Below are 113,760 nucleotides of genomic sequence, written 5' to 3'. Positions count from 1 at the left end.
ATGCGCGCCATGGCGAGGCGTTCCGCGAATGGGAGTCGCGCTGGCGCGCCTTCGACGCGATCGCGCCCGAGACGGTCGCGGGCTGGCGCAGCGGCTTCGAAGGCCGCGCGCCCGCCGCACCCACGCGCCGCGGCTTCCTGAAACCGGCGGTCGTGCTGGGCGTTTCCGGCATGGCGGTCGGCGCCGGCTACCTCGGCTGGCGCCATGTGCAGGCCCAGCCCGTGTTCGAACAGGCTTTCGCCACCCGGCGCGGCCAGCAGCTCGAAGCGCCGCTGCCCGACGGCTCCCGGCTGCGGCTGGACACCGCCACCCGCCTCGAAGTGCGCCTGTTCCGCGACCGCCGCGAGGTGACGCTGCTCGACGGGCAGGCGGTGTTCGCCGTGCAGTCCGATGCGAAACGCCCCTTCGACGTGCTGGCCGGTCCGCTGCGCGTGCGGGTGGTCGGCACGCGCTTTGCCGTGCGCCACACCCCCGGCATGCCGGGCGCCGACGGCACGCGGGTGTCGGTGGAAGAGGGCAAGGTGCGCGTGCTGCGCCGGGCGCCGGATGCGACGAGCGAAGTCTTCCTGACCGCTGGGCGTCAGGTGGAAAGCGATGCGCAGGGCCGGTTCTCCGCCGTCTCGGCCGTGCCGCGCGACGGCATCGCGCCCTGGCGCGAGCACCGCCTGAGCTTCGTCGACACGCCGCTGGCGCGCGCGTTGGCCGAGCTGGAGCGTTACGGCAGCACCGGCCTGGTGGTGAACGACCCGGCCGTGGCGGCCCTGCGACTGAGCGGCACCTTCGACCCGCGGGACGCGCGCACGCTGCGGCGCGCCCTGGCCAGCGCCTTGCCGGTGCGGCTGAAGGAAACCGGCACGGTCGCGGAAATCCTGCCGGCCCCCTGAAACAAAAGAATCAAGAATTTCTCGCCGGCACTACGGGGATTCCGCCAGCTCGTGCGTCAGCCCAGATAGGAACCATTTGCATTCACTACCTGGAAGACGTTCGATGACGAAGCGCTTGAGAACAAAGATGACACCCGCGCCGCTGGCCCTGGCCGTTGCACTGGCCCTGGCGAACGCGCCCCTGATGGCCCGGGCGCAGGGCGCGCCCCAGCCGATCCACATCGCGGCCCAGCCGCTGGCCGAGGCGCTGAACGACTGGGCGCGGCAGACCCGCATCCAGCTGGCCGTGCAGCAGAGCCTGGTTGCGGGCAAGACCGCGCCCGCCATCTCGGGCAGCCTCACGGCCCGGCAGGCGCTCGACCGGCTGCTGGCCGGCAGCGGCCTGGCGGCCACGATGGAAGGCAATGCGGCGGTCATCAAGACGGCGCCCGCCACGGGCGGCACGTCCACGCTGCCGGCGGTGACCGTCGTGGCCGACGGCGAGGAAAGCGCCACGGGCCGGGTGCAGGGCTATGTCGCCAAACGCAGCGCCACCGCCACCAAGACCGACACGCCGATCATCGAGACGCCGCAGTCGATTTCGGTGATCACGGCCGACCGCATCGAGGCCATCGGCGCCACCAACCTGAAGGACGCGCTGGGCTACACGCCGGGCGTGTCGACCACCACCTACGGCGCCGATTCGCGCTACGACTGGATCTCGCTGCGCGGCTTCGACGCCTATTCGCCGGGCTTCTACCTGGACGGCCTGCCGCTGCGCAACAACAGCACCTGGGGCGTGTGGCGCACCGAGAACTATGGCGCCGAACGCATCGAGTTGCTGCGCGGCCCGTCGTCGGTGCTGTACGGCATGAGCGGCCCCGGCGGGGTGGTGAACGTGGTCAGCAAGCGCCCCACGGCAGAGCCCGTGCGCGAGCTGCAGCGGCAGGTGGGCGACCACGCCCGCAAGCAGGTGGCGGGCGATTTCTCGGGCGCGCTCGATGCCGACGGCAAGCTGCTGTACCGCATCACCGGCCTCGTGCGCGACGCGCAACTGCCGGCGGGCAAGGAGGCCGACGACCGCATGTACATCGCGCCTGCACTCACCTGGAAGCCGTCGGGCGACACCACGCTGACCTTGCTGTCGCAGTTCTCGCGCACGCGCGGCGGGGTCTACACGCGCGCACGGCCGCAGGTCGGCTCGCTCGATCCGACCGCCATCGGCACCACCATTCCCTCGAAACTCTTCGTCGGCGAGCCCGGCTTCGACCGCTTCGACCAGGACCAGCAGATGGTCGGCTACCAGTTCGAGCACCGCATCAACGACACCTTCACGGTGCGGCAGAACGCGCGCTACGCGCACCAGAAGCTCGACTACACGGGCACGCAGCTGACCGGCTTCATGGCGCTGAACCCCGACGTGCCGAACGACCCGCTCAACTTCCAGCAGATGTCGCGCAGCGTGTTCGGCAGCCGCGAGAACATCGGCGCCCTGGCGCTCGACAACCAGCTGCAGGCCGACTTCCGCCTGGGCGAGACGCAGCACAAGGTGCTGGTCGGGCTGGACTACCAGCGCACCCGCATCGACCAGGTCACCTTCAGCGGCGGCAGCGCCTCGCCGCTGAACATCTACACGCCGGTGTACGGCGGGCCGATCGAGCGGCCCGCGCCGTATTTCGACGGCGTCACGCGACTTGCGCAGACCGGCGTCTACCTGCAGGACCAGATCAAGTGGGGCGAGCGCTGGACGCTGACGCTGGGCGGGCGCTACGACACCGCCGACAGCACCGTGGACAGCCGCCTCGACAGCTCGCGCCAGCGCATGCGCGACCACAAGTTCACCAGCCGGGCCGGCCTGGTCTACCTGCACCCGAGCGGCTGGGCGCCGTACCTGAGCTACTCGGAGTCGTTCGCGCCCACGGCCACCATCGACCCGGTGTCGGGCGACCCGTTCAAGCCCGAAAGCGGCAAGCAATACGAGGCCGGCGTGCGCTACCAGCCCACGGGCAGCAAGGCGATGTACAGCGCCGCCATCTTCGATCTGCGGCGCAAGAACTACATCAGCTACGACGGCGAGTTCATGCCCAAGCAGACGGGCGAGATCTCGGTGCGCGGCCTGGAGCTCGAGGCCACGGCCGAGATCGCCTCGCGCCTGAACCTCACGGCGTCGTACAGCTACACGCCGCGGGCCATCGTCACGGCCAGCAGCAACACGAGCGAGATCGGCAAGCAGGCCACGGCCGTGCCGCGCCACCGGCTGTCGGTGTGGGCGGACTACCGCTTCGCCGGCGGCGTGAAGGTGGGCCTGGGCGCGCGCTACACGGGCTCGAACTACGGCGACGGCGAAGCTGCATGGCCGAGCAAGGTGCCGGCCTCGACGGTGTTCGACGCCATGCTCGGCTACGACATCGACCGCTGGAGCCTGGCGCTGAACCTGCGCAACCTGACCAACAAGACGTACTTCGCGAACTGCGGTTACCGCAACTGCTACTACGGCTACCCGCGCACGGCGACGGCCACGGCGACCTACCGCTGGTAACTGCTTTCAGCGCGGTGCGCGCAGCAAATGCCGCCCCAGCGCCTCGAAGGCCGGCAGCGTCACCGGGTCGTTCGCGGCGTTGCCCGCGATCGGGTGCGAGGCGTAGCGCACGATCACCATCCCGGCCTTCGGGTCGATGTAGATGCGCTGGCCGTGCACGCCGCGCGCCATGTAGGCACCGTGGTCGTTGTGCGTCACCCACCACATGTCGCGGTAGCTCCAGCCCTGCAGCAGCGGGTAGCCGCCCTTGACGAAGGCGGCCTTGTCGCCGCCGCGGCGGATGTCGTCGACGGCGGCCTTGGGCACGACCTGCCGGCCTTTCACGCGGCCGTCGTTGCGCAGCATCTCGCCGAAGCGCGCGAGGTCGCGCAGGCCGGTATTCAGGCCGCCGCCCGCGAAGGGCGTGCCGATGGAGTCGACGGTGAAGTAGGCGTCCTGCTCGGCGCCCAGGTGGCGCCAGATGCGCTCCGACAGCAGCTGCGCCACGGTGCGGCCAGTGGCGCGCGCGATCACCCAGCCCAGCACGTCGGAGTTGACGGTCTTGTAGCCGAAGCCTTCGCCGTGCCGTCCCTCGGGCTGCACGGTCTGCAGGAACTCGTAGTAGCTGCGCGGGCCGGTGTAGTCCTTGGGCTTGGGCAGCGGGTTGCCGGCCTGCGCATGGGCCCAGACCTCGGCCTTCGGGTCGGCGTAGTCCTCGCTGAACTTCAGGCCCGTGGTCATGTCGAGCACCTGGCGCACGGTGGCGTTGCCGAAGGCCGAGGTCGCGAGTTCGGGCACGTAGGCGGTCACCGGCTTGCCGGCATCGAGAGTGCCTTCGGCCACCAGCATCGCGCCCAGCGTGCCGACCACCGACTTGGTGACCGACATGGCGCCGTGCTGGCCGTCGTTTCTCAGCACGCCGAAGTAGCGCTCGTAGACCACGCGCCCGCGGTGCAGCACGAGGATGCCGTCGGTGTAGGTGGCGGCCAGCGAGGCGTCCCAGGTCATGGGCGTCTTCGCGTCGAGCGGCGTGAAGCTGAGCGTGTCGATGTCCTTGCGCAAGGCCTGGGGCAGGGCGGTGGGCGCACCGAGCCCGCGCGACACGTTCACGGTCGGCATCAGCTGGCGGAAATTCGACACGCTCCAGCGCATCGCCGGAAACCGGAAATAGCTGCCGTCGTCGAAACGCAGCGTGCGGTCGGGTGGCGGCGGCGAGCCGGTCATCCAGCCGAGCCGGGCGGGGTCGCTGGCGGCGGCGTCGGGGTAGGTGGCATCGGCTGCGCCGGTCGACACCGCGAAGGCGGCGAGCGCGGCGCTCAGCAAAGCCTGGGCGCCAAGGCGGGTTCTGGAAGGGGCGAACATGGCAGTTCCGAAGCGAAGGACCGGCCCATTGTGGCCCGCGGCCCCGCCTGCGAACTTCTCACTGACAGCCGCGGCGCAGGTTGACAGGGCGCCGCTTCGGCTTTGATACTGAACCCTTCAGTTCATCATTCAACCCAAGGAGATTCCATGCAGAAGATCATTCCCTGCCTCTGGTTCGACGGCAACGGCGAGGAGGCGGTCAACTTCTACACCGCCATCTTTCCGAAGTCGCGCCTGACCGACACGCTGCTCTGGGGCGATGTGAATCCCGCCAAGAAGGGCAAGCTGCTCACGGCGACCTTCGAGCTCGACGGGCAGTCGTTCATGGTGCTCAACGGCGGGCCGGAGTACAAGATCACGCCGGCCATCTCGCTCATCGTGACCTGCGAGACGCAGGAAGAGGTCGACTACTACTGGGACAAGCTGCTCGAGGGCGGCGGCCAGCCCGTGCAGTGCGGCTGGCTCACCGACCGCTTCGGCGTGTCGTGGCAGGTCACGCCGATGCCGCTCATCCGCATGTTCCAGGACAAGGACGCGGCCAAGGCCGCCCGCGCGATGGCGGCCATGATGACGATGATCAAGCTCGACATCGCCACAGTGAAGAAGGCCTTCGACGGGGAGTGACCCCCGCCGAGGCACCGATCAGACCAACCGGCCGATCGGCTTCTTGCGCCACACCAGGCGGTAGTACGCGGTCTGCAGCAGCAGCATCGCGCCGAAGGTCACCGGGTAGGCGACCCAGATCCCGTCCAGGCCCATGCCGAAGTGGCGGCTCATGAGCCAGGCCACCGGCACTTCGACGCCCAGGATGCAGACGATCGAGATCAGCGTCGGCACCAGCACCGAGCCGCTGGCGCGCATGATCCCCGAGATCGCCGAGGCCATGCCGAACAGCACCAGGCTCCACAGCATGATGTGCAGCAGGTTCTGCGCGATCTCGATCACCGGCGCGCTGGTGATGAAGAAGCCCATCAGCGGACGCGAGAACAGGTAGCCCAGCAGCACCAGCCCGCCCGTCAGCACGAGGTTCATGCCCAGCGCGGTCTGCACGATGGCCCCGAGCCGGTTGGCGCGGCCCGCGCCGATCGCCTGCGCGCCGAGGATCGACGTGGTGATGGCGATCGAGATGGCCGGGAACTGCACGTAGGCCACCACCTGGTTCACCGCGCCGTAGGCGGCCGTGGCGTTGGAGCCGTAGCTGTTGACCATCGACAGCAGCACCACTTCGGCCAGCGCCACCACGATCATCTGCACGCCGGTGGGCACGCCGATCTTCAGCACCGCCTTGAGCAGCTGCGGCTGGATGCGCAGGCAGCGCACGAACTCCGCGTCGGGCGCGAGCGGGCTCTTTTTCTGGCGCAACCGGAAGCCCAGCCACGTGGTCGCGACCGCGAACGAGAGCACGGAGGCCCACGCGCCGGCCGCCACGCCCAGTTGCGGCAGCCCGCCCCAGCCGCGGATCAACGCGGGCGTGACCACCAGGCCGATGGCCGTGGAAATCACCAGCGTCAGCAGCGGCGTGATGGTGTCGCCCACGCCGCGCAGCATGGCGGTGGCCAGCAGGAACAGGAACACGCCGGGCATCGCGATCAGCATGATGCGGGCGTAGCGCGTGGAGTCGGCCAGCACGTCGGGCGGCGTGCCCAGCATGGCCAGCATCGGTGTGGTGAACAGGCCCCCGAACACCGCGATCGCCAGGCCCAGCAGCAGGCCCACCGTGAGCGTGGTGCCCGCCACCGCCTTGGCCTTGGCCGCGTCGCGCGCGCCCCAGGCCTGGCCGATGAGCACCGAGGCGCCCGCGCCCAGACCGATGATGAAGGCGATGAAGAAGAACATCACCGGGAAGAAGCTCGACACCGCCGCCAGCGCGCTCACGCCGAGCATCTGCCCGACGTAGACGTTGTTGATGGTGCCGGAGAGCGACTGCAGGATGTTGCTGAGCAACATCGGCGCCAGGAAGAACAGGAACACCTTCCACAGCGGACGCGGCGCACCCACCGGCGCCACGGGCACGCCGCGCAGTCCGCTCGGGTTGCCGGGGCCGGTGGAGGTGGTGGTGCTGCTGTCGGGCGCCGCGCTCATGCAGCACCCCAGCCACCGGCCGACAGCTTGTGCAGGTGCACACGCAGGTCGGTGGGCCAGGGTTCCACGAGGTCGCTGAAGCGCTGATGCTCGCCCGCGAACAACGCGCGCGTGGCTTCCTCGAAGCCGGGCAGGTTGCCTGCGATGGCGGTCATGAAGCGGTAGGTGGCTTCACGCGCGGCACGCACCGTGTCGCGGTCGGCGTGCACGTGGCGTGCGTCGTCCACCAGCTTGCGCAGCGCCACCGAGGCGCCGCCCGGCTGGCGGCCGAGCCAGTCCCAGTGGCGCGGCAGCAGCGTGACTTCGCGCGCCACCACGCCCAGGCGCGGACGGCCGACGCCGCGCGGCGCGTCTTCGTGTTTCTCGGCTTCGAGCGCGGAGGTCTCGATGGCCTTCGGGTCGCGCAGGTCGACATCGAGCTGCTCGCCGGTCTGGTCGTCGAACACGAGGCAGGTGGCGGCGTCGCCGCGCTCGCGCAGTTGCGTGAGCACCTGGGCCTTGGTGCCGGCGGCGACGCGCTGGAAGCCGGCAAACGCAGTGAATGTGGTCGGTAGTTCGTCGGGTGACATGCAGATTCTTTTTGGGTTGTCGATCCGGGCGGAACGAAACGAGGTTCGTAATCTACCCGCAGGACGGTTCAGGCGTGCGGCGTGTCGTGATCGCACAGCACCCGCAGCGCGGCATGCAGGTCTGGCAGGCGTTGCGGGTCCAGCGATTTCACGGCGTCGACGCAGATCGCTTCGACGGTGGTGATGGCGGCTTGCATCAACTTCCTTCCGCCGCTGCGAATAATCGCATGGCGCCGGGGGTCGTCATCGGGTCCCGTCGTGCGCTCGGCCAGGCCGGTCTTTTCGAGCAGCACCATCTTGCGGATGAGCGCCGACATTGGCAACCCCAGCGTGTGCGCAAGCTCGGCCATCGGCATGGCGCCGTTGCCGGTACGCAGCAACAGGTGCAGCAGGGTGAAGTCGTCGTAGTCCAAGCCGTGGAAGGCGCCCAGGTCTTCGTTGAGTTTCAGGCTCAGGCTGGCGTGGGCGCGGCCGAGGTCGAGGCAAAAGCCCAGTGCGTCGGTGTTCATGGCGTGTTGTAGCCCTTGTCAGTGGTGCACTGGAGTTCCTCGCGCCAGAGCTCCAGCAGCTTTTCCAGTTCCGCCGCGCGGTCGAAGGCGGGGTCGTCGCGCTCCTTCACCCGGTCGATCACCTCGAAACCGAAGTGCGTCGCGCCCTGCGCCATCCAGTCGCGCTGCAATGCCTTGTTGCGGTGCGAGCGCAGGTTCAACTCGAAGCGGGCGCGGTTCATGGCGCCTTCGACGTCGAGGCTGCCGGCCACGTAGACGCGGCCGTCCGTCAGGTTGCGGATGACGAAGACGCCGGCGGGGCGCACGCTGTCCTTGTATTGCTTGACCAGGGTACGCCTGGTGTGAGGAGATGGATTCATCTCCAAATATTACCCGGGCAAAATATAAAACACAATACACCCGGGTAAAAATAGATTCACTCGGCGCGCAGCCGATGCCAGCCGCGCAGCACCCGCCGATGCACCGCCCGCACGATGCGCCAGGGGCGGCTTTCGCGCACCCGTGTCAGCACACTGTCTTTCCATGCTTTCCAGCGCGGGTACCAGCGGGCGAACCAGGCCAGCCGCATCAGCGAGCCCTCGACCAGCTGGAAGATCCGCGCGACCACCGCCGTGCCGGCGAGCTTGGCCAGCAGCAGCACGGTCATGCCGCTGAACGCGTGGCCGCGGCCGAACAGGAACAGCGCCAGCAGCTTCACCGGAAAGAGCAGCAGCATCGGCACGAAGAACGCCAGCAGCGCGCCCCAGGGCGGCAGCGCGCGCAGCAGGTTCTCGAGCCGCGCCCAGAAGGGCAGGCGTGCAAGCCGCGCGACCAATGCCGCGAGCGGGGCCCAGCCCCATTCCTCGAACAGCAGCACCGGCACGAGGATCGTGGTGGCAACGGCGCGAAACAGGGCGCGCAAGGCGCGCACGAGGGGGTTGTGCATGCGCGAAGGGTATACGCACACGGCCGCGCGCCGCCGGGACCTTGCGGACCCGGCGGCGCATCGTTCGAAAAGGCGGCGTCTGCGCGCCTGTCTATTTGCGGCCGACGCTGCTGTCTTCCGCGGGCCGGAAGAACAGGTACTCGCCCCGGCCCAGTTCGGGCGTCACTTCGTAGCCGCTGCACCGCGTGATGTTGCACTGGATGATCACGACGCGCGGCCAGATGGTGGCCGAGGTCGGAAACCCGGGCATGTACTGCGGCACGTGCCAGACGCCGTAGTCGCCCACCGGCTCGGCGTTTTCCGTGCCGCTGGCGTTCTGCAGGCCGCTGCCCATGGGCATCCGCTCGATGCGGATGATCGGCGTGGCGGCGACCGACGCCGTCGCCACGCAGCAGGCGGCCAGCCAGAGAGGAACGGTCCTGGTGTTCATGGTGATGGACTCCAGAGCCGACCTCATTGCGCGTCGGCCGGTGCCGAAGCCACCTCGTCAGCCGGCAGGCGGCGCGTGATGCGCGCTTCCAGGATGTCCGGCTGCGGGGCCACGGCGCTCGCCATGACCGGGGCCGGCTCCGCCGCAGGTGCCGCGGCTTCCTCGGCGGGCGCTGCGGCCACGGGGGCCGGTGCCACTTCCGGCGCAGACACCGGGACGGCGGTCGCAGCCGGTGCCGGCTGTTCCTGCGCCGGAGCTGCCATGGGCATCGCCTCGACCAGCGTGGCCGGTGCGGCAGGCTGCTGCACCGCCACGACCGGCGCGGGTGCCGGGGCCGGCGCCAACGCGACAGGCGCCGCAGGTGCCACGGGCGCCACCGGCTGGGGCACGGCCACCGCCACGGGGGCCGGCGCAGGTGCTGGAGCCGCGGCCACGGGCGCCACCGGCGCCGCCGGACGTGCCGCCACGGGCGCGCCGGCCGAGGAGGCCTGCGGTCCGAACGCGCTCACGCGTTCTTCGGCGGTCATCGACTGCGGGCACTTCGAGCCGGTCATCTCCAGGGCCGCCTGGGCCGCCGGGTCCATGCAGTCCATGGCCAGCGACGCTGCCTTCATGCCCTTGTTCCAGAGCTCGCGGCTCATCTTCAGGCGCTTGCAGTGTTCGTCCGTCCAGGTGGTGCCGAAGCTCAGCCCGACCCCTGCGCCGTTGGCGCTGGCGCTGGTGCTGCCCATGCAGGTGTCGTTGCTGGTCGTCAGGTTCGGGCCGCTCACGGAGGGCACGTTCTTGACGGTGTAGCTGCCACGGTAGTCGACGGTGCTGGTCGTCGCGCCCGTGTTGTTGATGTTCTGTGTGCTGTTGCTGTCCACCGTGGCCCGGGAGGTGACTTCCGAGGGGGCGGAGCTGTTGAAATTCACCGCCTGGGTGTTGCCCTGGGCGTTGGTGGTGGCTGAACTCTGCGACTGGTTGTTGGCGCCACCCGCCGTGGTCTGCGCCAAGGCGCCGGCGGACAGGCCCAGCAAGGTCAGGGCAATCAATGTTTTCATTTTTTCGACTCCTTTGGGAAGCAGGGGAGGGGCGTGCCCCTCCCCGTTTCTGGTCCAACAACCGATGGTCCGGATCGCTCAGGGAGCGTTGGCCGTTGCGCCGGAGATCGCGCCACCGGCGGTGCCGCCACCGTTGCTGAAGCCCGCTGCGTTGCCCACGGCGAAGTTGATGACGCCCGTGGAGCCGCCGGTGGAGCCCGACGTGGCCGAGGTCGTCGTGCCGTTGACGATGCCGTTGACCGCGCCCGAATTGGCGCTGAAGCCGGCCGTCGTGCCCGAGGTGCGCGTCACCACGGCCAGGCCGCCGCCAGGACCTGCCGCGGTGGCTGCGGTGTTGTTGGTGGTGGAGCCGGCTGCGCCGCCTGCAGAGCCGCTCACGGGGTTGGCGCCGCCGCCGGCGTAGTTCGCATTGGCGCTCGAGGTCGCATTGGCCTGTGCATTCGCACCGCCTGCAGCCACGCCGTTGCCGGTCGTTGCTGCCACGCTGGTCACGCGGCCTTGCGTGGTGGCCGAGCCGCTGGCGGTGGCGCCGCCGACGCGCAGGAAGGCGTTGCCTGCTGCGCCGCCCGCCGCGTTGGCCGTGGCCGACGAGGTGGAGCTGGCTGCGTTGTAGCTCAGTGCGCTGCCCGTTCCGGAGCTGGCGGCGACCGAGCCTGCCGAGCTGGAGGAGCCGGTCGTGGTGTTGGTGACGGCGAGCGCCACGCTGCTGCCGGTTGCGGTCCCGATGCCAGCCACGAGAACCACTGCCATGGCGATAAGAGTCTTCTTCATGATGCTTCCTCGATAGTGTTGAAACGAACCCGATCGCCGGGGAATCCGGCCATCAGCGACGGTCAGCGAGCACGGATTGAATGGATTCCGTTGCGACCGGGATGCAGTTTCAGCGTGGGGGAGGGATCGAAAAATGCCTCAGGCTGGGTAGTGCAAGGCTATGGCGAAAGCAATGCCCGGCCGCGTTTTCGGCGTGGGCAGGGGATCGGTTTCCGGCCCTGTTTCCCTCGTGGCCACTATCACTTTCGTTCACAATCTGGCAATATTGCAACCGAAAGAAACCAAGGTAATCAAAAAAGCCGATAGCCGGAAAAAGAGTAGAAATCGATTAACTTTTGTTCACGAAGTCGCGACTTTTATCTGTGACAAGGGGGCTTAAATGGAAAACGATCTCGACATTTCATTGACCGATGTCGGTGGTGGCGCTAGGAAATTCTCCAATCCCGGCCAGTTCGGTGGACTGCTGGCTCCCTCGGCGGATACCCTGCCGTGGCCGGACTACCTCACGGGCCAGGAAACCAAGCCCGTTCGTGTCCTGCTCGTCGACGACGACCCCTTTGTCCGCCGCGTCATCGCCCAGGAGCTGCTGGGCGATCTGCGCATCCAGCTCGAAGGCCAGGCCGGCTCCCTGCGCGAGGGAAGGCGCCTCTTGATGCAGCATGAATTCGATGTGCTCATGGTCGACATCCGCCTCGGAGACGGCAGCGGATTCGAGCTCATCGAAGAGGCCAAGAAGCACCGCAGCGCCGCCGAGATCATCGTCATTTCCGCGCTGGAAGACGAGCCCCAGGTGCTGCATGCCTTCGAGCTCGGCGCCTCGGGTTACCTGGTGAAGAACGCCTGGTTCCAAAGCTATGCCCAGGCCGTGTTGCAGGTGGTGAATGGCGGGGCTGCCATCACCCCCCGGCTGGCGCGCCGGCTGCTCGTTCACCTGGACCACCAGCGCGCCAATCCGAGCCCGGTGCGCCCGCCGGACAGCAAGGCGACCCTGTCGGCACGGGAGCGCGAAGTGTTGCGACTTGTAGCCACGGGATATGTGACGGAAGAGATCGCGCTGCAGCTCACCATCAGTGCCCAGACGGTTAACGCGCACGTCAAGAACATCTACCGCAAGCTGCACGCCCATACCCGCGCGCAGGCCGTGAGTTTCGCCTCGCACCGGGGGCTGCTCTAGGGCGCGCTTCGGGCGCGCCGCGTTCGCAGCGGAGCCACCCATGCGCGCGCCCGCGCCCCCGCTCCCGCCGTATTTCCTGGAGGACCAGTTCGTGTGGCTTTCGATCGCCGCCTGGTGTGTGCTCCTGATCTGGCTGTGGCCGCGTGCCTCGCGCCAGCGGATGCTGCTGTGGGTGGGGCTCGCATTCGCGCTGCACCTGACGCCGGTGGTGGGGCAGGTGATTCGCGCGACCTCGGCGATCACCACACTGGGTACCGAGGTGCCGGCGGCCTTCTGGGCCCTGCAGGGGGTGAACGTCGCTGTGCTCTGCATGATCGTGGCCACCTGGTATTTCACGCGGCGCCGTCTCGTGCGCTACCGCCAGGCGCAGGCCGTGCTCGCCGAGCGCCGCCGCATCGCCAGCGACCTGCATGACGGCGTCGGCTCGCGGCTGGTGGCGCTCATGGCCAGCTACGACCCGCGCTCCGCCGACGCCCGCGAGCTGTCGATGGCCCTGCAGGCCTGCCTGCTGGAGCTGCAGCTGACGGTCGACTCCCTCGACGACCAGGCCGACACCAGCATCGGCGAGCGCCTGGGCCACTTGCGTTACCGGCTGCAACCGGCGTTCGACCGGCTCGGCATCACGCTCGTGTGGAACGTGCAGGACGTGGTGCTGGCGCCGCCGCTGTCGCCCGAGGCCGCGATGCAGCTGTGCCGCATCGCGCAGGAGGCCTTGTCGAACGTGCTGCGCCATTCGCAGGCGACCCGCGTAGAAGTGCGCTTCGGCCCGCGCGAACGCTCGCACGGCCTGGTGCTCGAAGTGCTCGACGACGGCCGCGGCCTGGATGCGGCGGCCGGCGAGGCCGGCGGCAAGGGCCTGCGCAGCATGCGCGAGCGCGCCGACGCGCTGCACGGCGAGCTGGCCGTGATGGACGCAGCGCCGCACGGGCTGCGCATCCGGCTCGTGATGCCCGGCGAAGTGCTGCCGCAGTCGGCGGTCGCGGCACCGGCCGAGAGCACGTTGTAACCATCCCGCACCGGTGCCCGGCGGGGGGCCTCGTCGCCTATGGCAAACTTCCGCGCTTTGCCAGGGACGCGCTCAAGACATGCAGAAAATCATTCGCCAGCTCGCCGTTGAAATCAAGGTCGGCGAGCACCAGGTGAAGGCCGCCGTCGAACTGCTCGACGAAGGCGCCACGGTTCCGTTCATTGCCCGCTATCGCAAGGAAGTCACGGGCGGCCTCGACGACATCCAGCTGCGCGAACTGGAAGCCCGGCTGTCTTACCTGCGCGAACTCGAAGACCGCCGCGTGGCGGTGCTCAAGGCCATCGACGAGCAGGGCAAGCTGACCCCCGAGCTGCGCGCCGCGATCGAATTCGCGCCCACCAAGCAGGAGCTCGAAGACCTGTACCTGCCGTTCAAGCAGAAGCGCCGCACCAAGGGCCAGATCGCCCGCGAATTCGGCATCGAGCCGCTGGCCGACAAGCTGCTGGCCGACCCCACGCTCGACCCGGCCGTGGAAGCCAAGGCCTTCCTGCAGCCCGCCACCACGCTGGACGACGGCAAGCCGGGCCCCGATTTCTCCACCGTTCCCCTCGTGCTCGACGGCGTGCGCGACATCCTGTCCGAGCGCTGGGCCGAAGACGCCGTGCTGGTGCAGCGCCTGCGCGAATGGCTCTGGAACGAAGGCCTGCTCAAGTCCACCCTGATGGCCGGCAAGGACGAGAACAACGCCGACATCGCCAAGTTCCGCGACTACTTCGACTACGACGAACCCATCGGCCGCGTGCCTTCGCACCGCGCCCTGGCCGTGTTCCGCGGCCGCGCGCTCGAGGTGCTCGACGCCAAGCTCGTGCTGCCCGTCGAGCCCGAGCCGGGCAAGCCCAGCATCGCCGAAGGCAAGATCGCGCTGCACCTGGGCTGGAGCCACGCCGCTCGCCCGGCCGACGACCTGCTGCGCAAGTGCGTGGCCTGGACCTGGCGCGTGAAGCTGGCGCTGTCGACCGAGCGCGATCTGTTCACCCGCCTGCGCGAAGACGCCGAGAAGGTCGCCATCAAGGTGTTCGCCGACAACCTGCGCGACCTGCTGCTGGCCGCGCCCGCCGGCCGGCGCGTCGTGATGGGCCTGGACCCCGGCATCCGCACGGGCGTGAAGGTGGCCGTGGTCGATTCGACCGGCAAGCTGGTCGAGACCGCCACCGTGTTCCCGCACGAGCCGCGCAAGGACTGGGAAGGTTCGCTGCACACCCTGGGCAAGCTGTGCGCCAAGCATGGCGTGAACCTCATCGCCATCGGCAACGGCACCGCCAGCCGCGAGACCGACAAGCTGGCCGGCGACCTCATCAAGCTGCTGGCCAAGATGGCCGCGCAGGCCGGTGCGCCCGAAATGACGGTCGACAAGGTCGTCGTCAGCGAAGCCGGCGCCTCCGTGTATTCCGCCAGCGAATTCGCCTCGCAGGAAATGCCCGATGTCGACGTGAGCCTGCGCGGCGCCGCGTCCATCGCGCGCCGCCTGCAGGACCCGCTGGCCGAGCTCGTGAAGATCGACCCCAAGAGCATCGGGGTGGGTCAGTACCAGCACGACGTGAACCAGAGCGAACTCGCGCGCACCCTGCAGGCCGTGGTCGAGGACTGCGTGAACTCGGTGGGCGTCGACCTGAACACCGCCAGCGTGCCGCTGCTCAGCCGCGTGTCCGGCCTGTCGGCCAGCGTGGCCAAGGCCGTGGTGCGCTGGCGCGAGGCCAACGGTGCGTTCTCCACCCGCAAGCAGCTGCTCGACGTGACCGGCTTCGGCCCCAAGGCCTTCGAGCAGAGCGCCGGCTTCCTGCGCATCCGCGACGGCGCCGACCCGCTGGACATCACCGGCGTGCACCCGGAAACGTATCCGCTGGTCGAGCAGATCATCGTCAAGACCGGCAAGCCGATCGCCGAGCTGATGGGCCGCGCCGACATGCTCAAGACGCTCAAGCCCGAGCTGTTCGCCAACGAGAAGTTCGGCGTCATCACGGTCAAGGACATCCTGGGCGAACTCGAGAAGCCCGGCCGCGACCCGCGCCCCGACTTCAAGGTGGCACGCTTCAACGACGGCGTGGACGACATCTCCGACCTCACCGAGGGCATGATCCTCGAGGGCACCGTGAGCAACGTGGCCCAGTTCGGCGCCTTTGTCGACCTGGGCGTGCACCAGGACGGCCTGGTCCACGTGAGCCAGCTGAGCCACAAGTTCGTCAACGACGCCCGCGAAGTCGTCAAGACCGGCGACATCGTCAAGGTCAAGGTGATGGAAGTCGACGTGGCCCGCAAGCGCATCGGCCTGTCAATGAAGCTCGACGCCGCGCCCGCACGCCGCGACGGCCCGCGCGACAACCGCTTCGAAGGGGCAGGGCGCGGCCAGCAGCAACAAGGCCGCCGCGACAACTCGCCGCAGCCGGCGGGGCAGATGGCGAGTGCGTTTGCCAAGCTGCAGGGGTTGCGCAAGTAAGCAGCCCGCGGACCGCACGTTTCTTGCAATCACCGTCGGCATGAAAGCCCTGCGCATCTACGCCGGCCCCGCGGCCCGCCAGCACATCGAGCAGCATGGCCTGCGTCCGCAGGACGTGCGCACCATCCCCGGCGCAGCGGGCGGGCCCAAGGGGCTGATCCTCGGGCCGCTCGATCGCTTCATTTTCGGGCGCTGGCTCACGCAGTCGAGCCAGCCGGTGGACCTGGTGGGTGCGTCGATCGGCGCGTGGCGGCTGGCGACGGCCTGCCTGGCGGATCCGGAGGCGGCCTTCGGGCGCTTCGAGCACGACTACGTGCGCCAGCAGTTCGAGGTGCCACCGGGCCAGAAGCGGCTCAGCCCGCACCAGCTCAGCGAACGCTTCGCGGAAAGCCTCGACACCTTCTATGGCGGACGCATCGGTGAGGTGCTGGGCCATGCGCGCTACCGGCTGCATGTGGTGACCTCGCGCGGGCGCCACATCCTGGGGCGCGAGGGCAGGGCGCGCACGCCGGTCGGCTACCTGGGCGCCTTTGCGAGCAACAGCCTGCATCGCAAGAGCCTGGGCGCCTGGCTGGAGCGCTGCGTGTTTTCCACGCCCGGCGCGGCCTTGCCCTTCGGCACCAAAGACTTCCGCACGCGCCAGCACGCGCTGAGCGAGGCCAACTTCAACCGGGTGCTGCAGGCCTCGTGTTCCATTCCGTTCCTGCTGGCGGCGGTGCACGACATTCCGGGCGCGCCGCGCGGCGCCTACTGGGACGGCGGCATCACCGACTACCACCTGCACCTGGACTACCAGCCCGCCGACGAAGGCATCGTGCTGTACCCGCACTTCCAGCAGGCGGTGGTGCCGGGCTGGCTCGACAAGGGGCTGCGCTGGCGCCACAAGTCGACGCGCTTTCTCGACCGCATGGTGGTGCTGGCGCCGAATCCCGAATGGGTGAAGACGCTGCCGCACGGCAAGCTGCCCGACCGCAAGGACTTCATCCGCTTCGCGAACGACGCGCAGGCCCGCATCGCGGCCTGGGGTCAAGCCACGCGCGAGGCGACGCGCCTGTCGGATGAGTTCGAGGCCTGGCTCGGCGACGACGGGCGCTCGCGCGACATCCTGCCGCTCTGAACCCAGCTTGTCCCGTCGGGGACAAACCCTGAGCGCCGGCGCATGAGGGCGCTTCGAGAATGGTCCGATCCATGCCATTCGAAGGGTTCCCGACCATGCCGCACGCCACGCTCTCCCGCCGCCGTTTTTCCCTCGCCACCGCGGCCGCCGCTGCCAGCCTGGCCGCACCGTCTTTCGCGCAAAGCGCCTGGCCGAGCAAGCCGATCCGCATCGTCGTGCCCTACACGCCGGGCGGCTTCACCGACCAGATGGCGCGTCTGGTGCAGGCGGGCCTGCAGACGCGCCTGGGCCAACCCGTGGTGATCGACAACAAGCCCGGCGCCAACAGCCTGATCGGCGTCGATGCCGTGGCCAAGGCCGCGCCCGACGGCAGCACCTTCGGCGTCGTCATCGCGGCCTACACGGCCAACACCACGCTGTACCCCAAGCTGCCCTACGACCCGCGCAAGGACCTCGTGGGCGTGTCGCTGATGGGGGTGTCGCCATTGCTCGCAGCGGTCAACAACGACGCGCCGTTCAAGACCGCGCGCGAGCTCATCGACTACGCACGCAAGCATCCCGGCAAGGTGAGTTTCGGCTCCTCGGGCAACGGCTCGGCCGCGCACCTCACGAGCGAGCTGTGGAAGTCGCTCACGCAGACCTACATGATCCACATCCCGTACCGCGGCGCGGTGCCTGCGCTGACCGACCTGATGGGCGGGCAGATCCAGCTGTTCTTCGATGCGCCCACGGGTCTCATCAACCAGGGCAAGGCCGGCAAGGTGCGGCTGATCGGCGTGGCCGGCGACAAGCGCCTGCCGGCCGTGCCCGACGTGCCTACCTTCATCGAGCAAGGCTTCGCGGGCTTCACCGGCAGCACCTGGGCCGGCATGCTGGCGCCGGCGGGCACGCCGCGCGAGATCGTCAAGCGCATGTCGGAGGAGGTGGCGCGCATCATCAAGAGCGACGAGACGCGCGCCAAGCTCGACGCCATGGGCACCTTCCCGGCGGGCAGCACGCCCGAAGAGTTCGACGCGTTCATTGCGTCCGAGGCCACCAAGTGGGGCAAGGTGATCCGCACGGCGGGCGTCAAGCTGGACTGAGCGTCCCACGCCGCTTCAGGGTGCCAGCACCAGCACCTTGAACTGGCTGGGCACGATGCGCATGCCCACGATGTTGCATCGGTTCTGCACCGCCAGGCTGGTCATGCGCGTGCAGGGCGTGCCCTTGAGCAGCACCGTGAAGGCGCCGGTGATGTGGCGCGACGGCCCCATGACCGTCTGCGACACCACGCCCATCAGCACGCCGGCGTTGTCGCCGTTGGTGATCGGCGTGGTGGTCGCCATGTTGTGCACGGGCGTGCCGCCGTACAGGATGTTCCAGGCGTTGGGCAGGGCCGTGGGCCCGAGCGCGATGTTGGGGTAGGGCACGGGCAGCGCGGGCGGTGTCTTGCAGACATCGGGAAACGCGAGGTCCATTCCCATCATCTGTGCGTTGGCGAACATGGTTCAGGCTCCTTGTCGGTATCAACCCATGTGGATCTGTTCGGCGTCGACCTTCACCAGCGCCTGGCTGGTGACGAAGGTGTTCCTAGCCTGCAGGCGCAGGCTTTGCGAGGCCTGCATGTCGATCTGGCCCGCGCGCACCTGCTCGACCTCTTCGGTGAGGCGAAAGCTCGAGCGCGTGAGCAGGCTCAGGCGGTCGAGCACGGTCTCGAGCGTGCGGCCCACGAAGCGGGCGACCAGCGTGGTCACGCGCACTTCGGCGCCGCGGTAGGCCATGTCGGTGATGTCCACCGTGGCCTTGTCGGCCCGAAGCGCGAACGTGGACGCCTGCAGCGCGATGCCGCCGCGCCGCGAGCGGATCGTGAGGTCGCCCTCGGCCACGAGCTGCGACTGGCTGGGGTCTGCCTGCGTGACGACGGCGATCAGGAACAGCTGCTCGCGCTGCGGCCCGGCCACGAGCACGACGTCGCCCACGGCGGGTTGCAGCAGGCAGCTCGCGGCGCGCGGGCAGTGCCAGGGCGCACCGCCCGGCTGCGGTTCGACGACGAAGCGGCCGTCGGGCAGCGATTGCACGACAGTGCCGAGCGCGCTGCCGGTCCAGGTCGGTGCGGCTTGCGCAGGCAGCGGCTTGCGCAGCAGTGCGTGCATCTCGGTCTCGGGCGTATTCGACGGCGGCGAAACGGCTTCGCGAAGGGCTCGGTGGTTCATGGCGGGGTGTCCTGTGAGTCGGGCGGCAGCGGCCGGCCGAAGGTGTCGCGGCCGGCGCGTTGCGGGCGGCTCGCACGGGCCGCGGAAAAGCGCTCGGCCTCGAACAGCGCTGGGTCGCTGTCGAGCACGCCGAGGCGATCGCTCCAGCGCACGCCGGTCTCGATCGCCCGGTGCATCTGGGTGCGGTGGAAGGTGGCGCCGCGCAGGTCGGCATCGGCGAGGTCGGCGTAGGAGAAATCCGCGTACACGAGGTGGCTGCGGGCGAACGCTGTGCGGCGGCAGCTCGCGCGGTGGAACACGCACTGTTCGAGCCGCGCGTCCGACAGGTCGGCGTCGTCGAGCCGTGCGCCGACCCACAGGCTCTGGTCGAAATGCCCGCCGCGCGCGTCCACCCGGCGCAGGTCGGCTTCGGGGAACAGGCACTGCGGCGCCTGCACGCCCGACAGCACCGCGCCTTCGAGCTTCGCGCCCTTGAAGTTGCATTGGCTCAAGCGCGCGCCGGCGAAGTTGCAGCCCGTCAGGTCGGCATCGATGAACTGGCACAGATGAAACGACTGCGCCGAGAAGTCCTGCCCCGCGAGGTCGGCCTCGCCGAAGATCACGTTGTGGAAGCTCGCGCCCTTGAAGTGCGTGCCGCGCAGCGCCGCGCGGTAGAAGACGGTGGTGTTCAGCGCCGTGTCGTCGAAGCGCGTGCCGTCGAGGCGGCATTCGCCGAACACCGCCTTCGTGAGGTCCGCGCGCTCGAAGCCCGCGCCGTCGAGCGTGCTCTGGTGGAAGGTGGCCTGGCCCGCCTGCGCCTCGGCCATGTCGGCGCCGCTCAGGTCGGCCTCGGAGAAGACGGCGTGGGCCATCGCTGCAGACCGCAACTGCGCACGGGGCAGGGCGCAGCGGTTGAAGGCGGCGTGCTGCAGGTCGGCGGTGTCGAGCACCGCGTCGTCGAAGCGGCAGCTGTCGAACACCGATTCGCCCAGCCGCGCGCCGCGCAGGTTCGCCCGGCGGAAATCGCAGGCGCCGAAGCTGCCGCCGCGCAGGTCCATGCCGTCGAAGTCCATGCCCTGGAAGTCCTGGTCCTGGAGGTGGTCGCCGCCGCGGATCTTCGCTGCCAGCTCGGCCGGCGTCATCGGGCCGGGTCCGCGGCGCGGCGCGGGAGGGTCTTGGCCTGTTCGAGGTGCGCGCCGTGCGTGTCGGTCACGCCGTCGATCAGGGTCTGCGAGACGTCGGCGCGGAACAGGTTGGCCTCGCGCAGGTCGGTGCGGACCAGGCGGGCCTTCTGGAGGCTGGCATGCATGAGGTTGGCGCCGCGCAGCGAGGCCTGTGTGAAGTCGGCGCGGATGAAGAGGCTTTCGGGCGCATCGCAGCCACTGAGGTCGGCGCCCGTGAGGCTGCAGGCCGACAGGTCGCAGGTGTCGAGCGTGGCACGCACGAAGCGCGCGCCGTCCAGCGGCATCTCGCGCAGGCCGCATTGCACCAGCGTCGCGTCTTCGAAGTCCATGGTGCGCAGGCTGCTGGTGCCGACGAAGCAGGTGGTGTGCAGGGTGGCGCCGCGAAAGACGATGCCGGTATCGCCCGGCGTGTGGGCCCAGGCGCAGGCTTCGAGCTTGGCGGCGCTGAAGTCGAGCCGCTCGGCGATGCACGAGATCAGCCCGACCTTGTGGAGCACGGCGCTGCGAAAGCTGCAGTCCTGCAGGCGGGTCTGTTCGAGGAAGGTCACGTAGGAAAGATGCGCTGCATCGAAGCGGCAGTGGTCGACCTGCAGGCCGAGCACCGTCAGGTGCTCCAGCGAGGCCTGCGAGAAATCGCAATGGTCGAAGTGCGTCTGCTCGAGCGTGGTGTGGTGCAGCTGCGCGCCGGTGAACACGGTGCGGACGCAACGGGCCAGGCTGAGGTTCGCGCGGTGCAGCACGCAGCCCGCGAGCGAGGCCCGCGTGAGGTGCGCACGCACGAGCACGGCCTCGGTGGCATCCGCGCCATCGAGCCGGGCGCCTTCGAGGTTCGCGTGTTCGAGCAGCGTGCGGTGCAGGCGCGCGCCGCGCAGGTCCATGCCCGACAGGTCGGCGCCCGTGAGGTCCATCTCCGAGAGGTCGCGCGTGGTGGCCATCGTCTCCTGCACGCGCCGGCGCGCCTCGGCGGCGCGTTCGCCTTCGAGCACGTCGGCGGGCGACTGGTGCTGCGCGCCCATCCGGTACATGTCGATCAAGCCACGCTGGCCTTTCTCGACCACCTCCGCGAAGGCCTGCTGCTGCGCGGGCGGCAGCGCGGACGTGCCCGTGGCGGCGGCGATGCCGAACATGCCCTGCAGCACGGTCTGCGCATCGAAGGCGGGCGGGCCCTTGGTCGTGGTGCGGTCGATGTTCGAGACCAGCTCTGCAGAGTCGAAACCGACCTGGCGTGACTCGGCCGCATTGCGCTGACCCGCGCGCTCGAGCTCGCGCCGGCCGTCTTCGAGCGCCTGGCGCTGGTCCTGCGTGAAGCGCCGCGTGCGCTCGACGAACTCGGGCAGCTCGGCGAGCGTCGGCGCCTTGCGAAAAGGCTCGGGCAGCGGCCGTTCGCGCAGCAGGCGCGGATCGTGGCCGGCCTCGCGCGCCTTCTCCATCATGTCCCCGCGCAACCGGTCGCCGCGCTCGCGCAGGTTGCGCACCAACGCGGACTCCTCGCCGTCGTCCAGCGTATCGAGCCACGGGCCGATGGCCTGCGCGGGCAGCAGCTCGTCGTCGCGGGCCGCATGCAGCGCGCCCGTCTCGGGATCGCAGCGGCGCTGGAGGAGGGCGAAGTAGTGCGCCAGCGGGCGCGGCGCATCGCCTGCGGCTTCGATGGCGGGCATCACATGCGTCACGTCGTCGGCGTCGTCTTCCACGATGTCGATCTCGCCATGGTGGATCAGCGCCACCTGCCCGCGGTGCGGAAAGAACCACGCCGTGGTGAGGCGCATGGGCACTTCGTCGAACTGCTCGGGTTCGTGGCTGGGGCCGTTGCGCCGCGCGATGAAGGCACGCGCACGCCAGTCGGGCAGGCGCCCGCGCTGCACCGGCTGCGTGGGGTGCATGTGCCAGATTTCGTAGGGCGTGTCGCCGGGAATGTGGTCGCGCGCGGGCCAGCGTTGCTGCGGCGGCGCGGCGTTGAAGAAGCGCCAGTCCATGTCCTCCGAAAAACCGGGGAACAGGTGCTCGCGCCAGTGGCCGTCGTACTGCCGGCCGATCAGGCGCATGCGGCTGGGCCGGGTCAGGTCGATCGCGCCGAAGCCGGCGGGCTCGGTCTCGCGGTCAGGCCGGGCGATGCGCTGCTGCGGGTCTTCGATGTTCGGCAAGCGCTGCACCTGCAGGCCGTTGACCGTCTCGAGTGCGTGGCCGATGCCCTGCGGGTTCTCGGCAAAGCCGGGGCCGCCGTAGGCGCGCGTGGCGTCGAGCCGCATCGATTCGAAGGGCTGCGGCGCGGTGGCGCGGCCGTCGAGCCAGAAGCGGTCGCCGAACACCAGCAGCTGGCGCGAAAGCTCGCCCACGCGCATCGCGACGGCACAGGCGGTCTTGTCGTCCTGATGGTGCGTGTACGCGTGGCCGGTGGCCAGGAACTCGGCGTGGGGTTTGGGAATGCCCAGGTCGATGGCGCCCGTGGGACCGAGCTCTTCGGCGGCGATCTTCCAGAACTCCGGCTCGGGCAGCAGCACGGGTGCGGCGTCCATCGACACCATGCCCATCAGCGTGACGCCCAGGCGTTGCTGACGGCCCTGCAGGAAGGGGCGTGTGATGACGCTCAGCCGCAGCGGCTTGACGGTTTTCAATGGGGGTCAGCTCCGTGCGGGTGTCACTTCGAGCGGCGTGCGCTGTCGGTCGACCGCCACCACATCGGGGTGCGCCGGGTCCTGGACCAGATGCAGGGTCGCGCCCGGCACCGCGAGGCGGGGCAGCAGCAGTTCGTCGACCAGCGTGCGCAGCACCACGCTCGGCACCGGGGACGACGGCGGCATCTGCAGCGTGAATTCGAGCGCGACCATGCACTGGCCATGGCTGCCCGGGCTGGTGAGCTGGTGCTCGGAGCGCCGCACCTGCGCCACCACGCCATGCGTGGCCACGCCGGCAAGGCCCAGGCGCTCGCCGATGCGCCGCTCCTGCGTGTACTTTCGCTGTTCGCGCGTGGCCGTGACGACCACCGCGACGCCGGCCAGCAACGCCCCGCCCATCATCACGGCGAAGACGCTCCAGAGGACCTGTTCCCAGACGGCCATCGGTCGGTCGATCGGCTCAGACCTTGACGGTCATCGCCTTGGCGGCGAAGGCCAGGCCGCCGCTGGCGATCTTCATGCCGATGTTCGCGACCTTGAGCATCTTCCCCTCGATCTCGGTCGCCGAGTTCTGCGAGCGGAACACCGCCACGTCGAGCCGGATGCCCGAGAACTGCGAGTTGAGGATGTAGTTCTGCTGGTGCAGCCCCCACAGGTCGAGCGCCAGACCGACCGCCGAAAAACGCGCCCCCACGCCGCCCGCGCGGTACCAGCGCCAGTCGTTGCTCTTGGCGTAGTTGTTGATGTAGGTCTTCGAGTTGTTCGTGTAGTCGTTCGTGATGTTCTTGTAGGTGTTGGACGTCGTGTTGTAGACGTTCGTGTTGATCACGTGCTGCGTCGTGTTGTGGATGTGGTTCGTGGTGTTGAAGGTCACGTCCGGCGAGGTGTGGACCGTGGGGCCGGTCACCGTGGTGTTGGACGGCCCGTTCACATGCACGGTGTTCGACGTGTTGATGATGTCGTTGCGGCCCGCGCTCACGAAGCGGATTTCCTGCCCGTCGATGGTGCCGTGGAAGCCGCCGCTGATGGCGAGCGTCACGCCGCCGGAGATGGTGTCGTTCAGCCCGCCGCTGAGCGTGCGCGTCTTGCCGCCCGTGATGCGCTGCGTCACGCCGCCGCTCACGGTTTCGCTGAAGCCGCCGGTCACGTCGCGCGTGTCACCGCCGGTGATGGTTTCCGTCGCGCCCGCGGTGATGTCGCGCGTCTCGCCGTCCTGGTAGGTGGCCGACTCGTGGCCCTTGATGAGGGTGGTGCGGGTGCCGTCGGTGGTGTGGGTCTCGTCGGCTTCCACTTCGACGTCGAGGTTGCGCTCGGCGTGCAGCAGGATCTGCTCGGCACCCGTGCGGTCCTCGAAGCGCAACATGTTGGCCTGGTTCGCCGCGCCGCCGGTGCTGGAGCGCGTGAGGATGCCGCTGGCTGTGGCGTTGGCGGGCAGCTCCCACGGCGGCATCTGGTCGCTGTTGTAGACGCGGCCGGTGATGATGGGGCGGTCGGGCTGGCCGCCGATGAAATCGACGATCACTTCCTGGCCCACGCGCGGCATGTGCATGGTGCCGTAGTTGGCGCCGGCCCAGTTGCTCGACACGCGCACCCAGCACGAGCTGTTCTCGTCCGACTGGCCGTAGCGGTCCCAGCGGAACTGCAGCTTCACGCGGCCGAAGCGGTCGGTCCAGATCTCCTCGGGGCCGACCACGGTGGCGGTCTGCGGGCCGTTGGTGCGCGGGCGCGGCGTGGTGCGCGCGGGTCGGAAGGGCACGGCCGAGGGCAGCACGGTGAAGTCGAACTCGCACACCGATTCGCTGCTGCCGCCGGTCGAGTACTCGGGCTCGCGCAGGTCGTAGCGCGTCCCGGTGACAAGGTACTCGCGGTTGTCGGCCTCGCGCGGGCAGTGCGTCATCTCGAACAGATGGCCCGGCGCCATGCCGACCACGTTGGTGTGGCCCGAGGCCAGCTCGTGCGCGCACTGCAGCTCCTGCAGGCGGATCTTCGCGTAGGCGTCGCCTTGCTGGTGCTCGCTGTAGCCGCCGAGCCATTCATAGACTTCGTAGGTCGCGTGGTCGTGGCCCTTGGGGTCCTGTTGCACGCTCTGCAGCGAGGCGCGCGACTTCCTGAAGTCGAAGTCGTCGAGCATCACGCGGCCCGAGGTGATCTGCTCGGCCACGCGCCAGCGGTCGATGCAGGGCTCCAGCGCATTCACCACGCGGTCGCGCGGGCGGTAGGGAATGCGGGCGTGGCCCAGCAGCTTGGCGTAGCCGCCTGCATCGTCGGCCAGCACCAGCAGGTGCGAGCCATTGCTGTGCTCGAAGTGGTACGCAATGCCTTCGTGCTCCATGAGGCGGCTCACGAAGGCGAAGTCGCTCTCCTGGTACTGCACGCAGTATTCCCACGGGCGGTAGCTGCCCGTGAGGCGCTTCTCGAACTGGAAGCCGTACTTGCCCAGCACCGCGTCGAGCACCTCCGGCACGCTCTGGTTCTGGAAGATGCGGCAGTCGGTGGTGCGCGTGAGGTACCACAGCCACGGCTGCACGAGCGCGCGGTAGATGTAGTGGCGGCCGGTCTCGTTGGCGCGCCCGACGAGCTCGAAGCGCACCACGGTGCCGTTGAGGTGGCGCGTTGCGCCGTCGTCGGCAATGGCCAGCGTGAGCGAGGTGCCGAGCAGGCGCTTCAGGTCGAGGTTGAAGCTGGTGCTGACCATGTCGACCTCGAACTCGAAGAGTTGCGAGAGTCCTTCGTGTCCCCGCATCGCGCGGAACTTGAGCTGCTCGGCGCTCAGGACGGTATGGACTTGGACGGTACGCGGCATTCGACACTTCCCTGACCCCTCGGGCTTTCACGGATGCGAAGCCTCTGCAGATGGGGCCAGGCCAGTATGAAAACGCCGCGTGTCACATCCATGACGCGCCACAGGCAAAAGGCCGTCGAAACGGCCTTTTGTGAAAGCGAATGCACGCCTGCGCAGCAGGAGTGACGCAAAGGTTTTACATCGACGCTTCGAGCATCGCCTTGTAGTCGTCGCGCGTGGCCAGCCGCGGGTTGGTCTTGTGGCAATGGTCGGCCATGGCGCCATCGATGATCTGTTCGAACATCGCGGGCGTCACGCCCACTTCGGCCAGGCCCTTGGGCAGGCCCAGGCGCGCGTTCATGTCGCGGATCGCGTGGCCGAGGTCGCCGGCCGAGTCCAGGTGCATGGCCTGCGCCATGCGCTGCAGGCGCTGTTCCTTCTGCACCGACTCGGCGCCCGAATTGAAGTGGATCACCGCCGGCAGGAAGAGGGCGTTGAGCGTGCCGTGGTGCAGGCGCGGATCGACGCCGCCCAGGCTGTGGCTCAGCGAGTGCACGCAGCCCAGGCCCTTCTGGAAGGCCATGGCGCCCTGCATCGACGCGCTCATGAGGTTCAGGCGCGCCTCGCGGTCGCTGCCGTCCTTGGTGGCGCGTTCGATGTGGCCCCAGGCACGCTCCAGGCCGTCGAGGCCGATGCCGTCGGCCGGCGGGTTGAAGGCGGCCGACATGAAGGTTTCCATGCAGTGCGCAATGGCGTCCATGCCGGTGGCGGCCGTGAGCCGGGGCGGCAGGCCGAGCGTGAGTTCGGGGTCGCAGATGGCGGCCTTGGGCATGAGGAACCAGCTGTGAAAGCCCAGCTTGCGGTGGTCGTCGACGATGACGATGGCGCCGCGCGCCACCTCGCTGCCGGTGCCGCTGGTGGTGGGCACGGCAATGAGCGGCACCGCGCGCTCGGTGATCTTGGGCGAGCCGCCTTCGATGGTGGCGTAGGTCTTGAGCGGGCCGTCGTGCGTGGCCGCGATGGCCACGCCCTTGGCGCAGTCGATGGCCGAGCCGCCGCCCACGGCGATGAGGCCGTCGCAGCGGCCGCTGCGGTAGAGCTCGACGGCGGCGCGCACCGCGGCCTCGGTCGGGTTGGAGGGCGTCTGGTCGAACACCGAGACCTCGAGATCGGCGATGGCGTCGAGCGCCTTCTGCAGCACGCCGGCCGCGCGCACGCCGGCGTCGGTGACGATCAGGGGGCGGTTGATGCCGATGCGCGCGCACTCGCTCGACAGGAGCTTGATGGCGCCGAATTCGAACTGGATCTGGGTGAGGTATTGGATGAGGGCCATGAGGGGGAACGCCCGAGGGCAGTACGATTGCTGACCGTTCGAATCTAACAAGAGGGGACATTCTTGCCCACCAACAAAACCCTTGCGTCTGTCGCACTGGGCTCAGCGCTGCTGGCCGCCTCGGCCCAGGCCGCCTGCCTCAGTGACACCCAGGTGGCCGACTTCGCCGCCGCGCAGGCAGCGCGCACGCCCGCCGCCGACATCGAGAACCTCAGCGAGGCCGACGCCGCCTGCACACGCGCCAAGCTCAACGTGCTGCATGCGCGCAACCTCGGTAACGTGGTCGGCTACAAGGCGGGCCTGACCAACCCCGCGGTGCAGAAGCGCTTCAACTACGACCAGCCCGTGTGGGGCGTGCTCTACCAGCGCATGCTGCTGGACAGCGGCGCGGTGGTCGATGCGGCCTTCGGCGCACGGCCGCTGTTCGAGGCCGACATGCTGGTGCGCGTGAAGAGCGCCGACATCCACAAGGCGAAGACGCCGGCCGAGGTGCTGGCCAACATCGACCAGCTCATTCCCTTCATCGAGCTGCCCGACCTCGCGGTGCAAACGCCGTCCAAGCTCAACGGCCCGGGCGTGGCGGCCATCAACGTCGGCGCACGGCTCGGCGTGCGCGGGCTGCCGGTCGATGTGCCGGCCACGGCCGACGGCCAGTCCTGGATGCTCGAGAGCCTGCGCGACATGCGCGTGGTCATGAAGGACGGGCAGGGCAAGGAACTGGCGACCGGCAAGGGATCGGACATCCTCGAACACCCGCTCAATGCGGTGGTGTGGCTGGCCGGCGCGCTGGCCAAGGAAGGCATCACGCTGAAGCCCGGCGACCTGATCAGCCTGGGCTCGTTCTCGCCGCTGCTGCCGCCCAAGGCCGGGCAGACGGTGGTGGTGAGCTACGAAGGGCTGTCGCGCATGCAACCGGTGGTGGTGTCTTTCAAGTGAGCACGACCACGACAGCGAACCGCCTCGCGCAACCCGCACTCACCCCGAAGATGGCCGGCGTGGTCGAGCGCATGGCGCGCGCGGGCCATCCGCCGCTGGACCGCCTCACGCCCGACGAAGCCAAGGCCTCGTATGAAAAAGGCGCGGGCGTGCTCGAGGTGCCCAAGCCCGAGCTGGCGCGCATCGAAGACTTCCACATCGCCGCGCGCGACGGCCACCCGATTCCCGCGCGGCTGTACGCGCCGTCGGCCGAGTTGCTGCCGGTGCTCGTGTACTTTCACGGCGGCGGCTTCACGGTCGGCAACATCCGCACGCACGACACGCTGTGCCGCGTGCTCAGCCTCAAGAGCGGCTGCGCGGTGGTGTCGGTCGACTACCGGCTCGCGCCCGCGCACAAGTTCCCGACCGCGTCGAACGACGCCTGGGACGCCTTCCAGTTCATCGCCACGCAAGGTGCCAGCCTCGGTCTCGACGGCACGCGCCTGGCGGTGGGCGGCGACAGCGCGGGTGGCACGCTGGCGGCCGTGTGCGCGATCCTGGCGCGCGATGCCGGCCTGCCGGTGGCGCTGCAGCTGCTCATCTACCCCGGCATGGCCGCGCACCAGGACACCGAGTCGCACCGACGCCATGTCGACGGCCCGCTGCTGACCAAGGCCATGATCGACTTCTTCTTCGCCCAGTACGTGAACACGCCCGCCGACCGCGACGACTGGCGTTTCGCGCCCTTGCTGGCCGACGACGTCGACGATGTGGCGCCGGCCTGGATCGGGCTGGCCGAGGCCGACCCGGTGGTGGACGAAGGCATTGCCTACGCCGACAAGCTGCGCGCCGCGGGCGTGGCGGTCGACCTGGAAATCTACCGTGGCGTGATCCACGAATTCATCAAGATGGGCCGGGCGATTCCCGAAGCGCTGCAGGCGCAGAACGACGCGGCCCGCGCACTGAAAGAGGCATTGAACCCATGAGCGAGAACAACAACACCCCGGTCCGCCGCGAGGACTTCCACTACTTCCACCGCCTGCGCGTGCGCTGGGCCGAGGTGGACATGCAGAAGATCGTCTTCAACGCGCACTACCTGATGTACTTCGACACCGCCATCGCCGACTACTGGCGCGCGATGGCACTTCCGTACGAAGAGGCGATGCACTCGCTGGGCGGCGACCTGTACGTGCGCAAGGCGACCATCGACTTCCGCGCCTCGGCCCGCATGGACGACGTGATCGACGTGGGCATGAAGTGCGCGCGCATCGGCAACTCGTCGATCATTTTCCAGGGCGGCCTGTTCCGCCAGGACGAGTTCCTGGTGGGCTGCGAGCTGGTCTACGTGTTCGCCGACCCGGCCACGCAGACCTCGAAGCCCGTGCCCGCGGCCCTGCGCGAGACGCTGACGGCCTTCGAGGCCGGCGAGCCGATGCGCACCGTCGAGACCGGCGACTGGGCCACGCTCGGCGAAGGCGCGAGCGCGCTGCGCCGCGCCGTGTTCATCGAGGAACAGAACATTCCCAAGGAACTGGAGTGGGACGCGCACGACGCCGTCGTGCTGCATGCGGTGGCGCGCAACCGGCTCGGCCAGGTCATCGGCACCGGCCGGCTGCTGCCCGCCGAGGACGGCGTCTCGCACATCGGCCGCATGGCGGTGCACCGCACCTTGCGCAGCGGCGGCCACGGCGCGGCCGTGGTGCAGGCGCTGGAAGACGCGGCCCGCGCGCGCGGCGACCGCGAGGTGGCGCTCAATGCACAGCGCAGCGCCGAGCGCTTCTATGCGCGACTCGGCTACGCGGTGCACGGCCAGCCTTTCGAGGAAGCCGGCATTGCGCACATCGAGATGCGGCGCGCGCTGCGCTGAGCTCAGCAGCGCCTGCGGTCAGTAGCGGGCCGGCGGGTCCGGCACGTAGCCGGGGTCCGAACCCGGGAACGGCGAGGGGCCCGACGGGCGCGGCCAGCGCTGCGGCACCGGAATGACGCCCGCGGCGACCAGGTTCTCGCGGCTGTCGTAGCGGATGCGGATCACCTCGTCGGGCTGCGAGCTGGCGCGCTCGAAGGTCGTCTTGCCGACGTAGGAGGTCTCGCGCCGTCCGTGGGCCGTGCCCAGGCTCGGGCTGGGCGCCGACTGGCGGGCCATGGCGCTGGCGGACGACTCGGCGGCCATGTCGGCATTGCCGGCGCTGCCGGCGGGCGGAGCCGCCTTGGTCCGCGCATCGCCCATCGACGACGGTGCCGGCGGCGCCTCGCTGCGCCGTTCGCGGCTGCTGTTGCTGTACTCGTCGCGCGACGGATAGGGCGTCACGACCGGCGGCGGCGGTTCCGGCCGGCGTTCGCGGAACATCGCGACGCCGATCACGCCCACGTCGTCGGGGCGGCCGGTGCGGCTCGCATAGGAGTTGCCGGCGGCGGCGAATTCGAAGGCCGCGATCTGCGAATCGCTCTTGCGCCAGCCCGCGATGTCGCTGCGCTCGCGCGGGCCGAACACGTAGCCGTTCTGGCCGACGCCGGCGGTTTCGCCGGTGACGACGTTGACGCCGTCCACCGACATCACGGCCATGATGCGTTCGCCCATCGCGTTGCGCGCCCGGATCGCATAGCGCGCGCCGGGGCGGCCGGCCACCCAGTACTCGCCGCGGTGGCGGTAGATCGGCAGCTCGGCGCCGCTCGTGCGGTCGACGATGCTGATGTTCATCAGGCCGCCGATGCGGCTGGCACCGGAGGGGTAGGGCCGCATCGGGCTTTCCGCCCCCGCCGACAGCGCGGTCAGGGCCAGGACGGTGGTGAGGAGAAGTCTGCGCTGCATCATGGTGGCTTCCTTGCCAGGAGTGGATCGATGCAGGCTTCTACGGCGGGGCCTCGCGAACGGGGTTAAGCGTCGCGCAAAAAAATGGCGCTGTCGGTGAGACAGCGCCAAGCGCCCCCGGAAAGAAGGCAGGGACGCAGGGGAAATCAGATGTCTTCGAGCAGCGGATAGGGCAGCGGCTCCACCGACAGCGCCGGTCCGCCGGGCGCCCCCGCGTGCAGGCCGCCGGCCTCGAGCGCGGCGATCTGGATGGAGATGAGCGCCGACCAGCCGCCGTCGGGTGCGGGCGCGGCCTGCGCCACGGTGCCCACGGGCTGTTCGGCGTCGTTGGCTGCGAACACTTCCTGGCCCGCGGCCAGCGGGGCGTCGGTCTGCGCGAGGTAGGTGCGGCGCTTGAGCGTGCCGCGGAACTGGCTGCGCGCCACGATTTCCTGGCCGGGGTAGCAGCCCTTCTTGAAGTTCACGCCGCCCACCGACTCGTAATTGATCATCTGCGGCACGAAGGCCTCGATCACCGGCGTGGTCAGCGTGACGATGCCGCTGCGCACCTCGCTCCAGGGCCACAGCGCGGCGTCGAGCGTGGGGCCCACGGGCGCCTTCTGGTCGGCCGGCGCGATCCACAGCGCGCGCGGCACGCCGTCGGCCGGGTACAGCGACACCACGCTGATGTCTTCGCCGATGGCCGTGCGGCGACCGGGCGGCAGGGCCGCATCGAGGCCGTTGGCGGTCAGGGCGGTGCCGGCCACGCCGTGCAGCGCGAACTGCTCGGTGGCGTCGGTCAGCTTGACCTTGGCGCGCAGCACGTACATCGACAGGCGCTTGAGCGTGGCCGCCAGGATGTCGCGGCTGCACACCAGCAGGATGAGTTCGGGCTGCGGGCGGATGCCGATGAAGCTGGCGATCACGCGGCCCTTGGCCGTGCAAAGCGCCGCCAAGCGGGCTTCGGTGGCGCCGAGCAGAGAGAAATCCTGCGTGAGCTGGCCGTGCAGAAAGCTGGCGGCATCGGGGCCTTCGGCGCGGATCACGCCGAGGTGGGGCAGGGTGCTCACCCCGTTGAGAACGACTGTGGTCATCGCTGAATTATCATGGCCGTGCCTGTTCCTTCGGGGCGGCAGGGATTCCCCGTCGCAGTGACGGGGCCGGCCGTTCCCGCGGGCCTGTGTCCATCGTCTGGCAGGCCCTTTTTCTTCCTCCGTCTTTTCCTCGGATTCGTGCGCAGCTTCTTCCTCACGCTCTTCCTGCTCGTGGCCCTGGCCATCCTGGCGCTCGGCGGCGCCGGTCTCTGGTGGGTGCACCAGCCGCTCAAGTTGCCGACGCCCAGCGTCGACCTGTCGGTGGAGCCCGGCACCACGCCGCGCGGCATCGCGCAGGCCGTGGCCGACACCGGTGTCGACGTGCAGCCTCAGCTGCTGTACCTGTGGTTCCGCGTCTCGGGGCAAGACCGCCAGATGCGCGCCGGCAGTTACGAACTGGAACGCGGTGTCACGCCCAAGCTGCTGCTCAACGTCCTGGTGCGCGGCGAGGAAGCCACGCGCAGCGTGGTGCTGGTCGAAGGCTGGAACATCCGCCAGGTGCGCGCCGCGCTCGCCAAGGCCGAACAGCTCAAGCCCGAAAGCGTGGGCATGAGCGAAGACGCGCTGATGGCCGCGCTGGGCAAGCCGGGCCTGCACCCCGAAGGCCGCTTCTTCCCGGACACCTACACCTACTCGAAGGGCTCGACCGACATCGCGCTGCTGCAGCGCGCGATGCGGGCCATGGACAAGAAGCTCGAGGCCGCCTGGGCGGCACGCGCGGCCGATTTGCCGCTCAAATCGGCCGACGAGGCGCTTATTCTGGCCAGCATTGTCGAAAAGGAGACAGGCAAGGCCAACGACCGCGCGGAGATTGCCGCCGTCTTCACCAACCGGCTGCGCATCGGCATGCCGCTGCAGACCGACCCGACCGTGATCTACGGCATGGGCACCGCCTTCGACGGCAACCTGCGCAAGCGCGACCTGCAGACCGACACGCCCTGGAACACCTACACCCGCGGCGGCCTGCCGCCCACGCCGATCGCCATGCCCGGCAAGGCCGCGCTGCTGGCGGCCGTGCAGCCGGCGCAGAGCAAGTCGCTGTACTTCGTCTCGCGCGGCGATGGCACGAGCCAGTTCAGCAGCTCGCTCGACGACCACAACCGCGCGGTCAACCGCTATCAGCGAGGCGGCGGCAGCCCTCAACCCAAGGCGACCCAATGAGCGACACCGGTCTGTTTCTGACGCTGGAAGGCATCGACGGCGCGGGCAAGTCGAGCCACCTCGACGCGCTGGAAGCCCGCTTCAAGGCGCAGGGCCGCACCGTGGTGCGCACGCGCGAACCCGGCGGCACGCCGCTGGCCGAGACGCTGCGCGGGCTGGTGCTCGAGCAGCCGATGAACCCGCTGACCGAATCACTGCTGGTGTTTGCGGCGCGCTGCGACCACATCGCCCAGGTCATCGAACCGGCGCTGGCGCGTGGAGAGGTCGTGCTGTGCGACCGTTTCACCGACGCCACCTTTGCCTACCAGGGCGCGGGGCGCGGCTTCGACACCGCCGTGCTGGCGACCCTCGAACAGTGGGTGCAGGCGGGCCAGGCCGGTCTGCCGGCTTCGCAACTGCTGCAACCCCAAGTGACCGTGTGGTTCGACCTCGCCCCCGAAATCGCCGCCCAGCGCCTGGCCGGCGCGCGCGTGCCCGACAAGTTCGAGGCTCAGCCCGTCGAGTTCTTCCGCCGCGTGGCGCAGGGCTATGCGGCCCGCGCCGCTGCCGATGCGTCGCGCTTCGTGCGCATCGACGCGAGCCAGGCCCGCGACCAGGTCTGGCAACAGATCGACACGGCGCTGGTGGCGCGTGGTGTGCTGTCGCCGGTGCAGGGAGCCGCGCGATGAGCGAGCCGGTGAACACGCTGACCCCGTGGCTGCGCCAGCCCTTGGCCGAACTGCTGCGCCAGCGCGGCCATGCCTGGCTGCTGCAAGGCCCGTCGGGCATCGGCCAGTACGAACTCGCGCTGGCGCTCGCCGCCGCCTGGCTGTGCGAACAGCCGGTGGAGGAGGGCGGTGCCGCCTGCGGCCACTGCGCGAGCTGCCACGCCATCGAGGTCCGCACCCACGCCGACCTGTGCGTGCTGATGCCCGAGGTCGCGATGCAGGAGCTGGGCTGGCCGCTCGACGAAAAGGCTCAGTCCGACATCGACGACAAGAAGCGCAAGGCCAGCCGCGAGATCCGGGTCGAAGCCATGCGCGACGCCGTCGGCTTTGCCCAGCGCACCAGCGCGCGCGGCCGCGGCAAGGTCGTGCTCGTGTATCCGGCCGAGCGCATGAACACCATCACGGCCAACGCGCTGCTCAAGACGCTCGAGGAGCCCGTCGGCGACGTGCGCTTCGTACTCGCCAGCGAGGCTGCGTGGCAGCTGCTGCCGACCATCCGCAGCCGCTGCCTGGGCTTCACGCTGCCGTGGCCCGAAACCGCCGAGGCCGAGGCCTGGCTGGCGGCGCAGGACGTGCCCGCCGCCGACGCCGCGCAACTGCTGCGTGCCGCGGGCGGACGGCCCAGCGATGCGCTGCGGCTGGCGCGCTCGGGCCAGTCGCCCAAGGCATGGTCGCTGCTGCCCAAGGCCGTGTCGCGTGGCGATGTGGGCGCGCTGGCCGACCAGGCGCCGGCCCAGGCCGTCGTCTCGCTGCAAAAGCTCTGCCACGACCTCATGGCCGTCGGCCACGGCGCCGAACCCCGTTTCTTCGACGCGGCCGACCTGCCGCCGGCCCCGCACAAGCTGGCGCTGGCGCGCTGGTCGAAGTCGCTCGCCGCCGCCGCGCGGACCGCCGAGCACCCGTTCAACGCCGGCCTCATGCTCGAAGCGCTTGTGAGCGAGGCGCGAAGCACCCTAAACTCTGCCGCTCGCCGCCCATGAACCAACCTGTCGCTCCCGCCGCTGCCGCTTTGTCTGCCACGCCCGCCCGGCCGAGCGTCATCCAGCTCGCCATCAAGGAAAAGGGCGCGCTCTACGCGGCCTACATCCCGCTGTTTGCCGAGGGCGGCATCTTCATTCCGACCACGCGCGAATACCGGCTGGGCGACGACGTCTACGTGCTGCTCACGCTGCCCGAAGACCCGCAGCGCTATCCGGTGGCTGGCAAGGTCGCCTGGATCACGCCGGCCCGCGCCGCCGGCAACCGGGCGCCGGGCGTCGGTGTGCGCTTTCCCTCGGACGAGAAGTCGCGCCAGCTGAAGGCGCGCATCGAAGCTGCGCTCGGTGGCTCCATGGCCTCCGACCGCCCGACCCAGACCATCTGAGTTCTTTCTCCGCCGCCGTCCCCGTGACGCGGAACTCCGGACACGGCGCGATCTCCCACAGGCGCGCCGCACTTCATCCTTTCCGATGTTCACCGACTCCCACTGCCACCTGACCTTCCCCGAATTCGCGGACCAGATGCCCCAGATCCGCGCCGCCATGGCCGCCGCCAAGGTCGACCGGGCGCTGTGCATCTGCACCAAGCTCGAGGAATTCGACGATGTGCAGGCGCTGGCCGCCAGCTACGACAACTTCTGGGCCAGCGTGGGCGTGCACCCCGACAACGAGGACATCGCCGAGCCCACCGTGGAAGAGCTGGTGCGCCTGTCGGCGCGCCCGCGTGTCGTGGCCATCGGCGAAACCGGCCTCGACTACTACCAGATGGAAGAACGCAAGGGCGGGCGGAGCATCGCCGACATGGAGTGGCAGCGTGACCGCTTCCGCGTGCACATCCGCGCCGCGCAACAGACCCGCAAGCCGCTCATCATCCACACCCGCGACGCCTCGGCCGACACGCTGGCCATCCTCAAGGAGGAGGGCGAAGACGGCGCGGGCAGGGCGGCCGGCGGCGTGTTCCATTGCTTCACCGAAACCGCCGAGGTGGCACGCGCCGCGCTCGACCTGGGTTTCTACATCTCCTTTTCGGGCATCCTGACCTTCAAGAAAGCCCAGGACCTGCGCGACGTGGCGGCCTTCGTGCCGCTGGACCGCATGCTGATCGAGACCGACAGCCCCTACCTGGCGCCCGTGCCGTACCGCGGCAAGACCAACAACCCGTCGTACGTGCCCTTCGTGGCGCAACAGATCGCCGAACTGCGACAAATGCCCGTAGAGGACATCGCCAAGGCGACAAGCGACAACTTCGAAGCTTTGTTCAGGGAAGTCAAATCATGAAAAACTACTTTAAGAAGTCGGTATATCTTGTTGTCATGGCTGCATCTTTTGCAGCACATGCCGGGTCGTTCGAAGACTTTTTCCGCGCCGTGCGCGGCGACAACGCCAGCGGTGTGCGCACCCTGCTGAACCGCGGTTTCGACCCGAACACGCGCGACGAACACGGCCAGACCGGCTTGATGCTCGCGTTGCGCGAGCCGTCGCCGAAGGTCATCCAGGTGCTGATGGAGTCGCCGCAGCTCAACGTCGACCTGGCCAACGCCAAGGACGAAACGCCGCTCATGCTGGCGTCGATCAAGGGCCAGCAGGACCTGGTGGTGCAACTGCTCAAACGCGACGCCGCCGTCAACAAGACCGGCTGGGCACCGCTGCATTACGCCGCCAGCAGCGGGCAACTGTCGATCATGAAGCTGCTGCTCGAGAACCACGCCTTCATCGACGCCCAGTCGCCCAACGGCACCACGCCGCTGATGATGGCCGCGATGTACGGATCGAACGACGCCGTGAAGCTGCTGCTGGCTGAAGGCGCGGATACGGCGATGAAGAACCAGCTCGGCATGACTGCGGTCGACTTTGCAGTGAAGGCCAACCGGGCGGAGTCTGCGGAGCTGATCAAGGCTGCTGGGGATGCGAAGGCGAATGGGGTGAAGGCGGTGCCGAACGATGGGAAGTGGTGAGCGGCTGGATGGGTTGAATGCGGCTGGGATGGCCCATCTGAAATCAACACAATGTGCATTATGTAAAATGATTTGTGTGCGTATGGAACGCTTGCCGCGGTGAACGTCTATTTTCAGAAATGTGTTCGCGGATTTTTCACAAATGTGTTCGCGACTTAATCCTTGGTCTACTGCTTTCTCAGGTTCCGGCGCTAAGTCCTTGTCGCCAATCAAGCGTCCTACCCCTGCGGCGACCAAATTCTGCTGATTCCTTGACCAAAAACTAAGGACTCTCGGACCACAAACACGGGACAGGCGCAGATTCCGTGACTGCAAAGGCGGGACAGGCGCGGCGCTTGCGCTTCGGCTTTGGGTTGAAAACCGCATCTGGCATGGCCTAGGAGCCCACGGAACGCTTGCCCTTCGACCTTGGTGCCAAGGCGGCGCTGAGCAACGCACGGGTGGCTTGGTGGGCCTGCTCTTCACTGGATAGGCGCTTCAGAAGCTCATCACGGCGCTCCTGCAGTGCCCGGATGTCGTCCTGCGAATGCCCCTGCGTAACTTGAATGAGAACGAGCTCGCTGCGCATCGACGCCAGATTTCGTGTGGCCTCGTTGAGAGATTCTTCGGTCCGCTCCCGAAGTTTGCGCTCCTTGAGCAACTCCCCGTTGGCCTGACGCGCGGACACACGCTCACGGTCGACTTCCAGCAGCAATCTCTTTTCGCGCTCGGCATTCACCTGCTCGCTTTGACGCGCCGTCGCGTTCCACGTCGCTTGCTGTGCAGTGAATTCGAGGCGCTGCCGTTCCTGGGAGGCTTGCGCCTGCTCGAGCGATTGTTCGAGCTGTCTTGCCCGCACCTCGGTCTCGTGGCGCCCGCGTGTCGCGACTTCCAGTTGTGCCTGGCTGGAGTCGAGGGCCTGTCGGGCTGAAGCAAGGGCGCTTTCTAGGTCGTTGCGTGTGTGCTCGAGCGCGGCTTCCTTCTGTGCCAACTCTGCCTGTCTGGCATCCAGCGAGGTGGCCCGCTCTTCGGCTTCCTTGCGCAAGGACTCCGCCTGCAGTATCTGCGTTTTGGCCGCATCCTCGCGCGCGAGATTCCAGAGCGTCTGTGCCGCCTGCATGACCACTAGGGGCACTCCCTCATCCTCCGCGTCCGCTGGCAGATTCTTGCCGGATCCATGGTCAAGCCGCTTGCCCAGCGTGGCAAACCAGCGCTCCAGCATCGGGCTGACGGTATTGGGTGAGCCGCGTCCGATTTTCTGTCGGACCCGTTCAATCGTCGGGCGCTGACCTTCGGCCAGCAATTGGTCCGCCGCAGACCACACATCTGCTTCTTGAATGCCTCTCCCACTTTTGCTTTCCATCGCCCTGCTCCGGTCCTAGAATTTACCAACGATAATTGAATGTTATCGGGATTTATCGGGATTTTATGTTAGACATCATATGTGTATATATGACTTGATATGGAAGACGACCCTGACCACTACACGGTGACCTCGCAGCCCGATGACCCCGGTCACACCGGCCTGCGACATCGTTCAAGCCGCGATCCCGCGCTGCTGAGTGCCATGGCCGAGCAGGCCGCGCGCGATCTGCTGCGCGAAGGCGAATCGCCCAACACGCGCGCCTCATATCGCAGCGCCATGCGCTATTGGGCGGCCTGGTTTTCCGCGACCTATGATCGGCCGCTGGAGTTGCCCGTGCCGGTAGCCGCGGTGATTCGCTTCATCGTCGATCACGCTGATCGCACCACCGCCGAGGGGCTATGCGCGGCCATGCCCGAATCGGTCGACCGCGCGTTGGTCGACGGCGGCTACAAGGCCAGACTCGGTACGCCAGCGCTGAGCACCGTGGTGCACCGCATCTCGGTCCTGTCCAAGGCGCATCAGCTCACCGGCGCGGCCAACCCGTGCGCCGACGAAGCTGTGCGTGAACTGCTGGCCAAGACGCGCCGCGCGTATGCCCGCCGAGGCGTCACGCCGCACAAGCAGCAGGCCCTGACCCGAGAGCCGCTGGACGCCCTCCTTTCGACCTGCGATCGCTCGTTGCGCGGCGTGCGCGATCGCGCCCTCCTCCTGTTCGCCTGGGCCACGGGCGGGCGACGCCGCTCCGAGGTCGCGGCGGCCACGATGCACAACCTGCGGCGTGTCGCCCCGGGCGCCTACCTCTACACACTGACCCATTCCAAAACGAACCAGAGCGGCGCGCAGCGCCCGCAGGACACCAAACCCCTGGTGGGCGCGGCCGCTGCGGCGATGGACGCCTGGCTTGCGGCCAGCGGCTTGACCGCCGGTGCCCTCTTCCGGCGCGTGCGCAAGGGTGGCCACGTCGGTGAGGCGCTCAGCGCCGCGGCGGTGCGCAACATCGTCAGGGAACGCTGCCTGTTGGCGGGCATCGAGGGAGAGTTCTCCGCGCACTCACTGCGCTCAGGCTTCGTGACCGAGGCCGGCCGGCAGAACATGCCGCTGGCCGAAACCATGGCCATGACCGGCCATCAGAGCGTCGCCAGTGTCGTGAGCTATTTCCGAGCCGAAGCCAGCCTCGCCAGCGGCATTGCCCGGCTTTACGACACCAAAGAAGCATGAGCTGGCTGGCAGGCCGCGCCGCGCAACAAGTCCTGGCGACGCTCGGGCGAACTCCCCGCCATTCACCCGCGGTGATGTCGCAGCTCAAAAAATCGGCTACAGCGCCTTGACTGTTCTGGCCGCTTCTCCACGCGGATCCTCATAGCCTGGCGCGAGCTGTGCGTTGCTCCCGTACAGCGACAGGGGGTCCTTCAACCAGAGCGCGTATTCGAGGCCGCGCAACCGGTGATCTCATCGACTTGGACATCTTCTCGGCCATGGCCCGATTCAGGGTGACCGACGGCAGACTCTCGAACTCCCGGCAAGGCGTCCATCGATGAGCGATAGCTACTTCGTGAACGCGATAGAAGTCGGAGCGAGTCCTGTCGCGATCGTCGGCACTCTCATGGGCGTCAAGGCGCCCGTGTCGGCATCGATCGCGTAGGCCGACAGCGAATCGGAGTTCTGGTTTCCCGTGTAGACGAATCGACCTGATGGATCGATGGCTATCGGGAAGGGCCCAAGGCCCGTGGTCGCAATCGGAGCTCCGATCGGGCTCAGCGCACCGCTGACGCGGTTGATGGCGTATGTCGAGACACTGTTGGAACCACGATTCGCAACGTAGGCATATCGACCCGCCGGATCGATTGCCACGCCGGCTGGATTGACGCCGGCGGCAAACGGAGAGCCATCGACAGGTGTCAGCGCACCGGTATTGCCGTCGATCCGATAGGCCGACACGTTGTCACCATCGAGATTCGTCGCGTAGACGAAACGACCTGTAGGGTCCACGGCCGCCTTGACAGGGAGGGCTCCCGCGGCGAAAGGTGATCCAGGTACTTCGATCAGTGCCCCTGTGTTCGCATCGATGGCATAGGCCCACATCGAATCTCCAGCAGCCGTCACATACGCGAACCGACCGAGCGGATCGATGGCAATGCCTTGAGGTCCACGCCCTGTCGCAAAGGGCGATCCAGATAGCTGCGTCAAAGCGCCCGTGCTCGCATCGATGCGATAAGCGGCGATCGAGCGCATATCGATGTTGACCATGTAGAAGAATCGACCCTTGGGGTCGAAAGCCCCGGCGACGGGGTGTCCCCCGCTCGAAAAAGGTGATCCAGGCACTGGCGTCAGCGCCCCGGTGCCGGCGTCGATGACATAGGCCGACACCGAGGGTGCACCCCAGTTCGCCGTGTAGGCGAATCGACCCGTGGGATCGCTTCCGACGAAGAAAGGCTGGCGTTCCGCGGCGAATGACGAGGTGGGGCTGAGGGTACCGTCGTTGCCGACCGCATAGGCCGACACGCTGTTGGAGTTCTGATTGGCCACGTACGCGAAGCGTGCCGGTGCCAGCGCGGATGGCGTGGTCACGCAATTCACTGCGATGGATGTCACCGACGTCGTCGTCACAGGGCCGCTCGCGTTGCCGACGGTGCAGGTCTGACTCAGGAACTGCGGCTGAGCCTTCACCGTCACGTTGTAGGTCCCTCCGCTGATGACGGGTGTGGCGAAGCTGAAAGTGCCCGGGGCCGAAATGTCGATGGCGAGATCGTCCCCCGCGTTGTTCTGCAAGACCAACCCGCGTCCCATCAACCCGGTGACGACGCCACCGATCGTGTAGCTGTTGGTCGAACACCGAACGGCGACATTCGTTATGTCGACGTCGGCCACCGTCGCACTCGCGTTGTCGACCGTACAGGTCTGGGCGGGATTCGTGGGCTGCGTCTTCACCGTTGCCGCGTACTTCGCACCGCTGGCGACAGGCGCAGCAAATCGGAAGGCGCCATCGGCTGCGATCGTCAGATCGTCCCCCGAGTTGTTCTGCAGCACCAGCCCTGCACCGACAAGGCCCACGACCTTTCCGCTGATCGCATAGCTGGTGGTGGCGCAGACGACCGCCACGCTGTCGATGGCCACGTCCTTGATCGTGCCGCTTCCGAAGTTGACGCTACAGATCTGGGAAGGCCCCGTGGGCTCCGTCTTCACCCTCACCGCGTAAGCCGCGCCGCTGGCCAAGGCTGTGGTGAAACGGAAGGCCCCATCGGCGGCGACCGTGAGATCGTCGCCAGCATTGTTCTGGAGCACGAGACCGCTGCCGACCAGCCCTTCGATGCGGCCGCCGACGGTGTAGCGCACCACAGGTGGCTCGGGCTGAACGGGAGGTGGCCCCTGCACGATGGGCGGCACGATTGGCAGTGCGGTCGTCCCGCCCGAACCGCCGCCACCGCACGCCACCAGGACGATCAACAGTCCGGAGAGAAGAAGTCCACGCGCAGATCGTTGAAGAAAAAGTGAGCGCTCAGGGGCGTTGGAATGAGTGGGAGTCTGCCGAAACATGAAGACCTCTGGGAGGAAGGACCTGAATGGAAGGCGATCCTAGGGAGGATGTTTTCCATGCGCATTGGACTAAAGTCCAATACTCAGAAAAATCGAACGGCTCCCTGCCCACCGTTCTGCTGACCGACGATCACGCCATGTTTCGCGAGGGCATGGCGCTGGCATTGCGTCTGGAAGACAGCTGCCTCGTGATCGAGATCGCCGTCGGACTCGGAAACGCCGATGTCTGCGTGGAAGCTGATATCGACTGGAAAATCCGAGGAATGGGCGTTAGAGCCCAGCATTGAAGTTTGGGCTCTTCTGAAATTCTCTGTGCGACCGCCGCAACTGCCCCGTTGTTGAACCGGCAGAAGTTCTGGACTACGCTGCTCGCATGTTCGACGTCGTCCGTGGCGGCAACGCCTTGTATTTCCCGACATCCCGGCAACGAAAATCGGGTGGTGCATGGGAGGGGATCGTCCAAATTGTCTCGGCGGAGGGGACCGAAATCCATATATGCGCTGCCTGTCGAGACAATGCCGACGAAGCCGCGAGAGATGCGGTTCTGGATGCGCTTCTTTTAGCTTGCGACAAACCCGCCTTCGACGACTAGGCACTCTTTCGAGAGCGTCTATCCCGAAGTTCGTGCCACTATTTTTCGCTCAGTCTCGCTTCGGAACCGCTCGAGATGTGTCGCGACGCGCACCTTCATCTCACTCAAGTGCTCTGCACTCGCGGGGCCACCATTCACCGAGGCCATGCGTGTCAACTCGAGGATGCGATCCATGCGCGCGGTGAACTCGGGCAGCCTATTCGAGTACATGTCCGCGAACAGATCTTCAAGCAAGAAGCGCAGGGAGGTGATTCGGGCCGATTGCTCGAATTGCTCCTCGAAGATGGGTTGCAAACTCGCGTCTAGCAAGACCAGTGTGTCTTCTCTGTCCATTTTTCGCTCCTAGCGGGCGTAGTGCTGTAGTGGCCGAACTCCGATGGTCAGCGGCGTTCCGGCGAAGCTGCGACGCCAACCGGAGAAGCGCAGAGCTTTCAACCCGAACCGTCGGTCAAGCGCGGATACCGGCAACGTCAGCACTGCGGCGATAGTACCCATTCCCGAGAGCGCACGATCTCGCCAGTGAACCGCTTCGATGTCGGTAGGCGTCCGGCAAACACATCTTGAACGCCTGACGCCCGGCTTGGCGCTGGGCCGGCACGGCAAAAATCTGTACCGGCGCTAACATCCATGCTGCCGCTCGGATTTGTTTGCATGCCGCTCCCGAGCTTTTTGTTATTTTTGTGCCATGCACTCGCCAGCCACCCGTGAGGCCCTTGAGCACTGCCGCCGCCTCGTAGCAGGAGCGGACGCGAACGATGAACTGCGGGTGCTGGCGGGCAACCTTCTCGACCACCTGCTGGAGATGCACGATGCGCATCGCATGCGTGTTCCAGTGCTTCTGCTTGCCCTGGACTCTCTGGAACTGGTGCGCGTCCGGTCCTTATGTGGGGTAGCGCACAGAGCGTGAGACCAGGAAGTGCCACCATCGCTGCATGGCAAAGATCCCCGCTACGACGAGCAAGTCGATTCAGCAGGCCTGGGCGGCTTGGGAGACTGCTGTTGAAGCCGTCCTGCAAGACATCAATCGAATTGCAAAGGGCGGGCAGTCAAACCCTGCAGTGACGTGCGAATTGATGGCCGCAGTTGAAGTCGCTCGCCTGCGATGCGAGGAGGTGGATCCTTGTGACGTACCCCTCATCAGCACCAAGCCCGGCCCTCGAGAGACTCACACAAGATGAGTTTGCCGGTTGTGTACTGTTCGACAGCAGCCGAACACGGTCGGGCGGAATGGACCACACCACGAGGGCGCCGTGCAGGAAGCGCCGCGCCGACGGCACCCGCAGGCGATCAGTCGTGGTACGGGAAGACTTGGCCTTGAGGCCCAGGTGCTTGGCTGCGCGCAGCAGCGTGGCGGTATCGATCGGCTCGGAGGGCGTCAGGCCCAGTTGATGCGAAAGCAGTGACGCGTCGGCTGCAATCTGGTGGAAGCGAGCGACAGTGCACAGGGCCATGAGAGAAGGGTTCGCAACGCCCCCCCCAAGGACCTCTTGCGGCGACACGCCAACTTCTCCGTGCTGTTGCACGACCATCCCTCCGACGCCCATCTGAAATCCCTCGAATGTTCTTCTGAAACATCAAGATACTTCGGGGAAATGGACGAACCATGACAGTTTTGCGACGGAGATGCGGAAACTCAATGGCAAATTGGTGACGGTTACAAGATCGATGTGAACGACCGCCCTGTTCACGAGTGCCCCATGCCTCATATTTCCGGAGCTATTCGACTCGGTTGTTCTCGTCTATGCAGATCCGCAGGGGACTCTACTGCCGCGAGACGCCTAGAGCCCGCCCGAGGTCATCTATGTGCAATGTGCCGTGAATGACAAGCCATGTGCATCAGAATTTTGTGTTTGGGACGTAATCCCCAACCTCACATACGCCGTTGAAATTGGTATTCAGCTCCGTGGTTTCAATTTTCATGCGGCCTGTCTTTCGATTTATCTCCCCTCTTGTGTACATTCTCTTATTTCTAATTAATGTGCTATGAAAAATTATTCTTTCATCAAAAATACTGTAGTCCTGACTGTACTCCCCAGGTGTTCCAAAACCATTATCTTTTTGAATTTCATAAACCAATTCGTTGGACTTGTTTCTAATTTCAAATCCTCCGCCCATGGTCAGAAATATGTGAGTCTTGCTGCCATCGCTTCGCTCTCCTGAACACTTCAGTTTCAATTGATTATTTGGACCGAAGGCGCTAGCCATTCCGCACAGCGCGCTTGCCACAAGAATGGCTAGTATTCTCCATTTTTTACCTGCTCTAGATGCGCTCATGATTTTTGACCGTAATTTTTATTAAATCGACTTCACGACAAAAAATGAATCTAAAGATTAATTTCATTGTCAATCAATTTTCAAAGCCCCTCGAGATTTCCACGCACCATAAAAAAAGGGCTGCGCAGTTTTAGCATTGAGCTCGACAGGATTCAAATTTTTCTTGCGAGCGCTTTATGCAGATGGAATCGCCTCGGCAGGCCGCTCGCTCCTGCTCATAGACGCGATAGCAGTCTTGCTTGATATCTTTGCAACGGTCTGCATATGCTGCAGAGCCAATTGCCAAGAGCGCTGCCAGGAGAAATTTTTTATGCATACATTTCCTTGATTAATAGAATTTTAAGATCACCCTCACAAGAAAATCAACAGCGTCTTTTTCATCATTTCAATTGGGGGGTTAAGTTTCTTTGAAGTGATTCAAGGATTTTTAGTTTCGAAGCAATCACCTAAGAGATATTCGGACGGTTACGGTGCATTCGTGAGCGTCAACAGGTGTGGAGGAGCCAACGCTCTGCCCTGTTTCCCTGAGATATTGGGCCTACTGCTGCGGTAGCCAAAGTGCCTTCCTGGTGGACGAGCAGTCGCAAGTGCCCAGGCTCATGTCCTTCATGTTGGGCTTTCGCTTCGCGTACTCAGCGGCCGACGACTTAGCTTGAGCGCACGCGGATGACTTGGAGCTGTAGCTGACGGCAGCGGATTGCTCTTCCAAGGCGGGCGGGCCATCGGGGTAGAGGTTGCCGCCCCCAATGGAGCCGCTTTGCGCGACGGCAGGAACATGGAACGCGCTGGCGATGTCGATGAGTGCGAGCGGAAGAAGTCGCCGTGAATTGACAAGGGCACGCATGGCGAGGATCTCCTCATTGTTGTTGGTGAGCGCCGTAGCTCCCGCAGCGGGACTCCTCAAGATAGTGATAAGGCCTGTCGCGTTTGTCATCCTCCAAATAAGGGATGTACACGCCGTAATGTGACGAGCTACAGGAGCAGCGCGTGTATGTCCGCAGCAAGAGCCAGATGGATCCCTGTGCGGCTCCACCGGCCATGAGTCGGGGCAATGCAAGTGGAGGCTCGCGCGTCGCTGCCGCGCGCCCCGATGACCAAAGTTGGCGGCCGTGTCGATCGCGGAAGGGATGATGCCTTCGGGAAGGCCCGGGGGAGCATCAGCACCTTCGACGTTTGCGCCACCCACAACGATGCCGTTCACCCGCTGAGCATCCGCGTCGCGCCCTTGACCAGGGCGTTGTGCAACTCCTGCGTCACGCGCGACGCAGTCAGTACCACCAGCGGCACCATGATCCGCTCCCGCAGCGGCATGGGCTGTACGCCCGCGTAGCGATGCAACGCAAAGGGCGCAGGCAGGCAGGTGCAGCCACGGCCGGCGCCGATCTTGGCGAAGACATGCAACGGATCGGGTGCTGGCGCCTCGGCCTTCGGCCGAAAGCCATGCGCCGTGTACTCGCGCGTGAACTCGTCGTACATGCGTGCGTTGACGCTGCGACTGAAGCGGAAGAATGGCGGCAGGGACTGCAGGTCCCGCACCGCAATGCGCCGCTGGCGCGCGAGATCCGACCTCGCAGGAACGAAGGCCATGAGGGGGACCTCATCGACCAGGTCGCCACGCAGGCGGTACATCGAAGCCGGCCAGAGCACGATGGCGGCATCCAGCTCATTGCGCCGCAGGGCCGAGGCTGCGGCAATCGTCGTTGTCGTTTGTACGTCGATCCCGCTCGCATGCCCCGATTCCACCAAGCTCCGTTCCATTGCGGACAGTCGGTTCAAGTGAACCCAGTTCAGAACGCCCAGGCGAAGACGCGGCAGCTTGTTTGCGGACTGGGCCACATGCTCGAGCGTCGCATCGAAACTGTGCATCAGCTCCGCGAAGCTGCGCATGGCCAGCTCTCCGGCGCTGGTCAGCCGCACGCCGTGCGTATTGCGCTCGAGTAGTTGCAGGCCCAGTTCAGCCTCCAGCTCTGCGATCTGCCGCGACGGGGGGGGCTGCGTGATGGCCAGCCGCTCGGCGGTGCGCCTGAAGTTGCGCTCCTCGTGAAAACAGCCACGCCAAGAACATCGTCCGCAATACCAGCATCAGGCCAACCCTTTGGTATCCCGGACGGTAGCCGGTCCTGGGCACGATTGTCATTGCCACCTCAGCCAGTGCGCACTCGCTCACCGCTGCCTTGTTGTGGGCCAGCCACGAAGGTCCGCTTAAGGCCGCGCGCGGTGGTTTGTGAGAGTACGCCATGTCCTGGTCGCATGTCGCACGACTATCTCTGCGACTTAACGGCGCTCAAGATCGCCTCTGTCTCAGCAGCCACTTCACGTTTAGGCACGAAGATCGGCTGTCCATTCTTGCCACCAGAACCAACTGCACCATTTGCAATCAACGCTTCAGCAATCGCCCCTCCAATAGCTGCGCCAACTACGGCCTGAGGAAGTCCGATGCCAGCAGGCCTGTTGAGCACACTATCTTGCACAACGCCATCGATCACAACCCTATTGATTCTCTGGTTTGGCAAGTAGAAGAGTTGCGTTTGCGGCGAAGTCTCAGCAGCCATCGCGACGCAGAACCCGCCATATGCAAGAGGTTCTTCGATTGATCCATTTGGGAGCTTCGAGGCCCCCAGGACCATCAGCGGACCGGAAGCGAGGAAGTACCTGTAGCGGAGGTCTTCGTATTTAACTGTATATTTTCCCGGAAGCAACGCGTGATAGTTCACTGCGTCGGGCCCGCCGCCAGCGATCGCTGAGAACATTAGCTTCTGGGCAAGTTGAATTGATTCGCCTTGAACTGTCCGTAGATTGGGATCGCGAGCTGCACATCCAGACATCACCAATGCAGCGAATACAAAGTAGACCCCTTTTCTCATTGCTTCCTCCGTCCTCAAGTTCGTTCTCAAATGCGGCGCTTCGCCAATCAAGCGTGGCAGCGGCTTCCCCTTCCAGGTGAATGTACTCTCCCACCTCGATCATCTAGTGCGGTGCGCGAGATGCTTTTGCCGCACGGGCTGTTGACGCAATGGAGCCCACGCCGCTCTGAGCCCAACACTGCGCCCCCCCCGAGCGGGTCTTGGCCCTTACATAGCAGAGCGCCTTCGGGGCCCGTGAATTGCTAGACCACATCATCGTCGCCCCTAGGGATTACTTTGACGCGGTAGACGTGAACCGCAACTCAACACTCTGCGGGACGGCGCAGTCGCCCGCATGCACCGCCGGCTCAAAGCGCGCACCCGCCAACTGCTCTCTGATGGCTGCGTCCAGCGCGGGGGCGACCGGTGGATAGGGAAACTGGATCGTGCCCGGGTCGACTTGACCGTCCGTACCAACAACGAATCGGGTCAAGGCACTGTCTCGGACACCGATGCCGTTCAGATTTTTGCTCAAGCTGATGGCACGGGCCGAGCGTTCGACCTCGAGTGTGTTGAAGACGTACTGGCTGGGCGCAACTCCCGGCACTTCGGGGGGACACCCCTTAGCCAGGCGAGCCGGATGCTCCGGCAGCACGGTGAAACCTGGCGCGGCACCTAACTCGCGGTGCCGGTGGTACATATCCAGGATCACGTTGGTCCTACGTCCGGACGCGCATGAGACGGTGTAGTCGTCCAGAGTGTTGCCGTACGGCCCAGGTCCGAGGCTGCCCCGGCGCTCGAAAGTCGGCGCATCGCCTTCTGGGCAACGCAGTCGCAGCAGGTAGTCACGCTCTCCTATCGGTCCGGCCGACCGTACTGGATTCGCTCTAGAGCCCAGGGGCGCAGACAAATCCAGCGTCGTGGCAGGCGGAGGTCCGCTATCGACGGGTCGTACGAGCTTCAGCTGGGCCAGACAAGCAGCCGGGGCGGACAGGACGACGCTCAACAATGAAAGGACGATGCGCTGATGCGTCATGAATGAACCGGTCCCCGATGGAATGCCATTTGGATCACCATAGACATCGAAGCTCGGGGACGTCTCTTTTGGGCCCAAAGACGACGGTCAGACGTCGTGACTGAAATACAGCTCGCAGTCTAAAGCAGCCATCGATTTGCGACCTCCGACAGCCATTGCCGCTCGGCGCCATCCGCCACAAACTCCTTCCCGATCACAGCAACGATGACGCCTTGGGCCGGCGCTGCAGCGCCTTCTCGGATCGCTGAGGCACGGCCGGCAATCGCATCGATTACTGGAATGACATCGACCTCATCGCCTATGCGTGGGCACTGACTCATCTGCCTTTCAGATAGGAACCATCTAGAAAAACAGGCTGTTCCGATAGATGGAGCGCCCCTACTCTTCGGACATGCAGATCGCCGACGTTGGCGCCCTGCTGACAACCATCTCAACCCCCTACCGTCCAGAAGAGAGCCCATCATGAGCACAGTCATCCGTTTCCACACCTACGGCGGCCCCGAAGTCCTGCAGGTGGAAGACCGCAGCGTCGGAGCGCCCGGTCCCGGCCAGGTGCGCCTGCGCCACGACGCCATCGGCGTCAACTTCATCGACACGATCTTCCGCCAGGGCATCTATCCGGTGGCGTTGCCGTCGGTGCCGGGCGTCGAGGGTGCTGGCGTGGTCGAGGCTGTCGGCCCCGGCGTCGAGACGTTTGCCGCGGGCGATCGCGTGGCCTATTTCCTGGCGCCGGGCAGCTATGCGGCCGACCGGCTGATCGACGCCGAGGCGCTGGTGAAGCTGCCCGAGGACGTCACGACCGAACAGGCGGCCACCGTGCTGACCAAGGGCCTGACGGCATGGACCGCAATGAACGGGTTCCACCGCCTGCAGGCCGGCGAGACGATCCTGGTGCAGGGTGCGTCCAGCAGCGTCGGCTTGCTGCTCGCACGCTGGGCCAAGGCCCGGGGTGCCACGGTCATCGGCACCGCGGGCGCCGGCAAGCGCGATGCCCTGCGCGCCGACATGCACCACGCGCTGGTTTCCAGTGACGCCGACCTCGCGGGGCAGATCCGAAAGATCGCACCCCAGGGCGTCGACGTCGTCTACGAGTTCGTCGGAAAAGCCACCTTCGCGGCCTCGCAAGCGAGCGTTCGCGACGGCGGAACGATCGTCAACATCGGCGCCGCCTCCGGGGCACCCGAGATCGACGCGCCCTCGCTCGCGGCCCGGGATGTGAAGGTGCTCGGCGGCCCGATGGCACAGCATCTGCAAGGCGAAGCGCGCGAACAAGCGACACGCGCGGTGTTCGATGCGCTGCGTGCCGGCGTCTTCGGCCAGATCGAGGTCACGCACTATCCGTTGTCGGCTGCGGCCACTGCGCACGCGGACATCGCAGCCCGCAGCCGCTCGGGGTCGGCCATCCTGGTGCCGTAACCCGACGCGCCTTCGGCGCTTCCGTATGAAAGAAAGCCCGCCAGCAGCACTGGCGGGCTTTTTGCGTCCTTGAAGCCGGCGGGCACGAAGGGCGGAAGCATCGACCGCCCTCCTCCACCCAGCGCCCCAACGCCGATACCTCGGGGTCCTAGCGGAACAACAGGCCGATGCCGAAAACGATCCCGGCCGTCGCAAACGCCGTCAACAGGCAAGGAAGAATGAAGAGCGCAACGCCGAGGTCTTCGTGGTGCTTGTCGATGAAATTCCAGAGCTTCATTTCGATCTCCTGGTGGGTGATTCAAGTGACAGGTTAGGGAGATTCCGTCTCTCGCAGAAGCCTGAATTTCTCGATCCAAGCCATCGATTCGAACGATGGATGGCGACGGGACCTCACACAATCTGCCAGGGTTCGCCTCCCCCGTCCCCACGAAAAAAAAGCCCGCCCCATCACTGGGGCGGGCCTTGTGTTTGTGCCGGCTCAGCGGGTGGCCAGCGAATGACGCAGCACCTGCTTGCGGTTGTCGATGCTGAAGGCACCGGCGCCGAAGGCCACGACCTGGACCAAGCCACCGGCCATCGCGAGGTTCTTCAGGAAGTGGAACAGCTGGTTCTGGTCGCCCAGCGCGTGGTGAAAGATGAGCGCCGAGGCGATCGAGAACACGGCGAGCCCGAGCGCGACGACTCGGGTGCGGTAGCCCGCCAGCAGCAACAGGCCGCCGCCCAGTTCGATGGCAATGGCCGCCAGGTAGCCCAGCAGCGGCGCGGGCAGGCCCACCGACGCGATGTAGCCCTGGGTCGCCTCGGGCGCTGCGATCTTGCCCAGGGCGCTGACGATGAAGATCGCCGCCAGCAGGATGCGTCCGACGAACGGCAGGACGGTGGTTTGGGTGGTGGAAGTGGTGGTCGTGGTCATGATGAATTTCCTAAGTAAGTGGATTGAAAGCACAGGGGTTGAAGAAACTGAAAGCCGAACGGCGAGTCAACGGATGCGTCCGTCCGCACGAAGCTGTCGCCCGAGCCGGGCGATTTCCGCCTCGCCTTGTTGCAGCGCCTCGGGCGAGGTGTGAACGGAGTAGTAGCCCAGCACGAGGTCGTGCGGGTGCTTCACGGCCGACCCGACGATGAAGTCGGTGTCGCCTTCGGCAGTGAAATCGATGGCGCTGTTCGATTCGTCGAACACCGCGAGCTCGCCTTGCAGCCGGTCGCCGGCCACGCGCAGCTCGCCGCGGTGCACGTGGGTCCAGGCCACGTCGTGCCCCGCGGGCGGCTGGTAGCGCCAGCGTTCGCCCGCGGCCAGCCGCACATGCAGCAGGTTCATGCCTTCCGGCGCGGCCACGCGGCTGTGCGCGCCGTCGTGGCGCCCCAGCACGATGCGGGCAGGGCCAGCCTGCGGCACGGCCTCGGCGGGCAGGTACTGGCTGTGTGCCATGCGGTTCTCCAGGCTGCGCGGCAACGCCACCCACACCTGGTAGCCCTGGAAGCGCTCGAAGCCGCTCGGGCTCGCGTCGTGCCACACGCCGTTGCCGGCCCGCATCCATTCGACGCTGCCCGCGGACAGCGTGCCTGAGGCGCCGGTCGTGTCCTCGTAGCGCAGGTCGCCCGAGAGCAGCACGGTGATCGTCGCAATGCCCGAATGCGGATGCATCGGGAACAGCGCGTTGCCGGTGGGCTTGAAATCGAAGTAGTCGAGAAAGACGAACGGTTTGATCAGCTCGCCGATGTCCGACGGACTGACGACGCGCGTGACCTGTCCGTGCGCCCGGCCTCGGGTGCGGGCCACGATGCGGCGCGTCTGGACAGACAGGGCCGGCGGGGATTCGCTGACTGCGTGCTCCATGGAATTTCCTTCAGGTGATGAGATGGCCTGAAGGTTAGGAGCTGGACATCCCCCTGAGAAGCCTATATCTTTCGATGCAATCCATCCAAAGGAACGATAGATGCTCGATGGCTTATCCATGGACCAGCTGCGCACCTTCATTGCCGCAGCGGACGAAGGCAGCTTCTCGGCGGCGGGCCGCAAGCTGCGACGGGCGCAGTCGGTGGTCAGCCAGACGCTGGCCAATCTCGAAGCGCAGATCGACGTGCAGCTGTTCGACCGCTCGGCCCGCTACCCGCAGCTCACCGAGCAAGGCACCGCCCTCCTCGCGGAAGCCCGGGTGGTCGTGAGCAGCATGAACGGCTTCAAGGCCAAGGCGCGCACCATGGCCGAAGGGCTGGAGCCCGAGCTGTCGGTCGCGGTGGACGTGATGTACCCGATGGAGTCGCTGACGGTGGCCGTCGGCCTGTTCCGCGCGGCTTTTCCGCACACGCCGCTTCGCCTCTATGTGGAGGCGCTGGGCGCCGTCATCCAGCCCGTGCTGCAGGGCACGTGCCGCCTGGGCATCATCGGGTCCATGCCCGTCGTGCCCGATGCCGTGGAGGCCGAGAAGCTGCTCGACGTGCCGATGGTCACGGTGACGGGCAGCGCGCATCCGCTGGCGCGCCGCAAGGGGCTGATCCGGATGCGCGAGCTGGAAGAGCACGTGCAGCTGGTCCTCACGGACCGCACGAGCCTGTCGGACGGCAAGAGCTATGGCGTCTTCTCGCCCTCGACCTGGCGCCTGGCGGACCTGGGCGCGAAGCACGCCTTCCTGCGCGCGGGGTTCGGCTGGGGGCACATGCCGCAGGCCATGGTGCGGCACGACCTGGACACCGGTGCGCTGGTGCAGATCCAGATCGAAAACTTCCAGCCGCGCACACCGCCCATCGCGATGTTCGCGGCCTACCGCAAGGATGCGCCGCCGGGGCCGGCCGGGCGCTGGTTCCTCGAGCAGCTCAAGCAGGCCGATTCGCCCGCCCGCGCGTAGTGAAGCAAGGCGGCGCTACGCCAGCGTCGCCCGCGCAAGAAACGGCGCCAGCTGCACGCGCGCCATCTCTGGCGTCACAACGTCGGCGGGAGCGAGCTTCTCGTAGCTGTAGCTCTGCGGATCGTCGTAGATGCGCTCCGAGATCAGCTTGGGCTGCGCGTCGCGCGTGTACGTGAAGATCTGGAACAGGTGGTGGTTCATGAGGTACCAGGCGTGCGGGTCGGCATCGACCGGGTGGTCCTTCAGGCAGGCACCGGGCACCACATGCGTCCAGATGGCCTCGGTGGTCACGCCGTAGTCCTCCACGCCCATGTTCATCGTCCGGGCGCCCATGACGTTCTGCCGGGTCTCGGAGGTCTGCCGGTAGAAGCCCTCCACCGCCGCCCTGCCCGACAAAACGTGTACCGTTCCTCGGTCGCCCACGCGGTACTCGGGCTCGTCGACCGTGAGCTCGGGCACGATGATCTGGTCCCAGTAGCCCGCCACCTCCAGCAGCAGATGCCGCAGATAGTTCTTCAAGATGGCCCGGTGCAGCGGCTTCTCGGTTGCCTGCAGAAAGGCCTCGACCTGGCGCGGCCACTCGGTGACGTCGAACTTCGGCGGCACGCGCATCAGCGTCAGTGCGTCCGCGGTGTCCAGGCGTTGATTCTTCGGGTTCACGGGCTCGGCGTACATGGTGTCTCTCCTGTCTCGGCGCGGTTCAGATCACTGACAGCAAGCCGCCGTCGACGAGCAGCGCGATGCCGCTCACGTAGCTGGCCATGTCCGAGCCGAGCCACGCCACCGAATCCGCGATCTCGGAGGGCTTGCCGAGCCGGCGCAATGGCGTGCGCTGCCGAAAACCTTCGGACGCGGCGGCGATGCCCGGGTTCGTGCGCACCAGGTGGGTGTCGATGACGCCCGGCGCGACCGCGTTGACGCGGATGCCGTCGGGCCCCAGCGCATCCGCCAGGGCCTTGGCCATGAGCACCACGCCGCCCTTGCTGGTGGAATAGGCCACGGTCATGCCGGCGCCCGCGATCCCGCCCATGCTGGCCATCAGCACGATGCTGCCGGCCTTGCGGTTGGCCTTCATCTGCCGCGCCGCCGCCTGGGCACTGAACAGCACGCCGTCGAGGTTGACGCTCATGAGGCGCCGGTAGTCGTCTTCGGCCACGTCGGGGCCGTCCGAGCGCAGCGTGATGCCGGCGTTGGCGACCATCACGTCGACGCCGCCGAATTCCGCCCCTGCCTCGACCAGCGCATCGACTTGCGCGCGCTGGCTCACGTCCGTGCGGTGAAAGCGCACGGCCACGCCCAGCGCCTCGATCTCCGAGGTCGTGGTGCCGCCGCCTTCGTTCGACGTTTCGGTGATGTCCGAGACGATCACCGCCCTGGCGCCGTGCTGCGCGGCGCCGATGGCGATCGCGCGCCCGATGCCGCTGGCGGCGCCGGTGACGACGACGACCTTGTCTTTGAGAATGTCGCTCATTGCAGTGTTCCTTTGCGGGCGCTTCCAGCGGTCGCCTCAGGGGCTGCCGAGGATGCCCAGTTGATGCAGCCCCGTCATCCAGTCTTCGGTGTGCCAGGTGCGGACGATCTTTCCGCCCTTCACCTCGTGGATGTCGATGGCCTGGATGCGCAGTGGCCGGTTCTTCGTGGGCATGCCCACGAAGGCGGTCTTTTGCGTGCCGGAGATCTCAGAGCGCACGACGACCTTGTCGCCCTGCTCGATCACGTCCTTGATCTCGATGCGCAGGTCGGGGAAGGTCGAGGTCAGCATCGTGTAGATCTGCTTCAGTCCTTCGGGCCCCGGCGGCATGCCTTCGGGCGATGGGATGTCGACCCAGCGCGCATCGACGATCTGCTCGATGTGCGCCGGCTCGCGCTTGTCGAAGGCCTGGTACCACCGAGTGGCAACCTGCGTGTTGGCCGACCCGGTGTCGGCGTTCGCCAAGGCGCCGGCAGCCGACAGGAGCAGCATGGACAGAAGCTGTTTCATGGCGCCCTCCTCCCTCAGGCCTGCGCCGCCGGCGGCCAGGCGCCGAGCTGCTGCAGCAGCGAAAAGAGGTTGGCCACGCCCCAGTGCTCGGTGAGCTTGCCGTCCTGCACGCGCATCGCGTCGACGGTCTCGAAGTGGATCTTGCGGCCTGTGGGTGCGATGCCAAACACCTCGCCCTGGTGCGTGCCGTGGTAGGTCTTGAAGGTCGTCACCACGTCGCCGTCCACGCGCTGCCAGTGGATGTCGGCATGGAAGTCGGGGAACGCGGCGCGCAGCGTCTTGTACAGGCCCAGGGCGCCCACCTTGTCCGGCGTGCAGTTGGGCTGCGGCGTGTGGTCCAGGAAGCTGTCGGCGAACAGTTCGTCGAAGAGCGCGTAGTCGCCGCCGCCCTGGACCTCTTCGGTGTTGCGGCGCACGACGGCCTTGGCCGCTTCGCCTGCGGTGTTCTGCTGGTTCATGGTGGTTCTCCTTTGCGCAGTCCGGCGCTCAGCCGAAGAGCTTGGCCGCGGTCTTGGCCACCAGCTCGCCCTGGTGGCGCGCGCCGGCCAGGTCGATCTCGGTCGGCTGGCGCGATCCGTCGCCGGCGGACGAAGAACGAAGGCTGAACTTCGATGACATGGCGCTAGCGTAGGAGCCAAGCATCTCTCGCGGAAGCCTGTTTGTTTCGATGGGATCCATCGAGAAACTGGATGGAATACGCCGCACGCACCACGCCAGAACCAGCCGGTGGCGTAGCATCGGCGCGCACCATGCTTCCCCTCGCCCTGACCTACTTCCGTGAAGTCGCTCTCAGCGGCTCGATCCGCCGTGCGGCGGAACACCTGTCGATCGCGCCGAGCGCCATCAGCCGCCAGATCGGCCAACTCGAAGCGGAACTGCAGGTCGCCCTGTTCGACCGTCGCGCGCGGCGCCTCTCGCTCACGGCCGCCGGCGAACTGGTGCGCGACTACGCCGCGCGCGCCAGCACCGACGCCGAAGCCTTGCGCGCTTCGCTGCAGCAGATCACCGGATTGCAGGCGGGACAGGTGCGCATCGGCAGCGTCGAGGGCATGGTCTACTTTCTTTCGCGCTACCTGGCGGGTTTCGACCAGCGCTTTCCGGGCATCCGCGTGAGCGTCTCGATCGTCGGCTCGCGTGCGGTGCTCGAGCTGCTGCGCGACGGCGAGATCGACCTGGCCCTGGCCTTCGGCCTGCCGGCGCGCAACCCCTTCCATGTGCATGCGCGGCTGGAGCAGCCGCTGTGCGCCATCGTCGCGGCCGGCCATCCGCTGGCGGCGCGGCGCAGCATCTCGTTCAAGACGCTGGCGGACCAGCGCGTGGTGCTGCCCGACACCACCTTCCAGATCCGCTCGCTGATCGATGCCATCGCGCTGAAGACCAAGACTTCGCTCACGCACGTGATCGAAGCGAACACACTGGACATGGCCAAGGGCATCGTGCGCCATTCCGAGCTGATGACCTTCCTGCCGCGCTACGCGGCGCTGCGCGAAATCGCCAGCGGCGAGCTGTGCGCGGTGCCGCTGCAGGAGCGCGACCTGGCCCAGACCCACATCAGCCTCATCACCATGCCCTCCTACCAGCCGTCACCGGCTGCGCGCAAGCTGCTGCAGACCTTCAAGGCCGGCATGGGCCGCTACGGCACCACCGCCGCCGAGCGCGGCTAGCGGCGAGTGTCTTTCCTGTTCTCATTTCGGCAACATATGGGTGCCGAAGTTTGGCTTCTTTGCAACCCGCAAGCTGCATAGAGTCGAGACCCACGGAGACATTCACCCATGACCCAAGTTGTCGATTTCCAGCCCGGTGGCTACCGCTACATCCAGGCCGTTTTCCAGTACTCGGCGGGCGTTGCCGCACTGCCGGGCTTCGCCGTCGAGCGCGTGGTGTTCCAGCGCCCGCCCGCCCTGCTCGCGGGCTTCGATGCCATCGCCGCGCACCTGGTACAACGCGGCCGGCCGCTGTCGGCGCTGTGCGGCTGCGAGCTGCGCTCGCCCGCGCCGCTGTCCGACGGCGGCTTCGTCGAGTTCAACCGCCTGTACGTGCGCACGCTGCAGGACTGGGGCCTGGTGCGCGGCGACATCAACCCTGTGGCCCGCACCAATGTCTGCCCGGTGTACGAGCCGCCCGCATCGCCCGCGTTCCATGCCTTCTCGTACACCGTGCCGGACGACGGCACCGCGCTGCCCGGTTTCGTGGTAGCTGGCGGCGGTGAGGCACCCGAGGGCCACGGCAACTACCGCGACGTAATGGTGCGCCTGGGCGACACCAGCCTCGACGGACTGCGGGAGAAGGTGCGCTACGTCGTGGCGGAGATGACGCGGCGCGTCACGGCGCTGGGCTTCACTTGGCAGGACGCGGTCGCAACGCAGGCCTACACGGTGCACGACATCGGGCCGCTGATGCACGAAGAGCTTGTCCGGCGCGGCGTGGCCCGCATGGGGCTCACCTGGCAATTCACCCGCCCGCCCATCGCTGACATGGAATACGAGATGGACCTGCGCCGTGTGGCGCGCGAACTGGTGCACGCCTAAGCGGCGATCGAGAAAAAGTGAGCAACGCCATGGTCACGGCCGCACAACTCGGCGCCAACCTAGCGGCCGGCACGACCACCTCGCGCGCACTGGTCGAGGCGGCGCTCGAACGCATCACCGACCCTGCGGGTGAAGGTGCACGCGCCTTCACCCACATCGATGCGGAAGGCGCACGCCGGATGGCCGACGCCTCCGATGCGATGCGCCGCAACGGCGCTGTGCGCTCGGCCATTGAAGGCCTGCCGGTGTCGGTGAAGGACTTGTTCGACGTGGCCGGCCAGGTCACGCGTGCGGGCTCGGTGGTGCGTGCCGATGCCCTGCCGGCTGTGCACGACGCCATCGCCGTCGAACGGCTGCGCGCCGCAGGTGCGGTGATCCTGGGCCGCACGAACATGGTCGAGTTCGCCTTCGGTGGCGTGGGCCTGAACCCGCACACCGGCACGCCGCGCAACCCCTGGGACCGGGCCACCGGCCGCGTGCCGGGCGGATCGTCCTGCGGCGCCGGCGTGGCGCAGGCGGACGGCATGGGCGTGATGGCCCTGGGCACCGACACGCGCGGCTCGGTGCGCATCCCGGCGGCGCTGTGCGGTGTGGTCGGGTTCAAGCCGACCGCGCGGCGGGTGCCGACCGACGGTGCCTTCCCGCTTTCGTGGACGCTCGATTCCATCGGCCCGCTGACCAACTCCGTCGACTGCTGTGCGCTGTTCGACGCGATTCTTGCCGGCATGGCGCCCGCGCCGCTCACACCGCTGGACGCACGCGGCCTGCGCCTGCTCGTGCCTGAAGGCGGCCTGATGAACGACCTCGACCCCGAGGTGGCGCACGCCTTTTCGGCCGCGCTGGCGACGCTGTCGCGCGCCGGAGCGCACATCGCCACCGCCCCGATACCGCCGCTGGACGCGCACCCGCGCTACTTCGAGGGCGGTGGCATTGCGGGAGCGGAAGCCTACGTGGTGCACCGCGAGAGTCTGGAACGGCTCCCGCTCTACGACCCGCGCGTGGGCCAGCGCCTGGCGCTGGGCGCCAGCATCAGTGCCGCCGACCACATCGCGCTGCTGCGCCTGCGCGCCTTTTCCATCGCAGCCTTCGCGCAAGCGCTGGCCCCGTTCGACGCGCTGCTGCTGCCCACCGTGGCCTGCATCGCACCGACGCTGGCCGAGGCCGACCGCAGCGACGACGACTACGTGCGCTGGAACCTGCGCATCCTGCGCAACTCCGGGGTCGTCAATTTTCTCGACGGCTGCGCCCTCACCCTTCCCTGCCATGCACCGGGCACGGCGCCGGTGGGACTGATGGCCTGCGGCGCGGCGGGCAGCGACCGGCACCTGCTGGCGGTTGGCGCGGCCATCGAGCGCGCACTCGGACCGCGAGCGTGAGAAGCATCGAATTTCAAGAAGGAGACAAGACCATGAAAACCCTCTCGCAACGCGTTCTCGGCGCCCTCTGCAGCCTGGCGGCCGCTTTCGCCCTCATGGGCACCGGCCACGCGCAGGACATCAAGGAGCGCAACTTCAAGCTCGCGTTCGTCAACCAGAAGGAGCACCCGCAGGGCATGGGCGCGCAGCGCTTCGCCGACCTGGTGGACAGGAAGAGCGGCGGCAAGATGAAGGTGAAGCTCTTTCCGGCTGGCGTGCTCGGCGGCGATGCGGCCGTCATCTCGTCACTGCAGGGCGGCACGGTGGACCTGACGATGGTGGTACCCGGATCGATCTCGGTCGCCATCAAGGAGTTCTCGCTGTTCGACCTGCCCTTCCTCTTCAACAACGAGAAGGAGGCCGACTTCGTGCTCGACGGCCCGGTCGGCCGCAAGCTGCTGGACAAGCTGCCCGAGAAGGGCCTCGTTGGCCTGACCTACTTCGAGCACGGCTTTCGCAACGTCACCAACAGCCGGCGGCCGGTGGCGAAGATGGAAGACCTGCAGGGCCTCAAGCTGCGGGTGATGCAGATCCCCGTGATGATCGACATGTTCAGCGCCCTGGGCGCCAACCCCTCGCCGCTGCCCTTGCCCGAGGTCTACACCGCGCTGGAGCAGAAGGCCGTGGACGGCCAGGAGAACCCGTACTCGCTGGTCGAGGCCTCGAAGTACTACGAGATCCAGAAGTACGCATCCGACACGCGCCACACCTTCAACCCGATCGTGCTGCTGTTCAGCAAGAAGACCTGGGACAAGCTCTCCGCGGACGAACGCAAGGTGCTGGCCGACGCCGCCAAGGAGGCCCAGCCCTACCAGCGCAACGCCAACCGCGAAGTGAACGCGAAGTCGGCCGAGCTCCTCAAGAGCAAGGGCATGACGCTGACGGCGTTTCCGGCGCAGGAGCGCGAGCGGTTGCGCGAGAAGCTCAAGCCGGTGACCGAAAAATACGTAAAGCAGATCGACCCGGCGCTCGCACAGGAGCTGTTCTCCGAGCTCGACAAGGCGCGGGCCGCCAAGTAGCCCCCGCCCGGCAACCGCACAAGGAAAGAAGATCATGGCTCGCCTGATCGATGGCTACTGTCGCCTGCTGGAGGGCCTGATCGCGCTGTTCCTGGCGATCATGGTGGTGCTGGTGTTCGGCAACGTGGTGCTGCGCTATGGCTTCAACTCCGGCATCACGGTGTCGGAGGAAGTCTCGCGCTGGCTGTTCGTGTGGGTCACCTTCCTGGGCGCGATCGTCGCGCTCAAGGAACACGCCCACCTCGGCACCGACATGCTGGTCTCGCGGCTGCCGCTGCTCGGCAAGAAAGCCTGCCTAGTGGCGGGCCAGCTTCTGATGCTGTTCATCGCCTGGCTGCTGTTCGACGGCAGCCTCGACCAGGCGCGGATCAACTGGGACGTGGCCGCGCCGGTCACGGGCATGTCCAGCGCCTTCCTGTACGGCTCGGGCGTGGTGTTCGCCGCTTCGGCAGGGCTGCTGATCCTGCGCGAGCTGTGGCGCGCGCTCACGGGCCAGCTCAGTGAGGCCGAGATGGTGATGGTCAAGGAGTCGGAGGAACAGGGCGAGCTCGAGGCGCTGCAGGCCGAGCTCGCGCGCCAGGAAGCCGCGCAAGCCGCACAGCCCAAGTCGCCAGGAGAACGGCCATGACAGTCGCAATCTTCATCGGCGCCTTGCTGGGCGCCATGGCGCTCGGCATCCCGATCGCCTTCGCACTGCTGGCCACGGGCGTGGCCCTGATGTGGCACCTGGACCTGTTCGACGCGCAGATCCTGGCGCAGAACGTGGTTAACGGGGCCGACAGCTTTCCGCTGCTGGCGGTGCCCTTCTTCATGCTGGCCGGCGAGATCATGAACGTCGGCGGACTGTCGCGCCGCATCATCGACCTGGCGCTGGCGCTGGTCGGCCACATCCGCGGCGGCCTGGGCTACGTCGCGATCATGGCGGCAGTGCTGCTGTCGGCGCTGTCGGGCTCCGCGGTGGCCGATGCTGCCGCGCTCACCGCGCTGCTGCTGCCGATGATGGTCTCGGCCGGGCACGACAAGGCGCGCTCGGGCGGGCTGATCGCGGCTTCAGGGATCATCGGGCCGGTCATTCCGCCGAGCATCGGCTTCGTGATCTTCGGCGTGGCGGCCAACGTGTCGATCACCAAGCTGTTCCTGGCCGGCATCTTCCCGGGCCTGCTGATCGGCGCCGCGCTGTGGTTCACCTGGTGGTGGCTGGGCCGGCGCGAGCAGATCGTGCCGCCGCCGCGCCGCTCGCGTGCCGAGGTGCTGAAGGCGCTGCGCGCCTCGGGCTGGGCGCTGATGCTGCCGGTGATCATTCTGGTCGGCCTGCGCGCGGGCGTGTTTACGCCCACCGAGGCCGCCGTGGTCGCTGCGGTCTATGCGTTGTTCGTCTCCACCGTCGTGTACCGCGAGTTGAAGCCGCGCCAGCTGTACGCGATCTTCGTTTCGGCCGCCAAGACCACCTCGGTGATCATGCTGCTGATTGCCGCCGCGATGGTGTCGGCCTGGCTCATCACCGTGGCCGACCTGCCCAGCAAGGTGATCGGCCTGCTCGAGCCCTTCATGGCCAGCCCGACGCTGCTGCTGGTCGCGATCATGGTACTGGTGATGATCGTCGGCACCGCGATGGACATGACGCCGACGATCCTGATCCTCACGCCGGTGCTGATGCCCGTGGTCAAGGCGGCGGGCATCGACCCGGTCTACTTCGGCGTGCTGTTCATCATCAACAACTCGATCGGGCTCATCACGCCGCCGGTGGGCACGGTGCTCAACGTGGTGGCCGGCGTGGGCCGCATGAAGATCGACGAGGTCACCAAGGGCGTGTGGCCTTTCATGCTGGCCGAGCTGGCGGTGATGTTCCTGCTGGTACTGTTTCCTTCGCTCGTTACCGTGCCCGCCAAATGGTTCGGTGGCTGACGCGCGAACGACTCGCTCACCTCCACCACCACACTTCGACAAGGACACCCATGAAGACACTGAAGCGGACACTGGCACTCGCGACGATCGGCCTGGCAGCAGTGGCCACGTCGGCGCAGGCGCAGACCCGACCCGTCGTGCAGTTCATCGCCACGGGCGGCACCATCGCGATGAAGATCGACCCCGTCACCAAGGGCGTGGTGCCCGCGATCTCGGGCGACGACCTGATGCAGACGGTGCCCGATGCCGGCAAGTACGCGACCATCGAGGTCAACAACTTCTCGGCCATGTCGTCCAACTACATCGAGGCGAAATGGTGGACGCGCCTGACCAAGGCGGTCGACGACGCGCTCGCGCGCCCCGAGGTGGCCGGCGTGGTCATTGCGCACGGCACCGACACCATGGAAGAAACGGCCTACTGGCTGGACCTGACCGTCAAGTCCGACAAGCCGGTGATCCTCATCGGCGCGCAGCGCAATGCCTCGTCGCCCGACTTCGACGGCCCGCGCAACCTGCTCAACGCCATCCGCATCGCCACCACGCCCGAAGCGCGCGGCAAGGGCGTGATGCTGGCGATGAACAACCAGATCAACGCGGCACGCAACGTCACCAAGACGCACACGGCCAACGTCGAGACCTTCAATTCGGGCGACTTCGGTTTCCTGGGCGAGGTGTGGGACGACAAGGTCGTCTTCACGCGCTCGCCGCTGCGCCGCCAGCACATCGACATCGGCAACGCCGAGATGCCGCGCGTGGAAATCGTCGCCATGTTCGGCGGCGCCGACGGCTCGCTGATGCGCTACGCCGTCGACCAGGGTGCCAAGGGCATCGTGGTGCAGGCGGTGGGCATGGGCAACATGAACGTCTCGATGTTCGAGGCGCTCAAGTACGCGCTGTCCAAGGGCGTGCCGGTGGTCGTCTCCACGCGCGTGCACAACGGTCGCACGCGGCCGGTCTACGGTTTCGTGGGCGGCGGCAAGACCAGCGACGAGGCCGGCGCCGTAATGGCGGGCGACCTGAGCCCGCAGAAGGCGCGCCTGCTGCTCATGCTCCAGCTGCACCGCGGCGTCACCAGCAAGGCCGAGTTGCAGGCCGCGTTCGACCGGTAGGCCGGGCCCGCTACAGCATCGACTCGGGGATCACCAGCGACTGCAGGTAGAGCCTGACGCGGGTCGGCAGGTCCGCGCCGGGCTCGTCATCCGTCACCCTGACGGGCGGGTTGCTGTCGATGCGCCACCATTCCAGCGCATCGTCGCTGCTCGGCTTCAGGCGCACCTGGTACGCGGCGTGCAGCATCAGCTCGTTGAAGAAGGCGCTCGCCTCCTCCGCCAGCGCGGGGCAATCGATGCGCAGGCCGAACTCGGTGTTCAGCGCATCGGAGCGCGGGTCCATGTTGACCGAGCCCAGGAAGAGCGTCCGGCGGTCGATCACCAGCGCCTTGGTGTGCAGCCGCACCTGCGCCCCCGCGCCGATGCTGCCGACGAACAACGCCCGGCCCGCGTTCGGGTGGATCTCGTGGATGCGCATGCCGCCCTGCAGCAATTGCGTGCGGTAGCGGCGGTAGCCGGTGTGGACCACGGGCTCGTCCGTGGCGGCCAATGAATTGGTGATGAGTGTCTGCCGGATGCCCCGCGCCGCGTTGCGGCGCATGCCCTCGAGCGCCGCCGGGCCCGGCACGAAGTACGGCGACGAGGTCGTGATTTCGGACTGCGCCTGCTGCGCCGCCTCGCCCAGCAGGCGGCGGCTGGTGTCGATGAGCGCGCCGCTGGGCAGGCGTCGCGTCTCCATCTGGCCCCAGGCCTTGGCCGGTGCATCGGCAAAGGCCTGCGCCGTGCCGAACGCCAGCCTCACGCGGCCTGCCGCCAGCTCGTCGCCCAAGGTGACACGGCCCGTGGGATCGACGGTGCGAAACGGCACCGGCTCGGGCGTGTCGGCGCCGTCCACGCGCGCATCGAAGGCGCGGCGCAAGCCTTCGGCATCGGCCGAGGGGCGCAGCACCGAGCTTGCCGTGCGCACCTGCGGCGCATTCCAGTATTCGTCGAAGAGGCTTGCCATCTGCGGCAGCACCGCGCCGGCCACCAGCACGTCGTAGTCGAAGAAGTTGGCGTCGGCATCGCGCATGAAGTAGATGTCGCCCAGGTTGCGCCCGCCGGCCACGGCCAGCACGCCATCGGCCACGAACAGCTTGTTGTGCATGCGGCGGTTCAGGCGCGCGAAGTCGAACAGCGCCAGGCCGAAGCGCACAGCTGTGCCGCCGCGCGTGGGAAAGGGGTTGAAGATGCGCACCTCCACGTTCGGGTACGCGCCCAGGCCTTCGAGCAGCGGCCCGATGTCTTGCGTGTAGAGGTCGTCCACCAGCAGCCGCACGCGCACACCACGCGCTGCCGCGTTGCGCAGCTCGCGCAGCACCAGCCGGCCGGTCGCGTCGTCGTGCAGGTGGTAGTACTGCAGGTCGAGCGAGCGCTGCGCCCCGCGCAGCAGCGCCAGGCGCGTGTCCATGCTGGCCAGGCCCAGCATCAGGCGAAAGCCGCTGGCGCCGGGTTCGGCCCCTTGCATCGACGCGGTGGCGATGCGGTCGAGCGGCGTCGCGGGTCCCTGCACGGGCAGCGAGGTGCTGGCGGTGCGCGGGCCTTCGTCGGGGAGCGTCGCACAGCCGGCGAGCGACAGCGCGACGAAGGCGGCAGCGGCAAGAAGAAGCTGGCGAGTCAGCGCGGCGAAAGAGGCGGTGGCAGGCATGGCGAAGCCATTCAAGCACGCATCGGCAGCCCCGTCAGCAGCTTGTCGAGCGTGATCGGGTAGTTCCGCACACGCACGCCGGTGGCATTGAAGATGGCGTTCGCCACCGCGGCGGCCGAGCCGCAGGTGCCCAGCTCGCCGATGCCCTTCGACTTGATCGGGCTCGCGAGGTCGTCGCTGTCCTGCAGGTAGACGGCGTCGATGTCGGGAATGTCTGCGTGCACCGGCACCAGGTACTCGGCCATGTCGTGGTTCACGAAGTAGCCGTGGCGCGCATCGACCACGGCTTCCTCGTGCAACGCCGCGCCCACGCCGAACACCATGCCGCCGATGGCCTGGCTGCGCGCGGTCTTCATGTTGAGGATGCGGCCCGCCGCGAACACGCCGAGCATGCGGCGCACGCGCGTCTCGCCGGTGTCGATGTCCACGCCCACCTCGCAGAAGTGGGCGCCGAATGCGGCCTGCGCATAGCGGCGGTGCAGGTCGCCGGGCTCGACGTTGCCGAGCACGCTGAGGCCTTCCGCGCCCGCCAGCTCGCCGAGCGCGTGCGAGCGACGCCCCAGGGCGATGCGGCCGCGCTCGAAGCGCGCCGCCTGCGCATCGAAGCCGGCACGCTGCGCCAGCAGGCGGCACAGTTGCTGGCAGCCGTCGAAGACCGAGGCACCCGCGCTCGACGCGCCGATGGACGCGATCGAGCCCGCACCGGCTGGCAGCGCGGTGTCGCCCAGCCGCACGCCAATGCGGTCCATCGGGATGCCGGTCATCTCGGCGGCGATCTGCGCCAGCACGGTGTAGGTGCCGGTGCCGATGTCGGTCATCGAGGTTTCGATCAAGAGCCGGCCCTGCGCATCGAGGCTCAGCCTGGCGTTCGACGGACGCACCGAGTGATGGTGGATGGCGCTGGCCACGCCCATGCCGACCAGCCAGCGGCCGTCGCGCACCCTCCCCGGCTCGGGGCTTCTCTGGCTCCACCCGAAGCGCCGCGCGCCCTCGCGCAGGCACTCGATCAGCTTGCGCCCGGAGTACGGGCGCGACGGCCCGCGCTCCGGGTCGTGCGGGCTGTCGTTGAGAATGCGCAGCTGCACCGGGTCGATGCGCAGCTTTTCAGCCAGTTCGTCGAGCGCCACCTCGAAGGCCATCTGCCCGCTGGTGGTGGCCGGTGCGCGCATGGCGGCGGCCTCGGGCAGGTCGAGTGCGGCCACGCGGTGCGCCGTCATGCGGTTCGGGGCGGCGTACAGCAGGCGCGTCTGGCGCGAGGCGCCTTCGTAGTAGCTGCGGCCCGGCAGGTTGCTGGTCCAGGTCTCGTGGCCGATGGCCGTGAGCCGGCCGTCGGGCGTGGCGCCCAGGCGCACGCGCTGGATGGTCGCGGCGCGGCGCGTCGTGTGGTTGAGCAGCTGCTCGCGCGCCAGCGCCGTCTTCACCGGCCGGCGCAGCTCGCGCGCGGCAAAGGCCGAAAGCACGGCATCGGCATGCGTGCGCAGCTTGGAGCCGAAACCGCCGCCCACGAAGGCCGAGACCACGCGCACCTGGGCCGCCGGCACGTCCAGCATCGCGGCCACGTCGCTGGCGGCCCAGTTGGGCATCTGGTGCGAGGTGTAGAGCGTGAGCCGATCGCCATCCCAGCGCGCGGTGGTGGCCTGCGGCTCCAGCATCGCGGGATGCTGGTCGGGCGTGGTGTAGGTCTGGTCGATCGTGACGGGTGCGGTGTCGTAGGCGCCCTGGAAGTCGCCCACCGCCGTGTCGGCCGCGCTCTCGCTGCCGGCACTGGGGTCGTCGCCGGGCTTGGGGGCACTTGCCTGCGCGGCCGCGAGGTCGAAGCGGCCCGCGCCGCGCTCGTAGTCGATGCGGATCAGGAACGAGGCCGCGCGCGCCTGCTCGAAGCTCTGCGCCACCACGAAGGCCACCGCCTGGCCGTGCTGCTGCACCTCGGGGCCCGACAGCTGCGACACCACATTGGCGCGCCCCTTCGGCGCCATGCGCGGCACGTTGGCGTAGGTGTAGACCAGCAGCACGCCCGGCGCGCGCTGCGCCTCGGCGGTGTCGATGCGCGTGATGCGGCCCTTGGCAATGCCCGCCAGCACGATCCAGCCATAGGCGGCGTCGGGCACCTCGTTGCCGTACTCGTAGCTGTAGCGGGCACGGCCGCTGACCTTGAGCGGCCCGTCGATGCGGTCGAGCGGGCGGCCCAGCACGCGCTCGCGGTCCAGGGCGCTGGGCCCGGCGGCTTCGGTGAATTGCATGTCGTCGCCCTCCTGCGTTCAGGTGTCGATCGCCTGCGCCAGCGTGGCGTGCAGGGTGCGCCGCAGCAGCGGGATCTTGAAATCGTTGTGCCCGTGGCCGCGCGCACCGGCCAGCAACAGGTCGGCCACGGCCTCGCGCGCCTGCGCACCGCCGTCGGTGCCGACGAGCCGGCGCTCGGCCTCCTCGTTGCGCCAGGGCTTCGCGGCCAGTCCGCCGAAGGCCAGGCGCGCGGCGGTCACCGTGCCGCCCTCGCGCACCACCACGGCCGCGACGGAGACCAGCGCGAAGGCGTACGACGCACGGTCGCGCACCTTGCGGTAGAGCTGCGTGCCGCCCAGTGGCGCGGGCAAGGTCACGGCGGTGATCAGTTCGTCGGGTGCGAGCACCGTCTCGACCTCGGGCGTGTCGCCCGGCAGGCGATGCAGCTCGGCGATGGGAATGCGCCGCGTGGCGTCGCTGGCGGACACCGTCTCCACCTGCGCGTCGAGCGCACGCAGCGCCACCGCCATGTCCGACGAGTGCACCGCAATGCATTGCGTGCTGGCGCCGAAGATCGCGTGGATGCGGTTGAAGCCCTCCATGGCCGCGCAGCCGCTGCCCGGCGTGCGCTTGTTGCAGGGCTTGGTCGTGTCGTAGAAATAGAAGCATCGCGTGCGCTGCAGCAGGTTGCCCGCGGTGGTGGCCTTGTTGCGCAGCTGCGCGCTGGCGCCCGACAGCAAGGCGCGCGACAGCAGCGGATGGCCTTGCCGCACGCGCACGTCGGCCGCGAGGTCGCTGTTGCGTACCAGCGCGCCGATCTTCAGGCCGCCGCCCGGCAGCGCCTCGATGCGGTCCAGCCCGAGGCGGTTGACGTCGATCAGGTGCGGGGGCCGTTCGATGTCGAGCTTCATCAGGTCCAGCAGGTTCGTGCCGCCCGCGATGAAGCGCGCGCCCGGGTGCTGCTGCATCGCCAGCGCAGCGGCAGCCGGCGTGGCGGCGCGTTCGAAGGTGAAGGCTCTCATGTCGCGGCTCCCGCCACTTCGCGGATGGCCGCGACGATGTTCGGGTAGCCCGCGCAGCGGCAGATGTTGCCGCTCATGCGCTCGCGCACCTCCTCGTCGCTGAAGGCCACGGGCGCCGCCAGGTCGTGCGTGACATGGCTGGGCATGCCGCCGCGCAGCTCGCCGAGCATGCCGACCGCCGAGCAGATCTGGCCCGGCGTGCAGTAGCCGCACTGGTAGCCGTCGTGCTTGACGAAGGCGGCCTGCATCGGATGCAGCTTCTTCGGCTCGCCCAGCCCCTCGATGGTCGTGACCGCATCGCCCTCGTGCAACACCGCGAGCGTGAGGCAGCTGTTGATGCGCCGCCCGTTGACCAGCACCGTGCAGGCGCCGCACTGGCCGTGGTCGCAGCCCTTCTTGGAGCCCGTGAACTGCAGCTGCTCGCGCAGCAGGTCGAGCAGCGTGACCCGCGGGTCGATCGACAGCGCATGCGGCGTGCCGTTGATGCGCAGGCTGACGGCGGTCGTCGGCCCTGGCGCGGCAGCGGCTTGGGCCGCCGGCTCGGCGCTCACCGCCATCGGCAGCGCGACCGCTGCAACGCCGGCTGCGCCGGTCACCAGCACCGTGCGACGGGTGCAACCGTCTTCGGTTTCGGTTGTCATCGAGGGCTCGCTCGGCGCGTGCGTCAGGGTTGGCGGTCGGCGGCGGCGCCCGCGGCCGTGCGCGTGGCCGGCATCGTGGAGACGATCGTGCTGTTGACGCGCGAGCCGCTCACCACGTTCTGGTCGGGCGCATGCGCGGTCGCCACCGCGACCTGGCGCATGGCCTCGCGCGAGACGGTCGAGGTGAAGGGATCGGGCCCGCGCGAGCCGCGCGTCACGTTCTGGTCGGGGGCATGGGCCGCGGCCACGGCCTGGGCCGCCACGTCGTCGCGCGAGAGCAGTCCGCCCCCCTGGTGCACGCCGTCGTAGGTTTCGGCAGAGGCCGCGCCGGCCAGGGTCAGGATGGCCAGGAGGCCGAGGGTCTTTCGCATGTGAACTCCTTGTTGGGGATGGGGATCGCGCCTTGCGGCACGGCCGCTGTCGCGACAGGAGTCACTGTAGGAAGGCCGCTTTATGCGACCTTTATGCGAGAGTTAACCCAGCGTTAAGCCGCGCGGCCCGCATCGGCGGCGCGCAGGTGCACGCGCGCCCTCAGCCCTGCCGGCCGGCCCTGCGCGTCATGGCGGTTGGACAGCACGATGCGCAGGCCGTTGCGCAGCGCGGCCATGCGCGCGATGGCCAGGCCCAGCCCGCTGCCCTCGGTCGGGTTGCCGGGCACGCGGAAGAAGCGGTCGAAGGCGCGGTCGATCAGCTCGGGCGGAATGCCCGGCCCGTTGTCCACCACGTCGACCACCGGCCGCCCGTCCACCTCGTGCAGGCGCACGTCGACCACGCCGCCTTCGGGCGAGTGGCGCAGCGCGTTGTCGATCAGGTTGTCGAATACGCTGCGCAGCTCGGCCGGCGGCGCGGTCACCGTCGCGGCAGCCTGGCCCTCGAAGCCGATGTCGATGCGGCGCCGGTCGGCCACCACCATGAGCTGGGCCACGCTGTCGCGCAGCACCGAGGCCACGTCCAGCGCCACCGGCGCCTCGGGCTCGGTGCTGCTTTCCTGGCGCGACAGGCGCAGCAGCTGCTCGATCAGGTGCTGGGCGCGCGTGACGCCGCCCTTGAGGTGCGTGTAGTGCTCGGCCACGGCCTCGCCCGGCACTTCGGCGCGCATGTTGTCCAGCTGCAGGCCGATGGCGGCGATGGGCGTGCGCAGCTCGTGCGCGGCGTCCTGCACGAAACGGCGCTGCGCGGCGAAGGCCTGGCGCAGGCGCCCGAGCAGGCTGTTGAAGGCTTCCACCAGCGGCGCGATCTCGTCGGGCACGCGCGACACCGACAGCTCCGACAGGCTGCGCTCGTCCTGCGCCGCCACGTCGAGCACCACGCTGCGCAGCTTGCGCGAGGTGGCCCACACCACCCACCACAGCGCGGCCAGCGACAGCGGCAGCAGGAGCGCGATGGGCGCGATGGACGACAGCGCCCGCTTGGCCACCAGCCGGCGCACCACGCCGCCGTTCTGGATCACCTGCACCTGGAAGCGGCCGGGGTCGGCCACCGGCGCGGTCGAGTAGACACGCCACAGGCCCTCGCTGCCCGGGCCTGTGCGCACGGTGGTCAGCCCCTCCGCCGGCTGGCGCACCACGGGCAGCGCGGGCCAGGAGCTGGCCAGCAGCTCGCCCCGCCCATTCCAGACCTGGATGACGAAGGTGCCGCGCTCGAAGGTGCTGCGTTCGTCCGCCGGCTTGAGCTCGGGCACGGCCGCGTTGCTGGCGTAGGCGTCGGCCAGCATCTGCATCTGGTCGTCCTTGAAGGTGACGATGAGCCGGTCGTAGCTCTCGTAGGTGAACCAGGCAAAGCCCGCCGCGGCGACCAGGTGCACCAGCACCAGCCACGCCAGCAGCTTGTTGCGCAGCGAACTCGGCGAGTACCAGGGCCGGCCGGGTCCGGTGGTCATGCGTCGACCACGCGCCAGCCGAGGCCGCGCACGTTGCGGATGGTGTCGGCGCCGAGCTTGCGCCGCATGTTGTGGATGATCACGTCGACCGCGTTGCTCATCACCTCCTCGCCCCATCCGTAGATGCGGTTCTCGAGTTGCTCGCGCGACAGGATGGCGCCCGGGCGCTCCAGCATGGCGTGCATCAGCGCGAACTCGCGGGCCGTGAGCGTCTCGCGCGTGCCGCGAAAGAGCACCTCGCGCGTGGTGAGGTCGAGTTGCACGCTGCCGCTGCCGATGATCGAGTTGGCGGCGCCGTGGCGCCGGCGCACCACCGCGCGCATGCGCGCCAGCAGCTCGGGCAGCTCGAAGGGCTTGAGCAGGTAGTCGTCGGCGCCCAGGTCGAGCCCTTCCACGCGCTGGCCGAGGCCGTCGCGCGCCGTGAGGATCAGGATCGGCGTGGCATTGCCCATGCCGCGCGCGTGGCGCAGCACCTCGACACCGTCCAGGCCCGGCAGGCCCAGGTCGAGCAGCACGCAGGTGTAGTCGCCGTCGGCCAGCGCACTGCGCGCCAGCAGGCCGTCGCGCACCCAGTCCACCGCCCAGCCCGAGCGCTCCAGGCCGCGCAGCAGGCTCTTCCCGATCATTTCGTCGTCTTCGACAAGCAGCACCCGCACACTGGCCCCCAATTTCCCGATGGAGGCCGCAGACTAGCGCCGAATCGTTAGAGCAGCGTTAACTTTTTGAGGTGCCCGGCCCATTTCGCCGGGCCAGGCCAGGCGCCCTGTCACCTGGCGCTGCGCGCCGGCCTGCGCTTCAACGCCGCCCGCAGCTCCTTGAGGATCAGCCCGACATAGGGATTCGGGTCCGCCTCCCGGTGTGCCAGGTACAGGCTCGACACCGCCTCCTTGTCGAGCACCGACTGGTAGACCACGCCATCGAGCTGGATGCAGCGCGTGTCCCCCGGCACCAGCGCGATGCCGACGCCGGCGGCGACCAGCCCGGCGATGGTCGAGGCCTCGCGCGCTTCCTGCACCATGCGCGGCCGGAAGCCGGCCTTGGCGCACAGGTCCTGCACCTTCCAGTACAGGCCGATGCCGGCATTGCGCGGGTACATCACCAGCGGTTCGTCGCGCAGGTCGGCGATGCGCAGCGGCTTGCCGCTGAGCCGGTGGTCGCGCGGCACCACCGCCATCAGCGGCGACTGGTACCACTCCTCGACGATCAGGCCGGTCGGGATCTCGACGTTCGGGCGGCGCAGCACGGCCACGTCGAGGGCGTGCCCATGCACGGCGTCGAGCTGGTCGAGCGAGGTCATCTCCTTCAGCGTGAGCACCACCCGCGCGTGCTGCTTGCGAAAGCGCAGGATGGCCGCGGGCATGGCCGGCGACAGCATCGACGACGCCGTGTAGCCCAGCGCGATGCTGCCGACCTCGCCCGAGGCCGCGCTCTGCGCCTCGCCCTTGGCCGTCTCCACCTCCTGCAGGATGCCGCGCGCGCGCTCCAGGAAGTGGCGGCCCGCCTGCGTGAGGAACACGCGCCGCTTGTCGCGCTCGAGCAGCCGGACCTTGAGCTCTTCCTCGAGCGCCTGGATCTGGATGCTCAGCGGCGGCTGCGCGATGTGCAGGCGCTGCGCGGCGCGCGTGAAGTTGAGCTCCTCGGCGACGGCGACGAAATAGCGGAGATGGCGCAGTTCCATGATATCTACCAGGTATGAGAAACCGACGATAAACAGTATTTCCAAATATAAGACAGCTTGCCTACGATGCCTGCATGACACGCAGAGACACATCGCAGGAACAGCCTGCACCCCAGCCCTTCCAGGGCCATCCGCTGATCCGGGGGCTGGCCCGCGGCGAACCGTTGACGGCCTTCGGCATCCGCATGGCGCGCACGCCCGACATCGCCCGGCTGGCCAAGGCCAGCGGCCATCACGCGGTCTGGATCGACCTCGAGCACAGCACCATCGCGCTCGACGCGGCGGGCGCCATCTGCGCCGCGGCGCACGACCTGGGCCTGATGGCACTGGTGCGCGTGCCCGAGCGCGAGTACGGCGCCATCGGCCGGCTGCTCGACGCGGGTGCGTCGGGCCTGATCTTTCCGCGCGTCGAGACCGCCGCGCAGGCCGCCGACCTGGCCGCAGCCTGCCGCTTTGCGCCGCACGGCCACCGTTCGGCCATCGCCGCGCTGCCGCAGTTCGGCTACCGGCGCCTGCCGCCGGCCGAGACCTACCGGCTGGCCAACGATGCGGTGGTCGTCAACGTGCTGATCGAGAGCCCGTTGGGCATCAAGAACGCCGAGGCGATCGCGCGGGTGCCCGGCATCGACCTGGTGAGCATCGGCTGCAACGACCTGAGCGCCGAACTCGGCGTGCCCGGCGACTACCGCCATCCGCTGATGCAGCACGCACTGGACACCGCCCTCGCCGCCTGCGCGCGCGCCGGCACGCCGCTGTCGATCGGCGGCATCGCCGACGCGGCGCTCAATGCCGAGCTGCTGGCACGCGGCGCAGCGCCCTTCCTCATGACGGGCATCGACACCGACGTGCTGCTCGCCGCGATGCAGGAGCGCGTGCGCGGCGCGCTGGCCGGGCATGTGTCCGTCAGCTCGTCTTCTTCCTCCCTTTCTCCCGCCACCGCCTGACCATGACCCACGAGATCCTGACCTCCAAGCCCATGCGCGACGCGCAGACCTTGACCCGCGCCGCCTTCGAGGTGCCCGCCGGCGCCTGCGACGCGCACGTGCATGTCTTCGGCCCCGCCGAGCGCTACCCGCGCGTCGACCAGCCGCACTACACGCTGCCCGACGGCAACCTGGCGCAGCTGCAGGCCGCCCTCGGCGTGCTCGACATCGAGCGCTTCGTGATCGTGCAGCCCAGCTTCTACGGCACCGACAACCGCTGCATGCTAGATGCGCTCGACGCCGCCGGCGACCGTGCACGCGGCGTGGCGATGGTCGACGACAGCGTGTCCGACGAGGCCTTGCGCGCCATGCACGCGCGCCGCGTGCGCGCGCTGCGGCTCGACCTGTTCCTGCGCGCCCAGCTGCCCACGGCCGAGCTGCACGCCTACATCGAACGCAGCATCCAACGCATCCGCCCGCTGGGCTGGCACGTGCAGTTCTACACACCGGGCTGGGTCGTGCGCGACCTGATCCCGGTGCTGCCCGATCTCGACTCGGACTTCGTGATCGACCACATGGGCTACATGCTCGAAAGCGACGGCCTCACGCGCGCCGACTTCGACCGCCTGCTGCGCGCCGTGGCCGACGGACGCGGCTGGTTCAAGCTCTCGGGCCCGTACCGCCTGGCGAAGGACGGCAACTACGCCAGGCTGCGCCCGCTCGCACAGGCCATCGTCGAGGCCGTGCCCGAGCGCGTGATCTGGGGCAGCGACTGGCCGCACATTCCCGAAGGCGGGCGCGACACCGGCGAGCTGCTGAACCTGCTGGCCGACTGGATTCCCGATGCCACCGCGCGCCGCAAGGTGCTGGCCGACAACCCTGCCCGCCTGTTCGGCTTCTGAACCATGTCCGACATCACCATGCACTGCATCCAGGAACTGGACACCTCGGGCGCACGCGCCGCCGAGGTCTTCGAACACGACGGCACGCGCTACCTCGTGGTGCCGCAACTGGCCCAGGACGTTGCCGGCCAGCCCGCGCAGATGACGCTGGGCAACAGCGACGTCGACGCGCTGGTCTACCGGTGGGACGAAGGCCGCTTCGTGGCACACACGCGCCTTGCGGTGCCGGGCGGCGAGGACGCCGCGTTCTTTCGCATCGGCACCCGCGCCTTCCTGGCCACCGCCAGCCTGCGCACCGGATCGGGCCCGTATGCACTGGACACGCACTCGACGATCTTCGAAGTGATCGACGGCCGCTTCGAGGTCTTCCAGCGCGTGCCCACCTCGGCCGCCAAGCAGTGGGCCCACTTCCAGATCGGCGAGCGCCACTTCCTCGCGCTCGCACAGGGCGTGACCCACGGCGACACGCCGCTCGCGCCGGGCGCCGAGTCGTGCATCTTCGAATGGGACGGCGAGCGCTTCGTCAAGTTCCAGACGGTGCACTCGGGCTGGGGCTACAACTGGGCCTTCATCGAGGTGGGCGGCCAGCAGCTGCTGGCCTATGCCGACCAGGCCGTGCCCTCGCACCTGCTGCGCTGGAACGGCGAGGCCTTCGAGCCGTTCCAGACCTTCGAGGGCAAGAGCGGACGCGCCTTCTGCTGCTTCGAGGCGGAAGGCGCCAGTTGGCTGGTGTTCGCCTGCCTGCATGACAACACCGTGCTGCTGCGCTGGAGCGACGGCCGCTTCGTGCCACACCAGGTGCTCAGCGGCCCCGGCGGGCGCGAGTTCGAATGGATCGCCACGGCGGACGGCGGCCGGCTGGTGCACGTCAACTTCCTGCACGGCACGCGCGAGGCGCCGATTCCTCAGCTGCAGTCGGTGGTCTACCGCATGGCGCAAGGGCAGCTCGTGCCCGTCGCGGAGTTTCCGACCTCCGGCGGCACCGACGCGACCTGCTTCGAAGCGCAGGGCCAGCGCTACCTCGTGGTCACGAACAGCCTCAGCGGCGAGGTGCGCTTTCGCACGCCGAGCCGCGTCTACCGGCTCGACCTCGCCGCAGACAAGGAGCTTGCATGAACGCCCCTGCCAACCCGCACCAGAGCCCCGAGCTGCTGCGGCTCTTCGAAACCTACACGGGCGGGCCGCAAGGCATCGGCGCGAACCTGGCCGCGCTGACGGGCGCCGCGACGGCGGGCGACCCGCTCATCGTCGCCACCAGTGCCGACGTGGTGCTGTTCCCCGGCAACGGCCGCGACCCCGAGGTGCAGGGCTTTCGCCTGTCCACGCGCGGCTTCAAGGAACTGGCGGGCATCTCGCACCACGGGCCGGCCGTGGCGTCGATCCTCAAGATGCGCATGGTCGACCCCGAGGGGCCGCTGTGGCGCAAGGAAGCCGAGCGGTTGCTGGTGGCCACGCGCATCGCCCGCGAGGCCAACTCGGTGGCCCTGTGGCGCGACACGATCGCCGTTCCGGCCTACCGCGGGCGCGAGCAGAAGATCGCCGAGCTGGTGCACTACTCGTGCGTGCTCACCGAGCGCTACCTCGAGCGCGTGCTCGAGCAGCCCGCCCTCTTCACGCCCGAAGACATGCGCACGCACTACCTCGAAGGCACGGGCAGCGCCGTCGGCGCCACGGTGCCGATGAACGCCGTGATGATCGCGACCTTTTTCCTCGTCGGCATGGACATCAGCCACCGCGTGATCGGCTGGCTGGATAGCCACGCCATCGACTGGTCGCGTGCCATGGCACTGGTCGTCGGGCGCCAGGGCCGGCCCACCGCCGGCGTGACCTGGACCACCAACTCGGTGTGCGCCATGATCCTCGGCGCCTCGCGCCACACGCTCTCGCTCGACCGGCTCTTCATCGCGCCGCACGTCGGCGGCGAGTTCCAGCCCGGCGCCGACGTGGCGGCCGTGCGCGCCTTCGAGACGCCGATGCGCCAGCTGTGGGCTCACACGCGCGCCGTGAGCGAACTGGGCTCGCTGATGTACGACGGCTACCCGCGCTACGCACCGGGCTCCACCGTGCGCCCCGTGCTCGATGCCGACACCCGCGCGGTGGCCGAGATGCCGGCCATCGCCGGCCCCGACGACTGGCGCGCGCTCAACACGCGGCTGCGCGTGGTGCTCGAAGACCCACGCCAGCTGCTCTCGGGCTGCGTGACCGACTACGCCGTCGAGCAGCTGCAGGCGAACGGCAACGACCCGGTGCGGGTGACGGTGCCGGGCCTGGACCGCATGGACTACCCGCCGCTGCCAGACGTCAAGCGCGCCGCCTGAGCGTCGCCGCCCCGAACACAAGAAACACCGGAGACAGACAACCCATGAAAAGACTCGTTCACTCGCTGCTCGCCGTGCTGGCCACGTCGTGCATGCTCGCCCCCGCCTGGGGCCAGGGCACGCCCTGGCCTTCGCGCCCGATCAAGATCATCACGCCCACGCCCGTGGGCGTCGGCTCCGACCTGTTCGCACGCGCCTACGCCGACCGCCTCAGCCGCGCCCTCAACACGCCCGTGGTGGTCGAGAACCGGCCCGGTGCGCTGGCCTCCATCGGCACCGACGCGGTCGCCAAGGCCGCGCCCGACGGCTACACGGTGCTGTTCTCGACGAGCAACCCGTTCACGATGACGCCGTTCCTGCTCTCGAAGATGCCCTACGACGCGAAGCACGACCTCGTGCCCGTCACGCAGGCGCTCAAGGGCGGCTCCTTCATCGTGGCCACCCCAGCGATGCCGGCGAAGACCATCCCCGAGCTGGTCGCGCTCGCCAAGAAGGAGCCGGGCAGGATCTCGTTCGCGTCGTACGGCTCGGGCACCACCTCGCACCTGGGCTTCGAGCTGTTCCAGGACGCGGCCGACATCGAGCTGCTGCACGTGCCCTACAAGCAGAGCGCCGCGCCGGACCTGATCGCCGGCCAGGTGCAGCTGGGCTTCGAGCCGCCCGTGTCGGCGCTGCCGAACATCAAGGCGGGGCGGCTCAAGGCCCTGGCCTACACCGGCAGCAAGCGCAGTGCGGCGCTGCCCAACGTGCCCACGCTGTCGGAAAGCTACCCGGGCGTGGAGGTGTTCACCTGGCTGGGCTTCTGGGTGCCGGCCAAGACGCCGCCGGCCATCGTGGAGCGGCTGCACAAGGAGATCGTCGCCATCACGCACTCGCCCGAAATGGGCAAGCTGCTCAGCGACGCGGGCCTCGACCCGATCGGCAGCACGCCCGCCGAGGCCGCGGCCGCCATCGACCGCGAATCGCAGGCCATGGGCCGGCTGATCAAGGCCAAGAACATCCGCATCGACTGACGACGGTGCCCCCGCGCGGCTGACGGCCTCGCCCTTTTTCTTCCGCAGTTTTCACGCCGCGGCGCCTTCCCTGCAGGCGCCGTGTGCCGACGCACGCCATTTCTACAACAAGGAGATAGAGACATGAGGATCACCCACCCCCCCTTTCAACGCCTGCACCGACGGCTGCCGCACACCGTCGCCGGTGCGTTGTGCCTGGCCGCCAGCGCGGGCGCCACGGCGCAATCGAGCGTCCAGCTGTTCGGCACGCTGGACATGAACATCACCTACTCCAAGAGCGACGGGCGTTCGGTCAAGTCGATGGACCAGGGCGGCAACATCTTCCCCAGCCGCCTGGGCTTTCGCGGCACCGAAGACCTGGGCGGCGGGCTGGCCGCGAGCTTCTGGCTGGAGATGGCGCTGCTGCCCGATACGGGCGAAATCCAGGGCACCGGCTTTCATCGCCGCTCCACGCTGAGCCTGTCGCACAACAGCTTCGGCGAGCTGCGGCTCGGTCGCGACTACACGCCCACCTTCTGGAACATCTCGCAGTTCTCGCCCTTCGGCACCGTGGGCGTGGGCGGCTCGGCCAACATCATCGAAGGCTGGCCCTTCGGCCTGGGCGGTGCGCGCACGCTGGCGCGCGCCAACAACTCGGTGGGCTACTTCCTGCCCAAGGGCCTGGGCGGCTTCTACGGCCAGGCGATGTACGCCCTGCCCGAAGGCCAAGAAGGCGCACGCTACCGCGGCGGGCGCGTGGGCTGGAGCAACGGCACGGCCGACATCGCACTGGCCTACGGCGTGACGCCGGTCGGCCCCAACGACTACCGCGTGGCGAGCATCGGCGGCACCTACGACTTCGGCCCCGTGAAGCTCTACGCGAACTACTACCGGCAGAAGACCGAAGGCGACAAGCAGGTCAACACGCTGCTGGGCGTGAGCGTGCCGATCGGCCCGGGCGTGATCAAGGCCTCGGTGGCGCGCTCCAACCGCTCCGGCCCGGGGGGCCTGGACAACGACGACGCCACGCAATACGCCGTCGGCTACGTGCACTACCTCAGCAAGCGCACCGCGCTGTACGGCACCTACTCGCTCGTGCGCAACCGCGGCAACGCGGCCTACGTGGTGGCCGACTCGTCGCCCGCCAGCACGCCGGGGCGTCCGGCGCGCGGGCTGCAGTTCGGCATCTCGCACAACTTCTGATCGCTCTCTCACCGTTCGAACCCGGAGGCCTCATGGACAAGACGATCGACATCCACGCCCTGCTGCGCGCCAGCGCGCGCATGGCCGCCGGCGGCCTGTGCGCCGCGCTCGTGGCCTGCGGCGGCGACAACGGCGGTGGGGGCGGCGGCCTCTTCGGCTTCGTGCCGCCGCCCGCGCCCTCCCCCGCACCGCCACCGGCCGCATCGCCGGCACCGCTGGCCTGCGACGACTCGTTGAGGACCGCGTTCCAGCCCGATGCCGACACGCAGGTGCTGCTGGTCAAGGCCTTCAAGGCGGGCGAGGCGCTGCTGCTGTCGGGCACGGCCACGGGCAGCACGCCCGTCGCCGCGTCGGACCTGTGCCTGGTGAAGCTGCTGGTCGGGCCGGGCCATGCCGGCCCCGCCGATGCGCCCTCGACCACGCGGGGCATCGGCATCGAGGTCTGGCTGCCCTCGGCGGCCAAGTGGAACCGGCGCCTGCACCTGCTCGGCGGCGCCGCCATGGCCGGTGGCCCGCAGAGCGCGCTCACGGCCTTTGCCGATGCGCCCACGGCCTCCCCGTGGCGCGTGGCGGGCGAGGAAGGCGCGGTGGCGGCGACGACCGACACCGGACACCCCGCCGGCAACTCGAGCTTCCTGATGAACCCCGACGGCAGCGTCAACACCGTGGGCTGGAACGAGTTCGCCGAACGCGGCATCCACCAGATGACGCTGAAGGCGAAGGCCCTGGCCGCCGCCTATTTCGCGGCGCCCGCGCGCTACACCTACTGGCACGGCGGCTCCACCGGCGGGCGCCAGGGCCTGAAGCAGGCGCAGAAGTACCCCGAAGACTTCGACGGCATCATCGCCACCTCGCCGGCCATCAACTGGTCGCGCTTTTCCATCGGCGCGCTCTACCCGCAGATCGTGATCCAGCGCGACCTGGGCGGCGTGCCGCTCAGCGCCGGGCAGTCCAGCGCCGTCTCGATGGCGGCGCTCAACGCCTGCGACCTCGTGGGCGGCCAGCACCTGGGGTACCTGCTGGACCCGGCGCAGTGCCGCTACGACCCCACCAAGGACACGGCCCTGCTGTGCACCGCCGACGGCGGCACCAACACCACGGCGGACTGCCTGAGCACCGTGCAGGCGAACGCCGTCAACAAGATGTGGTTCGGCCCGACGGCCGACGGCTCGGTGCCCGACCCGGCCGTCGACAACGGCATGGGCGTGGCGCTGTCGCCCCAGCAGCTGTGGTGGGGCCTGCCGCGCGGCGCGAACCTGGGCCTGGTGGCCGGTGCGGCCCCGTTCTTCATCGCCTCGGACATGGCGGCCCTGTTCCTGCAGGACCCGACCCGCGCGGGCCCGAGCTTCGTGAACGCGACCGGCAACGGCGCGAACGGCTGGAAGGGCCTGAGCTATGCGCAACTGGCCGACATGGGCGACCGTGGGCGCGCCCTGCAGCCGCAGTTCTCGGACATCGACACCGACAACCCCGACCTGAGCCGCTTTCGCGACCGCGGCGGCAAGCTGATCACCGTCATGGGGTCGTCCGACCAGCTGATCCCGCATGCAGGCGCCATCGACTACTACCGGCGCGTGGCCGCGCAGATGGGCGGCCTGCCTGCCGTGCAGGGCTTCTACAAGCTCTACCTGATCCCGGGCATGGGGCACTTTCCGACCAACGGCACGGCCAATGCGCAGGCCAACCCGCCGCTGTACCCGGAGGCGCTCAACTACCAGGCGCTGACCGACTGGGTCGAGAAAGGCATCGCGCCGCCCGACCAGGTCACGCTGAACACACCGGCCACCGCGCCCGCGGCCAGCGGCCTGATGTGCGCCTACCCGCGCATGCCGGCCTACGACAGCGGCAGCATCACCAGCGCGGCCAGCTTCTCATGCCGGTAGCTGCGCAGCGCCAGCGGGGCCTGGCGGCCATGCGGCGCGACGGCTGCGGAACTCGGGGATCTCCACCATCCCCTTTTCCGCCGCGATGCTCGCCGCTTCCGTGCGCGACGACGCGCCGAGCTTGGCCAGGACGCCCTTGACATGCGTCTTCACGGTGCCGACCGCGATGCCGAGCTGGCGCGCGATGGCCTTGTTGCACTGGCCGCGCGCCAGCAGCCGCAGCACCTGGTCCTCTCGCAGCGTGAGCTGCCCGCCGGGGTCGCGTGCCGCCACGCGCTGCGCCACCTCGGGGCACACGTAGCGCGCGCCTTCGGCCAGCGAACGGATGGCCAGCACCAGCTCGTCGGGCGTGCAGCTGGACAGCACCAGGCCGTCGACGCCGGCACGCAGCGCCGAGGCGGCGGCGCACTCACGCGCCCGCGGGGCGATGACCAGGATCTTCGAATGCGCCTGCAGCGATGGGAGCCCGGGCTCGGCGCCCCGCTGCGCCAGGCGCAGGCCGGAAGACCAGTCCGTCACGACGACATGGCCGCCGCGCTGCGCCGCCGATGGCAGGCTCTCGGCCAGCCACGGCAGCCCGGCGCCGAAGAGCGTGGTGCGCACGCCGGCCCGCAGCAGCGGCTCGGCCAGCCAGACCAGGACGTTCACGGGTTCCAACGGGCGATTCCACATGGCATCTCCTTCGCGATCGACGACGGCGTCGATCCGAAGGAGATGCTCGGCCTCCGGCGTGCGCCGGTCCAGTTAGAGCTTGTTGGCGGCCCGGCCTTACTGCGGCTGCACCTTGGCCAGCGCCGCCTTCTCGATGATCGAGGCCACGGCCGAGGGCTTCGACTCGTACACGGCATGGCTGCCGCGCGTCTCGACCACGGTGGCACCGGCGCGCTGGGACATGAGGCGCTGCGCGGGCGGCGGGATCATCTTGTCGTCGGTCGCCACGAGGTACCAGCTGGGCTTGGTCTTCCACGCCGCGGTCGTGACCTCGCCCGTCAGGGCCTCGACGCTCCAGGGCACCTGGGCGTTGGCAAGGAACGCGGCCCGCTCGGCCGGCAGGTCGCCGGCGAAGGCGCCCGCGAACTTGACCTTGTCCAGCATCAGGAAGCCGTTCACCGGCGGCAGGATCGGCGGCACGGGCGCGCCCGGCACCGGGTTCGAGATCAAGGTCTTGACCGACTCGCCCTTGTCCGGCGCGAAGGCGGCGATGTAGACCAGGCGCGACACCTTCGGGTCGTTGCCCGCTTCGGTAACCACCGCGCCGCCGTACGAGTGGCCCACGAGGACGACGGGGCCCTCCTGCGCGTCGAGCACGGCCTTCGTGGCGGCCACGTCGCCGGCGAACGAGATCGTCGGGTTCTGCACGATGCTGACGTTGTAGCCCTTGGCCTTCAGCAGCTTGTAGACGGGCTCCCAGCCGCCGCCGTCGACAAAGCCGCCGTGGACCAGCACTACGTTGTTGATGCGGTCGGTGGTGGCAGCGCCGGCGGCCGGACTGGCGGCCACGATGCCCAGCACGAGCGGGGCGGCGAACAGGGGGGCAAGCAATGCACGGGTCTTCAGTTTCATGATGACGAACTCCAGGGTTGAGGGGTTGCGGCCCGCCGCCGAGAACCGGTGGCGCTGGCCTGCAGGCATCGTCGGCGCGCAGCGAAGCCACGGCGCCTCTCTTTGCGGCTACCTCCTTGGAGAGGGGCGCGTGGTGCGCCCTCGCCTCGCGCCCCGCAAGGCCCTAACAAGAACTAACGCGCAGCCGCCCCGCGAACGCGCAAGATGGCGCGAAGGCCTTGCGGATCGCACCATGGACACCTCTTCCGACCCCGGCACGCCGGAACTCCCGCCGGACGCCCACCGCGTCGTCAGCGACTTCATCGCCGCCGTCAACGGCGGCGACCTGCGTGCCGTGATCGGCCTGTTTGCACCCGATGCGCAGGTGAATGACCAGCTGCGCAATTTCTGGGGCATCCACGCCATCTGCGAATGGCTCGAGCGCGAGATCATCGGCGAGCGGGTGCACATCACAGCGATGGACGTGCGCCGGCACTACGACGTCGTGATCCTGGCCGCCGGATTGCGCGGCGACTTCGCGGTGGCCGGCATGTCGCAGCCCGTGATGGTGGACATCTACTTCACCATCCAGGACGAGAAAATCGTTCGCCTCCAGCTGCTCATGGTGCGCGACGACGACGAGGAAGCGGACATCCGGAAGGTCCCATGAAACGCAGGCCCCGCCGTAGAATTTGCCGCCTGGTCCACGCCTGATCCTCCCATCGTGAATCGCCCTGCCACCCCGCCCGCTGCCCGGTGGCAAGCCACCTTCGGACCGTTCCTCCTTTCGCCCGACGAACGCCTGCTGCAGCGGGACGGCGTGCCGGTGCGCCTGGGCGGCCGGGCCCTCGACCTGCTCGTGGTGCTGGTCGAGAACGCGGGTGCCGTCGTCAGCAAGAACGACCTGCTCGCGCGCGTGTGGCGCGACGTGGTGGTGGACGAAGGCAGCCTGCGCTTTCACATGCACGCGGTGCGCAAGGCCCTGGGCGACGGCGTCGCGGGCACGCGCTACGTCGTGAACACAGCCAACAAGGGCTACACCTTCGTCGCCGCCGTCGAGCGCCAGAGCCATGGCGCCGAGGTCCCTGCGCCCGCGGCCCGCCCCGGCACGGCCCTGCCCGCGCTGGGCTCGACGATCGTGGGACGCGGCGGTGACATCGACGCCATCGTCACCAACCTGCTGCAGCGGCGGCTGGTCTCGGTGGTCGGCGCCGGCGGCATCGGCAAGACGACGGTTGCCATCGCATCGATCCAGGCGGCGGCGGACCACTTCGCGCACGACGTGCACTTCGTGGACCTCGCGCAGGTCGGCGCCATGGGCTCCATCCGCGCCGCCGTGGCCCATGCGGTGGGCCTGCAGAACGGCCAGGACGAGCTGCCGCTCATCGCCGCCCACCTGGCCGAACGCAAGGCGCTGATCGTGTTGGACTGCTGCGAGCACGTCGTCGTGGCCGCCGCGGAGCTGACCGAATGGCTCGTTCGCCACTGCCCCTTCGTCCACCTCCTGGCCACCAGCCGCGAGGCGCTGCGTGCCGAGGGCGAGTTCGTCTACCGCCTGCCGCCGCTGGCCTTTCCCCCACCGGGCGAAGGCGCCACTGCCCGGGCGGCGCTGGCCTATCCGGCCGTGCAGCTGTTCGTGGAACGCGCAGCCGCCAGCGGCGCGGGCTTCGAGCTGAAGGACAGCGACGCGCTGCTGGCCTCGCAGCTGTGCCGCGAACTCGACGGCATCGCCCTGGCGATCGAGCTGGCGGCGGGCCGCATCGAGGCCCTGGGCCTGCAGGCCATCACCTCGCATTTCGATGCCAGTGCCAGGCTCATGTGGCATGGGCGGCGCACGGCCGTGCCGCGCCACCAGACCCTCGGGGCCACGCTCGACTGGAGCTTCCAGCTGCTCACCGACAGCGAGAAACGCCTGCTGCGGCGCCTCTCGGTGTTCGCCGGCAGCTTCGCGCTCGATGCGGCGCTGGACGTGTGCTGCTTCGACGGCGATCCGTCGGAAGGCGTCGAACTGCTGGCCGGGCTGGTCTCGAAGTCGCTCGTCAACGTCGATGCGGGCGGCGCCGCGCTGCGCTATGGCCTGCTGGACACGACGAAGTCGTACGGCGGCAAGCGGCTCGAGCTCAGCGGCGAAGCCCAGGCCCTGGCCGAGCGCTTCTCTCGTTTCTACGGGCGATGGGCCACGCGGCAGGCCGCGCATCCGCTGGGCAAGGAGGCGCTCGACACGGTCCGGCTGGAGCTGCCGAACCTGAGTGCCGCCATGGCGTTCCACTTTCGCGACGAGGCGCACCCGGCCGCGACTGTCGAGCTGGCGGCTTCGTTCTGCCCGCTGCTGCTGCAGTTGTCGCTGCTGAAGGAATGCGCGCGCTGGGCGCAGGCCGCGCTGGACCGCATGCCACCCGAGTGCGTTGGCTCTCCCGCCGAGGTTCGCCTGCGCGGTGCGCTGGGGCAATCGCTCATGTTCATCGGGGGCGACGGCGACGAGGCCGACACCGCCTTTCGCCGCGGCATCCAGGTGTCGGAAGACCTGGGAGACTCGCGCTCGACCCTGCACCTGCTCAACGGCCACGCCCTGCTGCTGCACCGGGACGGCCGCTTCACCGAGGCGCTCGCGACCGCGCGCAAGGCCCAGGCGCTGCTGCCCGCACTGGACGACCCGGAATGCCGGGCCATCGTCGATTCGCTGATGGGCGTCGCGCTGCACCTCGTCGGCCATGTGCAGGAAGCCATGGGCCACTGGCAGCGCGTGGCGAGCCACGGCGCAGGCGCGTCGACCGACACCACCTCGCGGCTGGGCTTCGATTACTACATCCGCGCCATGTGCGGCGTGGCGCGCAGCCTGTGGCTCACGGGTCACTACGCCGAGGCCGTCGCGGTGGCGGACGAGACGATCGCCAAGGCACGCGACTGCGGCCATGCGGTCACGTACTGCATCGCCCTCATCTGGGCCGGCTCCGTGCATGTCCACCTGGGCAACGTCGCGAAGATCCGCGAGTTGGCCGACACCGTCGAGGCCGTGGCCCGGCGCCATTCGCTCACGCCCTACCTCGGCATCGCGAGCGCCACGCGCGGGCAGATCCTGGTGATCGAGGGGCGCCCGGCCGAGGGCGTGGAGCTCATCCGCCGCGCGGTCGAGACGCTGCGGGTCAGCCGCTACGAGATGGTCACCACCGTGTTCCTGACGACCATGGCGCGCGGCCTGTCCGACCTGTCGCTGCACGCCGCGAGCCTCACGCTGTGCGACGACATCGCGCAGCGCATCGAGACGGGCGGCGACCGCCTGCGCCTGTCCGAACTGCTCACGACCCGCGGGCGCGTGCTGGTGGCCGCGGGACGGCCCGAGGAGGCCCGCGAGAGCTACCTGTCGGCCATGGCCGTGGCCCGGTCGCAGGGTGTGAAGCCCCTGCAGGTGCGCGCGGCCGTGGCGCTGGCGCAGTTGCTGGTCCGCATGGGCCACGCCGACGAGGCCGACCCGCTGCTGCGCCCGCATGTCATCGCGGCGGGCGACGAGACTTCAGCGGACCTCGCCGTGGCGCGAAGTCTCTTGCGTTGAGCGGCCAGCCGGCCGAGGCTAGGGCTTCGGCGCCTTCTTCTTCGGCGCGACGTCCAGCCCCGTGATTCCGTTGAGGAACAGCTGCGTCGCGATGGGCGCCATCTGTGCGTACGTGAACCGGCCGTCGGTGCGGAACCAGGTGAACATCCAGTTGAGCATGCCGAACAGGAACATCGTCAGCAGCTTGTGAAGCTGCGAGGCCTGCAGGTCGGGCCGCGTCGCGGCGATGGCATCGGCGAACACCTGCACCACCGTGCGCTCCTTGTCGAGCACGCGCGCCTGTGCCTCGGGGGCCAGAAAGCGCACGTCCTCGGTGAGCACGCGGTGTTCGTTCTGCGCTTCGGCGTACTCGAGCATGAACGCCTCGATCAGCTCGGGCAGCCGCTGCTCGGGCGCGAGCTGCAATGCCTCCACCCCCGTCACGACATCGACCAGCCGCGAGACGTGGCCGTCCGCGATGTGCAGTAGCACCTCGGCCTTGTCCTTGAAATGGTGGTACAGGCCGGGCTTGGACAGGTGGCTGGCTTCGGCAATCTCGTTCATCGACGTCGCCGCATAGCCTTTGTGGGCGAACAGTTCGGCGGCGCTGCGGGCGATCAGGCTGCGCTGGTCGCTCGCGCGGGAAGAGAGGGATTCAACGGTCATGGGTCGGGATGATGGGGCCTGCGTGATCAGGAGTGCGCGCGGCGCGCCCGGCGATCTTAGGGGTTAGTCCCGATCCACCAGCGCTTGCCCGCGTTCGCGTGCCTGCGTTACGCTCGCCTCGCCCACAAACCGACCGGTCGGTCGGAATCTTGTTCGGCGACATCCTCCCGCGACATCCGCCGGCTCCCCGGCGCATAAATCAAACATTGGAGACAACATGCGTGACAAGAAATGCGTGCCCCCTGCCCTGCTGGCCATGGCACTGGGCCTGGCCCTGCAAGGCTGCGGCGGTGGTGATGGCGGTGGGGGCGGCGGCTTCTTTCCGATCCCTGCGCCGGCCCCCGCGCCCGCACCGGCCGGTCCTTCCGGGCCCACTGCCGAGCAGCTCAAGAGCACCTGCAACACGCTCACCGGCCAGGTCATCGCGGGCGTCACCGTCACGAAGACCACGCGCTTCGAAGCCAAGGCATCGACGAACGCGTCGGGCTTCTGCCAGGTGCTCGGTACGCGCGCGCCCTTCCTCGACATCGAGATCGACGTGCCCGACAACTGGACCGGGCGCTACTGGCAACAGGGCGGCGGTGGCTTCGACGGCCGCATTGCCTCGGCAGTGACGACCGATGCGGGCGGCGCTGTGACCGCGGTCGATCCCACGCTCGCGCTCAAGGGCGCCGTGTACGCAGCCTCCAATGGCGGCAACCGCGCGAACGTGCCCGCGCAGGCTGCGCCCGCCGTGTGGGCCAGCGGCACCGACGAAGGCCGCCAGTCGGCCACCGACTACGCCTACGCGGCGGTGGGCTCCACCGTGCGCTTCGGCAAGGCGGTGACGAAGGCCTTCTTCGGCACGACACCGAGCCACAGCTACTTCAACGGCTGCTCCAACGGCGGACGCAACGCCTACATCGCCGCGCAGCGCTGGCCGCAGGAGTTCGATGGCATCGTCGCGGGCTGCGAGACCATGGACATGGCCGGCCAGACCAGCGCCTGGCTGCGCGTGGCGGCGCTGAACGGCACGCCCGCCGCGTTGAGCCCGCCCCAGGCCGGCGCGGCCTATGCCGCCGCGCTGTCGGCCTGCGATGCGCTCGACGGCGCCACCGACAACCTCATCGGCAACCCGCAGGCCTGCACCTTCGACCCGGCGGTGCTCGAGTGCGGCGTGGCCGGTGCGAACCCCGACCCGGCGTTGTGCCTCAGCGCCGCCCAGGTGGGCACGCTGAAGTCCATCCTCTCGCCGCTCAAGCGCGCGAACGGCAACACCGTGCTCTCGGGCTATTCATGGGCCAACGGCTTCGGCCTGGGGTGGAACGTGCTCGGCGGGGGCTTCGCGATGATCGCGAGCGGCGACCCCGCCTGGCTCACGCCCGCCAAGCAGGCCGGCTTCCAGCTGGAAACCGACTACGACATGCTCGGCGCGGGCCTGGCACGCGCCGGCGCCGACCACGACAAGGCGGCCATCGCCAGCTTCGTGGCCTCGGGCCGCAAGCTGATCTCGTGGCACGCCGGCGCCGACCCGCTGCTGTCGCCGAACGACCACTACCGCAACTGGACCGCGATGACGGGCCTGGCCCAATCGATGGGCCTGAGCGACCCGAACAGCGGCACGCGCTTCTTCATCGTGCCGGGCGCCGGACATGGCGCCGGCGGCAGCCTGAAGGAAGTGGACTGGGCCTCGGCCATCATGGGCTGGGTCGAGAACAACGATGCGCCCACGCAGATGACCTACGCGTTCACCAGCGCAGGCACGGCCCGGAGCATGCCGGCCTGTCAGTACCCAAAGTACCCGAAGTACAACGGGTCGGGCGATGTGAACGTGGCGGCGAGCTACACCTGCAGTTGAGCTTGCGGTACGAGCTTCCAAACGCCCGCTTGCCCCAGTTGGTGCGCATGCCGCCTGGTTCGAGTGCCGTCACTTTGACGCCGAACGATGCGGCTTCAAGAGCGACGGTCTCGGCAAAGCCACCCACTGCCCACTTGGAAGCAATGTAAGCAGCGTTTCCTGCCAAGGCGGATCCGGCGATCTGGTGGACATGGTGCTGCTCCATGGAGAAAGCGCCCTGCCTTCTTGGTCGGTACCAGTAACAACGCCCAGACAGGAGTTGAGAAAGCTGGAGATGCCAAAGCAAATGCTTTGCCCCTGGGCGTAACCCGTCATGTCGCAGTTAGCAATGCCACCTTGGCAGGCCATCACCTTGCTTCGGGGTTCGATGCCCCCGACGCTGCGTTGGGACTCGGCGCATCAGCGCGCAAAAGAGGGCCCAACGCCCGGCTATTCCCGCCTTCGGCGCTGCCTCGGGTGCGCAGAGCGCCAAGCTCGTAGACCCGCTCGAAGGGCGTGCCATCGAACTCATACGCCGTGATCACTCCGTCGAGTTCTCCGGCGACGTATTGACCCGAGACCTGCTTCTTTCCGTTCCAGTACCAACGTGTGAACGGGCCATTTCTCTGGCCGCTCTTGTACTGAAACTCCTCTTTAATCTGGCCGTCGTCGTACCACGATTTCCGCAGCCCATCCAACTCGTCTTGCACGAAGATCAGCATCTCCGAGCGTTGCCCATTGGCATACCATTTGGTCATCTCGCCCGACAGTACCCCACGCTCATACTGCTGCTGCAGCTTCTTCTTGCCGTTGTCGTACCACTCGGTGTAGGTGCCGTCCAGCGCACCTAGAACGCGCTGGCTGTGCGTATGCTTCTTGCCGTTCGGATACCAGGTGATGAACTCTCCGACCAGTTTTCCGTTGTCGTAGTGGGTTTCGGTCTTTTTGGTCCCGTTGTCGTGCCATGCGGTGACCGTGCCGTTGAAGGTCCCATTCTTGTAGTACGCCTCCTGCTCCAATTGACCGGAGGGGTAGTACGTGACCACCCGCCCATTGAACTGTCCGTCCGAGTACTCGGCATTGAATTGCAACTGGCCGTCGGGGTACCACGCAGTGGAAGAACCGACGAGCCGGCCCTGGCGAAGCGTGCTGAGGTCCTTGACCTTGCCATTGGCATGGAAGGCTCGGTAAGTGCCATCCGCGCGCAATTGCTCCATGCTGGACTCGGACAGCATGTCTTCAGACCTCCCGATCGTCAGGGCATCCACCTTCTTTTCCCCACCTGGGTAGTAAGAGGCAATTCGCAGACGGCCCGACGCATCCTTGTCCAGCAACACGCGGTAGTAGGCGACTTGCGCCAAGTTGCGCTCGGTGATGTCTTCGCCAATGAGCACGCCGTTCTTGTCGAAGTAGCCCACCACGCAGGCTGAAGGGTCCTGGGTGATGTAGCGGGAGTAGAGGCAGCGGTAGCCGTATTTCTCGGCCATCGGGACACCATTCGCCGCCCACGTCGGCTGAGGCGACGCATGGGCGAGCAACAGCGCCAGAACGGACCAGGCTTGGCGCGGCAGCAGTCGGCGAGCAAATAGAGAAGGCAATTCGTTTTCTTTCAGTGCGAAGAGTTTTACGGGTGGGCGGCAGACGGGCACGTAGGGACCCGGGAGCATCAGGTTTTTCTGCCGTGGGCGCCGTCAGACGTGCCGCCAACAGGCCCCATCGCAACAGGGTCTATCCGATTCCACTCAGGAGTAGACCGCCTCGCAAACGGAGGGCACGGGGCAATAGAGAGACAATGACTTAATTCATTAGCAGCGGCAGAGTACTCGATCATGCCCCAAGGCGACCTTCTGCAATTCGCCGTTGCCGTTGCCGTTGCCATAAAATTCATATGAGGCGGAATACTTCACGAAGTGAATAGAATTTTGCGCGCCGAAAATAAAGCATCGCGCCCGATTTGATTAACGAGAAAATTAATCGCGAACGTCTTTCAAGACAAAGACACACACGGAAAGTGCGCCTAGATTAATCCCGATTCTCTATCCCGGATTGATGTGACGCGCCCGGGCCTCCAAGGATCCCGCACAACCTGAAACGATGACTCTGTGTCAAGCGTCGATCCTCGATTTCTTCTCGCCAGAGTCACCGAACGGGTACTTCAGGCAGGCACCAAAAATTCCGACGACAACGGCGCGAGCGGACTTTGGATATCTAGTTTTCCCAGTTTCTCACCTGAGATTCATCGCCAAATTACCTGGCAAACCAGCTTAATTTTTAAAATCAGCGAACTCTAGAAATATCCACTCCACGCTCCTCCGACTGCCCAGCAAAAAAAGAATGGGAACCTCCTGGAAGTCGCTTTCTCGGGAAGTCCAAAGCCCATGAAATTGACGGCGTTGAGCCCAAATAGCGACCACTCTCATCAAATATGTCCTTCCACTCGCAAATCGCACAGTTTCCAAAATTTGTGCTCTGAGTTATCACGTACTTCGTTCCGCGGATATTAAGGCAAGACACCCGCGACACGAACGGCTCATCGCCTTTGGAGGCTCGAGCAGGCGAGTAACTAATTTTCCTTACAGGGTACTTGTTTGAATTGAAAGCCAGATTCTGATCGCAATGAGGTGGCTCGCCATCGATTTGAATAATGCAGGTCGACTTCAAGGATACTTCCGTCATTCCACATTTTAATTTTTCGCTTTTCGCCCAGCCTTCCGCCAACGCCGATGGAATCTTGGCAGCCATAAAACCTGCCAATAGAAGCACAACTATTTTTCTCATTTCCCTCTCTCGGAAATTACATTTTTCGTGCTCGAAACCACTGAGCACTTTGCAACCATCAGGCAAGCCAGATCTATATCTGCTTTGTCTCTCGCCAAGTGCGAAGCACCTTCCAATCCCGGACTCGCCCATCCAACCCAAAATACACTTCCCTCTCTTCATAACGAATAGAATTATATGTACAGACATATTGAATTCTTCTCATTCCGTCCACTCCGCAGTTTTCAGTGTGATTCCCTTGATCTGTATAAAATTTATAGAAATAGACTTTCTCTCCCGCAGCATTTTTTGAAATACTCTGCGGCTGCCTCCATGTAAGTCCCGATGTCCCAGACATATAGGACCTCATCAACTCCTCTTCCGTTTTTCCCAAAATTTCATTGCTTGTGGCTTTTGTCAGCGCGGTGCTATACGCAGAACAAGCAATTAATGTCCCAGAAAGAGAAAGGATTGCCACCCCACGGGCCCCACTGAATATTTTTCTCAAGACAGGACTGATTTTCCTATCGCACTCATTAATCAGAATTTTCATTATCTCTTGAGCCTCCCCAGCTCGGCTTGGTCAACAAATTAATTCAACAGAATTCAGCCTGGAAAAAGTCTGGATTTTTAGCAAAAATCCACGACCCCAAAAATTATAGAATCCGACATTGCACAATCCACATTCAATACTCGCGATGAGATTTCTTGTACGACATTAGTGCGAATTTTTTCTCCTTTCGCTTGATTCGGTGATCACGAGATGTGCGAATTCGACCTGCCGGACATCGTTGGCCTACGAGAAATCCAGCGCGAGCCGCAGACGTTGCGCTGCCGGGGCCTGCCAGCCATGCACCCACTCGAGGCCTTCGGCTACCGCCTGGACGATCTCCCACTCCCCTTCACCGAAGACACGTGTGAGCGCCAGCGGCTCGGTTCGGCGTATCGAGGTCGGAGACGGTCGACAGGAGACGGTCGACATCGGCGCTGCCGGTTACGGGATTCCGCCCTAAAGCATCTATCGCGCGCTCAGCATGCTCTCGGGAGGAAAGACTGGAGGCCTATCAGGAGGAAGACACGCAATAAGAATCAAGGTTATTGCGAAGAAAAGTACGGTGATGATGGTTTTCATTTTTCGGTTAGATCTTCTGCTTCAACAAACCAGCATCGCATGTGCCGCCGACGCGGTTGTGGTCTACAACTGCGTGGGGGAAATAAATTTTCTGCGTGCCTTCGTGAAGGCCGCGGACATTCTTTTGAAATCGCGAAAGTCTGATGCTGCACGAGCCCATTGTGAGATCCGACGCTAGCGGACAGCGGCAGCTACGCGAAGCCCTGGGTTAGGCGCAGTGCCTGTTCGGCCAGAGCACCCTCCTCCGTAGAGTCTTTGACGTCGACCATCCTCGGCTCCTTGCTGACCCGGCGAAAAAGCGTCGCACAACACAATCGTCGGCCTCAAAAATTGGCGAATACCCCAACTTAAGTCAGCGGCCTTGCAAGCTCGTCTTGTGCGGTTTCGTAGGGATCCGCGTTGCCTAGAGGATCCCAGAACCCGTACCCCATCTCAAGCGCCTCGATATGAGTTGCCGGCTTCCTGCTGATCAGCATATATGCGTCGGCAAATGCCCAGACCCATTCCTGTTTGCACCATCCATTCCTATGGACAGTCATCGGCGTTACGTGTTTTCCAATTGCTCTAAGTGTGGTTGCCATTCCGTTGCTCTTAACAAAATCGTTTCAAAACTACTCGAAACAGAGGGTTCATGTGCGCTATGAGCGCTTCAGTTCTTTTGAAGAAATTTGCTGTGGATCAGTGCACCGAGCGCAGCGCCGGCTAGCGGAACTACCCAGAAAATCCACAGTTGAGCGGCTGCCCAGTTCGGAGCGAAGATTGCCGCGCCAGTGCTCCGCGCCGGATTCACAGAGGTGTTTGTCACTGGGATTGGGACGAGGTGAATGAGCGTGAGGCACAACCCAATGGCAAGTCCTGCAAAACCTTCTGCAGCATTGTTTTGCGCCGCACCCAAGGTGACGATCAAGAATGCTGCGGTCATGACCACTTCGCAGATCATTGCGGCCATCCAGTAGCAGTGACCAAGTGAGTTTTCACCGACCCCATTGGCAGCGAAACTTCCGATATCTGCACCCGGCTTTCCCGCCGCAATGAGGGAAAGAACGCGCGCTGCAGTGCAAGCTCCAAGCACCTGGGCACCGACGTATCCAGGCAGCACGGAGGTTTTCAACCTTCCCGCAAGCGCAAGGCCAAACGAAACCACAGGGTTGAAGTGCGCCCCTGAGATATAACCCAAAGCGTAAGCGCCAGTTACTACCGAGAGGCCAAAAGCCAACGATACGCCGAGCAGGCCAATGCCTATCTGTGGGAAGGCTGCCGCCAAGACGGCGCTGCCCCCTCCTCCAAACGTAAGCCAGAAAGTGCCTAAGAATTCTGCCGCCAAGATCCTAGCGCTTACCTTGCTCACGATGATTCTTCGGATAAATGACTGCTAGGCCGCCACGACTATTGAGATATGCGAACGATTTATGCCGGTATCTTGTCGCCCTTCCCCGGGCATCGCCTGGCGGTGCTGCCGCTTTGGTCGGCCCAGGCTGAGGTGGTCGTAGTCAGCATCGCGACCGCGACTTCTTCAACGGTGCCGCGTCTGCAGCGAGCATCGACGAGGTCGGATACGGGGATCCATGTTTTACGCGTATCATCGGAACTGACGCGCGGCGTCCTATTGATTTCTGATTTTGTAGTCAAAAAAAATCCAATTAGAAATTTCAGACCGCCCGGCGGACTGCTTTGAACGCGATTCATACCTTCGGCTTTAATGCCATAGAAAGTTGAATCTAATTCGTGGGAAACAACCGCAGATCCACGGCGAGGCGCGAATTTATCTGACCGAGCGAGGAGTGAGTAAACCGATTTGCCTCGTTTGTCGGGTAGTCGACATCGCGGCCAATCAGCTTCTAAAAAGTGTGAACAACTTCCGCCAACCGCTCTCGCATCGCGCTGTTCGACGAAATGCGCTCCGAAGGGCCGGCACTAGCGGAGCAACTGCTCGCCGACGGGCATACCGTCTTCTAAGAGGACGCAGCTGAAGCATTCGTCGAAATGATTCGTGATGAATATTTCGACTTCCCCGTTATCGGTTGGGAATCGCAGTCCTTGTGGGGATGGAGATCGAGGGTGTGCAAGCCCTCGAACGTGGCGCAGGCGACTGCGTCCTTCAGGCCGGGCGCCCCTTCGAACTCGATGCGCGAGCCAAGACGCTCTTGCGTGCGTCCCGAGATACTTGTTTGAACCCTTCAAAGCGAATGCGCGGATCTGCTTTCGATCAAGGATTTCGCATCGTTCGAGGGAATGTCATCCAAGTTGGGTTCGCGCCCCGAGGGTTCGAGCTGACGCACATCCTCATCCGGAACTTTGGAGAAACGATCTCGCGAAGCAATCTCTTCGCCGCCCTTTTTTGTGCGTGATAGCTCGCCTCCAGACGGCGTCAGAGCTTGGGCGAGACGAGCGGTGGGGCCTCTGCTCCAGTACGAGGGGTCAGCACGAAGCGGTTGTGTCGTTTCAGGCCATATCACCATTGAGAAAGTTCAGCCAGCAGAGTTCGAACGCCCGTTGGTTTGGTGGGCCCGGGCTCCTCATCGGCATCGCACGCGCTATTGCTCGGATGAGCCCGGATAGCAATGCCCGCGCGTGATTAATTTGAGGTCTCTTCGCAAGATTCCACGCTTTGAGCCGCGCTCTGCCGAGCGACCTAGCTTAGCAAACGCAGGGGCAGAGCTTCTGCCGCTGGAGGAATTTGTTCACAATTTATAAGCAGCGGCCAATGGATATGTCGGGTAGCTGACATATTGCCCCATCTGATCTACATCGCCGCACTGCAGCACGATAGATTCGCCCCCACTTCGCAATTGCGTCGGAAGCACTCTTTCACTGCGGCAAACGCGACCTGACATCGCGTCCACACTGCCGAAATTCGCCAATCGGCATAGATGTAAACATGAACAAGACATTCAAAAGTATCTGGAGCGAGGGGCTAAACGCTTGGGTGGCCACCTCGGAACTCACGACCGCTTGCGGCAAACGTACGAGCGGCAAAGTCATGGCAGGAGCAACTTCGCTCGTACCAGTGGCGTGCGGTAAGAAAGGCACGAGTGCCACACTGGCTGCCGCATTCTTAACGACGCTTGCTCTCGGTGGAGCTTCATCCGTTTGGGCGGCCAACGAATGCGGTGCTGTCGTTTCAGGCGGGACTGCGACTTGCCAGGGCGATGGAACGCCAGTGGGGGACGCAAACCCGAACACCACCGGCATTGTGTATGGCACCGACAACATCAAAGTTATCGTTGACGGCACCGCAGCGCCCTTCACCATCGCGCCGGTCAACAACCATGGCATTTTTTCGACCGGAAGCGGCGCAGGCGATCAACAGATTGAAGTCAATGGCCCTGTCACGATCAATGTGACCGCTCCTGCGGGCAACACTGGGGCCAGTCCTTTTTGGGCTGCGCTGGCCGAAACGAAAGCCGGGGCCGGTAACGGGAATGCGAGTGTCGTCATCAATGGTGCGCAGATCACCAACGTCGGCGAATACGCTCCAGGCGCCACCGCAGTCGCTTACGGCAACGGCAACGCAACCTCGATCCTCAACAGCGGCTCCATCTCCACCACCGGCCAGCAAGGTTCCTCTGTGGCTCTGTATGCCGAAACGCACGGCACCGGCACGGCGACGGTCACGGTGAACGGTGGTTCGATCAGTACAGGCACCAGTCCGGCAAACGGGTCGCACGCGGCTTATGCGCTGGCGCGCGGCAATGGCGATGCTGTGGCCACCATGACTGGCGGTACTGCCACCACACAGGCCTTGAATAACTCGGTCGTTGTGGCCCAGACACTCGGTTCCGGCACGGCGTCCGCCACCATTTCTGGCGGCACTGCGACGACGAACGGCGCCAGCTCGGTCGTCATCGCAGTTGGCTCAGGGTCCGGCGACGCCATTGCCAGCCAGACGGGAGGGACAGTGATCGCCAACGGATCGGGTGGCGTTGGGCTGGCCGCGCTGGCCATCGGAACGGGCGCCGCGACCGCGACTATGACGGGTGGCAGTATCGAGACCAAGGGCAGCAACGGCTACGGAATCTGGGCCACTGTCTTGAACCCGGCCAGCACGGCCGCGGCAACGGCGACCATGGATGCAGCAACGTCGACGATCACCACGCAGCAGACCGGCGCCGCAGGTATCTACGCACGCAACGAAGGCAATGGCACGGCGACTGCCACGCTGCTGAACGGCCGCATCACCACGGCGGGCAACTATGGCTACGGGCTCTATGCCGGCACATTGGGAGCCGGCGATGCCGTCGCCACTTCCTCGGCGGGCACTTCCATCCAGACCAGCGGTACCGACGGTGCCAAGGGGATCTTTGCCCATGCCATGGGAACCGGAAATGCAACCGCGACCAACAACGGGAATGTGCTGACGACCGGTGCTTCCGGTCTCGATGGAAATTTCGGCGTCTATGCCGCTGCGGCGAACAGCAATGCGACAGCGGCCAACACCGGAACCGTAGTGACCGGCGGGACGTTCGGCTATGGCGTCTATGCAGTCGCAAACGGCAATGGCATCGCGACGGCGACCTCGAGCGGCGCCATCACGACGAATGGTCCTTATTCCACCGGGATCGGTGCGCATATAGACAACGGTGATCTGTCAAAGCACGGCACTGCGATTGCAACGCTACAGGCCGGCGGAACCGTCGCGACCAATGGGTCTCCCTACGGCATTGGCGTTTTTGCGGACATCATGGGCTATGGGGATGCGATTGCCACCAACCAGGGGGCCATCGCTACCAAGGGGCAGTTCGCGCAGGGAACGGCAGCCCGCGTGCTTTACGGTGCAGGTGACGCCACGGCCGTGAATCAAGGGACGATATCCACCACGGGTATCGCCGCCCAAGGCATGCAGGCAGCAGTTGATCAGGGCGCTGTGGGCAATGCAACGGCATTGAACACAGGGACGGTCACAACGGTTGGCCAAGATTCGGTTGGTATTTCAGCGAACGTCGGAACGGTTGCCAGCACCTCGACGGCGACGGTGATCATGAACGGCGGAACGGTCAGTACATCAGGCACTTCTGCATCGGGCATCGTCAGCTCCAACACCGCCCTTGGCCTGGCTGCGGTTCAGATGAATGCGGGCACTGTGACGGCGACTGGCGCGAATGCCGACGGCTTGCAGGCTAAAGCGGCTTCGGGCAACTACCAGGTCGACGCCACGGGCGGCAGCGTGACCAGCGGCAGCGGCGCTGGCGCGGCCATCCACACCCTGGCGGCAGCAGGCGGCACCATCAACATCGGCGCGGGCGCCACCCTCAACGGCGCCGCCTCCGGCATCGCCATTCGCGACGGCGACGCTGCCAGTACCGGCACCGACACGCTCGGCGGCAATGCCGTCGTCACCACCGCGGGCACCGTGACTGGCGATGCGATCCTCGGCTTGGGCAACGACAGCCTGACGCTCACCGGCGGCAGCTTCAACGGCACCATCTACGGCGACGACCGCGTTGCCAGCGCCGCCGACGGCAACGACAACTTCACCTGGTCGGGCGGGACCCTGTCGGGCGGCTTCCGCGGACAGAACGGCTCCGACACGGCACTGGTGTCCGCCGCCAGCTACAACGGCAGCACCCTCCTGGACGGCGGCGACGATGTATCGGCGGCCGACGGATGGGTCGACAAGCTGACCCTGCAGGGCGTGACCGCAACGGCCGGCGGCGCCCAGCTGCTCAACTGGGAAAGCATCACGCTCGACAACACCCGCCTCACCCTCGCTGGCGCCCCGCTGGTCGTCGGCGCCGGCGTCGATGGCAACGGGACCCCGATGGGTCTGTTCATCCAGCCAACCAGCAGCGTGCTGATGGGCGCGAGCACTTTCGCGATCACCGGCGACGTGTACAACGCTGGCCTCGTCGACCTGCGCAATCCCTCGGGCGTGGCCGGCAATGTGCTCACGGTCAATGGCAACTACGCGGGTACCAATGGCCTGGTGAAGATCAATACGGCACTGGGCAACGACGCCAGCGCCACCGACAAGCTGGTGGTCCACGGCAACACCAGCGGCACGACCCGGGTACAGGTCAACAACGTTGGCGGGGCCGGCGCGCAGACGATCAACGGCCTGCAGGTGGTTCAGGTGGCAGGCACATCGACCGAAGGCAACTTCACGCTGGCTTCCCCAGTACAAGCTGGCGCCTACGAATACGGTCTGCACCGCGGCGGTCGCACCGACGGTGACGCCAACAGCTTCTACCTGAGCAGCGTCTACGCACCGACCCCTGTGCCACCGGCTGTGCCGGGCGCTGCCTCCCCATCGGTTCCGGCTCCTGAATTGCTGCGGCCCGCCGCCTCGGGCTACGTTCTGGGCCAGGTCGCGAGCAGCGAGCTGGGCTTGGGCTTGCTGGGTACGCTGCATCAGCGAATGGGCGAACAGCAGACCGTCAAGTGGGACTACTGCGGGTGCGATACAAAAGCACCGGACGACCAGGCGTGGATACGCCTGCACGCGCAACGCCTGGACCTGGATGGCAAACGCCAGTTCGGCCTCAAACAGGAAATGCAGTTCGTCCAGGTCGGCAAGGATCTGGCGATCAACTATAGCGGGGACCCCGGAGACAAGTCGCATACCCATACCGGGATCAGCGCGGGTTACGGTCAGACCAGCACGAACTTCAGCGATCGCCGCCGCGGCGACGCCGGCATGGGCTACGGCACCGGCAAGATGAAGGGCCAGATGGCGACCCTCGGCGCGTACCACACTCGCTACGCCGACAACGGCAGCTACCTTGACCTCGTCGGCCAACTGCATGTGGTGCAAAACAAATACACCGACAAGTACGGCGGCGAGGGCACCCAAAAGGGTACTGGTGTGGGGTTGAGCGCCGAAGTGGGCCGTCCATGGCAGATCGGCGACAGCCAGTGGCTGATCGAGCCTCAGGCGCAACTGAGCTATCAGGCGACACGCTATCGCGGCTTCGCGGACAACGTGTCCTCCGTAGACGGCTTTACCAGCCAGAGCTTGCGCGCCCGCCTGGGTGGGCGACTGTCCTGGAACGGCAAGGCTGAGCGCGGCGACAAACTCACGCGCACCAACACGTTCTACGTGACGGCCAATCTGCTGCACGAATTCAAGGACCCGAAGGCCGTGACCGTCGGCGAAACCACGGTGAGCGAACAGTGGGCCAAGCAAAGCTGGGCCGAGCTCGGTGTCGGAGCACAGCTGCCGCTGAGCAAGGTTGCCTATCTGTACGGCGGTGTGCAGTACCAGCGCTCGCTCGGCGGAAGCCAGCGCCAAGGCGTCTCCGGGCAGCTTGGTGTGCGAGCGGCGTGGTGAGAGCGAACGGATCACGGATAGCGGCAAGGAAACAAGAAATGCAAACGAAGAACACACAAAGACTGTTGGGGTTCGGTGCCTCGACACTCGTCACCCTCGTCCTGGCAGGTTGCGGCAGCCTGCACGACGAGCGCTACAACTGGTGCCAAGGGCAAAACTGCGCGATCACACCTGTCGTGACGCCGACTCCCGCCCCCGTGCCAGCGACGCCGACGATGCAGCGCGTGAATCTGAGCGCGGATGCTCTTTTTGATTTCGACCGCTCAAGTGCAGTCGATATGCTCCCGAAGGGCCGCGCCGAACTCGATGCACTGGCAAGCGCATTGCGCAGCCAAGAGATGCAGGTGCAGAGCGTGATGATCACGGGCCACACGGACCGCCTAGGTGGCGAGGACTACAACGATCGCCTAGCGCAGAAACGCGCCAACACCGTGCGCGACTACCTGAAGAGCGCAGGCGTCAATGTTCCCATGGAAGTGAAATCGATGGGCGAACGAGATCCTGTCACGCGCGACTGCCAAGGCATGGCTCGCTCTCCAACCTTGATTGCTTGCCTGCAGCCAGACCGTCGCGTAGTGGTGGACATCATGGGCCAAGCGGCGAAAAGATAAGAACTCTGGGCCGCTACTTAGCCGTAGCGCTCGCACTCTTCAAGGGCCGAAATCACCAAGGTCGTTCGAACGACGCAATGATCTCGGGGCCCTCGATGCTCGATGTGCTCGTGGGGGGCGCACCCCACTCACCCGTCGAGCTCTTGGATAAGGGGTATCACCTGACCTTTGAATGCGGGAGTGATCTTGCCCTCGTATTTCAGGACACGGGCTATTCACGATGTAGCGTCTGCTCGATCTGAGCAAGGGCTGGTAGGCAGCGCGATGCTGCCTGAACTCTCTGGGTGATTGCATCTTCAATACCGAGTGCGGACGCACCTCATTGAAGTGCTCGAAGGCTGCGGCCACTCCCCAACACCAGTTGCACGCTTGTGGTCTCCCTCCAAGGACGCGTCAACGCGGCAATGCATCAATAGAACGCAGGACATTTCGCGAGATGTCGATGCGCTTCGGGAGGTCGTATATTCTGTTCGGAGTGTCGATGTTCAAGGCAAAGAATACCGGCCCGTTTGGCCATTCAATCCAACCGACCCACCAGCCAATCTTTCCACTCCATCCGGTCTTCGCACGAAGAATCCAGTCTTTCCCGGCCTCGTTGATCAACACGTCCTTGACGAGACGTTGGTGATCGACACGAAAATCTAGTTGGTTGCGATAAAGCTTGCGCAAGAACGCTATCTGCTCATGGGCCGAGATGGCTAGATCACCCTCGACCCAGAAAGGCGCATCGCCCGAAGCAACTGCGTTGCCGTAGTTAAGCTGTTGGAGATAAGCCGTCTCGCGCTGCATGCCTATCTGCCCGGCAAATCGCTCGTACACCCAGACCGTGGAGTTTCGCATCGCAGAGCGTAAATTTTGGTCTGCGTCCCACGCCTCAAGAGATCGAGTGACACCATCCCAGGGTATCTGCTCGAATTCGTCGCGCAGTACACCGGAATCCAAGGCGAACAAGCTATGAGGAATCTTGAAGGTGGAAGCTGGCGTATAGCGACGAGCAGCGCGCTCTGCGTCATACACGAATGTTGCATCGCGCCTGCCACGCGCATCAAGCACAACGATCGTCCCGCGAGCCTGCGCTTCAGTGAAGAACCTAGACCAATCTACCCGCTCCTGAGGAACTTCAGCCGCGAAGGCCTCGAAAGAAAAGAAAAATGGTAAAGCGGAAAAAACGAGATTGCGTCGGGTCAGCACGCCTGAATCCTCCCTAGGCTAAAAACAACCTTCTTTGCATCCCTCTGCCCACGTGAGGCAAAGTTCGTACACACAGGATTGGGCCAGTCGATCGAGAAAGCATCGCCAAACTGTCCGGCAGAAATCTGGCGCCCGCACGCTATGAGCTTCAAGGGGTGGCGGATATCGAGATTGAGAAGCCCGCGCACAATCACACTCGAATTCTTCGAGCACGCGCAAACTTCCATCACCGGCTAACACGTTGTCGAAGCCCAGCCTCGCGACGAGCTGCTTCACAGTGAAGCCTGAAACTCATCGGAATACATACCGCGGCCATAACTAAGCACAACGCGTACATCAAGACACTCAGGCCCTGGGAAGCAGTTGCGGCCATATTCAGGAAGAGACCGACGGCTATGAGGCTGAAGGCTGGCAAGATCACTGACAAACCTCGAAGAATTGATATTTTCACAGCTGCAACCCTTAAACGTGCTGTGATGAAATCTTCTTGGATCTTCATATTTTATGCTCTCTGATAACTCACGAAAAAAGAGACGAATCGCGCTTCATGACTCTGAATTTAGTGTCTTCAAAAATGGGGCGTTGCGCCTCGTCGCCCCTTCTGATAAGGACAGTCGCGATCACATACATGCGTGATCCCCATGTTCGATCGGGGCTTTCTCTATGGCAGTGCCTTTGGAGCGAAACCGCCGGCTCGGAAACAGTCAAAATCTAGCCTGCGATCTCCTGACAACCCTTCGCGACGAAGCTGTTCATCCGGGTCATCGATAGAAATGCGGCCTCTTTGCATGTCGTCAACGGTGCTGCCAGTACACGCACGACCCTCACGCTTCCTCATTTGTCTTCGTACGGAATCTCAGATGCCGAGGATTCGAAATCAAGACAACTCTATCGTGCCGAAATCATCTAACGCACACTGACTCTTCAGCCAATGTCGGGTAGTCGACATTTCGCGCAATGACAGCAGTCGAAGCGTGAAGAACTCCCGTGAGAGACAGACAACTTTCCGCCGTTAGCGGATGGTTCCCATCTTGAGTGGAACCGAGCCAAGCCTTAGATCAATCACCGCCTCAGCGAGGTGACTGGGCGTGCCTTCGCGATCTGAGGCGATCTAATCCCTGCAGTGGAATTGCGCTCAGCGCAGAGGTAGGTGGGCACCACTGGATTTCACAGCTGCGACTCAGCGCACGAGACATTAGCCAGCGATTTCAGCGTGACGCGAGGCGTCATGCGGACTCGGCCCTTCGTCCTGGATTCGGATGAATCCGTTATCAATATGACCAGGCGGATTGTTCTGGCCAGGTAGCAGCCCCGAAGATTCAGACTCGGAAAAAGGCGCTGAATGTGCTGTCTCTGCGCTCACAGCAGCATGTTAATGGCACCTTTAGAAATCCCGATGTGAATCGTTAAGGGTACCCCTCGCACTCAAGCTAGAGAGCCTCTGTTGTATTGGGTTCGACTACGCCTGCCGCCACTAAATGCAGGGTCGTTAGAGAGGATGCAGTGATCCTTTCGCTCCGTTGCCTGCAGACAACCGCGACGAAACCACGAGCGCCCGGGAAAGTCAGCGCGACGAAGCGTGCGGAGCTTAAGTAGATTGACGGCCGATGACCGGGTCAGCCATAACCGATGAACAGGAACGGCTCGCCCATCAACTTGCGAATGAGTACCTCTATTTCCTCCCGGCGAGCTCGACTGCGCTGCCTGTTTTGGCTGACGCCCGGCTCCGAAAGAGGCAAGGCCTGCGCATCTGCATGACCTCGCTCCTCCCTCTTCAGTTCCTCGTGCCTACGCAGAAGAGCAGAGACGATCAGGTCGGTCTCAACTTCGTTCAGATTGATGCATGTCATTCCCAATCATGTCCAATGACATGACAATTGACCAGTCGAACGACAGCCCACCTCGCGGTCCCCGTCAGGAAATTCTCATCTCTTGCGAAGTTTCGCACGCTGCATTCTTCGGTGCTGTTAGGTCCAGGACGCTGATATCGCAGTCAAGCGACACCACGCCCCGAATTACTTAGCAGCCCGAAATCGTGACCAGCAGAACGGTTTGTTCCCACTGACTGCACCACGTAGCCGACTCCGTAGATTGACTGCAGCACGAAGCCTCTGTCAGGGAAGAGCCCGAGCTTGCGACGAATGCGGCCAATGTGTTGATCGACCGTTCTCAACGTCCCATCACCACCCCAAAGCACGGAGAAAAGGTAGGACCGCGATACCGTGTTCCCGAAGTTGCGAAAAAGAAGACGCGCCAGATCGAACTCTCGCGGTGCCAGCTTAGCTCGCACGCCGTTGCCCTGAACGATACGAGAGACCTTGTCGAAGCTGAATCCGAAGAAACTCTCTGGGGCAGGAACGTCCAGCTCCCGGGGGACGCGCAAGAGCACCTTGATTCGCGCGACGAGCTCGAAGGGCCGTCCAGGCTGAAGAATGCAGTCGTTAGCGCCGCTATCAAGCGCCTGCACAACCTCGAACTCGCTGGTGCGCGGGGTCAGCATGAGAACCTGCGCTGAGCTGCTCGCGGACGCCATCGATCGGACGCTCTTCAACACCTCCATCCCCTGCATGGATTGCGATCCCCAGTTGATCGCCAGGAGGTCGAAGTACTCACGTCGAACCATCTCGATGAATGCCTCAGCCGACGCCTCAGGGAAAACGTCATGGCCATCGGTCGAAAGCAATGCAGCTACCAGCTCTCCTTCGGGGGGCACTTCGTGGAAGAGAGCAATGCGTGGGCGGTCTTGCGCAACCGGCATTGCTTTGCCTAGCACCGGCATTGAAGGCTGTTGATGGTCGACCCGCTCTCCAGCTCCTGACCCATCCCTCCCCGGTCTAGCCTCTTCTGCAGCTTGCTGCGCAGCGTCTCTCGAGTGGTCCGTTTGCTCCTCGCTCTGAGTGTTGTCCCCATGGTGACGCGGGCGTCGTCGGCTTTCGCCTTCGATCGAGGCCGTACCGTCACCGAAATGATTTGAAAGCGAATCGGATGCGGTCGTAAGAAAACCTCCCCAATTCAGTTCGGAGAATGAATTTGATTTCAATGTTTGTTCGCGCAAGGAATTTGCGTCGCGGGTTTGGCAAGCAATTTTCATGGGCCCTCCTGCCATGAATTGAATCCGATTCATCAACATTGAAGGAGAGTCAACGCCTTGCATTTGTCGGGTAGGCGACTTTTTGCGTGATTGACACGTGATTTTGTGACTTTTTATAACCTTTCTCAGCGATCTGTTTTGCGAAGTCTCCGGCGTTGGCTGCTCCATTCTCCTAGATGCATGACTTCTATTGCGCCGTATGGCCTGAATGTAAAAACCATAGCACCTCCAGCATTTTCTAGGCTTCTGAGAGAAGTGATCACTTCGAAAACACATTGCCCGTCATGGAAAAACTGTCGTCAAGACACGCCCGCCAGAGGTGAAAGGGCTCAACTCGTCTCTCATCAGATGGATTAGATCGACGCTGAGTGCAGGACTTTGTTCACATTTTCGAAGATGCGGATATTAACAATTGTCGGGTAGCCGACAAATTGGATCAATCGGTTTTCCCATGCGTCATGCGTGAAGATAGATTCGCACTCACCCTAAGGTCTTAGTCCGATTTTCTTGCTGCTTCCAATGCAATCAGCTTTGCACCAGGGCACCAACTATTTACCTAAAGTCGACGCAATCAGTTGAGGATGAATTGCGCCTTCCAAAAGGTTTTCAAGCAACAGTGTCAATCATGAATAAAACATTTCGCATTATTTGGAGTGAGGCGCGTAACACGTGGGTAGCAGCGTCCGAGGTCACCGGTGGTCGATGCCAACGGAGCGCGGCCTGCGCTTCCATCGCCGTCGCGGCAGTGACCGCAGCGTTGCTGGGTACAGGCAGTTCGGCCTGGGCAGATCTGAGCACCAACGCCGGCACGCTCTGCATGTCCAAGAACGGCCCGCTCCAAACCTGGACCTGTCAAGTTCCCAATGGCCAGGGGGGCTTCTCAATCATCAACGGCCTGCCCGACGACGGGTCGGGTGCCTCTCCGGACTGGACCGTGGTGAATAGCGTGGCGGCTTCAGCCAACACCGGCAAAAGTGCATTACTACTGGGCGATACGACCACTGTGGCCAGCGGAGCGGAGAGCATCGCCATTGGTTCGCGCGCCGAGGCTACGGTGAGCAACGCGGTCGCAATCGGTACTGGCGCCAGGGCGAAGGCATTTTCGTCAGTTGCCATCGGCGACGGCAGTGCGGTTGAAAGCGGCTCGAACTCCGTTGCTCTCGGGCAAGGCAGCCTCGTGCTTTCCGGCAACAGCATCGCGTTGGGGCAAGGCGCCGTCGTGGGAGGCAACGCACTTGGATCCGCGGCGTTGGGTAGCAATGCGCGTGCCGAGGCTCCCGGCGGGATTGCCTTGGGTGAGGCTTCGCAGGTCACCGCACTTAGGGGTGTGGCCCTGGGGGCGTTCTCCATCGCCGATTCGACCGCCAATGGTGTCGGATACGTGCCAACGTCCGCGACGGCTGCGCAGAGTGGCGCCATTGCGGCGACGACATCGGGCAACTTGGCACCGGTGTCAGTAGGCTACGTCTCCAGCCCGTTCGCAATCGTGCCTGGGACGCGACAAATCCAGAATGTGGCTGCAGGTACGCTGGACAGCGACGCGGTGAACGTGGCCCAACTCAAGGCGATGGCCAGTGCGACTGCTGCGGGCGGTACGCACTACTACAGCGTCAACGACGGCGGCACGCAGGGCAGCAACTATGGCAACGATGGCGCAACGGGAGCAAATGCCATTGCCGCCGGCAAAGACACCGTCGCTTCCGGTGAGGCCAGCAGCGCGGTGGGTTTTGGTGCAACCGCCAGTGGGAATAGCGCGGTTGCAATAGGCAACGGAGCGACCGCACTGGGCGGCGACGCTTCAATGAATGGATACGCTACTGGAGCCCTCGCTATTGGCACAAAGGCCGCTGCGACCGGGCCCCAATCTATCGCCATTGGAACTGGCAGCAGTGCTGGCAATCAACAATCGATCGCACTCGGCACGAGCAGCAACGCAAGCGGGCTGAGTGCGGTCGCCATTGGCAAGGGAAGCATCGCCACCGGCCGAAATTCCGTTGCCTTAGGCTTGGATAGCAATGCCTCGGGAACGCAGACCCTCGCACTTGGCTATGAGGCCGTGGCGAGTGGGAGTGGGTCCACCGCGATCGGCGTCACCAGCAACGCGACCGGAGCGCGCTCCATCGCGTCAGGCACCATTGCCAAGGCATCGGCGCTCCAGAGCATCGCTTTTGGCGCCTTCTCTTCATCGAGCATCGATAACGGTATCGCGCTGGGCTCGTACTCGACGTCCGATCGTGCTGTAGCCCCCGTCACAGGCAGCATTCCCGCCGGCAGCTCGCTCGTTCCTTACAACACCGTCGACCACACGCTGCTGGGCGCCGTTTCCGTAGGGAACGCGACCAGCTACCGCCAGATCATTAATGTCGCGGATGGTACGCAAGCCCAAGATGCCGTGACAATTCGCCAACTTTCCGGCGCGCTGCAGTCCTTTGCAGTCACGCCGGTGAAGTACTTTCACGCCAACTCCAGCGCGGCAGATTCCCTGGCAATCGGCACTGAATCGATCGCAGTTGGGCCACAGACAGTGGTCAATGGCAGCAACGGAATCGGCATCGGCAACGGTGCCGTGGTGCAGCAGAGCGCACTGGGTGGCATCGCCATCGGTCAGGCGGCGACATCGCACCTGGCGGATTCCATCGCGTTGGGCACTCAGTCGTCGGCTGCCGCTGTGCAAGGCGTTGCCATCGGTGCGGGCGCCGCTGTCACGCAAGCAGGCGGCGTTGCGCTCGGCGCCGGCTCTGTCGCGTCGACAGGTTCCGGCGTGGCGGGCTATGTACCTCCCACGGCCACCGATTCGCAACGTATCGCAATTGGCGCCACGACCAGCACGCTGGCCGCGGTATCGGTGGGCGACGCGGCCAACGGACAGTTCCGGCAAGTCACGGGTGTAGCTGCCGGCGCAGCTGACAGCGATGCAGTGAACGTCTCGCAATTGAAGGCGGTGCAAGGCACGGTAGCGGTGATTGATCAATCGACGGTCAAGTACGACACCAATGTCGATGGAACTACCAATTACAGCAGTGTGACCATGGGCGGAAACAACTCGTCTGGCCCAGTCGCAATCCATAACGTGGCACCTGGTGTTGCAGGGACTGATGCGGTCAATGTGAATCAACTCAACACCGCCGTAGGTGGTGTCAACAACCGTATCAATGGACTGGATGAAAAGATCAACCGCAACGCCAAGATGCTCTCGGGTGGCATTGCTGCGTCTGCGGCGATGGCTGTGGTCACACCGGTGGAGCCCGGCCGTTATCACGTGAGTGGTGCAGTGGCCGGCTACAACGGGCAAGCGGGCATTGGCCTCAACCTGCTTAAGCGCTCCGACAGCGGCCAGACCACCTTGCACGCCGGCGTGGGCTGGGGATCGGGCGGAGGAAAGGCCATCGTCCGCGTAGGCCTCGGGTTCTCGTTTGACTGATCAGAAGCAGGAGCAATACTCATGAAAAAACAGATCACGATCCAATCTCTTGCGCTGACAGCTCTAGTGGCAATGCTCGGCGGCTGCGCATCGAGTGCCAAAACATCCAACCAAGCAGCCGATGCGAGTGCAGAAAAAGAGTCTGTGAGCTTCCCGGACGTCGATCGCGCTTGGCTCAAGGGTGGCACGTTCATTGACGTGGAGCAGTTGCGCCGAATCGGACGCGGCATGACGAAGAATCAGGTGCGAGAACTCATCAGCTACCCGCATTTCAACGAGGGCTTGTTCGGCCCGAAGGAGTGGGACTATCTGTTCAACTTCCGTACCGGCCGCGGCGAAGAGTTCGTCACCTGTCAATACAAGGTGGTCTACAAGGATGGCGTTTCGAGTGCGATCTACTGGAAAGATCCTGGCTGCGCTCAGCATATCCAGCCCAAGACGGTGGAGGTAGCGCGCCCCACAGTCCCTGTAGCGCCGGAGCGCATCAAGCTCAATGCCGACGCACTGTTTGCGTTCGACAAGTCAGGGATTCCAGACATCCTTCCTGAGGGGCGGCGTCAGCTGGAGGCACTGGCGATGAAGCTGAAAGGTGGGAACAAGCGCATCGAGCGCCTGACCGTTATCGGCTTCACTGATCGCCTGGGCTCTGAAAGCTACAACCAACCGTTGTCGCTGTCGCGCGCCAATACCGTACGTGAACTCCTCGTTCAATACGGCGTCGAACGCAACATCATCCGCACAACCGGCGCTGGTGCAAGCCAGCCGGTGGTGGCTTGTCCCGGTGAACAAAAAACGTCCGCTCTCGTGAGTTGCCTGCAACCCAATCGGCGCGTGGAACTCGAGGTCCTCAGCGAACGATAAAAAGATGCCCGGTTGCGCGCGCGAAGTGCATCGCATCGGGATTGTTGATCCAGTATCAGCCTCGAGGAAGTTCGCCTACCAAGTCGTTCGGCGGCTCGGTTGCACTCCTCTTGGCTTCACTGAGTTGCATGCATTCAAGGATACCGAAAGTCACCCGAACCGCTGCGACATGCTGGTGGTTTCGTGCGATCAGAATGTGAAATTGTCGGCTCAACTGCTCGCGTCCGCCCGGGAGCTTTTGCGCCCGCACGAGCTGCTGATCTTCATTGCACGGCCCGACTCCGTCCCCGAACTTCGTGTGCAGCATGCCCATCACTGCGACATCGTGATCGCGACCCCTTCTTCTCTTTTTGCGATGCGCGATCTCCTCCGACGAGCATCTCAAATCGAAACCAGTGGGGGCGATGCTCCTCGTTTTTTTTGCAGAACAACTCACGTCTGCCGTTGAACTCAAGAACCACTCAAGGGAGAAAAAAATCAGCTCACAAACTACGGAAGCGAATAGATGGCCCAAGCAGATGTGGGTCTGGGCTTTCGCCGAGGCCTACATGCATATTTCTCCGAATCCCTTGGCTCACCTCGATGCTCTTGAACTCGGCTACAGGCTCTGGCCCACTCATAGACAACGAGATCCCCGAGAAACCGCACACGGCGAACTCTCTTGGCAGAAAAGGATGATCAATGCGGCTAGGACCAAGAAAGGGCGAGTATTTTTGCTGAATGAAGCTATCCCTCGCGAGAGCATGAAGGAGTAGCTCGGATGAAACATCCACGGGGATCTCCAGAGGACGGGACACTGGTCGAAAGATCGCTGCGACTGACTCAGGGCTTTGCGCCATGGCCTCAGCTCGCCATGCAACAGTTGCTCTCAGTCTCAAGCGTGGGTCGTTACTCGCGAGGCGAGACGATCGCCACTGAAACAGGCTCCAAAGAGATACTCTCCGTTGTGTCCGGTTATGTCGTTGTTGAGCTACTCCAGGCGACCGGGAAGCGATCCGTCGTCGCCCTCCTCGGCCCCGGTTATGTGCTCGGGTTCACACGAAATCCCGACGAAGAAGATGAGACAGACCGAGCCATCTACAGCTATCGGGCATTGAACGACACCGTGGTTATTCACATGCCGGCCGCGCAGGTCCTCAACATCCTCGACCAGGCTCCCATGCTCTGGAGGGAGATGGCCAAGATGCTACTGAAACAATTTCGACAAGTACTCGACTCGCTGTTGAGTCAAGGCATCGGTTCATTCCAACGTCGTCTTGCTACGACCATCGAGCGGCTGGCAACGCTGTATGGAATCAGGGAAGGCGATGAAATAAGCCTCCGCCTCCGGCTTACACAAGAGGACCTTGCAGCACTTCTTCAAGTAACAAGGCAAAGTGTCAACAAGGAGTTGGGAGAACTGGTGGCCTGCGGCGCAATCAGTTTGAACTACAACGTGATTACGGTTCTCGATCTCGACGCCTTGAAGAGAAGAGCGATACAGGCTTCCTAGGAAAGAAATGCGTCCACCGCTTCATCGGGCCAACAATGTCTACGCAGCGTTAGTGCGCCGCGGAAGTTCGACATTGCTATGGCGGGCATCGGTCACATAGCCGAGATTTTTACTGTATCGGTACACATCAGAACTTCGGTTTTTCGCCTCTCTTCTGGCAAGCTCCACCATTGATCCCCGACCCATCCATTGAAAGGAATTTCCATCTTGAACAAGACCGAACTGATCGCCGCTATTGCTGCGGATGTGAATCTCAGTAAGGCCGATACTGGCCGGCTACTCGATTCGGTACTGGTAAATTTTTCGCGAGCCTTAGCGCGCGGAGAGCCCGTACAACTGGTAGGGTTCGGCACATTCTCCGTTGCAAGTCGTGCTGAACGTACTGGCCGCAACCCGTCGACTGGCGAACCGATGACAATCAAGGCGAGCAAAGCGCCGAAATTTATCGCTGGAAGGGCTCTGAAAGACGCGGTCAACGCGGCAGAGTAAGCCTGCCCCCTATGGCTACTACAGCCGTTCGATAGATGGAGAAGAATCCTGAAAACCACCACTACTGTCATCGTCTTCGGGATTGCTTTGATCTTGATCGTTTTGCCTCCTCCCAGCCTCCCCTCTGCGGCATCAATCGATTCCGCCGCTTCGTTGCCCCTGCTGTAGTTGCTGCCCGTCACAAGCGGCGCCTTCGGTGGCCGCCGGTGGGGCTGCGGCCTTTTGAGCCGTGGCGTTTTGTATCTGGGCGGAGGCTAAGCTGCTTGTGGCAAGCATTCCCGCGCAAAGACCTCTGCTCCTTGCCAACAAGGCATGACGAGGTCACCTATGAGGAGAATATGGTCCGAGATACCATGGCTGAAGTTTGTTCAGTCTTCCTTACTACAGAGTAGCTTCCAGCCTCCGCACTCAAGCAGAGCATCTTTCGCCACCGTGCGATCTACTCTCGCCCAACGCTTCATGGAGCACGCCAAGCACGTGACGCCTGCCTGCTCAGCCCAGACTTCGGACGGAAAATCTCCAGCATGCAGACGTTCTATGCCAACCTTCCGATGAGCCTGCGCGTACCTGCCGAGCGCTGGATCGTGGCCGCCGGACGGCGTCTCGTGTGATAGCGCACCACCGAGTCAGTCGACGCCACGACACAGCAAGCCAGGCCATCTACGACAGGAAGTACAACCTGGCAGTACGGAAGAACAGGCCGCAGGCCTTGGCCGACGCTGCCCTTTCCAATATGACGTCAGTCAAATTTGACACCTGGACCAGCAGTCCTCCATGTAGCACACTAGGCTTTCTAGGAGAGGAGACTCATCTTCACAATTGACAAGCCAATTCCGAATCATCGTTGGGCGCTAGCCAACAGCGCCGACGATCTCAACGCTCCTGCTTCTGATCAAGTCGCGACCGATCATCTGCGCAGTGGCTCATCTCTACAGGATCTTCTGCGGGGGCCTCTCGACACGGAAGACATTGAATTCGACACTTCGCCTATACAGATCCAACTTCGGCCATTTGATCTGGACTGAGACGGCGTGGACTGATCGACGCAGTAGAGACGGGAACGCCCCCCGCACAAATTCGTTCATGCGGCACGGCCGGATGGAAATCCTGCCTCAAGCAGTACCGTGAAGCGCTGATGCGATTGGCGTGAAACACCCGTGTTCACAAGAAGCAGCGCTCGACCGTACGGCCAAAACTCTTGCCCTTAGCCTATCGAAGAAAGGCCGGTGGGCTAACCGGTCGCATCCCGATATCGTCCTCTGCCCGCCATAGTTGCCACGGATCGCCCCCCACATCGACAACTGCAGCAAGGCCGACCCGGCCTACGGCGCGGGCGTGGCGAAGGCGCTGGGCCTCTGAGCGGCCTGCCCCGGCCCGGCAGCCTCTCGAGGAGGTCTCGCGTGGTTACGGGGTCGCGTCCGCCAACTTTTCGAACTGGATGTTGGCGGCCATCCGCGTCAGCGCGTCGAGATCGAGCACCGTGAGGCTGTTGTATTCGACCTCGAGCACGCGCGCGGCGGCCAGCCACTTGAGCTCCTTGTTCACGGTTTGCCGCGCGACCTGCAAGAGTTCGGCCAGGTCATCCTGCGTCACGCGCAGCGAGATGGTGCCGGACGCGTCGCTTCCATAGAGCCGCGCCAGGCGCTCGATCGTTGCGGCCACGCGCTGCCGGAGTATTCCCACCGCGTTGCTGAACAGGGTTTCGCGGATTTCCCGATGCTCCCGCAGCGCCATGAGCGCCATGTCCTTCCATAGCGGCGGGTGCTCGTCCAGCAGCGCCTGGACCATCAGCGCGGGCATGCGCACGACCATCAGGGTGTCGTGCGCCGAGAACTCGAACCTCAGGTCGGCCTCCCGGTCGAACGCCCATTCCACCCCGATGACCGTGCCGGGCCCCATGAAGACGATCACGGTGCGCGAGCCCGCCGGGGTGACGCGCCATCCAACAATGTGCCCCGAAACGACCGCGAAAGCCTCGATTTCCTTCGCCCCCGCGACATAGAAGATCGTGCCTCGCTCATGCCGCTCCATCCTGCAGTGCAGCACCAGCCGCCCCATCAGGTCGGGCGGCCAGGACGCGAAGCCGCGCGTGAGGCGCAGCGCGCGCTCGATGAGGCCTGCATCTGGTGCCCCGCCATGTCTGGTCATCATTGCGCAAGCCTCTTCAGCGCTGCCTGGTCGAGAACCGCGATGGTGTTGTATTCCAGCTCGATCGTTCCCAGTGCGGCCAGTGCCTTGAGTTCCTTGTTGACCGACTGCCGGGTCACCTGGAGCAGCAGGCTCAGGTTTTCCTGCGTCAGCCGCAGCCGCAGCGGCCCTTCGCGCGAAGCCCGGGTGCCGTAGAGCTTGGCCAACCGGTCGATGGTGCCTGCCAGGCGCCGCTGCAGCGGGCCTGCCATGTGGTCGACCAGCGCATCGAACTGGTCCCTGTGCTGCCGCATCAGCATGGCGGCCATGTCTTTCCACAGCTTCGGATACTTCTCGAGGATGTCGAGCACCATCTGCAGCGGCATGTGTACCGCCACCACGTTGTCGTTAGCCGAGAAATCGTAGACGGAAAGGTCGCCGATGTCGGGAATGCGGGCGAACCCGAGCACGAGTCCGGGCCCGAGAAACGCCACCGTGGACCGCACGCCTCCCGGTGGCGTCCGGCCGACGACGACATGGCCGGAAACCACCGCGATGGCCTCGGGTACATCGGTGCCGGTCGAAAGAACATCCCCTCGCGAGTGACGGCGCAGGCGCGAACGGGTAAGGAGCAACGCCATCGCGCCAGGCGGCCAGGACGCGAAGCCCCGCGTCAACCTCAGCGACTGCTCCATCAGCGCCGAATCGCGCTCCGAAATCTCCGCCTCGGCCATCCTCGACTCCACGGGGCCGCACGGTGCTTTGCCATGCGACGCTGCGCTTTATCGCCCTGATGAACCATCGTAGGGCGATTCTTACTGCCGATCAATAGAGGCTTGCCAGGCCTGCGACTACAGCAGATCCCGTCTCTTTTTGGGCCCGCACCGACGCACGCCCGCCCCCTTTTGCAGCGCTCTCCGGAAGCTGGGGGCTACTACTGCAGGCCGAATCAAAACTGCAATGAAATGCAAATTGCATGGAATTTTTTCACACCCTCAATCCTGTGGATTGCAAAAAGGTCGGGTCGATGACATTGCTGCCGATTCATTTCACTGAAACGTAACGGCGACCGATAGATTTCGTCCGCCGGCTCATGCTTGGCCAAGTTTTTTCGGGGTCGGGTAAGAACGTGTGTTGAAGGATCAATCGTGAACAAGAGTTTTCGCAGTATTTGGAACGAGTCGCTTGGTGCGTGGGTGGCAACGTCGGAAATCACATCGGCCGGGGGAAAGAGAAGCAGCGGTTCGCGACAGACGGGGTCGTCGCGTCGTTCGTCCGTTCGGTTTGTGCTCAGGGTGACGGCCGCCATTGCTATGGGGTTGCCATTCTTCCTTGCGGGAGGTGGGGCTTGGGCCCAAACAGGGGGTGGGGGGTTGCAGTTGTGCCTCCCTGGTGGCTCCGCTGCAACTGGGAGATCCTATGGTGCCGACACCGGCACCAGCTACACGGGAAATGTTGGGAACTGCGTATTTAAGTCGACTTCGTATACGTTCCTCCTGGGGAACTCGAGCAATTTGAACGGGGGGAGTGCCCCTTCGTATACAACTGCCGCGGTCTATGGCGATGCCAGTGGAAAGTTGTTCCTCTACGGATCGACCGGGATTCAGGTAGAAGGAGCCACGACGTTCCTGAACAGTGTTGCGATGTCAAGCAACAAGATTACGGGGCTTGCTGCGGGAACAGCCCCGACGGATGCTGTGAACTTCGGTCAGCTTTCATCGTTATCGACGTCGGCGTCCACCGGCCTGAGCACGGCAACGAGCAGCATCTCTAGCCTCTCGACCTCGACCTCGACGGGCTTGAGCACTGCAACTAGTGGGATCTCCAGCCTGTCCACCGGCCTGAGCACCACGAACAGCAACGTGAGCAGCCTGTCGACTTCCACGTCGAGCGGTCTGAGCACCGCGACCAGTGGCATCTCCAGCTTGTCCACCGGCCTGAGCACTACCAACAGCAACGTCAGCAGCCTCTCGACGTCTACCTCCTCAGGCTTGAGCACGGCCACGAGCAGCATCTCCAGCCTCTCGACCTCGACTTCGACGGGCTTGAGCACTACCAACAGCAACGTCAGCAGCCTCTCGACGTCTACCTCCTCAGGCTTGAGCACCGCCACCAGCGGTATCTCCAGCCTGTC

102 protein-coding genes and 2 pseudogenes (1 of these 104 only partly in view) are annotated in these 113,760 nt (G+C 65.8%); 47 read left to right on the top strand and 57 right to left on the bottom strand.

Translation table 11 applies throughout. The features are described from left to right. Positions 1–884, top strand: the 3' portion of a protein-coding gene (locus AC07OX_RS00520; RefSeq protein WP_495262947.1) for a FecR family protein. It extends 133 nt beyond the left edge of the window; only the last 884 of its 1,017 coding nucleotides appear in the window; its start codon lies beyond the left edge, outside the window; its stop codon occupies positions 882–884. A gap of 103 nt (positions 885–987) precedes the next feature. After that, the gene (locus tag AC07OX_RS00515) at positions 988–3,402 is read left to right on the top strand and encodes a TonB-dependent siderophore receptor (RefSeq protein WP_495262948.1); all 2,415 of its coding nucleotides are present in this window, start codon (positions 988–990) and stop codon (positions 3,400–3,402) included. 6 nt (positions 3,403–3,408) lie between these two features. Here the strand turns inward: AC07OX_RS00515 and AC07OX_RS00510 are convergent, their stop codons facing one another. After that, positions 3,409–4,743 (bottom strand): serine hydrolase domain-containing protein, encoded by a 1,335-nt coding sequence (locus tag AC07OX_RS00510; protein WP_495262949.1) that lies wholly within the window; start codon positions 4,741–4,743, stop codon positions 3,409–3,411. Between the two features lie 147 nt (positions 4,744–4,890). On the opposite strand from AC07OX_RS00510, the gene AC07OX_RS00505 reads away from it, so the two are divergent. Then, entirely contained in the window at positions 4,891–5,367 is a 477-nt protein-coding gene (locus AC07OX_RS00505) for a VOC family protein (RefSeq protein ID WP_139705849.1), read from the top strand. Positions 5,368–5,385: 18 nt separating this feature from the next. Here the strand turns inward: AC07OX_RS00505 and AC07OX_RS00500 are convergent, their stop codons facing one another. The 8 genes from AC07OX_RS00500 to AC07OX_RS00465 form a co-directional block, all read right to left on the bottom strand. Further along, complete coding sequence (locus AC07OX_RS00500; RefSeq protein WP_495262950.1) at positions 5,386–6,825, bottom strand: MATE family efflux transporter; 1,440 nt, start codon at positions 6,823–6,825, stop codon at positions 5,386–5,388. Beyond that, positions 6,822–7,394 carry a DUF2239 family protein gene (locus AC07OX_RS00495; RefSeq protein WP_070060635.1) on the bottom strand — a complete coding sequence of 191 codons (573 nt, stop codon included), beginning with the start codon at positions 7,392–7,394 and terminating at the stop codon, positions 6,822–6,824. Before AC07OX_RS00495 ends, AC07OX_RS00500 begins: the two co-directional genes overlap by 4 nt. Before the next feature lie 68 nt (positions 7,395–7,462). Beyond that, positions 7,463–7,903: a MarR family winged helix-turn-helix transcriptional regulator gene (locus AC07OX_RS00490; protein WP_495262951.1), complete on the bottom strand. Its 441-nt coding sequence runs from the start codon at positions 7,901–7,903 to the stop codon at positions 7,463–7,465. Then, a complete protein-coding gene (locus AC07OX_RS00485) occupies positions 7,900–8,262 on the bottom strand; it encodes a GIY-YIG nuclease family protein (protein ID WP_307638194.1) in 363 nt (120 codons plus the stop codon). Before AC07OX_RS00485 ends, AC07OX_RS00490 begins: the two co-directional genes overlap by 4 nt. A gap of 56 nt (positions 8,263–8,318) precedes the next feature. Further along, the gene (locus AC07OX_RS00480) at positions 8,319–8,828 is read right to left on the bottom strand and encodes a hypothetical protein (RefSeq protein ID WP_495262952.1); all 510 of its coding nucleotides are present in this window, start codon (positions 8,826–8,828) and stop codon (positions 8,319–8,321) included. Positions 8,829–8,919: 91 nt separating this feature from the next. Continuing rightward, positions 8,920–9,258 carry a hypothetical protein gene (locus tag AC07OX_RS00475; RefSeq protein WP_354346924.1) on the bottom strand — a complete coding sequence of 113 codons (339 nt, stop codon included), beginning with the start codon at positions 9,256–9,258 and terminating at the stop codon, positions 8,920–8,922. A gap of 23 nt (positions 9,259–9,281) precedes the next feature. Continuing rightward, the gene (locus tag AC07OX_RS00470; RefSeq protein WP_495262953.1) at positions 9,282–10,301 is read right to left on the bottom strand and encodes a hypothetical protein; all 1,020 of its coding nucleotides are present in this window, start codon (positions 10,299–10,301) and stop codon (positions 9,282–9,284) included. A gap of 78 nt (positions 10,302–10,379) precedes the next feature. Continuing rightward, a complete protein-coding gene (locus tag AC07OX_RS00465; protein WP_062472930.1) occupies positions 10,380–11,072 on the bottom strand; it encodes a hypothetical protein in 693 nt (230 codons plus the stop codon). Between the two features lie 379 nt (positions 11,073–11,451). Here AC07OX_RS00465 and AC07OX_RS00460 point away from each other — a divergent pair, with 379 nt between their 5' ends. From AC07OX_RS00460 to AC07OX_RS00440, 5 genes are all read left to right on the top strand, one after another. After that, a complete protein-coding gene (locus tag AC07OX_RS00460; RefSeq protein ID WP_062472928.1) occupies positions 11,452–12,246 on the top strand; it encodes a LuxR C-terminal-related transcriptional regulator in 795 nt (264 codons plus the stop codon). A gap of 40 nt (positions 12,247–12,286) precedes the next feature. Further along, the gene (locus AC07OX_RS00455; RefSeq protein WP_139705837.1) at positions 12,287–13,252 is read left to right on the top strand and encodes a sensor histidine kinase; all 966 of its coding nucleotides are present in this window, start codon (positions 12,287–12,289) and stop codon (positions 13,250–13,252) included. A 79-nt stretch (positions 13,253–13,331) separates the two neighbouring features. Further along, a complete protein-coding gene (locus AC07OX_RS00450) occupies positions 13,332–15,707 on the top strand; it encodes a Tex family protein (RefSeq protein WP_070060629.1) in 2,376 nt (791 codons plus the stop codon). Positions 15,708–15,747: 40 nt separating this feature from the next. Then, the gene (locus tag AC07OX_RS00445) at positions 15,748–16,824 is read left to right on the top strand and encodes a phospholipase (protein ID WP_495262954.1); all 1,077 of its coding nucleotides are present in this window, start codon (positions 15,748–15,750) and stop codon (positions 16,822–16,824) included. A gap of 95 nt (positions 16,825–16,919) precedes the next feature. Continuing rightward, a complete protein-coding gene (locus tag AC07OX_RS00440) occupies positions 16,920–17,906 on the top strand; it encodes a tripartite tricarboxylate transporter substrate binding protein (RefSeq protein WP_495263023.1) in 987 nt (328 codons plus the stop codon). A 15-nt stretch (positions 17,907–17,921) separates the two neighbouring features. Here the strand turns inward: AC07OX_RS00440 and AC07OX_RS00435 are convergent, their stop codons facing one another. The 7 genes from AC07OX_RS00435 to gbd all read right to left on the bottom strand — a co-directional run bounded on the left by AC07OX_RS00435 (position 17,922) and on the right by gbd (position 26,906). Then, positions 17,922–18,308, bottom strand: coding sequence for a DUF4150 domain-containing protein (locus AC07OX_RS00435; RefSeq protein WP_056580973.1), 387 nt, complete (start codon positions 18,306–18,308; stop codon positions 17,922–17,924). 21 nt (positions 18,309–18,329) lie between these two features. Beyond that, positions 18,330–19,016: a DUF3540 domain-containing protein gene (locus AC07OX_RS00430; RefSeq protein WP_495262955.1), complete on the bottom strand. Its 687-nt coding sequence runs from the start codon at positions 19,014–19,016 to the stop codon at positions 18,330–18,332. After that, the gene (locus AC07OX_RS00425) at positions 19,013–20,137 is read right to left on the bottom strand and encodes a pentapeptide repeat-containing protein (RefSeq protein WP_495262956.1); all 1,125 of its coding nucleotides are present in this window, start codon (positions 20,135–20,137) and stop codon (positions 19,013–19,015) included. The genes AC07OX_RS00430 and AC07OX_RS00425 overlap by 4 nt, the downstream gene beginning before the upstream one ends. Then, positions 20,134–22,791, bottom strand: a complete 2,658-nt coding sequence (locus tag AC07OX_RS00420; protein ID WP_495262957.1) for a DUF2169 family type VI secretion system accessory protein — start codon at positions 22,789–22,791, stop codon at positions 20,134–20,136. Before AC07OX_RS00420 ends, AC07OX_RS00425 begins: the two co-directional genes overlap by 4 nt. A gap of 6 nt (positions 22,792–22,797) precedes the next feature. Next, entirely contained in the window at positions 22,798–23,235 is a 438-nt protein-coding gene (locus AC07OX_RS00415; RefSeq protein WP_495262958.1) for a hypothetical protein, read from the bottom strand. A 16-nt stretch (positions 23,236–23,251) separates the two neighbouring features. Next, positions 23,252–25,594 carry a type VI secretion system Vgr family protein gene (locus AC07OX_RS00410; RefSeq protein WP_495262959.1) on the bottom strand — a complete coding sequence of 781 codons (2,343 nt, stop codon included), beginning with the start codon at positions 25,592–25,594 and terminating at the stop codon, positions 23,252–23,254. Positions 25,595–25,769: 175 nt separating this feature from the next. Next, positions 25,770–26,906, bottom strand: coding sequence for a 4-hydroxybutyrate dehydrogenase (gene gbd, locus AC07OX_RS00405; RefSeq protein WP_095947634.1), 1,137 nt, complete (start codon positions 26,904–26,906; stop codon positions 25,770–25,772). A gap of 63 nt (positions 26,907–26,969) precedes the next feature. Here gbd and AC07OX_RS00400 point away from each other — a divergent pair, with 63 nt between their 5' ends. Genes AC07OX_RS00400 through AC07OX_RS00390 form a run of 3 tightly spaced genes read left to right on the top strand, consistent with a single transcriptional unit; the run spans position 26,970 to position 29,688 of the window. Continuing rightward, a complete protein-coding gene (locus tag AC07OX_RS00400; protein WP_495262960.1) occupies positions 26,970–27,842 on the top strand; it encodes a 2-keto-4-pentenoate hydratase in 873 nt (290 codons plus the stop codon). A gap of 50 nt (positions 27,843–27,892) precedes the next feature. Beyond that, a complete protein-coding gene (locus tag AC07OX_RS00395) occupies positions 27,893–28,807 on the top strand; it encodes an alpha/beta hydrolase (RefSeq protein ID WP_495263024.1) in 915 nt (304 codons plus the stop codon). Beyond that, positions 28,804–29,688 carry a YbgC/FadM family acyl-CoA thioesterase gene (locus AC07OX_RS00390; protein ID WP_095745275.1) on the top strand — a complete coding sequence of 295 codons (885 nt, stop codon included), beginning with the start codon at positions 28,804–28,806 and terminating at the stop codon, positions 29,686–29,688. The genes AC07OX_RS00395 and AC07OX_RS00390 overlap by 4 nt, the downstream gene beginning before the upstream one ends. Before the next feature lie 18 nt (positions 29,689–29,706). Here AC07OX_RS00390 and AC07OX_RS00385 read toward each other — a convergent pair whose 3' ends face one another. After that, positions 29,707–30,630 (bottom strand): hypothetical protein, encoded by a 924-nt coding sequence (locus AC07OX_RS00385; protein ID WP_492736198.1) that lies wholly within the window; start codon positions 30,628–30,630, stop codon positions 29,707–29,709. A 146-nt stretch (positions 30,631–30,776) separates the two neighbouring features. Continuing rightward, complete coding sequence (gene ygfZ / locus AC07OX_RS00380) at positions 30,777–31,703, bottom strand: CAF17-like 4Fe-4S cluster assembly/insertion protein YgfZ (protein WP_070060618.1); 927 nt, start codon at positions 31,701–31,703, stop codon at positions 30,777–30,779. Between the two features lie 138 nt (positions 31,704–31,841). Between ygfZ and mltG the strand changes: the two genes are divergently transcribed. The 6 genes from mltG (at position 31,842) to AC07OX_RS00350 (ending at position 36,503) form a co-directional block, all read left to right on the top strand. Beyond that, complete coding sequence (mltG, locus tag AC07OX_RS00375) at positions 31,842–32,864, top strand: endolytic transglycosylase MltG (protein WP_495262961.1); 1,023 nt, start codon at positions 31,842–31,844, stop codon at positions 32,862–32,864. After that, positions 32,861–33,532 (top strand): dTMP kinase, encoded by a 672-nt coding sequence (gene tmk / locus AC07OX_RS00370; protein ID WP_495262962.1) that lies wholly within the window; start codon positions 32,861–32,863, stop codon positions 33,530–33,532. Before mltG ends, tmk begins: the two co-directional genes overlap by 4 nt. Next, complete coding sequence (locus AC07OX_RS00365) at positions 33,529–34,551, top strand: DNA polymerase III delta subunit-related protein (RefSeq protein WP_095745274.1); 1,023 nt, start codon at positions 33,529–33,531, stop codon at positions 34,549–34,551. The genes tmk and AC07OX_RS00365 overlap by 4 nt, the downstream gene beginning before the upstream one ends. Continuing rightward, positions 34,548–34,934, top strand: coding sequence for a PilZ domain-containing protein (locus tag AC07OX_RS00360; protein ID WP_307638204.1), 387 nt, complete (start codon positions 34,548–34,550; stop codon positions 34,932–34,934). Before AC07OX_RS00365 ends, AC07OX_RS00360 begins: the two co-directional genes overlap by 4 nt. Positions 34,935–35,019: 85 nt before the next feature. Further along, positions 35,020–35,826, top strand: coding sequence for a TatD family hydrolase (locus tag AC07OX_RS00355; RefSeq protein WP_492696194.1), 807 nt, complete (start codon positions 35,020–35,022; stop codon positions 35,824–35,826). After that, positions 35,823–36,503, top strand: coding sequence for an ankyrin repeat domain-containing protein (locus AC07OX_RS00350; protein ID WP_495262963.1), 681 nt, complete (start codon positions 35,823–35,825; stop codon positions 36,501–36,503). Before AC07OX_RS00355 ends, AC07OX_RS00350 begins: the two co-directional genes overlap by 4 nt. A 376-nt stretch (positions 36,504–36,879) precedes the next feature. Here the strand turns inward: AC07OX_RS00350 and AC07OX_RS00345 are convergent, their stop codons facing one another. After that, positions 36,880–37,845: a DNA-binding protein gene (locus AC07OX_RS00345; protein WP_495262964.1), complete on the bottom strand. Its 966-nt coding sequence runs from the start codon at positions 37,843–37,845 to the stop codon at positions 36,880–36,882. Positions 37,846–37,944: 99 nt separating this feature from the next. On the opposite strand from AC07OX_RS00345, the gene AC07OX_RS00340 reads away from it, so the two are divergent. Further along, complete coding sequence (locus AC07OX_RS00340; RefSeq protein WP_495262965.1) at positions 37,945–39,066, top strand: tyrosine-type recombinase/integrase; 1,122 nt, start codon at positions 37,945–37,947, stop codon at positions 39,064–39,066. 327 nt (positions 39,067–39,393) lie between these two features. Here the strand turns inward: AC07OX_RS00340 and AC07OX_RS00335 are convergent, their stop codons facing one another. Continuing rightward, positions 39,394–41,181: a lactonase family protein gene (locus AC07OX_RS00335; RefSeq protein WP_495262966.1), complete on the bottom strand. Its 1,788-nt coding sequence runs from the start codon at positions 41,179–41,181 to the stop codon at positions 39,394–39,396. Positions 41,182–41,408: 227 nt separating this feature from the next. Between AC07OX_RS00335 and AC07OX_RS00330 the strand changes: the two genes are divergently transcribed. After that, on the top strand, positions 41,409–41,669 hold the full coding sequence (locus AC07OX_RS00330) for a hypothetical protein (RefSeq protein WP_495262967.1): 261 nt from the start codon (positions 41,409–41,411) through the stop codon (positions 41,667–41,669). 86 nt (positions 41,670–41,755) lie between these two features. Beyond that, complete coding sequence (locus AC07OX_RS00325; RefSeq protein ID WP_495262968.1) at positions 41,756–41,974, top strand: hypothetical protein; 219 nt, start codon at positions 41,756–41,758, stop codon at positions 41,972–41,974. 18 nt (positions 41,975–41,992) lie between these two features. Here AC07OX_RS00325 and AC07OX_RS00320 read toward each other — a convergent pair whose 3' ends face one another. From AC07OX_RS00320 to AC07OX_RS00280, 9 genes and pseudogenes are all read right to left on the bottom strand, one after another. After that, the gene (locus tag AC07OX_RS00320) at positions 41,993–42,307 is read right to left on the bottom strand and encodes a hypothetical protein (protein ID WP_495262969.1); all 315 of its coding nucleotides are present in this window, start codon (positions 42,305–42,307) and stop codon (positions 41,993–41,995) included. A 115-nt stretch (positions 42,308–42,422) separates the two neighbouring features. Next, positions 42,423–42,791: a hypothetical protein gene (locus AC07OX_RS00315; RefSeq protein WP_495262970.1), complete on the bottom strand. Its 369-nt coding sequence runs from the start codon at positions 42,789–42,791 to the stop codon at positions 42,423–42,425. Between the two features lie 229 nt (positions 42,792–43,020). Continuing rightward, positions 43,021–43,425, bottom strand: coding sequence for a cysteine peptidase family C39 domain-containing protein (locus AC07OX_RS00310; protein ID WP_495262971.1), 405 nt, complete (start codon positions 43,423–43,425; stop codon positions 43,021–43,023). A 385-nt stretch (positions 43,426–43,810) separates the two neighbouring features. After that, positions 43,811–44,248, bottom strand: coding sequence for a hypothetical protein (locus AC07OX_RS00305; RefSeq protein ID WP_495262972.1), 438 nt, complete (start codon positions 44,246–44,248; stop codon positions 43,811–43,813). A 538-nt stretch (positions 44,249–44,786) separates the two neighbouring features. Then, positions 44,787–45,092, bottom strand: coding sequence for a hypothetical protein (locus AC07OX_RS00300; protein ID WP_495262973.1), 306 nt, complete (start codon positions 45,090–45,092; stop codon positions 44,787–44,789). A 353-nt stretch (positions 45,093–45,445) separates the two neighbouring features. Continuing rightward, on the bottom strand, positions 45,446–46,135 hold the full coding sequence (locus AC07OX_RS00295; RefSeq protein WP_495262974.1) for a LysR substrate-binding domain-containing protein: 690 nt from the start codon (positions 46,133–46,135) through the stop codon (positions 45,446–45,448). A gap of 18 nt (positions 46,136–46,153) precedes the next feature. After that, positions 46,154–46,279 (bottom strand): annotated as a pseudogene (locus tag AC07OX_RS00290) (helix-turn-helix domain-containing protein); the annotation flags it as partial. A 230-nt stretch (positions 46,280–46,509) separates the two neighbouring features. After that, on the bottom strand, positions 46,510–47,112 hold the full coding sequence (locus tag AC07OX_RS00285) for a hypothetical protein (RefSeq protein WP_157754977.1): 603 nt from the start codon (positions 47,110–47,112) through the stop codon (positions 46,510–46,512). 271 nt (positions 47,113–47,383) lie between these two features. Continuing rightward, entirely contained in the window at positions 47,384–47,803 is a 420-nt protein-coding gene (locus tag AC07OX_RS00280) for a hypothetical protein (RefSeq protein WP_495262975.1), read from the bottom strand. A gap of 786 nt (positions 47,804–48,589) precedes the next feature. On the opposite strand from AC07OX_RS00280, the gene AC07OX_RS00275 reads away from it, so the two are divergent. Further along, on the top strand, positions 48,590–49,543 hold the full coding sequence (locus tag AC07OX_RS00275) for a quinone oxidoreductase family protein (protein ID WP_495262976.1): 954 nt from the start codon (positions 48,590–48,592) through the stop codon (positions 49,541–49,543). A 148-nt stretch (positions 49,544–49,691) separates the two neighbouring features. On the opposite strand, the gene AC07OX_RS00270 is transcribed toward AC07OX_RS00275, so the two are convergent. The 3 genes from AC07OX_RS00270 to AC07OX_RS00260 all read right to left on the bottom strand — a co-directional run bounded on the left by AC07OX_RS00270 (position 49,692) and on the right by AC07OX_RS00260 (position 51,380). Then, positions 49,692–49,820 carry a hypothetical protein gene (locus AC07OX_RS00270; protein WP_307636462.1) on the bottom strand — a complete coding sequence of 43 codons (129 nt, stop codon included), beginning with the start codon at positions 49,818–49,820 and terminating at the stop codon, positions 49,692–49,694. A 201-nt stretch (positions 49,821–50,021) separates the two neighbouring features. After that, entirely contained in the window at positions 50,022–50,456 is a 435-nt protein-coding gene (locus AC07OX_RS00265) for a DoxX family protein (RefSeq protein WP_495262977.1), read from the bottom strand. 66 nt (positions 50,457–50,522) lie between these two features. Further along, entirely contained in the window at positions 50,523–51,380 is an 858-nt protein-coding gene (locus AC07OX_RS00260; RefSeq protein ID WP_495262978.1) for a pirin family protein, read from the bottom strand. A gap of 100 nt (positions 51,381–51,480) precedes the next feature. Here AC07OX_RS00260 and AC07OX_RS00255 point away from each other — a divergent pair, with 100 nt between their 5' ends. Continuing rightward, entirely contained in the window at positions 51,481–52,389 is a 909-nt protein-coding gene (locus AC07OX_RS00255; protein ID WP_495262979.1) for a LysR family transcriptional regulator, read from the top strand. A gap of 15 nt (positions 52,390–52,404) precedes the next feature. On the opposite strand, the gene AC07OX_RS00250 is transcribed toward AC07OX_RS00255, so the two are convergent. The 5 genes and pseudogenes from AC07OX_RS00250 to AC07OX_RS00230 form a co-directional block, all read right to left on the bottom strand. Next, the gene (locus tag AC07OX_RS00250; RefSeq protein WP_495262980.1) at positions 52,405–53,064 is read right to left on the bottom strand and encodes a hypothetical protein; all 660 of its coding nucleotides are present in this window, start codon (positions 53,062–53,064) and stop codon (positions 52,405–52,407) included. A gap of 25 nt (positions 53,065–53,089) precedes the next feature. Beyond that, on the bottom strand, positions 53,090–53,860 hold the full coding sequence (locus AC07OX_RS00245) for an SDR family NAD(P)-dependent oxidoreductase (RefSeq protein WP_495262981.1): 771 nt from the start codon (positions 53,858–53,860) through the stop codon (positions 53,090–53,092). A 36-nt stretch (positions 53,861–53,896) separates the two neighbouring features. Beyond that, positions 53,897–54,370, bottom strand: coding sequence for an ester cyclase (locus AC07OX_RS00240; RefSeq protein WP_495262982.1), 474 nt, complete (start codon positions 54,368–54,370; stop codon positions 53,897–53,899). A 14-nt stretch (positions 54,371–54,384) separates the two neighbouring features. Further along, a complete protein-coding gene (locus tag AC07OX_RS00235) occupies positions 54,385–54,828 on the bottom strand; it encodes an ester cyclase (protein WP_495262983.1) in 444 nt (147 codons plus the stop codon). Positions 54,829–54,856: 28 nt separating this feature from the next. Further along, positions 54,857–54,958, bottom strand: a pseudogene (locus AC07OX_RS00230) (NAD(P)H:quinone oxidoreductase); the annotation flags it as partial. A gap of 161 nt (positions 54,959–55,119) precedes the next feature. Between AC07OX_RS00230 and AC07OX_RS00225 the strand changes: the two are divergent. The 7 genes from AC07OX_RS00225 to AC07OX_RS00195 all read left to right on the top strand — a co-directional run bounded on the left by AC07OX_RS00225 (position 55,120) and on the right by AC07OX_RS00195 (position 62,346). Beyond that, positions 55,120–56,034, top strand: a complete 915-nt coding sequence (locus AC07OX_RS00225) for a LysR family transcriptional regulator (RefSeq protein WP_495262984.1) — start codon at positions 55,120–55,122, stop codon at positions 56,032–56,034. A 108-nt stretch (positions 56,035–56,142) separates the two neighbouring features. After that, positions 56,143–56,898, top strand: a complete 756-nt coding sequence (cnbZ, locus tag AC07OX_RS00220) for a 2-amino-5-chloromuconate deaminase CnbZ (protein ID WP_495262985.1) — start codon at positions 56,143–56,145, stop codon at positions 56,896–56,898. Positions 56,899–56,927: 29 nt separating this feature from the next. Continuing rightward, complete coding sequence (locus AC07OX_RS00215; protein WP_495263025.1) at positions 56,928–58,274, top strand: amidase; 1,347 nt, start codon at positions 56,928–56,930, stop codon at positions 58,272–58,274. Between the two features lie 32 nt (positions 58,275–58,306). Continuing rightward, positions 58,307–59,332, top strand: a complete 1,026-nt coding sequence (locus AC07OX_RS00210; RefSeq protein WP_495262986.1) for a TRAP transporter substrate-binding protein — start codon at positions 58,307–58,309, stop codon at positions 59,330–59,332. A 34-nt stretch (positions 59,333–59,366) separates the two neighbouring features. After that, entirely contained in the window at positions 59,367–59,960 is a 594-nt protein-coding gene (locus AC07OX_RS00205) for a TRAP transporter small permease (protein WP_495262987.1), read from the top strand. Beyond that, complete coding sequence (locus AC07OX_RS00200; protein ID WP_495262988.1) at positions 59,957–61,237, top strand: TRAP transporter large permease subunit; 1,281 nt, start codon at positions 59,957–59,959, stop codon at positions 61,235–61,237. The genes AC07OX_RS00205 and AC07OX_RS00200 overlap by 4 nt, the downstream gene beginning before the upstream one ends. Positions 61,238–61,287: 50 nt before the next feature. Further along, positions 61,288–62,346, top strand: coding sequence for an asparaginase (locus AC07OX_RS00195; protein ID WP_495262989.1), 1,059 nt, complete (start codon positions 61,288–61,290; stop codon positions 62,344–62,346). Between the two features lie 10 nt (positions 62,347–62,356). Here the strand turns inward: AC07OX_RS00195 and AC07OX_RS00190 are convergent, their stop codons facing one another. The 8 genes from AC07OX_RS00190 to AC07OX_RS00155 form a co-directional block, all read right to left on the bottom strand. Further along, entirely contained in the window at positions 62,357–63,973 is a 1,617-nt protein-coding gene (locus AC07OX_RS00190) for a phospholipase D family protein (RefSeq protein ID WP_495262990.1), read from the bottom strand. Positions 63,974–63,984: 11 nt separating this feature from the next. Further along, the gene (locus tag AC07OX_RS00185; RefSeq protein WP_495262991.1) at positions 63,985–66,213 is read right to left on the bottom strand and encodes a molybdopterin cofactor-binding domain-containing protein; all 2,229 of its coding nucleotides are present in this window, start codon (positions 66,211–66,213) and stop codon (positions 63,985–63,987) included. Between the two features lie 18 nt (positions 66,214–66,231). Beyond that, positions 66,232–67,215, bottom strand: coding sequence for an FAD binding domain-containing protein (locus tag AC07OX_RS00180; RefSeq protein WP_495262992.1), 984 nt, complete (start codon positions 67,213–67,215; stop codon positions 66,232–66,234). Next, entirely contained in the window at positions 67,212–67,856 is a 645-nt protein-coding gene (gene paoA, locus AC07OX_RS00175) for an aldehyde dehydrogenase iron-sulfur subunit PaoA (protein WP_495262993.1), read from the bottom strand. The genes AC07OX_RS00180 and paoA overlap by 4 nt, the downstream gene beginning before the upstream one ends. A 23-nt stretch (positions 67,857–67,879) precedes the next feature. Then, entirely contained in the window at positions 67,880–68,227 is a 348-nt protein-coding gene (locus AC07OX_RS00170; RefSeq protein WP_495262994.1) for a DUF4148 domain-containing protein, read from the bottom strand. A 113-nt stretch (positions 68,228–68,340) separates the two neighbouring features. Then, positions 68,341–69,735, bottom strand: a complete 1,395-nt coding sequence (locus AC07OX_RS00165) for a sensor histidine kinase (protein WP_492683358.1) — start codon at positions 69,733–69,735, stop codon at positions 68,341–68,343. Beyond that, a complete protein-coding gene (locus AC07OX_RS00160; RefSeq protein WP_492683357.1) occupies positions 69,732–70,391 on the bottom strand; it encodes a response regulator in 660 nt (219 codons plus the stop codon). The genes AC07OX_RS00165 and AC07OX_RS00160 overlap by 4 nt, the downstream gene beginning before the upstream one ends. Positions 70,392–70,501: 110 nt before the next feature. Further along, positions 70,502–71,413: a LysR substrate-binding domain-containing protein gene (locus AC07OX_RS00155; RefSeq protein ID WP_495262995.1), complete on the bottom strand. Its 912-nt coding sequence runs from the start codon at positions 71,411–71,413 to the stop codon at positions 70,502–70,504. Between the two features lie 74 nt (positions 71,414–71,487). On the opposite strand from AC07OX_RS00155, the gene AC07OX_RS00150 reads away from it, so the two are divergent. The 7 genes from AC07OX_RS00150 to AC07OX_RS00120 all read left to right on the top strand — a co-directional run bounded on the left by AC07OX_RS00150 (position 71,488) and on the right by AC07OX_RS00120 (position 79,634). Continuing rightward, a complete protein-coding gene (locus tag AC07OX_RS00150; RefSeq protein ID WP_495262996.1) occupies positions 71,488–72,357 on the top strand; it encodes an HpcH/HpaI aldolase family protein in 870 nt (289 codons plus the stop codon). Between the two features lie 2 nt (positions 72,358–72,359). Further along, entirely contained in the window at positions 72,360–73,238 is an 879-nt protein-coding gene (locus AC07OX_RS00145; protein ID WP_492683352.1) for an amidohydrolase family protein, read from the top strand. Between the two features lie 3 nt (positions 73,239–73,241). Beyond that, positions 73,242–74,354, top strand: coding sequence for a hypothetical protein (locus AC07OX_RS00140; protein WP_495262997.1), 1,113 nt, complete (start codon positions 73,242–73,244; stop codon positions 74,352–74,354). Continuing rightward, positions 74,351–75,556: a DUF5624 domain-containing protein gene (locus AC07OX_RS00135; protein ID WP_495262998.1), complete on the top strand. Its 1,206-nt coding sequence runs from the start codon at positions 74,351–74,353 to the stop codon at positions 75,554–75,556. The genes AC07OX_RS00140 and AC07OX_RS00135 overlap by 4 nt, the downstream gene beginning before the upstream one ends. Before the next feature lie 44 nt (positions 75,557–75,600). Next, complete coding sequence (locus AC07OX_RS00130) at positions 75,601–76,569, top strand: Bug family tripartite tricarboxylate transporter substrate binding protein (protein ID WP_495262999.1); 969 nt, start codon at positions 75,601–75,603, stop codon at positions 76,567–76,569. 123 nt (positions 76,570–76,692) lie between these two features. Continuing rightward, complete coding sequence (locus AC07OX_RS00125; protein WP_495263000.1) at positions 76,693–77,751, top strand: porin; 1,059 nt, start codon at positions 76,693–76,695, stop codon at positions 77,749–77,751. 32 nt (positions 77,752–77,783) lie between these two features. Then, the gene (locus AC07OX_RS00120) at positions 77,784–79,634 is read left to right on the top strand and encodes a tannase/feruloyl esterase family alpha/beta hydrolase (protein ID WP_495263001.1); all 1,851 of its coding nucleotides are present in this window, start codon (positions 77,784–77,786) and stop codon (positions 79,632–79,634) included. On the opposite strand, the gene AC07OX_RS00115 is transcribed toward AC07OX_RS00120, so the two are convergent. Together AC07OX_RS00115 and AC07OX_RS00110 are read right to left on the bottom strand one after the other, a co-directional pair. Further along, complete coding sequence (locus tag AC07OX_RS00115; RefSeq protein ID WP_495263338.1) at positions 79,623–80,282, bottom strand: LuxR C-terminal-related transcriptional regulator; 660 nt, start codon at positions 80,280–80,282, stop codon at positions 79,623–79,625. The two genes, AC07OX_RS00120 and AC07OX_RS00115, sit on opposite strands and share 12 nt — an antisense overlap. A 120-nt stretch (positions 80,283–80,402) precedes the next feature. Beyond that, entirely contained in the window at positions 80,403–81,197 is a 795-nt protein-coding gene (locus tag AC07OX_RS00110; RefSeq protein ID WP_495263003.1) for an alpha/beta hydrolase, read from the bottom strand. A gap of 232 nt (positions 81,198–81,429) precedes the next feature. Here AC07OX_RS00110 and AC07OX_RS00105 point away from each other — a divergent pair, with 232 nt between their 5' ends. Both AC07OX_RS00105 and AC07OX_RS00100 read left to right on the top strand, forming a co-directional pair. Beyond that, positions 81,430–81,846, top strand: a complete 417-nt coding sequence (locus tag AC07OX_RS00105; protein ID WP_495263004.1) for a nuclear transport factor 2 family protein — start codon at positions 81,430–81,432, stop codon at positions 81,844–81,846. Between the two features lie 54 nt (positions 81,847–81,900). Continuing rightward, positions 81,901–84,726, top strand: a complete 2,826-nt coding sequence (locus tag AC07OX_RS00100) for an ATP-binding protein (protein WP_495263005.1) — start codon at positions 81,901–81,903, stop codon at positions 84,724–84,726. 18 nt (positions 84,727–84,744) lie between these two features. Here AC07OX_RS00100 and AC07OX_RS00095 read toward each other — a convergent pair whose 3' ends face one another. Next, positions 84,745–85,371: a TetR/AcrR family transcriptional regulator gene (locus AC07OX_RS00095; RefSeq protein ID WP_495263006.1), complete on the bottom strand. Its 627-nt coding sequence runs from the start codon at positions 85,369–85,371 to the stop codon at positions 84,745–84,747. Between the two features lie 217 nt (positions 85,372–85,588). Here AC07OX_RS00095 and AC07OX_RS00090 point away from each other — a divergent pair, with 217 nt between their 5' ends. Then, entirely contained in the window at positions 85,589–87,208 is a 1,620-nt protein-coding gene (locus AC07OX_RS00090; RefSeq protein ID WP_495263007.1) for a tannase/feruloyl esterase family alpha/beta hydrolase, read from the top strand. On the opposite strand, the gene AC07OX_RS00085 is transcribed toward AC07OX_RS00090, so the two are convergent. The 4 genes from AC07OX_RS00085 to aqpZ form a co-directional block, all read right to left on the bottom strand. Further along, positions 87,099–87,413, bottom strand: a complete 315-nt coding sequence (locus AC07OX_RS00085; protein ID WP_495263008.1) for an SDR family NAD(P)-dependent oxidoreductase — start codon at positions 87,411–87,413, stop codon at positions 87,099–87,101. The two genes, AC07OX_RS00090 and AC07OX_RS00085, sit on opposite strands and share 110 nt — an antisense overlap. 142 nt (positions 87,414–87,555) lie before the next feature. Further along, complete coding sequence (locus tag AC07OX_RS00080; protein WP_495263009.1) at positions 87,556–88,854, bottom strand: toxin-antitoxin system YwqK family antitoxin; 1,299 nt, start codon at positions 88,852–88,854, stop codon at positions 87,556–87,558. A gap of 2,569 nt (positions 88,855–91,423) precedes the next feature. Then, a complete protein-coding gene (locus AC07OX_RS00075) occupies positions 91,424–91,657 on the bottom strand; it encodes a hypothetical protein (protein ID WP_495263343.1) in 234 nt (77 codons plus the stop codon). A 68-nt stretch (positions 91,658–91,725) separates the two neighbouring features. After that, on the bottom strand, positions 91,726–92,424 hold the full coding sequence (gene aqpZ / locus AC07OX_RS00070; protein ID WP_495263010.1) for an aquaporin Z: 699 nt from the start codon (positions 92,422–92,424) through the stop codon (positions 91,726–91,728). 1,530 nt (positions 92,425–93,954) lie between these two features. On the opposite strand from aqpZ, the gene AC07OX_RS00065 reads away from it, so the two are divergent. After that, on the top strand, positions 93,955–98,343 hold the full coding sequence (locus AC07OX_RS00065; protein ID WP_495263011.1) for an autotransporter outer membrane beta-barrel domain-containing protein: 4,389 nt from the start codon (positions 93,955–93,957) through the stop codon (positions 98,341–98,343). 38 nt (positions 98,344–98,381) lie between these two features. Beyond that, positions 98,382–98,954 carry an OmpA family protein gene (locus AC07OX_RS00060; RefSeq protein ID WP_495263012.1) on the top strand — a complete coding sequence of 191 codons (573 nt, stop codon included), beginning with the start codon at positions 98,382–98,384 and terminating at the stop codon, positions 98,952–98,954. Between the two features lie 393 nt (positions 98,955–99,347). Here AC07OX_RS00060 and blaOXA read toward each other — a convergent pair whose 3' ends face one another. The 3 genes from blaOXA to AC07OX_RS00045 all read right to left on the bottom strand — a co-directional run bounded on the left by blaOXA (position 99,348) and on the right by AC07OX_RS00045 (position 103,236). Beyond that, positions 99,348–100,142 (bottom strand): class D beta-lactamase, encoded by a 795-nt coding sequence (gene blaOXA / locus AC07OX_RS00055; RefSeq protein WP_495263026.1) that lies wholly within the window; start codon positions 100,140–100,142, stop codon positions 99,348–99,350. 1,619 nt (positions 100,143–101,761) lie between these two features. After that, positions 101,762–101,995 (bottom strand): hypothetical protein, encoded by a 234-nt coding sequence (locus tag AC07OX_RS00050; RefSeq protein WP_495263013.1) that lies wholly within the window; start codon positions 101,993–101,995, stop codon positions 101,762–101,764. Positions 101,996–102,138: 143 nt separating this feature from the next. Beyond that, positions 102,139–103,236, bottom strand: coding sequence for a response regulator transcription factor (locus tag AC07OX_RS00045; RefSeq protein WP_495330991.1), 1,098 nt, complete (start codon positions 103,234–103,236; stop codon positions 102,139–102,141). A gap of 625 nt (positions 103,237–103,861) precedes the next feature. Between AC07OX_RS00045 and AC07OX_RS00040 the strand changes: the two genes are divergently transcribed. The 5 genes from AC07OX_RS00040 to AC07OX_RS00020 all read left to right on the top strand — a co-directional run bounded on the left by AC07OX_RS00040 (position 103,862) and on the right by AC07OX_RS00020 (position 109,499). Beyond that, entirely contained in the window at positions 103,862–106,657 is a 2,796-nt protein-coding gene (locus tag AC07OX_RS00040; protein WP_495263015.1) for an ESPR-type extended signal peptide-containing protein, read from the top strand. A gap of 21 nt (positions 106,658–106,678) precedes the next feature. Next, entirely contained in the window at positions 106,679–107,518 is an 840-nt protein-coding gene (locus AC07OX_RS00035; RefSeq protein WP_495263016.1) for an OmpA family protein, read from the top strand. A 4-nt stretch (positions 107,519–107,522) separates the two neighbouring features. After that, positions 107,523–107,966, top strand: coding sequence for a hypothetical protein (locus AC07OX_RS00030; RefSeq protein ID WP_495263017.1), 444 nt, complete (start codon positions 107,523–107,525; stop codon positions 107,964–107,966). Positions 107,967–108,371: 405 nt separating this feature from the next. After that, complete coding sequence (locus tag AC07OX_RS00025) at positions 108,372–109,010, top strand: Crp/Fnr family transcriptional regulator (RefSeq protein ID WP_495263301.1); 639 nt, start codon at positions 108,372–108,374, stop codon at positions 109,008–109,010. A gap of 207 nt (positions 109,011–109,217) precedes the next feature. Beyond that, the gene (locus AC07OX_RS00020; RefSeq protein ID WP_495263019.1) at positions 109,218–109,499 is read left to right on the top strand and encodes an HU family DNA-binding protein; all 282 of its coding nucleotides are present in this window, start codon (positions 109,218–109,220) and stop codon (positions 109,497–109,499) included. A gap of 1,404 nt (positions 109,500–110,903) precedes the next feature. On the opposite strand, the gene AC07OX_RS00015 is transcribed toward AC07OX_RS00020, so the two are convergent. Further along, the gene (locus AC07OX_RS00015; RefSeq protein WP_495263020.1) at positions 110,904–111,650 is read right to left on the bottom strand and encodes a Crp/Fnr family transcriptional regulator; all 747 of its coding nucleotides are present in this window, start codon (positions 111,648–111,650) and stop codon (positions 110,904–110,906) included. Beyond that, the gene (locus AC07OX_RS00010; protein ID WP_495263021.1) at positions 111,647–112,360 is read right to left on the bottom strand and encodes a Crp/Fnr family transcriptional regulator; all 714 of its coding nucleotides are present in this window, start codon (positions 112,358–112,360) and stop codon (positions 111,647–111,649) included. Before AC07OX_RS00010 ends, AC07OX_RS00015 begins: the two co-directional genes overlap by 4 nt. A gap of 414 nt (positions 112,361–112,774) precedes the next feature. Here AC07OX_RS00010 and AC07OX_RS00005 point away from each other — a divergent pair. Next, positions 112,775–113,760 (top strand): ESPR-type extended signal peptide-containing protein (locus AC07OX_RS00005; protein WP_495263022.1); only part of this gene is annotated, 986 nt, incomplete at its 3' end.

Source organism: Variovorax sp. GW821-FHT09D07, assembly GCF_059416345.1.
The sequence above is the reverse complement of the archived record's forward strand: the minus strand, read 5'-3'. Positions and strand labels throughout refer to the sequence as shown.

Excerpts from the sequence above, each read along its gene's own strand:
- AC07OX_RS00515 (WP_495262948.1), top strand. The coding sequence starts at position 988 with ATGACGAAGCGCTTGAGAACAAAGATGACACCCGCGCCGCTGGCCCTG.
- AC07OX_RS00510 (WP_495262949.1), bottom strand. The coding sequence starts at position 4,743 with ATGTTCGCCCCTTCCAGAACCCGCCTTGGCGCCCAGGCTTTGCTGAGC.
- AC07OX_RS00505 (WP_139705849.1), top strand. The coding sequence starts at position 4,891 with ATGCAGAAGATCATTCCCTGCCTCTGGTTCGACGGCAACGGCGAGGAG.
- AC07OX_RS00500 (WP_495262950.1), bottom strand. The coding sequence starts at position 6,825 with ATGAGCGCGGCGCCCGACAGCAGCACCACCACCTCCACCGGCCCCGGC.
- AC07OX_RS00495 (WP_070060635.1), bottom strand. The coding sequence starts at position 7,394 with ATGTCACCCGACGAACTACCGACCACATTCACTGCGTTTGCCGGCTTC.
- AC07OX_RS00490 (WP_495262951.1), bottom strand. The coding sequence starts at position 7,903 with ATGAACACCGACGCACTGGGCTTTTGCCTCGACCTCGGCCGCGCCCAC.
- AC07OX_RS00485 (WP_307638194.1), bottom strand. The coding sequence starts at position 8,262 with ATGAATCCATCTCCTCACACCAGGCGTACCCTGGTCAAGCAATACAAG.
- AC07OX_RS00480 (WP_495262952.1), bottom strand. The coding sequence starts at position 8,828 with ATGCACAACCCCCTCGTGCGCGCCTTGCGCGCCCTGTTTCGCGCCGTT.
- AC07OX_RS00475 (WP_354346924.1), bottom strand. The coding sequence starts at position 9,258 with ATGAACACCAGGACCGTTCCTCTCTGGCTGGCCGCCTGCTGCGTGGCG.
- AC07OX_RS00470 (WP_495262953.1), bottom strand. The coding sequence starts at position 10,301 with ATGAAAACATTGATTGCCCTGACCTTGCTGGGCCTGTCCGCCGGCGCC.
- AC07OX_RS00465 (WP_062472930.1), bottom strand. The coding sequence starts at position 11,072 with ATGAAGAAGACTCTTATCGCCATGGCAGTGGTTCTCGTGGCTGGCATC.
- AC07OX_RS00460 (WP_062472928.1), top strand. The coding sequence starts at position 11,452 with ATGGAAAACGATCTCGACATTTCATTGACCGATGTCGGTGGTGGCGCT.
- AC07OX_RS00455 (WP_139705837.1), top strand. The coding sequence starts at position 12,287 with ATGCGCGCGCCCGCGCCCCCGCTCCCGCCGTATTTCCTGGAGGACCAG.
- AC07OX_RS00450 (WP_070060629.1), top strand. The coding sequence starts at position 13,332 with ATGCAGAAAATCATTCGCCAGCTCGCCGTTGAAATCAAGGTCGGCGAG.
- AC07OX_RS00445 (WP_495262954.1), top strand. The coding sequence starts at position 15,748 with ATGAAAGCCCTGCGCATCTACGCCGGCCCCGCGGCCCGCCAGCACATC.
- AC07OX_RS00440 (WP_495263023.1), top strand. The coding sequence starts at position 16,920 with ATGCCGCACGCCACGCTCTCCCGCCGCCGTTTTTCCCTCGCCACCGCG.
- AC07OX_RS00435 (WP_056580973.1), bottom strand. The coding sequence starts at position 18,308 with ATGTTCGCCAACGCACAGATGATGGGAATGGACCTCGCGTTTCCCGAT.
- AC07OX_RS00430 (WP_495262955.1), bottom strand. The coding sequence starts at position 19,016 with ATGAACCACCGAGCCCTTCGCGAAGCCGTTTCGCCGCCGTCGAATACG.
- AC07OX_RS00425 (WP_495262956.1), bottom strand. The coding sequence starts at position 20,137 with ATGACGCCGGCCGAGCTGGCAGCGAAGATCCGCGGCGGCGACCACCTC.
- AC07OX_RS00415 (WP_495262958.1), bottom strand. The coding sequence starts at position 23,235 with ATGGCCGTCTGGGAACAGGTCCTCTGGAGCGTCTTCGCCGTGATGATG.
- AC07OX_RS00410 (WP_495262959.1), bottom strand. The coding sequence starts at position 25,594 with ATGCCGCGTACCGTCCAAGTCCATACCGTCCTGAGCGCCGAGCAGCTC.
- gbd (WP_095947634.1), bottom strand. The coding sequence starts at position 26,906 with ATGGCCCTCATCCAATACCTCACCCAGATCCAGTTCGAATTCGGCGCC.
- AC07OX_RS00395 (WP_495263024.1), top strand. The coding sequence starts at position 27,893 with ATGGCCGGCGTGGTCGAGCGCATGGCGCGCGCGGGCCATCCGCCGCTG.
- AC07OX_RS00390 (WP_095745275.1), top strand. The coding sequence starts at position 28,804 with ATGAGCGAGAACAACAACACCCCGGTCCGCCGCGAGGACTTCCACTAC.
- AC07OX_RS00385 (WP_492736198.1), bottom strand. The coding sequence starts at position 30,630 with ATGCAGCGCAGACTTCTCCTCACCACCGTCCTGGCCCTGACCGCGCTG.
- ygfZ (WP_070060618.1), bottom strand. The coding sequence starts at position 31,703 with ATGACCACAGTCGTTCTCAACGGGGTGAGCACCCTGCCCCACCTCGGC.
- tmk (WP_495262962.1), top strand. The coding sequence starts at position 32,861 with ATGAGCGACACCGGTCTGTTTCTGACGCTGGAAGGCATCGACGGCGCG.
- AC07OX_RS00365 (WP_095745274.1), top strand. The coding sequence starts at position 33,529 with ATGAGCGAGCCGGTGAACACGCTGACCCCGTGGCTGCGCCAGCCCTTG.
- AC07OX_RS00360 (WP_307638204.1), top strand. The coding sequence starts at position 34,548 with ATGAACCAACCTGTCGCTCCCGCCGCTGCCGCTTTGTCTGCCACGCCC.
- AC07OX_RS00355 (WP_492696194.1), top strand. The coding sequence starts at position 35,020 with ATGTTCACCGACTCCCACTGCCACCTGACCTTCCCCGAATTCGCGGAC.
- AC07OX_RS00350 (WP_495262963.1), top strand. The coding sequence starts at position 35,823 with ATGAAAAACTACTTTAAGAAGTCGGTATATCTTGTTGTCATGGCTGCA.
- AC07OX_RS00345 (WP_495262964.1), bottom strand. The coding sequence starts at position 37,845 with ATGGAAAGCAAAAGTGGGAGAGGCATTCAAGAAGCAGATGTGTGGTCT.
- AC07OX_RS00340 (WP_495262965.1), top strand. The coding sequence starts at position 37,945 with ATGGAAGACGACCCTGACCACTACACGGTGACCTCGCAGCCCGATGAC.
- AC07OX_RS00330 (WP_495262967.1), top strand. The coding sequence starts at position 41,409 with ATGGAAGGCGATCCTAGGGAGGATGTTTTCCATGCGCATTGGACTAAA.
- AC07OX_RS00325 (WP_495262968.1), top strand. The coding sequence starts at position 41,756 with ATGTTCGACGTCGTCCGTGGCGGCAACGCCTTGTATTTCCCGACATCC.
- AC07OX_RS00320 (WP_495262969.1), bottom strand. The coding sequence starts at position 42,307 with ATGGACAGAGAAGACACACTGGTCTTGCTAGACGCGAGTTTGCAACCC.
- AC07OX_RS00315 (WP_495262970.1), bottom strand. The coding sequence starts at position 42,791 with ATGCGCATCGTGCATCTCCAGCAGGTGGTCGAGAAGGTTGCCCGCCAG.
- AC07OX_RS00310 (WP_495262971.1), bottom strand. The coding sequence starts at position 43,425 with ATGGCCCTGTGCACTGTCGCTCGCTTCCACCAGATTGCAGCCGACGCG.
- AC07OX_RS00305 (WP_495262972.1), bottom strand. The coding sequence starts at position 44,248 with ATGAGCGCATCTAGAGCAGGTAAAAAATGGAGAATACTAGCCATTCTT.
- AC07OX_RS00300 (WP_495262973.1), bottom strand. The coding sequence starts at position 45,092 with ATGCGTGCCCTTGTCAATTCACGGCGACTTCTTCCGCTCGCACTCATC.
- AC07OX_RS00295 (WP_495262974.1), bottom strand. The coding sequence starts at position 46,135 with ATGCGCAGCTTCGCGGAGCTGATGCACAGTTTCGATGCGACGCTCGAG.
- AC07OX_RS00285 (WP_157754977.1), bottom strand. The coding sequence starts at position 47,112 with ATGAGAAAAGGGGTCTACTTTGTATTCGCTGCATTGGTGATGTCTGGA.
- AC07OX_RS00275 (WP_495262976.1), top strand. The coding sequence starts at position 48,590 with ATGAGCACAGTCATCCGTTTCCACACCTACGGCGGCCCCGAAGTCCTG.
- AC07OX_RS00270 (WP_307636462.1), bottom strand. The coding sequence starts at position 49,820 with ATGAAGCTCTGGAATTTCATCGACAAGCACCACGAAGACCTCGGCGTT.
- AC07OX_RS00265 (WP_495262977.1), bottom strand. The coding sequence starts at position 50,456 with ATGACCACGACCACCACTTCCACCACCCAAACCACCGTCCTGCCGTTC.
- AC07OX_RS00260 (WP_495262978.1), bottom strand. The coding sequence starts at position 51,380 with ATGGAGCACGCAGTCAGCGAATCCCCGCCGGCCCTGTCTGTCCAGACG.
- AC07OX_RS00255 (WP_495262979.1), top strand. The coding sequence starts at position 51,481 with ATGCTCGATGGCTTATCCATGGACCAGCTGCGCACCTTCATTGCCGCA.
- AC07OX_RS00250 (WP_495262980.1), bottom strand. The coding sequence starts at position 53,064 with ATGTACGCCGAGCCCGTGAACCCGAAGAATCAACGCCTGGACACCGCG.
- AC07OX_RS00245 (WP_495262981.1), bottom strand. The coding sequence starts at position 53,860 with ATGAGCGACATTCTCAAAGACAAGGTCGTCGTCGTCACCGGCGCCGCC.
- AC07OX_RS00240 (WP_495262982.1), bottom strand. The coding sequence starts at position 54,370 with ATGAAACAGCTTCTGTCCATGCTGCTCCTGTCGGCTGCCGGCGCCTTG.
- AC07OX_RS00235 (WP_495262983.1), bottom strand. The coding sequence starts at position 54,828 with ATGAACCAGCAGAACACCGCAGGCGAAGCGGCCAAGGCCGTCGTGCGC.
- AC07OX_RS00225 (WP_495262984.1), top strand. The coding sequence starts at position 55,120 with ATGCTTCCCCTCGCCCTGACCTACTTCCGTGAAGTCGCTCTCAGCGGC.
- cnbZ (WP_495262985.1), top strand. The coding sequence starts at position 56,143 with ATGACCCAAGTTGTCGATTTCCAGCCCGGTGGCTACCGCTACATCCAG.
- AC07OX_RS00215 (WP_495263025.1), top strand. The coding sequence starts at position 56,928 with ATGGTCACGGCCGCACAACTCGGCGCCAACCTAGCGGCCGGCACGACC.
- AC07OX_RS00210 (WP_495262986.1), top strand. The coding sequence starts at position 58,307 with ATGAAAACCCTCTCGCAACGCGTTCTCGGCGCCCTCTGCAGCCTGGCG.
- AC07OX_RS00205 (WP_495262987.1), top strand. The coding sequence starts at position 59,367 with ATGGCTCGCCTGATCGATGGCTACTGTCGCCTGCTGGAGGGCCTGATC.
- AC07OX_RS00200 (WP_495262988.1), top strand. The coding sequence starts at position 59,957 with ATGACAGTCGCAATCTTCATCGGCGCCTTGCTGGGCGCCATGGCGCTC.
- AC07OX_RS00195 (WP_495262989.1), top strand. The coding sequence starts at position 61,288 with ATGAAGACACTGAAGCGGACACTGGCACTCGCGACGATCGGCCTGGCA.
- AC07OX_RS00190 (WP_495262990.1), bottom strand. The coding sequence starts at position 63,973 with ATGCCTGCCACCGCCTCTTTCGCCGCGCTGACTCGCCAGCTTCTTCTT.
- AC07OX_RS00185 (WP_495262991.1), bottom strand. The coding sequence starts at position 66,213 with ATGCAATTCACCGAAGCCGCCGGGCCCAGCGCCCTGGACCGCGAGCGC.
- AC07OX_RS00180 (WP_495262992.1), bottom strand. The coding sequence starts at position 67,215 with ATGAGAGCCTTCACCTTCGAACGCGCCGCCACGCCGGCTGCCGCTGCG.
- paoA (WP_495262993.1), bottom strand. The coding sequence starts at position 67,856 with ATGACAACCGAAACCGAAGACGGTTGCACCCGTCGCACGGTGCTGGTG.
- AC07OX_RS00170 (WP_495262994.1), bottom strand. The coding sequence starts at position 68,227 with ATGCGAAAGACCCTCGGCCTCCTGGCCATCCTGACCCTGGCCGGCGCG.
- AC07OX_RS00165 (WP_492683358.1), bottom strand. The coding sequence starts at position 69,735 with ATGACCACCGGACCCGGCCGGCCCTGGTACTCGCCGAGTTCGCTGCGC.
- AC07OX_RS00155 (WP_495262995.1), bottom strand. The coding sequence starts at position 71,413 with ATGGAACTGCGCCATCTCCGCTATTTCGTCGCCGTCGCCGAGGAGCTC.
- AC07OX_RS00150 (WP_495262996.1), top strand. The coding sequence starts at position 71,488 with ATGACACGCAGAGACACATCGCAGGAACAGCCTGCACCCCAGCCCTTC.
- AC07OX_RS00145 (WP_492683352.1), top strand. The coding sequence starts at position 72,360 with ATGACCCACGAGATCCTGACCTCCAAGCCCATGCGCGACGCGCAGACC.
- AC07OX_RS00140 (WP_495262997.1), top strand. The coding sequence starts at position 73,242 with ATGTCCGACATCACCATGCACTGCATCCAGGAACTGGACACCTCGGGC.
- AC07OX_RS00135 (WP_495262998.1), top strand. The coding sequence starts at position 74,351 with ATGAACGCCCCTGCCAACCCGCACCAGAGCCCCGAGCTGCTGCGGCTC.
- AC07OX_RS00130 (WP_495262999.1), top strand. The coding sequence starts at position 75,601 with ATGAAAAGACTCGTTCACTCGCTGCTCGCCGTGCTGGCCACGTCGTGC.
- AC07OX_RS00125 (WP_495263000.1), top strand. The coding sequence starts at position 76,693 with ATGAGGATCACCCACCCCCCCTTTCAACGCCTGCACCGACGGCTGCCG.
- AC07OX_RS00120 (WP_495263001.1), top strand. The coding sequence starts at position 77,784 with ATGGACAAGACGATCGACATCCACGCCCTGCTGCGCGCCAGCGCGCGC.
- AC07OX_RS00110 (WP_495263003.1), bottom strand. The coding sequence starts at position 81,197 with ATGAAACTGAAGACCCGTGCATTGCTTGCCCCCCTGTTCGCCGCCCCG.
- AC07OX_RS00105 (WP_495263004.1), top strand. The coding sequence starts at position 81,430 with ATGGACACCTCTTCCGACCCCGGCACGCCGGAACTCCCGCCGGACGCC.
- AC07OX_RS00095 (WP_495263006.1), bottom strand. The coding sequence starts at position 85,371 with ATGACCGTTGAATCCCTCTCTTCCCGCGCGAGCGACCAGCGCAGCCTG.
- AC07OX_RS00090 (WP_495263007.1), top strand. The coding sequence starts at position 85,589 with ATGCGTGACAAGAAATGCGTGCCCCCTGCCCTGCTGGCCATGGCACTG.
- AC07OX_RS00085 (WP_495263008.1), bottom strand. The coding sequence starts at position 87,413 with ATGGAGCAGCACCATGTCCACCAGATCGCCGGATCCGCCTTGGCAGGA.
- AC07OX_RS00080 (WP_495263009.1), bottom strand. The coding sequence starts at position 88,854 with ATGCTCCCGGGTCCCTACGTGCCCGTCTGCCGCCCACCCGTAAAACTC.
- AC07OX_RS00075 (WP_495263343.1), bottom strand. The coding sequence starts at position 91,657 with ATGGCAACCACACTTAGAGCAATTGGAAAACACGTAACGCCGATGACT.
- AC07OX_RS00065 (WP_495263011.1), top strand. The coding sequence starts at position 93,955 with ATGAACAAGACATTCAAAAGTATCTGGAGCGAGGGGCTAAACGCTTGG.
- AC07OX_RS00060 (WP_495263012.1), top strand. The coding sequence starts at position 98,382 with ATGCAAACGAAGAACACACAAAGACTGTTGGGGTTCGGTGCCTCGACA.
- AC07OX_RS00050 (WP_495263013.1), bottom strand. The coding sequence starts at position 101,995 with ATGACATGCATCAATCTGAACGAAGTTGAGACCGACCTGATCGTCTCT.
- AC07OX_RS00045 (WP_495330991.1), bottom strand. The coding sequence starts at position 103,236 with ATGAAAATTGCTTGCCAAACCCGCGACGCAAATTCCTTGCGCGAACAA.
- AC07OX_RS00040 (WP_495263015.1), top strand. The coding sequence starts at position 103,862 with ATGAATAAAACATTTCGCATTATTTGGAGTGAGGCGCGTAACACGTGG.
- AC07OX_RS00035 (WP_495263016.1), top strand. The coding sequence starts at position 106,679 with ATGAAAAAACAGATCACGATCCAATCTCTTGCGCTGACAGCTCTAGTG.
- AC07OX_RS00030 (WP_495263017.1), top strand. The coding sequence starts at position 107,523 with ATGCCCGGTTGCGCGCGCGAAGTGCATCGCATCGGGATTGTTGATCCA.
- AC07OX_RS00025 (WP_495263301.1), top strand. The coding sequence starts at position 108,372 with ATGCAACAGTTGCTCTCAGTCTCAAGCGTGGGTCGTTACTCGCGAGGC.
- AC07OX_RS00015 (WP_495263020.1), bottom strand. The coding sequence starts at position 111,650 with ATGATGACCAGACATGGCGGGGCACCAGATGCAGGCCTCATCGAGCGC.
- AC07OX_RS00010 (WP_495263021.1), bottom strand. The coding sequence starts at position 112,360 with ATGGCCGAGGCGGAGATTTCGGAGCGCGATTCGGCGCTGATGGAGCAG.